At 66.5% G+C, this 115,343-nt stretch carries 66 protein-coding genes and 1 pseudogene (2 of these 67 cut by a window edge); 26 read left to right on the forward strand and 41 right to left on the reverse strand.

From position 1 onward, the window contains the following. From AB0B25_RS06990 to AB0B25_RS07010, 5 genes are all read left to right on the forward strand, one after another. On the forward strand, positions 1–976 hold the 3' portion of the coding sequence (locus AB0B25_RS06990; RefSeq protein WP_357175905.1) for a hypothetical protein. 125 nt of this gene lie to the left of the window's left edge; only the last 976 of its 1,101 coding nucleotides appear in the window; its start codon lies off the left edge, out of view; its stop codon occupies positions 974–976. After that, entirely contained in the window at positions 973–2,202 is a 1,230-nt protein-coding gene (locus AB0B25_RS06995) for a hypothetical protein (protein WP_357175908.1), read from the forward strand. Before AB0B25_RS06990 ends, AB0B25_RS06995 begins: the two co-directional genes overlap by 4 nt. Before the next feature lie 106 nt (positions 2,203–2,308). Then, entirely contained in the window at positions 2,309–3,841 is a 1,533-nt protein-coding gene (locus AB0B25_RS07000; RefSeq protein WP_357175910.1) for a serine/threonine-protein kinase, read from the forward strand. A gap of 429 nt (positions 3,842–4,270) precedes the next feature. Then, positions 4,271–4,588 (forward strand): WXG100 family type VII secretion target, encoded by a 318-nt coding sequence (locus AB0B25_RS07005; protein WP_357073936.1) that lies wholly within the window; start codon positions 4,271–4,273, stop codon positions 4,586–4,588. 34 nt (positions 4,589–4,622) lie between these two features. Continuing rightward, the gene (locus tag AB0B25_RS07010; protein ID WP_357175912.1) at positions 4,623–4,925 is read left to right on the forward strand and encodes a WXG100 family type VII secretion target; all 303 of its coding nucleotides are present in this window, start codon (positions 4,623–4,625) and stop codon (positions 4,923–4,925) included. A gap of 114 nt (positions 4,926–5,039) precedes the next feature. On the opposite strand, the gene AB0B25_RS07015 is transcribed toward AB0B25_RS07010, so the two are convergent. Continuing rightward, positions 5,040–6,473: a type VII secretion-associated protein gene (locus tag AB0B25_RS07015; protein WP_357175915.1), complete on the reverse strand. Its 1,434-nt coding sequence runs from the start codon at positions 6,471–6,473 to the stop codon at positions 5,040–5,042. Beyond that, entirely contained in the window at positions 6,473–10,507 is a 4,035-nt protein-coding gene (eccCa, locus tag AB0B25_RS07020; RefSeq protein WP_357175918.1) for a type VII secretion protein EccCa, read from the reverse strand. The genes AB0B25_RS07015 and eccCa (AB0B25_RS07020) overlap by 1 nt, the downstream gene beginning before the upstream one ends. A gap of 60 nt (positions 10,508–10,567) precedes the next feature. Here eccCa (AB0B25_RS07020) and eccD (AB0B25_RS07025) point away from each other — a divergent pair, with 60 nt between their 5' ends. Further along, positions 10,568–12,145 (forward strand): type VII secretion integral membrane protein EccD, encoded by a 1,578-nt coding sequence (gene eccD, locus AB0B25_RS07025; protein WP_357175921.1) that lies wholly within the window; start codon positions 10,568–10,570, stop codon positions 12,143–12,145. Further along, a complete protein-coding gene (gene mycP, locus AB0B25_RS07030; protein ID WP_357175923.1) occupies positions 12,142–13,551 on the forward strand; it encodes a type VII secretion-associated serine protease mycosin in 1,410 nt (469 codons plus the stop codon). Before eccD (AB0B25_RS07025) ends, mycP (AB0B25_RS07030) begins: the two co-directional genes overlap by 4 nt. Before the next feature lie 133 nt (positions 13,552–13,684). On the opposite strand, the gene eccB (AB0B25_RS07035) is transcribed toward mycP (AB0B25_RS07030), so the two are convergent. Continuing rightward, positions 13,685–15,166 (reverse strand): type VII secretion protein EccB, encoded by a 1,482-nt coding sequence (gene eccB / locus AB0B25_RS07035; protein ID WP_357175926.1) that lies wholly within the window; start codon positions 15,164–15,166, stop codon positions 13,685–13,687. 112 nt (positions 15,167–15,278) lie between these two features. On the opposite strand from eccB (AB0B25_RS07035), the gene eccE (AB0B25_RS07040) reads away from it, so the two are divergent. Further along, the gene (eccE, locus tag AB0B25_RS07040; RefSeq protein ID WP_357175929.1) at positions 15,279–16,925 is read left to right on the forward strand and encodes a type VII secretion protein EccE; all 1,647 of its coding nucleotides are present in this window, start codon (positions 15,279–15,281) and stop codon (positions 16,923–16,925) included. A 7-nt stretch (positions 16,926–16,932) separates the two neighbouring features. Here the strand turns inward: eccE (AB0B25_RS07040) and AB0B25_RS07045 are convergent, their stop codons facing one another. Continuing rightward, entirely contained in the window at positions 16,933–17,493 is a 561-nt protein-coding gene (locus AB0B25_RS07045) for an NAD(P)H-dependent oxidoreductase (RefSeq protein ID WP_357175932.1), read from the reverse strand. A gap of 216 nt (positions 17,494–17,709) precedes the next feature. Between AB0B25_RS07045 and AB0B25_RS07050 the strand changes: the two genes are divergently transcribed. After that, a complete protein-coding gene (locus tag AB0B25_RS07050) occupies positions 17,710–18,474 on the forward strand; it encodes an SDR family NAD(P)-dependent oxidoreductase (protein WP_357175935.1) in 765 nt (254 codons plus the stop codon). A 90-nt stretch (positions 18,475–18,564) separates the two neighbouring features. Here the strand turns inward: AB0B25_RS07050 and AB0B25_RS07055 are convergent, their stop codons facing one another. Continuing rightward, positions 18,565–19,374 (reverse strand): S-methyl-5'-thioadenosine phosphorylase, encoded by an 810-nt coding sequence (locus AB0B25_RS07055; protein WP_357175938.1) that lies wholly within the window; start codon positions 19,372–19,374, stop codon positions 18,565–18,567. Between the two features lie 255 nt (positions 19,375–19,629). Between AB0B25_RS07055 and AB0B25_RS07060 the strand changes: the two genes are divergently transcribed. Then, positions 19,630–19,938, forward strand: a complete 309-nt coding sequence (locus AB0B25_RS07060) for a metal-sensitive transcriptional regulator (RefSeq protein ID WP_357073968.1) — start codon at positions 19,630–19,632, stop codon at positions 19,936–19,938. Between the two features lie 41 nt (positions 19,939–19,979). Here the strand turns inward: AB0B25_RS07060 and AB0B25_RS07065 are convergent, their stop codons facing one another. The 5 genes from AB0B25_RS07065 to AB0B25_RS07085 all read right to left on the reverse strand — a co-directional run bounded on the left by AB0B25_RS07065 (position 19,980) and on the right by AB0B25_RS07085 (position 25,487). After that, positions 19,980–20,915 (reverse strand): TAXI family TRAP transporter solute-binding subunit, encoded by a 936-nt coding sequence (locus AB0B25_RS07065; protein WP_357175941.1) that lies wholly within the window; start codon positions 20,913–20,915, stop codon positions 19,980–19,982. Beyond that, positions 20,912–22,330 (reverse strand): HAMP domain-containing sensor histidine kinase, encoded by a 1,419-nt coding sequence (locus tag AB0B25_RS07070; protein ID WP_357175944.1) that lies wholly within the window; start codon positions 22,328–22,330, stop codon positions 20,912–20,914. The genes AB0B25_RS07065 and AB0B25_RS07070 overlap by 4 nt, the downstream gene beginning before the upstream one ends. A gap of 34 nt (positions 22,331–22,364) precedes the next feature. After that, the gene (locus AB0B25_RS07075; protein ID WP_357175947.1) at positions 22,365–23,024 is read right to left on the reverse strand and encodes a response regulator transcription factor; all 660 of its coding nucleotides are present in this window, start codon (positions 23,022–23,024) and stop codon (positions 22,365–22,367) included. A gap of 46 nt (positions 23,025–23,070) precedes the next feature. Beyond that, positions 23,071–24,468, reverse strand: coding sequence for an MFS transporter (locus tag AB0B25_RS07080; protein WP_357175949.1), 1,398 nt, complete (start codon positions 24,466–24,468; stop codon positions 23,071–23,073). A gap of 185 nt (positions 24,469–24,653) precedes the next feature. After that, positions 24,654–25,487, reverse strand: coding sequence for an LLM class F420-dependent oxidoreductase (locus tag AB0B25_RS07085; RefSeq protein ID WP_357176033.1), 834 nt, complete (start codon positions 25,485–25,487; stop codon positions 24,654–24,656). A 229-nt stretch (positions 25,488–25,716) separates the two neighbouring features. On the opposite strand from AB0B25_RS07085, the gene AB0B25_RS07090 reads away from it, so the two are divergent. Next, on the forward strand, positions 25,717–26,157 hold the full coding sequence (locus AB0B25_RS07090; protein WP_357175952.1) for an Hsp20/alpha crystallin family protein: 441 nt from the start codon (positions 25,717–25,719) through the stop codon (positions 26,155–26,157). Positions 26,158–26,259: 102 nt separating this feature from the next. On the opposite strand, the gene truA is transcribed toward AB0B25_RS07090, so the two are convergent. From truA to infA, 8 genes are all read right to left on the reverse strand, one after another. Beyond that, positions 26,260–27,114, reverse strand: a complete 855-nt coding sequence (truA, locus tag AB0B25_RS07095; RefSeq protein ID WP_357176034.1) for a tRNA pseudouridine(38-40) synthase TruA — start codon at positions 27,112–27,114, stop codon at positions 26,260–26,262. 134 nt (positions 27,115–27,248) lie between these two features. Next, positions 27,249–27,770, reverse strand: a complete 522-nt coding sequence (rplQ, locus tag AB0B25_RS07100) for a 50S ribosomal protein L17 (RefSeq protein WP_357175955.1) — start codon at positions 27,768–27,770, stop codon at positions 27,249–27,251. Between the two features lie 122 nt (positions 27,771–27,892). Further along, entirely contained in the window at positions 27,893–28,951 is a 1,059-nt protein-coding gene (locus AB0B25_RS07105) for a DNA-directed RNA polymerase subunit alpha (protein WP_357073987.1), read from the reverse strand. Between the two features lie 165 nt (positions 28,952–29,116). Then, the gene (rpsD, locus tag AB0B25_RS07110; RefSeq protein ID WP_357175958.1) at positions 29,117–29,722 is read right to left on the reverse strand and encodes a 30S ribosomal protein S4; all 606 of its coding nucleotides are present in this window, start codon (positions 29,720–29,722) and stop codon (positions 29,117–29,119) included. A 20-nt stretch (positions 29,723–29,742) separates the two neighbouring features. Continuing rightward, positions 29,743–30,156, reverse strand: a complete 414-nt coding sequence (rpsK, locus tag AB0B25_RS07115; protein WP_014981768.1) for a 30S ribosomal protein S11 — start codon at positions 30,154–30,156, stop codon at positions 29,743–29,745. A 9-nt stretch (positions 30,157–30,165) separates the two neighbouring features. Next, positions 30,166–30,537, reverse strand: a complete 372-nt coding sequence (gene rpsM / locus AB0B25_RS07120) for a 30S ribosomal protein S13 (RefSeq protein ID WP_357073993.1) — start codon at positions 30,535–30,537, stop codon at positions 30,166–30,168. Between the two features lie 247 nt (positions 30,538–30,784). After that, on the reverse strand, positions 30,785–30,898 hold the full coding sequence (gene rpmJ / locus AB0B25_RS07125) for a 50S ribosomal protein L36 (RefSeq protein ID WP_011207363.1): 114 nt from the start codon (positions 30,896–30,898) through the stop codon (positions 30,785–30,787). Positions 30,899–31,052: 154 nt separating this feature from the next. Then, positions 31,053–31,274 carry a translation initiation factor IF-1 gene (gene infA / locus AB0B25_RS07130; protein WP_003418601.1) on the reverse strand — a complete coding sequence of 74 codons (222 nt, stop codon included), beginning with the start codon at positions 31,272–31,274 and terminating at the stop codon, positions 31,053–31,055. Between the two features lie 301 nt (positions 31,275–31,575). Between infA and AB0B25_RS07135 the strand changes: the two genes are divergently transcribed. Further along, positions 31,576–34,245, forward strand: a complete 2,670-nt coding sequence (locus AB0B25_RS07135; RefSeq protein ID WP_357175962.1) for an AAA family ATPase — start codon at positions 31,576–31,578, stop codon at positions 34,243–34,245. Between the two features lie 118 nt (positions 34,246–34,363). Here AB0B25_RS07135 and AB0B25_RS07140 read toward each other — a convergent pair whose 3' ends face one another. Beyond that, positions 34,364–34,795, reverse strand: coding sequence for a DUF4254 domain-containing protein (locus AB0B25_RS07140; protein ID WP_357073996.1), 432 nt, complete (start codon positions 34,793–34,795; stop codon positions 34,364–34,366). A gap of 242 nt (positions 34,796–35,037) precedes the next feature. Between AB0B25_RS07140 and AB0B25_RS07145 the strand changes: the two genes are divergently transcribed. Beyond that, positions 35,038–35,847, forward strand: a complete 810-nt coding sequence (locus AB0B25_RS07145; RefSeq protein ID WP_357175965.1) for a GntR family transcriptional regulator — start codon at positions 35,038–35,040, stop codon at positions 35,845–35,847. A 32-nt stretch (positions 35,848–35,879) separates the two neighbouring features. Here AB0B25_RS07145 and AB0B25_RS07150 read toward each other — a convergent pair whose 3' ends face one another. Next, the gene (locus tag AB0B25_RS07150; RefSeq protein ID WP_357176036.1) at positions 35,880–36,131 is read right to left on the reverse strand and encodes a hypothetical protein; all 252 of its coding nucleotides are present in this window, start codon (positions 36,129–36,131) and stop codon (positions 35,880–35,882) included. On the opposite strand from AB0B25_RS07150, the pseudogene AB0B25_RS07155 reads away from it, so the two are divergent. After that, positions 36,036–36,233: pseudogene (locus AB0B25_RS07155) on the forward strand (GNAT family N-acetyltransferase); the annotation flags it as partial. The gene AB0B25_RS07150 and the pseudogene AB0B25_RS07155 sit on opposite strands and share 96 nt — an antisense overlap. Before the next feature lie 148 nt (positions 36,234–36,381). Here the strand turns inward: AB0B25_RS07155 and eccCa (AB0B25_RS07160) are convergent. From eccCa (AB0B25_RS07160) to eccD (AB0B25_RS07170), 3 genes are read right to left on the reverse strand one after another with little or no spacing between them, the layout of a single operon-like run. Then, entirely contained in the window at positions 36,382–40,458 is a 4,077-nt protein-coding gene (gene eccCa, locus AB0B25_RS07160; protein ID WP_357175967.1) for a type VII secretion protein EccCa, read from the reverse strand. A 3-nt stretch (positions 40,459–40,461) separates the two neighbouring features. Further along, a complete protein-coding gene (gene mycP, locus AB0B25_RS07165; protein WP_357175970.1) occupies positions 40,462–41,886 on the reverse strand; it encodes a type VII secretion-associated serine protease mycosin in 1,425 nt (474 codons plus the stop codon). 5 nt (positions 41,887–41,891) lie between these two features. Further along, a complete protein-coding gene (gene eccD, locus AB0B25_RS07170) occupies positions 41,892–43,364 on the reverse strand; it encodes a type VII secretion integral membrane protein EccD (RefSeq protein WP_357175972.1) in 1,473 nt (490 codons plus the stop codon). Between the two features lie 134 nt (positions 43,365–43,498). Between eccD (AB0B25_RS07170) and eccA the strand changes: the two genes are divergently transcribed. Next, positions 43,499–45,316: a type VII secretion AAA-ATPase EccA gene (gene eccA / locus AB0B25_RS07175; protein ID WP_357175974.1), complete on the forward strand. Its 1,818-nt coding sequence runs from the start codon at positions 43,499–43,501 to the stop codon at positions 45,314–45,316. A gap of 280 nt (positions 45,317–45,596) precedes the next feature. On the opposite strand, the gene eccB (AB0B25_RS07180) is transcribed toward eccA, so the two are convergent. Then, positions 45,597–47,054, reverse strand: a complete 1,458-nt coding sequence (gene eccB / locus AB0B25_RS07180) for a type VII secretion protein EccB (RefSeq protein ID WP_357175976.1) — start codon at positions 47,052–47,054, stop codon at positions 45,597–45,599. A 240-nt stretch (positions 47,055–47,294) separates the two neighbouring features. Between eccB (AB0B25_RS07180) and eccE (AB0B25_RS07185) the strand changes: the two genes are divergently transcribed. Further along, a complete protein-coding gene (gene eccE / locus AB0B25_RS07185; RefSeq protein ID WP_357175979.1) occupies positions 47,295–49,019 on the forward strand; it encodes a type VII secretion protein EccE in 1,725 nt (574 codons plus the stop codon). Positions 49,020–49,207: 188 nt separating this feature from the next. On the opposite strand, the gene AB0B25_RS07190 is transcribed toward eccE (AB0B25_RS07185), so the two are convergent. The 9 genes from AB0B25_RS07190 to AB0B25_RS07230 all read right to left on the reverse strand — a co-directional run bounded on the left by AB0B25_RS07190 (position 49,208) and on the right by AB0B25_RS07230 (position 54,623). Beyond that, positions 49,208–49,504: a type VII secretion protein EsxR gene (locus tag AB0B25_RS07190; RefSeq protein WP_357175981.1), complete on the reverse strand. Its 297-nt coding sequence runs from the start codon at positions 49,502–49,504 to the stop codon at positions 49,208–49,210. Between the two features lie 27 nt (positions 49,505–49,531). Further along, entirely contained in the window at positions 49,532–49,849 is a 318-nt protein-coding gene (locus AB0B25_RS07195) for a WXG100 family type VII secretion target (protein ID WP_357175983.1), read from the reverse strand. Between the two features lie 88 nt (positions 49,850–49,937). Further along, positions 49,938–50,729, reverse strand: a complete 792-nt coding sequence (locus AB0B25_RS07200; protein WP_357175985.1) for an ESX secretion-associated protein EspG — start codon at positions 50,727–50,729, stop codon at positions 49,938–49,940. Positions 50,730–50,754: 25 nt separating this feature from the next. Beyond that, on the reverse strand, positions 50,755–51,729 hold the full coding sequence (locus AB0B25_RS07205) for a PPE domain-containing protein (RefSeq protein WP_357175987.1): 975 nt from the start codon (positions 51,727–51,729) through the stop codon (positions 50,755–50,757). 15 nt (positions 51,730–51,744) lie between these two features. After that, positions 51,745–52,038, reverse strand: a complete 294-nt coding sequence (locus tag AB0B25_RS07210) for a PE domain-containing protein (protein ID WP_357175989.1) — start codon at positions 52,036–52,038, stop codon at positions 51,745–51,747. Positions 52,039–52,050: 12 nt separating this feature from the next. Next, the gene (locus tag AB0B25_RS07215) at positions 52,051–53,319 is read right to left on the reverse strand and encodes a hypothetical protein (RefSeq protein ID WP_357175991.1); all 1,269 of its coding nucleotides are present in this window, start codon (positions 53,317–53,319) and stop codon (positions 52,051–52,053) included. After that, complete coding sequence (locus tag AB0B25_RS07220; RefSeq protein WP_357175993.1) at positions 53,316–53,633, reverse strand: type VII secretion target; 318 nt, start codon at positions 53,631–53,633, stop codon at positions 53,316–53,318. The genes AB0B25_RS07215 and AB0B25_RS07220 overlap by 4 nt, the downstream gene beginning before the upstream one ends. 115 nt (positions 53,634–53,748) lie before the next feature. Further along, positions 53,749–54,057, reverse strand: coding sequence for a YbaB/EbfC family nucleoid-associated protein (locus AB0B25_RS07225; RefSeq protein WP_357175995.1), 309 nt, complete (start codon positions 54,055–54,057; stop codon positions 53,749–53,751). After that, the gene (locus tag AB0B25_RS07230) at positions 54,054–54,623 is read right to left on the reverse strand and encodes a hypothetical protein (protein ID WP_357175997.1); all 570 of its coding nucleotides are present in this window, start codon (positions 54,621–54,623) and stop codon (positions 54,054–54,056) included. Before AB0B25_RS07230 ends, AB0B25_RS07225 begins: the two co-directional genes overlap by 4 nt. A 135-nt stretch (positions 54,624–54,758) precedes the next feature. On the opposite strand from AB0B25_RS07230, the gene AB0B25_RS07235 reads away from it, so the two are divergent. The 6 genes from AB0B25_RS07235 to AB0B25_RS07260 all read left to right on the forward strand — a co-directional run bounded on the left by AB0B25_RS07235 (position 54,759) and on the right by AB0B25_RS07260 (position 62,010). Next, positions 54,759–56,786 carry a hypothetical protein gene (locus tag AB0B25_RS07235; protein WP_357175999.1) on the forward strand — a complete coding sequence of 676 codons (2,028 nt, stop codon included), beginning with the start codon at positions 54,759–54,761 and terminating at the stop codon, positions 56,784–56,786. After that, on the forward strand, positions 56,783–57,565 hold the full coding sequence (locus AB0B25_RS07240; RefSeq protein WP_357176001.1) for an ESX secretion-associated protein EspG: 783 nt from the start codon (positions 56,783–56,785) through the stop codon (positions 57,563–57,565). The genes AB0B25_RS07235 and AB0B25_RS07240 overlap by 4 nt, the downstream gene beginning before the upstream one ends. Positions 57,566–57,768: 203 nt before the next feature. After that, positions 57,769–58,461 (forward strand): DUF397 domain-containing protein, encoded by a 693-nt coding sequence (locus tag AB0B25_RS07245; protein WP_357176003.1) that lies wholly within the window; start codon positions 57,769–57,771, stop codon positions 58,459–58,461. 360 nt (positions 58,462–58,821) lie between these two features. After that, positions 58,822–59,370, forward strand: a complete 549-nt coding sequence (locus tag AB0B25_RS07250; RefSeq protein ID WP_357176005.1) for a hypothetical protein — start codon at positions 58,822–58,824, stop codon at positions 59,368–59,370. Between the two features lie 19 nt (positions 59,371–59,389). Beyond that, entirely contained in the window at positions 59,390–61,225 is a 1,836-nt protein-coding gene (locus AB0B25_RS07255) for a hypothetical protein (RefSeq protein WP_357176006.1), read from the forward strand. Continuing rightward, positions 61,222–62,010 (forward strand): ESX secretion-associated protein EspG, encoded by a 789-nt coding sequence (locus tag AB0B25_RS07260; protein ID WP_357176009.1) that lies wholly within the window; start codon positions 61,222–61,224, stop codon positions 62,008–62,010. The genes AB0B25_RS07255 and AB0B25_RS07260 overlap by 4 nt, the downstream gene beginning before the upstream one ends. A 39-nt stretch (positions 62,011–62,049) precedes the next feature. Here AB0B25_RS07260 and AB0B25_RS07265 read toward each other — a convergent pair whose 3' ends face one another. The 5 genes from AB0B25_RS07265 to AB0B25_RS07285 all read right to left on the reverse strand — a co-directional run bounded on the left by AB0B25_RS07265 (position 62,050) and on the right by AB0B25_RS07285 (position 77,989). After that, positions 62,050–72,153 carry an alpha/beta hydrolase gene (locus tag AB0B25_RS07265; RefSeq protein WP_357176010.1) on the reverse strand — a complete coding sequence of 3,368 codons (10,104 nt, stop codon included), beginning with the start codon at positions 72,151–72,153 and terminating at the stop codon, positions 62,050–62,052. Between the two features lie 18 nt (positions 72,154–72,171). Next, positions 72,172–72,693, reverse strand: coding sequence for a YbaB/EbfC family nucleoid-associated protein (locus tag AB0B25_RS07270; protein WP_357176012.1), 522 nt, complete (start codon positions 72,691–72,693; stop codon positions 72,172–72,174). Positions 72,694–72,734: 41 nt separating this feature from the next. Then, positions 72,735–73,061, reverse strand: a complete 327-nt coding sequence (locus AB0B25_RS07275; RefSeq protein WP_357176013.1) for a hypothetical protein — start codon at positions 73,059–73,061, stop codon at positions 72,735–72,737. Between the two features lie 140 nt (positions 73,062–73,201). Beyond that, positions 73,202–74,815 carry a hypothetical protein gene (locus tag AB0B25_RS07280; protein ID WP_357176014.1) on the reverse strand — a complete coding sequence of 538 codons (1,614 nt, stop codon included), beginning with the start codon at positions 74,813–74,815 and terminating at the stop codon, positions 73,202–73,204. A gap of 363 nt (positions 74,816–75,178) precedes the next feature. Next, positions 75,179–77,989, reverse strand: a complete 2,811-nt coding sequence (locus tag AB0B25_RS07285; protein ID WP_357176016.1) for an AAA family ATPase — start codon at positions 77,987–77,989, stop codon at positions 75,179–75,181. 314 nt (positions 77,990–78,303) lie between these two features. Between AB0B25_RS07285 and AB0B25_RS07290 the strand changes: the two genes are divergently transcribed. Next, positions 78,304–78,462 carry a hypothetical protein gene (locus AB0B25_RS07290; protein ID WP_357176018.1) on the forward strand — a complete coding sequence of 53 codons (159 nt, stop codon included), beginning with the start codon at positions 78,304–78,306 and terminating at the stop codon, positions 78,460–78,462. Positions 78,463–78,490: 28 nt separating this feature from the next. Here AB0B25_RS07290 and AB0B25_RS07295 read toward each other — a convergent pair whose 3' ends face one another. Beyond that, complete coding sequence (locus AB0B25_RS07295) at positions 78,491–78,709, reverse strand: hypothetical protein (protein ID WP_357176020.1); 219 nt, start codon at positions 78,707–78,709, stop codon at positions 78,491–78,493. A 280-nt stretch (positions 78,710–78,989) separates the two neighbouring features. Between AB0B25_RS07295 and AB0B25_RS07300 the strand changes: the two genes are divergently transcribed. From AB0B25_RS07300 to AB0B25_RS07310, 3 genes are all read left to right on the forward strand, one after another. Continuing rightward, positions 78,990–79,160: a hypothetical protein gene (locus AB0B25_RS07300; RefSeq protein WP_357176022.1), complete on the forward strand. Its 171-nt coding sequence runs from the start codon at positions 78,990–78,992 to the stop codon at positions 79,158–79,160. Positions 79,161–79,701: 541 nt separating this feature from the next. Then, positions 79,702–79,872 (forward strand): hypothetical protein, encoded by a 171-nt coding sequence (locus AB0B25_RS07305; RefSeq protein ID WP_357176024.1) that lies wholly within the window; start codon positions 79,702–79,704, stop codon positions 79,870–79,872. 2 nt (positions 79,873–79,874) lie between these two features. Next, the gene (locus AB0B25_RS07310; RefSeq protein WP_357176025.1) at positions 79,875–80,228 is read left to right on the forward strand and encodes a tail fiber domain-containing protein; all 354 of its coding nucleotides are present in this window, start codon (positions 79,875–79,877) and stop codon (positions 80,226–80,228) included. Between the two features lie 242 nt (positions 80,229–80,470). Here AB0B25_RS07310 and AB0B25_RS07315 read toward each other — a convergent pair whose 3' ends face one another. Both AB0B25_RS07315 and AB0B25_RS07320 read right to left on the reverse strand, forming a co-directional pair. After that, a complete protein-coding gene (locus AB0B25_RS07315; RefSeq protein WP_357176027.1) occupies positions 80,471–80,764 on the reverse strand; it encodes a hypothetical protein in 294 nt (97 codons plus the stop codon). A gap of 323 nt (positions 80,765–81,087) precedes the next feature. Continuing rightward, positions 81,088–115,343 carry the end of an alpha/beta fold hydrolase gene (locus AB0B25_RS07320; protein WP_357176029.1) on the reverse strand. 116,917 nt of this gene lie beyond the right edge of the window, so the window shows 34,256 of its 151,173 coding nt (coding positions 116,918–151,173); its start codon lies beyond the right edge, outside the window — the gene reads right to left on this strand; the stop codon is at positions 81,088–81,090.

The raw sequence follows: 115,343 nt of genomic DNA on the forward strand, positions 1-115,343 counted from the left end.
CGTCCCCACGGCATCGGATATCGATCCGGCGTTCGCGCACGGCGATCCCCGGACCTCGAAGGTCTTCATCGACACGCGGGCCGCACTCGGGCGGTTCACGGATGATTCCCGCTTCGCCGAGGCCGCACCGGATTTCGTCGCGGGATTCCTCAGCAGCGGCAGCACGGAGCCGAACAACCGTGGCAAGGACCTGGTCAACGCGGTCCTGATCTTCCCGGACGAGCAGAAAGCGGCTGCCGCCGCAGCCGCCCTGGAACACGTCGACTTCGAGGCCAACCCGCGCAACGTCTCGGTTGGGATCCCGAACTACCCTGCGGCGCACGCACATTGGCAGCCACACGAGCAGTCGATCGGATCTTGGTTCGCCACCGGGAAATTCGTCGTCTTCACCTGGATCTACGACTACCTGAAAGTCTTCCTGCAGCAGGTGGACCTTTCCGAGCTCCTCGCTCTGGTAACCAAGAGCCTCGACACCGTCGTTGGCTCCATCGACGGGTTCAGCCCGACACCGGCGGACCAACTGATGACGTTGCCGATCGATATGGACGGCATGCTCGACCGCACCCTTCCCCGACCACGCGAGGACTCCTGGATCGATCCGCCCGGCGCCTACACCGGTCACACCGCTGTGCATTTCGCGTCGGATCCGGTCGCTGACCAGCGGGCGCTCGAGGAAGCGGGTGTCGACCGGTACGCGACCGACGGCACCACTCTGTATCGCGCACGCGATCGGGCCGCGGCCAGGAAACTGCGTGAGGAGCGCGGCGGCCTGAGCAAGAAATTCCGGAGCGCCGAATCGCCGAAAGGCCTGCCCACGGCCAAATGCAAGGAATATATCGGTACTCAGTCGATCGTCATCCGCTTCTACTGCTCGGTATCCTACGATCGCTATGCGGCATTCTCCTGGTCACATCAACTGCTCGACGCCCAGCAACGAATCTCCGCGCAGTACGCCGTGCTGGTGAATGCCGGATGAAAACATTCCGCACTGCCGCGACCGCACTGGCATGCGTGCTGTCGACCGTACTTCTCGCCGCGTGCGGCTCCACGAAGTCCGGGACCGCGCAGCCCGGTGAGATCGACATCAGAAATCTCGATACCGGCAATTACCCCACCGAGCCGCCCGATGCGCACGACGACGACTATCAGCCGCTCTTCATCGACATGCCCAAGGTTGCCGCAATGCGGTTGGCCGATTATGTTGCCGCCGCCTACGACATCGATCCGGCAATGAAATACGGCCGGTCGTCATCCACTATTACGACCGGAATTCTGCCCGAACAACTCGGACGTATCCCGGATATGAAGCCGATCGCCGAACGCAACCGGATGATGTACGGTTTCGAGTCCAACGGCTCCGATCAGAACATCCTCGTGGCCGACTCGGACTGGCCGACCAAACAGCAATCCAACTCGACCACGGTGAGCACGCTCATCATGCAATTCCCGGATGCGAACCGCGCACGGCAGGCCGCGACCGAGTTCCACGACACCGACTTCGGGGCATACCGGGACCGGAACGAGCCCGTCACACTGCCGAAATACCCGGACGCACGTGCGCATTGGCGCCCCGGATCCCCATTTCTGCGAGTTGTCCTCCCGCACGGCTCCTACGTGGCCGCCTTTCTCGTCTCTACTGTCGGTCCCGATCGCGACGGACTGGTCGCGTTGGCGGAGAAGGCCTATGACACCCAACTTCCGCTCCTCGATCAGCTGGCGCCGCTGTCCGAGGAAGAGATGCTGCGACTGCCGTGGGACCCCGACCACCTACTCAGCCGAGCCCTGAATCCGAATAAGACCAAAACCCCGAGCTACGACAACCGGCACGCGATATTCAGTCTTCGCGGAATTCTGCAATACGCGCCGGACCGCGAGTACGCGAAGAAGCGTTTCACCGCCATGAGCGCCGAAAAATTCGCGGTCTCCGACGGCACGCTGGTGATCCGCACGCCAGGTCCGGACACAGCACGATCGGTCGCCGAGCAGCGCATTACCCCGACCCCCGCGTCCGGCGCCGCCGACCCACCGCCCGGGCTGCCCGATGCGACCTGCGTGGAGAATAAAGCCAGATATTTCGATTCCAAACGATTCACCTGCATCGTGCCCTATCAACAATATGTCGGGTTCGTCTCCGGAGATCAGTTGCTCGACGCACAGCAGCGAGCGGCCGCACAGTATTCCATTTTCGCGAACAGCCGGTAATGCCACCCTTCCGCCGCCGCTCGAACAGTCCAGTATGCTGCTGCGTGAAGAATGCCGCCGCGGGCCGAAAGCGGCGTCGGGCGTCGAGTCAGGAGATCGTGGAAATATGGCGATGAGCCCGGGGACCATCGTCGGCGGATACCGCGTCGTGCGGGTGCTCGGCGCGGGCGGCATGGGCACGGTGTATCTGGCCGAGCATCCCAGCCTGCCCCGGACGGACGCGCTCAAGGTGCTCGGCGGCGAACTGAGCCACGACCACGAGTTCCGGACCCGTTTCGAGCGCGAAGCCAATCTCGCTGCCGGCCTGGACCATCCGAACCTCGTGTCGGTGTACAACCGTGGCGAGGAGCAGGGCCGACTGTGGATCGCCATGCAGTACGTCGACGGCACCGACGCCGCCGCCGAACTGGCCCGTGACCCCCAGGCGATGAATCCGGCTCGCGCACTGCGGATCACGTCCGAGGTCGGCAAGGGCCTCGATTACGCGCATCGCAAGGGACTGCTGCACCGGGATGTCAAACCGGCCAACTTTTTACTCTCCTCCTCCGCCGCCGACGACGACGAAGAACGCGTCCTGCTCACCGATTTCGGCGTGGCCAAATCCACCGACGACACTACTGAACTCACCCAGACCGGTAGCTTTGTCGCCACCATCGCCTACGCCCCACCCGAGCAGCTCACCGGCAGCCCGCTGGACCACCGCGCCGACATCTACAGCCTGGCGTGCTCGTTCTTCAAACTTCTCACCGGCCGAAACCCGTACCCCGGCACGCAACCCGCCCTGGTGATGATGGGGCATCTGCACGAGCCGCCGCCCATGGCGACGGAGGTCGATCCCGGCCTACCCCGCGCTATCGATCACGTCTTCGCGCGCGCCATGGCGAAGAATCCCGCCGAACGCTTCGGCACCTGCCGCGAATTCACCGACGCGGCGGCGAACGCCCTCACCGCCGGGGACAACCCGGCCCGCACCTATGCCTCGTCGACCGCACCGATCCACGTCATCGATCCACGACTTACCACCAAACCTCAGGTCGCCCACTCGGGGTCGCTCGCACGAGTCGACCGCAAGCGCGGTGTCCTCGCGGCAGGCGTCGGCATCCTGGTTGTCGCCCTCGCCGCCGGCATCGGCATCTGGGCGCTGAACCGCGACGAGTCGCCGGCTACCGCCGTCACGACGAGCAGTGCCACCGCACCGAATTCCTTACCGCCGCTGGAACAGGCACGCGCGAACAACCCGGTGTTCCGCGGCAAGACCATCACGATGGTGGATGTTCCGCGCGGCAGACGCGTTTCGATCTTCCTCGGCGGGACCACACAAACCACGTTCCTGGAAGACCTCGGCTTCGTCTACAACTTCACCTACGCCCGGCAGGGGGACCAGGCATCCCCTCGGGAAATGGCGGGCACCGACTCGCTGCAGGTAACGCCGGACAGCTATGTGCTCGCCGTCCGCAGTGACGAAAACGCCGGCGGCGGTGGTCTGCTCGGTCTGCCGTATCAGGTCGCGGGCACCCGCGCCACGGTGATTCCCCTGGACGATCCCGCCGCGGTCGCCGCGATCCGGAATTGGAACCAGTACTCCGAACAGACGCTGCTCGACCGACTGGTGCCCGTGCTGCGCAACCGAGTGAAGTAACCGGCCGCGCCCCGGTGACACCGGGCGCCTCCGACGAGCGCTCGATGGGCTCTCGGCCCATCGCACAACGGTTTTCGGTGTCTCAGCGTGGCAATCTGCTGGTAGCGGCGGACATAGCGGTTCGGTAAGGTGTACCGCAGCCAGCCCACTCGCCGATCATTACACCAGCGAGCAGGGGGAAGGAGGGGAACCGAGCGCTGGCATTGCTAGTCATGCAGACCCGACCGCACCGTGATATTCCGTGCAGGCCCCGGGTTGGCCGCCGAAGCCATGGACAAGCCGGGCGAGGACGCGGGGGTCTGATCCGTGGGGAGATGCCGACCTTCTCGAATCGGATGGAACCGATCAGACCCGCACCGCGTCCAACCAGATGTACAGGCCAACTGAGACTTCTGCCGTTGGCCGAGACGGGAACCGAAAGGAGCCGAAATGGCAGGACAGCTCGAGGCGAGCGACGAGGCCATCACGAAGTTTGTGAACAACTGCAGACAGCGTCATCAGGACCTGCAGGCTGCGATCACCACGCTGAACAGCAAGTCGGATCAGACCACCGCGACGTGGAGCGGTGCGGCGCGTCAGGCGTTCGACACGTTCATGGACAACTACTTCGCCCAGGCGCGAAAGTTGAACGACCAGCTGGATCAGACCTCGGACAAGCTCGCCCACGCTGGACGGAAGTTCTCGGATCAGGACCAGCAGTTTGCCCAGCAGGTCGCCGCGCAGGCCTCCAGCCTGGACCTGCCCTGATCTCAGCCGCACCACCGACAACAAGGAGCTCCCCATGGTAGCGAACGATCCAGGCCGGATTGCCTCGAACTTCGGCGAAGTCGACGCGGGCGCCCAGGCCATCGTGGCCGAGGCACGCAGCGTCATGGCCATGCTCGAAGACTTCCACAAGCAGGTCACCGACTTCGTGACGAACTACTGGAAGGGCGATGCGAACGATGCGTTCGCCTCGCTGCAGTCACAGTGGAACACCCAGGTCACGCAGTTGAACACCACGCTCGAAAGCGCCGGCAAGCTGGTCAGCACCGGCAACTCCGACCTGCAGGGCACCGACACCGCCTTGGCGGGCCTCTTCTGAGATCCCGTCTCGGCCGATTCGAGCCCCCGGCACGCCGTTGCGTCGGGGGCTCGAACTGTGTCATGGGCTGACGCCGCGAGCCGGTCCTCGGCACCGGCGCCGCCGTACGACAATTCACGCAACTACGCGTACCGAATCGCCGAATCTCTCACATACCGTCTCGAGGTGGCTCCAGCTCTCACCAACGGACTGACAACCGATACTCACCTGAATGCCATGCTCCAGCACAACATGCCAGCGAACGGTCGACCCATCGCCGGGTCGTTCCGAATACGCGAGACCGGAGCGTCCACCGAACACGACGTCGCGTCGCAGGTCGGTCAGCACGCCCGGCGGCCGTTGCGCGATCTGTAGCTCGAGCTGCGCGGCGACCTGTACGTTGCCCGCATCCGCCGCGATCGGGGTCTGCATCACGGTGATGCGCTGCCGCGTCCCATCTCCCGGAACCAGGTCGACACGGCCGCCTGGATTCTCGGGCACCGTGCCAAGACGCCAGCCGGGCGGAACGGCAAAACGAATGCGGCCGACCGTCTCCGAGCCCGGGGCCTTCTCCGGCGGGAGGTCGCGCCCCGTCGAGTCCATGGTGGTGGGTGGAGCGGCGGACGCGGTGTCGTCCCCGCGGTTCAGCATCGCTGTGGCGCCAACGACCACGAGAGCGACCACGACCACGGCGGCCACCATCACCAGCACGGGAACGCTAATGCGGTGCCCCTCCCGCTGTGCCGCCGCACGGTCGCGCCATCGCTGCATCCATTCGGTGTTCGGCAAGGTGGACGACGCCTCGCGCTGGCGACGCGCCTCGGCGGGATGACCGCGGAGGAGATCGGGACCGGCGACGGAACGCATTTCGACGGCGTCGCCGCAGGTCTGTTCGAGGGCCGCGCGCAGCAGATCGAGTTTCGCCGGATCGGACGTACCGGTCACCTGGGCGAGACCGACCGGCTCACCATCGAGCAGTCGATCGAGCAGCGCACACAACTGCGCCATCGCGCGGGACTCCGGCGTGATCTCGGCAAGCGCCAGAGCCGGCTCGTGCTCGCAGGATTCGACGTGCACACCGCGGTGGCTTCGCACCACCGTGGCAGCAGTGGTACTCAGCGAGTTGCACTCCACTACCAGGGTGCGGGGACTGTGGTCGGCTCCGCCGTCCGCGGTAACCGCACGCACCGCGATGTCCTCGTACCCGACATCCGACGCGAAGCGCCGCGCTGCCTGATCGAGCACCGTCCGGCGGGTGGAGCCCCATTCCGTCGGACAGATCAGGGTGATTCGCCCGCACGGCGCTGCAACACCGAGATTTTCCAGCACGTTCGCGAAGACGGCGCCCATCGCGTCCACCACCGACGGGGTGCGGGGCGGCAGCGCGATGGCATCGGCCGGAATGAACTGGACCGCCGAGCCGACCTGGGTCGGCGGCGTCAGCGACGGACCGACGACCAGGTCGAATCCATTGCTTCCCAGCATGATCGACGGCGGCACATCCCAGTGGGTGGTCGCGCCACGCGCCCAGATCCGCGTCTCGGTGATGACCAGCTCGATCTCGGACATCAGGACAACGGCATCCACGCCGTCTGGATCAGCCCCTCCGTATTGCGTGTGACGAAGGTGCCGCGGCCCGCGGGCATCGGACTCGGGCGCCTGGTGCCCATCAGCACACCTTCGTCTTTGCTGCAGCTCAAGGTCAGACCGGCGGAACCGAGATCCCGCATCCTGGCCAGTGTGGCCTCGAACATCGCCCTGCTCGCACCGCCGGAGCGCCGGGCGATGATCACATGGAAGCCGAGGTCGCGGGCATGCGGCAGGTCTTCCAGCAGCGCCTGCACCGGATTTCCCGAGGAGGTCGCGACCAGGTCGTAGTCGTCGATGATGACGTACAGCTCCGGACCGCTCCACCAGGACCGATCGCGCAGCTGCTGCGGCGTGACGTCCGGCCCCGGAGTGCGCTTGCTGACGTAGGCGGACAGATCGCTCATGTTCTGGGTGAACTGCGGCGCCGTCGAGCCGTAACCCGCGAGGTAACCCTCGGGGACCAAGCCGAGCAGGCTGCGCCGGTAGTCACCGACGATGAACCGGGCCTGATCCGGCGTATTCGCGGCCGCGATGCCCTCGATCAGTGAGCGCAACAGCGTCGTCTTCCCCGATTTGGTGTCGCCGATAATGATGAAGTGCGGGCTGTCGGCGAAATCGATGTAGACCGGCGCCAGTTCGGACTCGGTGATACCGAACGGGATGCGCAGGCATTTGGTGGTCGGGTCGAGCTGCGACGGCCATTCCCCCGCCAGGTTCAGCAGCTGGTCGCGAGGGAGCTGCTCGGGCAGCATGCGGACCTGGGGCGCCGGACGGCCCGGCGTCAGCCTGGCGATGGTCGCGACCGCGTCGCCCACCGCCTGGCCCAGGTTGTCCGGGTTCGCGCTACCGTCGATGCGCGGCAGACCGGTCAGCATGTGCAGGCACTCCGGCGTCATACCGCGGCCGGGTCGACCCTGCGGGACCAACGAGGCGAACTTGCGGCCGAGGTCGGAATCCATCGGATCACCCAGGCGCAGTTCGATTCTGGTGCCGATCTGATCCTTGAGCGCCGGGCGGGCCTCGGCCCACCGGGCCAGCGTGATGACCACGTGCACACCGTAGGACAGCCCCTGCACCGCGAGGTTCATGATGACCTGCTCGAGCATCTCGAAGTCCTGGCGGATCGAGCCGAAGCCGTCGATCACCAGGAACACATCGCCGAACGCATCCTCGTGCGCGCCGGCCGCCGCCGGGTTGCTGGCCGGATCCATCCCGCGCAGCCTGCGGAATTCCGCCATCGACTCGATGCCGAGTTGCCGGAAGCGCGCCTCGCGCTGCCGGACGATGGTGGTCATCTCGGCAATGGTGCGCCGGACCTGGTCCTCGTCCAACCGGCTCGCGACCGATCCGACGTGCGGCAGCCCCAACAGGCTCGCCAGCGTGCCACCACCGAAATCGAGACAATAGAACTGCACCTGTTCGGCGGTGTGCGTCAACGACATCGCCATGATCAGGGTGCGCAGCGCGGTCGACTTGCCGGACTGCGGACCGCCGACGACGGCGACGTTGCCGTGGGAACCGGACAGATCGATGACCATCGGGTCACGACGCTGGTCGAAGGGACGGTCCACGATGCCGATCGGGGCGCGCAGGGTAGCCGCTGAGGAGTGGTCACCGGTGAGGACCGACCGCGGGACGAGTTGATCGAGCGTGGGAGCCTCATCCAGCGGTGGCAGCCAGATCTCGTGCGCCGGACGCCCATGACCACGGATCCGGGAGACCAACATTGCCACGTTGGACAGTTGCTCGCCGTCCGCGTCCTGCGGTGCGAGGTCTGTGCTCGGCTCCGGCGGCAGGGAAACACGGTCCGTCGGACGGTAGTCGATGTGCGTCGCGGTGAACGGCCGCGCCTTGATATCGATCTCACCCGCCTGGGTGGCGACGGTGATGTCGCGCTGCGAGCCGCCGCCGACGTACGGGCCGGACACGTAAGACGCCTGGAAACGCTGGATCTCACCCGAGTTCGTCTTGAGATAGCCGCCGCCGGGACTGCTCGGGAGGTTGTAAGCGTCGGGAACGCCGAGCACCTGACGAGATTCGTTGGCGGAGAACGTCTTCAGACCGATTCGGTAGGAAAGATGGGTCTCCAGGCCCTTGAGCTTGCCCTCCTCCAGCCGCTGCGAGGCGAGCAACAGATGCACATGCAGCGAGCGGCCGAGGCGACCGATCATGACGAACAGATCCGCGAAATGCGGGTGCTGGGTCAGCAGTTCGGAGAACTCGTCGAGCACGACGAACAGAGCCGGCAACGGATCGAGGTCGGCGCCCGCGGCACGGGCCTTCTCGTAGTCGGACACGTTGGCGAAGTTGCCCGCCGCCCGCAGCACGCCCTGGCGGCGGTTCATCTCACCTTCCAGCGCGTCCTTCATACGGTCGACGAGGTCGGCTTCTTCCTCCAGGTTGGTGATGACGGCGGCGACGTGCGGCACGCTGTCGAGGCCGAGGAATGTCGCGCCACCCTTGAAGTCGACGAGCACCAGGTTCAGCTGTTCCGGCGAGTGGGTGGCGAGCAGACTGAGCACGAGGGTGCGCAGGAACTCCGACTTACCGGAACCGGTGGCGCCGATGCACAATCCGTGCGGGCCCGTGCCGTTCTCGGCGGCCTCCTTGATGTCCAATTCGACCGGAAGGCCGTCGGCGCCGACACCGAACGGGACGCGCAACCGCTCCCGATCGTAGCGCGGGCGCCACGCGTGCTCCGGGTTGAACGCGCCGATATCGCCGAGGCCCATCAGCTGGCTCCAGGTCGAGATCGCCTCGGATTCCTCGATGTGCACGTCGCTGCTGCGCTGGGTGGCCGCGCGGTACGGCGCGAGCCGGCGTGCCACCTGCTGAGCCTGCTGTGGACTGATCCGGTCGATGAGCGCGAAACGTTCCTGGTTGCCGGTCGCGCCGCGTCCGAGGCACTCGCCGTTCTCCACGATCATCTTGATTCCGCGGGAAACCGCCAGGCGCGGCGCGTAGCCGCAGAGATCGATGACCGTGACGCCCTCGTACCCCGATTCGCGCAGCTGGTCGTCTTCGGCCTCGAGCAGGCCGCCGTCGACCACGATGACGACGTGCACCATGTTCGCGTTGGCGGGCTGATTTCGCGAGTATCGAACCCGGTTGCCGAGCAATGGCTGCAGGCCCGTCATGGCTTCCCGGATGGAACCATAGACCATGCGCTCGGTGCCGATACCGTCCTGCGCGTCGGGATGCTGAGTGTGCGGAAGCCATTTGGTCCAGTCCCACTCCGGCGCGGTGTCCGGTCCGCAGACGACGGCGACGAGAACCTGGTCCGGACCCTGGAACATGCACAGCTGCAGCAACATCGCACGCGTCATGTCGCGTGCCTCTTCCCGGTTACCATCCAGCGCGATGGTGGCGAAGCCCTTGACCGCGATCGCGGTCGGCAGATCGGGCACGGTCGAGTGGGCACGCACGAAACGGCGCAGCGAGACCGCGGCGATCGGTTCGAGTTCCTCGACCGGACCGGTCTCCGGCGCGACCAATCTGGTCGCCAGCCGCTGTCCGCCGATACCGATGCGGGCGTGGCAGAAATCCTTATCGCCCGCGCGCCGCTCCCACATCCGGCTGGTGCCCGCGAGCATCCAGATCAAGGTCGGCTCGGGATGGCTCCAACCGACCGAGGCGCGCTGCTGACGCGCGGTCTCGTCGACGTCCTTACGGACCTGGTCCAGATAGCGCAGATAGTCTTTGCGATCCTCGTTGGCCTCCGCGGCCTTCTGCCCTTTGCCCCCGCCCTGGCCGGCGAACATGCCGACCATGGAGAACAACATCATGATCGGGAACATCATGCTCATCGGGTTCGACGCGATGCCGCCGCCCTGCGTGAACAGCAGCGCCATCATGCCGACCATGCCGATCACCATCACGACCGGCATCAGTTTGAGCAGCAGATTTCCCGGTGTCACCCGGGGGATTTCGGGTGGCGGTTGCAGCGTGACCTCGCCGCCGGGCGACCTGGGCATCTCGCGGCGCGCACGGCGCTGAAAGCGAACAGTGCTCATCGACGAGATCCCCCTTTTGGCAAGCCGTGATTCGGCCTCAGTGTAGAGGCGTTCACCGACATGTCGTACAGTTCGACCAGCATTCTGCTGTCCGAACCGTGGGTGCGCAACCTCCTCCCTCGGCCGGTGGGCTCGCGGAATAACGAGGTAGAAGACCGAGTTGGGGGAATCTTGACGCACGCGCGCCTTGACCACATCGACGATGAATCCTCGCGCGGCATCGTCCGTGCACCCGATCTGGCCCGGGTGACGATTCTGGCCAAACACACCCAGGTCGACATGGCGATCCCGGTCGATGTGCCGGTCGCGCTGGTGATTCCGAGCGTCGTCGATATGGTCGCCCAGCACAGTCGGACGAACGACTTCGACAACGACGGCGAGCGCTTCGAGCCCGCCGAATGGGTGCTCGCTCGTATCGGCCATCCCCCATTCTCCAACTCACTGAGTCTGGGCGAGCACGGCGTTCGCGACGGCGAGTTGTTGATGTTGGAGAGCGCGTCGCACACGGCGCCGACGCCACTGTTCGACGACATCATGTACAACGTCGCGATCGCCGACATCAACCACTACCGCAGCTGGACACCGAAGGTCGCGCGGATCACCGGCTCGGTGCTCGCGGCGGTCACCATGATCGTCGGCTGTCTCGGCCTGCTGCTGTCACCCGAGTCGCTACCGATCGGGGTGGGCGGCTCGATAGCGCTCGCGGTCGCGATCCTTCTCGTGGCCGCCGCGATGGTGCTGAGCAGAATGTACGACGACTCCGACACCGCATTGGTGCTCGGCGGCTGCGCGCTGCCCGCCGCATTCAGCGCGGGCATGCTCTACGTACCCGATCATTACGGCTGGGCGCACGTTCTGCTCGGGTCGGTACTGGCGGGCGCGACCGCGGTCCTGGCGTGGCGTGTCACCGGTGTCGGCCTCGCGCTCTTCATCGGCGCGACCGCACTCGCGACCTATGTGGTCCCCGCAGCTCTGATCGGTCTACTCACCGACCAGCCGGAGCGGGCGATCGGCGCGGGCGCCGCGGCACTCGGACTCGGCGGCCTCTCGCTGGCGCCGCGAGTCGCCATGCTGCTCGCGAAACTGCCGCTGCCACCGGTTCCTTCGCCCGGCACGCCGATCGACCCGACCGAGGACGACCCGGACGACCACCGCGCGCTGCCGACCATGGATGTGCTGCGGATGAAGTCCGAGCGCGCCCGCAAGTACCTGGCCGGTCTGGTCGCCGCGACGACGCTGGTCACCGCGATCGGCGCACTGTCGGCCACCGACCCGACCGCCGACGGCCCGTATTGGCCGGGCGTAGCGCTCGCCTCGGTCTGCGCGGTGGTGCTGATGTTCCGCAGCCGCACCTACGCGGGCGCGGAACAGGCCGTGGTGCTCATCGCGGGCGGCTCGGCGATCGCGCTGATCATGTTGGTGGGGGTCGGCTTCGTGCTGGCGCAACCGCTCACCGTGTTCGGCGCGGCGATGGTCGCCGTGGTCGCGGCGCTGATCCTCGGCATCATCGTCCCGAACCAGTCGGCCACCCCGCCGATGCGTCGCGGCATCGAACTGCTCGAGTACGGGTTCGTCGCCGCCGTACTGCCACTGGCATTCTGGGTCGCCGACCTCTACGCGCTCGTCCGCGGGCTGTGAACCGGACCCTGCGCACCGGCGCGGCCGCGGCGGTGCTGTCGCTGAGCATGTCCTTCGGGATGGGGGCGAGCCAGAGCATCGCGAATGCCGATCGGCCGCCGCCGGTCGACCCGGCGAATCTGCCGGCGGGTGATCCGGCTCGGCCGCTCGACAAGACCGAGCACCCGGCCAACTCGCCCTGCTACCAAACCCAGTCCGGCGGAGACGGTCCCGCCGAACCCGCTCCGCAGCGAGCACTCGACCTACGCCGTGCCTGGGATTTCTCTCGCGGGGAAGGCCAGCTCGTTGCGGTCATCGACACGGGCGTCGTCCGTCATCCACGCCTGCCCGATCTGGAAGCGGGCGGTGACTTCGTGGCGGAAGGCGGCGACGGTGTCAGCGAGGACTGCGATGCGCACGGCACGCTCGTCGCAGGCATCATCGCCGCGAAAGAGGTAGCGGGGCAGGGGTTTCACGGTGTCGCGCCGGAGGCGCGGATCCTGTCTATTCGCCAGACCAGCGCGTTGTACGAGGTCCCTGGCCGACAGGACAAGAGGGCGGAGGACCCACCGAGAGGGTACGGCAGAGTCGAGGCGCTCGCCTCCGCGATCCGGCGGGCCGCCGACCGAGGCGCTTCGGTCATCAACATCTCCTTGGTCTCGTGTGTACCCGCGGCCCAGAACATGAACGACGGCATGGTCGGCGCCGCAGTGCGTTACGCCACCCTGGAGAAAGATGTCGTCGTAGTGGCCGCGGCGGGAAACACCAATGACAACTGCAAGCCGAGCAACCCGGGTATCGACCCGCTGAAACCTATGAGCGACCCGTGGAACAACCTGACCACCAACGTCACGCCCGCTCGTTTCGACGATTACGTCCTCAGCGTCGGGTCGATCGACCAGAACGGGGCACCGTCGACATTCACCGTTCCAGGGCCGTGGGTCGGCGTGGCCGCACCCGGCGAGGACGTCGTCTCGCTCGATCCGCGCGGAACCGGCACCATCATCGGCAAAAACGACAGCCAGCAGCCACCGTCGCTCAAGGGAACGAGCTTCGCGGCACCTTATGTATCGGGTGTGGCCGCCCTGGTCCGCGCTCGATTCCCCGAACTCAGCGCCCTCGAGGTCATCCAGCGAATTCAAGCCACCGCGCACTCCCCAGCCGAAGGCTGGAACCCCTATGTCGGCTACGGCGCTATCGATCCGATCGCCGCCTTGACCGCCGAAATACCGAAAGAACTGCCGCCGAAGCGACCCGGCTCAGCCAAGAGTGTCGCACTGCCCATCCCGCAGCCAGCGCCGGCGCCGGACCATCGCGCCCGCAATGTGGCGTTGATCGGGAGCGGTTGCGTCGCAGCGCTACTCGTCCTGGGTATGCTCGCTTCCTTCCCGATCCGCCGCCGATTCGGTGTCCACGACGACGAGTGAGAATCCCGAGCCACACGATTTCGATCGTATGCAACTGCTTCGCTGTGTCGCCCGATCGTTAGCGGGTACAAGACCGGCCCTCGTGATCATGCCGTGCCGCCTGGGGACTCTTCGATCAAGATGGCTCGCCCGTTCAATTATGGTCATCCACAAGAGTTTTAGCGGGGTGCGCATCCGGCGCAACGCCGTCGTGGGCGACCATCGCGTCCTGGCGGCTGAGACGCGGGCCGGCAGCGAGCAGGCCGACGATGGGCCACGGAGCCGCTTCCGGCTGCTTCACTCCCGAATCCGAACTCATGCCAAGCGCTTCGACTGCCTCGGCATCCTTGATGCCATACCGGACGCCGGTGTCGGCGACATAGAACAGGCTGTCCTTGCGCTGGCTGTCCGGCTCGACGCCGGTGCCCTGAACGAATGCGCCGGAACCTGGCTTGAAGTACACCGAATCCACGTTCGGGCCGTCACCATCGGCCTGAGCCAGCGACACCAGGCGAGCGTCGTCAGGCATCGGCAGTCCCACGCCGGTGATCACGGAAAGCTCGGCACGATTGCCACCACTGCCCGCCGCCGCCGCGATCGGCTTCCACGACAGACAGCTGGCGGGCCGGTCCTTAATCTGTACCAGCGACGGCGCGGTGGCCGGATAATCCTGCACCGCCATGGTCGTCGATGGCTGCGCATTGCTCTTCTCGTACTGGTTGATCGTGGGATTACGACCCGCGTCCGGGTCGGAGTTGAGGATGATGTTCGCGGTCAGCTGAGAGATCTCCTGCCGGCCGTCGTGCAGCACCACGTAGTACTGCTTGGTCCCGGCCTCTTGCACCACTTCGCCGATCCTGTGGTCACCTATCTGGTAGCTGGGACGCCCGCCGCGATCATCGATCTGCGGCACCTCGATCCGGTGCACTTCGGGAATCGCGTTGAGCAGACCTTCGCTGATCGGCCGCGGTGTCACATTGCGGACGCCCAACGCCTCGGTCACGGCGTTGCTGTTCATATCGATCCGAGCGCGCTTGTTGTCGTAAATGAGGTAGTTGGCGTCCTTGCCCTTCACGAACAGGGCATTGCCCGAGCCCATCGTCGACGCCTTGGCTCCGAGTTCTACGCCGCCGATCAGTACCGAGGTGGTGATCTTCTCGGTGCCGTCGAGCTGTATGGTGTCGCACACCGTCCAAGTTCGCCCCTTTCCTTCCTTGTCGAAGTGCAGCGAGCCGGGAGCGCCCGGAATGCCGATCAATTGACCGCGCGGCTTCGTCCCCAGTTCCGATTCCTTCACGATCGCGGGCTCGGCCGCCTCCCCCACGGCGAGGCGAGCCGAGGCGAGGTTGAGCGCCGGGTGCACCACGTCGTCGAGCACCGCGTAGACCGCCCCGGAATCCTTCCCGATCAGGATCTTCTTGTCATCGATCTTGTCCTGCGGGCGCAGCAGCGCGAGCACGCCGCAGCCGGCGAGGGCGACGCAAGCCAGGACGAGTCCCGCGGCATACGCGCGGGACTGGGAACGCATGGGGTCGTGCAGCATTCGCACGTCCCGGCGCACCAAGGCGTGCTCCATCCGCCGGACCAGAAAGCGGTAGCCGCTCACCTGCCAGCGTGTAGTGGGCTTTGAAGGCATTATTCCCTCCCCCGAACCGTGCTCACGTTCGCCGAACACAGTACAGTTCCCGTGGACTCTTGTTCACTCGGCCACTGCGCACCGGCCGACACCGGGTACTTGGGGGACGACGATGGCGGAATCGGCCGGAGCGGGGCCAAGTCCGCTCCTCGGACGGATCTCGATGCGAAATCTGGTGACGGCACAGACTATTGGGCTGATCGCCGGGTTGATCGCATTGTTCGTCGGTGTCCCGGCGGCGCCCGCGCTCGGCACAGCGGTGGTCATGACGCTGATTCCGCTCGTACCCGTCGCCAAACGCACACCGCTGGACTGGATCACGACCTGGTGGCGCTATGTCACTCGGCAGCAGTACAAGATCGGCGGCACCGCCAACTTCCGCGGCCCGGACGGGCGGTCGCTCGGCCTGTTCCGGGACGGCAGCCGAGTGGTGACGGTGGTCGAGGTGCTCCCGCCGCCCGGCGGACTGACCAGGATCGCGCGCGGCACGGTGCACGCCTCACATCTGCTTCCGCTGCCGGAACTGGCGAATTGTCTGAACCAGCACGACATCCTGCTCAGCGGCATCGACATCATCAGCCACGGGCATCGCAGTCGCTCCGGCACGCCCGCGGGCCAGATCTACGAATCCCTGCTCGGTCCGCTGCCCGCCACCGCGCACCGCACGGTGTGGCTCGCGATCGGTTTCGACGCGGTGGCCTGTCCGGAAGCCGCGGCGCGCCGCGGCGGCGGGGCCGAAGGCGCCGAGCGGGCGGTCACCATCGCGACCCAGCGCATTATGCGAACGCTCGAGGACGCCGACTGCAATGCCCGCATTCTGACCGAACCCGAGATCGAAAAGGCCGTTCTGCAGATCACCGAGGGCATCAGTGTCCGCACGCTCGAACATCGCTGGCGCTACGCCGAAATCGGCAATAGCGTGAATATCGGTAGTGCCGTGGACCCGAAACTGCTGCACTCCGACCTCCTCGCGCAACTGTGGGTGGCCCCGTCCCGCGGCACCACGGTGGCGGTGCGGTTGCGCCCGGGCAGTTCCGCCGAGTCGGTGCGCATCGGCGCCGCATGGCGACTCACCGCGCGTGAGCTCCCGGAGCGCAACGAGTTCGCGGCGGGCATGGTCTCGATGAACGGCCGCCACCGCGACGGCTTGCTCGCCCATCTGCCGATCTCCGTGCCCGGTCTGGACGACATCATCCCGCTGGACGAGCGTCCGATCGACGTGATCGACGACATACACCTGCCCTCCTCCGGGTGCGGCCAGCTGATCGGCTCGGACGCCGAGGGGAACGGTGTCGCCGTGCGCATCGTCGGTGCGGGCATTTCGACGGTGTACGTCGCGGGCGAGTTGTATTTGGCGCAGCAGCTGGTGTTCCGTGCGCTCGCGGTCGGCGAGCGAATCCTGATCCGCACCGATCGGGCGGAGGCATGGGAGAACCTGGTCACCACGATCGGCAACCCGGAGCGGCTGACCATCGCGGTCGAAACCTATCAGTCCGACGCCGAGTTCACCGCGACGATGGTCGACGGGGTGCTCGCGCCCGCACCGCACGCGGGCGTGACCACCATCTACGTGACGGGCGACCCGATGGGCTGGCCCGCGACCCGCCCCGACCTGGCTATCCTGCAGCCCGGTGCGATCGGCAACCACGTCGTCCTGCGCACCGGAACCACCCAGGTCGACCTGACGCTGGTGTCCATCCCACGCGAGGCCACCTACATCGGGCAGCCGCGCGGCCAGCGCGCCATGGCGAGCCAGTAGCGCGGCGCTAGCCCGGGTACGGGTCGGCGGCGCGAGCGGCCCGCATCGCGCGCGCCCACCAGGCCAACTGCCGGATCAGGCGGGCGGCGGCGTCGATCGCCGCGCCATCGCTGGTCTCCCCCGCAGCGTCGAACCGCTTCTTGGCCTGGTGGAAACTGACCGTTTCGCGGACCGAGACCATATGGATCTCGGCGACGACCTGACGCAGTTGCTCCACCGCCCGCAACCCCCCGGAGAGGCCGCCGTAGGACACGAAGCCGATCGGCTTGGCCCGCCATTCGTGTTTCGCGGTATCGAACGCGGTCTTCAGCGACGCCGGATAACCGTGGTTGTACTCGGACGTGACGGCGACGAAGGCATCGGCGGCGGCCAGCCGCGCACGGTAGCCCGCGGTCTCGTCGGTCTCGGTGAGATCGACCGGCAGTGTGATGTGGGCGAGATCGATAACGCCCGTATCGAATTCAGAACTCGCACGCACGGTCCGCAGAAACCAGTCCGCGACCACCGGCGCGAACCGGTCCGGACGCACGCTGGCCACGATGACCTCTAGCCGCAACGGGGTGTCCACCGCGGAAGCCTAACCCCGGGCGGATCGCCTGCGGCGTACCCCGGCTATGGGACGACGCCGCCCCGCCATGGGCATCGCTTTTGGCCGGGCGGGGTGAAATGCCTCACCCCGCCTGGCCGTTTGTTATCGGAATAAAAGAAAAAGCCACTTGATTGATATGTCAAATACCCGAGGAGGTGGAGCGGGCTCTGCCACAGAAGGACAAGGAGAACTGCCATGGGAATGCTGGACGACAAGGTCGTACTGATCACGGGAAGTGGAAGCGGTCTCGGCCGCGCGGCGGCGCTGGTCTTCGCGCGGGAAGGCGCACGGATCGTCGGCATCGACATCAGGCCCGAGACCAACGACGAGACGGTGGCGCTCGTCCGCGGGGCCGGCGGCGATATGGTGAGCCTCGCGCCGGTCGACCTCACCGACCCCGATCAGGTCCAGCAGGCCGTCGACGAGGCGGCGGGCGCGTACGGCGGGCTCGACGTCATCCACAACAACGCCGCCGTCATCCGGTTCGGCCCGATACCCGACTACTCGGTCGACGACTGGCGGGTGACCGTGACCGGCGAACTCGGCATCCCCTTCTTCGTGTCGAAGTCGGCGTGGCCGCACCTGGTCCGGCGCGGCGGCGGCGTCATCATCAACGTCGCGTCCGTCGCGGGCATGATCGGCGGCAGCGTTCCGCCGATGGTCGGACACAGCGCGGCGAACGCCGGCATCATCGGCATGACGCGACAGTTCGCCCTCGAAGGAGCACCGCACGGGATTCGGGCGGTGGCGATCAGCCCGGGACCCACGCTCACACCGCTCAGCGACCGCGACCTGGGTGACGATCAGGCGGCCCGCGACGCGATCACCGCCAAGACGCTGCTCAAGCGCTTCGCTCGACCCGAGGAGATCGTCGAACTCGCCGCCTTCCTCGCCTCTGACCGGGCGTCGTACATCACCGGCACCAACTACCCCGTGGACGGAGGCGCGACGGCCTGGTGAGGCCGTGCGCGAGTCCGCCGACACCTGGGCGCGGAAAGCGGTGAGCGACCCGTTCACCGCTCCCGCGACAACCGGCGTCCGCCTCAGGGGTCAGGGCAACTCGAACGGCAGCGACACTTCCGCGTGGACGCGGCACCGGTCACAGGCTTCCGCGCCGTCGACCGCGCCCACCGCACCGCGGATGAGTTCCTTGAACGGCGCGAGATTGCGCTTGAACTCGGCGAAGACGTCGACCGCGTGCACACCCGCACCGTCCTCCAGGCCCGCATCCAGATCCGTCACCAAAGCTACTGCGGCATAGCACATTTCGAGTTCGCGAGCGAGCACAGCCTCGGGATGTCCGGTCATGTTCACCAGGTCCCAACCCTGCGCGGCGAACCAACGGCTCTCGGCGCGCGTGGAGAAGCGCGGTCCCTCGACGACCACCATGGTGCCCGCGGACATCATCGGCAGCGCGTCGGACTCGGCCTTCACGACGGCAGCGCGCAACTCGTCGCAGTACGGGTCGGCGAACGAGACGTGGATGCCGCCGCCGTCGAAATAGGTCTGCGGACGCCCTGATGTCCGGTCGACCAACTGGTCCGGCACGACGACGGTGCCGGGGCCCCAGTCCGCGCGCAGGCTGCCGACCGCGCACGGCGCGAAGATCCGCCGTACGCCGAGCGAGCGCAACGCCCACAGGTTGGCCCGGTACGGCAGGGTGTGCGGCGCGTATTCGTGGTTCTTGCCGTGTCTGGGCAGGAAGGCCACCGGCCTACCCGCCACCTCCCCGATCGCGATGGGCGCGCTCGGCGTTCCGTAGGGAGTCTCGACCTCGACAGTCGTCGCCTCGTTGTCGAAGAAGTCGTAGAAGCCGCTGCCACCGATGACGGCCAGCGCTGGGCGAGTGTGCGAACTCATGCGGCAATTGTCGCGCCCCGCGGCCTCCGCCGCATCGCGGGGACCGCCATGACGCTCGGAGGCGGCATGGACCATGATGACCGGATGCCGGCGTTCTACCCGGCGGAGCGTGTCGCCTATCCGCATCGGGCCGATGGTCGATGGCCGCACCGTTGATCAGGGGTGTCCTGACCTGACATTTCTTCCCGGTAGATGTACCCTAGGGGGGTATTAATCCGGTCCGCCCGCAGACCGGCAGGCAGCGAGGAGACACCGGTGACCGCCACCCCCCACGACCATGCGGCGCACGGCTACATCACCGCCAAGGACGACTACCTCAAACGACTACGCCGCATCGAGGGGCAGGCACGCGGCCTGCAGCGGATGGTGGAGGAAGAGAAGTACTGCATCGACATCCTCACCCAGGTGTCCGCGATGACCAAGGCATTGCAGGCGGTCGCGATGGGGCTGCTCGAGGACCACATCAGCCACTGTGTGGTGGACGCGGCGGTCGCGGGCGGCCCCGGGGCCGATGCGAAGATCAAGGAAGCCACCGAAGCGATCGCCCGCCTGGTCCGTTCCTGACCGACCGGCGCGCTGAGGCCGCGAATGGCGCGCGTCACCGGTCAACCGTGCCATCGGCGATAGACCTCGGCCGCGCCGGGATGCAGCGGGATCGACCCGGTGCTGATCAAGGAGCGACCGTCGAGGAACTGGGTGCCCGCGGCCTCGGCGGGAACCAGCGAATCCGCCTGCCACACCAGAAGTTCCACGATCGACGCGGCCACCTCCGCGGGCATGGTCGTAGCGGCCAGTAGCAGATTCGCGACACCGATGGTGTGGACCGCGACGCCACCGGGATAGGCATCGGCGGGGATCGTGACGCGGTCGTACACCGGCCCGAACCGCTCCCGCATCGGCACGGTCAGGTCGCCCATGTCCACCAACCGCATCCGGCTCGGCACCTCCAGCAGCGCCGTCGGCACACCGCCCGCCCACAGCAACGCGTCCGCCTCGCCGTTCGCCAATGCGGCCACCGCCCCGCGCAACGGCCGATGCGAGATCGCCACATCGCCCGCGGGATCGAGCCCCGCGACACGCAGGATCCGTTCGCCGGTCAACGCCGCCCCCGACCCTTCCGCCCCCAGACTCACCCGTGCCCCGCGCAGGTCCGCGACCGCACCGATCGGACTCTCGGAGCGCACGACCAACTGCAGGTAGTTCTCATACACACGCCCCAGCGCCGACACCCGATCGGTGCTGTCGAGCACCGAATCCGAAAGCGCGAGTGCGGCATCCACCTCACCGTGGGCCAACAGCGTCAGGTTGGCCTGAGAACCCGCGGTGGTGACTCGTTCGATCCGGACGTCGCCGTCGTCGGCCGCGGCGAGGCCGAGCAACCCCGCGAATGCGTGATAGAAACCGCCGACCTCGCCGGAGGCCAGTCGCACCGTGCTCGCGGCGCCGCGCGGACCACATCCCGCGATCCCCGCGGCGGCGGCGAGCGCGAGGAATCCGCGCCGACCGAGACCGCGACGCCCGGGCAGTTCGCGGCGCGTCATCCGGCCACCGCCGCGGGTAGTCGGACCAGAACCGCGAGTCCGTGTGGACGCTCCGCGTGGACCGTGAGAGTGCCGCCGCGCGCCTGCGCGAGCGCCGCGGCGATCGGCAGTCCGAGCCCGGAGCCCCCTGCGCGCGCCGCCGAACCGCGAAAGAAACGGGTGGTGAGCTTATCGATCTCGTCGGAGCGCACACCCGCGCCGTCGTCATGAACGCTCAGCACAACCCAGCCGGGTTCGGTCACGACGGCCAGTTCGGTGCGCGCGCGAGGACCCGCGTAGCGCGTCGCGTTGCTGAGCGGGACATCGAGAATCTGCGCGAGCACCTCGGCCGAGACCGCGACTTCGGCGCGCGCGGGCGACGGCGACGCGACGCGCAATTCCTGGTCGGCCGCCACGAAGGCCGAACACCAGGCGTCGAACCGGTCCGCGACCACTTGCACGGCGTCGCAGTGCGCGTCGGCGATTCGGGTGCGGTCGAACGCGGCGGGCGTCTCGGCAACCGCGAGACTGAGCAGCCCGTCGAGCAGCGCGGTCAAGCGGTCGACCTCGGCCCCCGCACCGCGGAACGTGCTCGCGGCGCTCCGCGGGATCGAGGGTTCCAACGAGTCCAGGCGAATCGTCAAGGCAGCCAGCGGATTGCGCATCGCGTGCGCGGTGTCGGCGACGAGCTGACGTTGCGCGTCCGCCGAATCCGCGACGGCGAGAGCCATGGCGTCGAAAGACTCGGCGAGGGCCCGCATCTCCGGCGGTCCGCCGTGCCTACCCGCGAGGGATACCGGCGCGACAGTGTCCGCGCGCGGCTTCGGCAGCGTCGCGGTCAACTGCGCGACGGCGTGCGAGAGCGCCGCGAGCGGCCGCAGTACCCAACGGCTGAGCGTCACCGCCAGCACCATGAACAGCGTCATCGCGACCATCCCGCCGACCGCGATGATCGCCCAGTCCCGCGTGATGTCGCCGCGAGCTCGGGCCGTCGACGCCTCGATCACCACGGCGCCGTTGACCTGCACTCCGGTGCCGACCGGCCGGGCGACGAGCATGGTCCGCGCACCCCATGGCGTCAGCTTGGCTACCGCGTGCGGACGCTGGTTGCGGCGCGCGGCCGCCACCGCCGCGACGATATCCGGATCGGTTCCGTCAGCCCCCGCGTTCACCGCCGTGGCTCCCCTGGCATCGACCACGAGCACGTTCTCGCCATACAGCTCGTGATACCGGTTCACCTCGTCGGCCAGCGCCCGACTGTCCCCTCCGCTGACGGCGGCGTCGGCGAGATTGGCGAACCGGTCGGCATCGCCGGAGCGGGCCAGTACCAACTGCTGGGTGCGGCTGGTCGCGATGGTCAGCGACAGCGGAACCGCGAACGCCAACACAGCGATCGCCGCGAAAACCGTCAGCGCTACCAGCAGGCGGCGGCGCATCGCGCACCTCCGGGCCGCCCGACGCCCACCACGCTCACTGCCCCCACCGATATCCGTAGCCGCGGATGGTGGTGATCAGCCCCGGCCGATTCAGCTTGGCCCGCAAACCGGTCATGTGCACGTCCAGTGAGCGCGAGACCGCGACGAAGGCGTCACCCCAGATCCGGTCCATCAGTTGCTGGCGGCTCACCGCGGCGCCCGGCCGTTCCACCAGCGCCTCGACCAGCTCGAATTCCTTCTGCGTCAGCGTCACCGGCGCGCCGGCCACCTCGACCACCCGGGCGCCCAGGTCTACCCGCACGTCACCGGTGACCACCACCGACCGCACCGCGTGCGCCGCGGCGGCCACGCGCCGGGTCACCGTCTCGAGCCGCGCCACCAACTCCGCGATCCGCGGCGGCTTCACCAGGTAGTCGTCGGCGCCACCGCGGAGGCCGCGCACGATCGAGCGTTCGTCGCTGCGCGCGGTCAGGATCAGCACCGGCACCGCGCTCACTTCACGCAGCCTGCGCAACACCTGCAAACCGTCACCGTCGGGCAGTCCGAGGTCGAGGATCACCGCGTCGTAGTCGCGATGGGCGATCAGCAGATCCGCACCGCGACGCTTGCGTTCGGCGCGGTAACCACGGGCGATGAGCGCCTCGACCAGCGCGTCGCCCACGCCGTCGTCGTCCTCGACCACCGCAAGCCGCACGCGCCGATCCTCCCACAGCGGGCGGATCGGCCCGTGTGCCGGTCGATCAGTCACGCACGGTGGCCAGCGGCTGCCCCGGCCCGGCCGCCGCGACGCCGGAGCCGGATTCCTCGTCGATCGTCGACGCCGTCGAGGTCTCCCGCATGAAGTAGTAGGTGACCAGCGAGACCGCGATGCATCCCGCGACATACCAGAAATACAGCGACTCGTGGCCGCCCTTCTTCAGCGCCAGCGCGATCGTCTCCGCTGTCCCCCCGAAGAGGGCAACGGTCAGGGCATAGGGCAGACCGACCCCGAGCGCGCGAATCTTGGTCGGGAACAACTCGGCCTTCACGATCGCGTTGATCGAGGTGTACCCGGTGATAATCACCAGCGCCACCATCATCAGGCCCCACGCGGCCACCGGATTGGTGGTGTCCGCGAGCACGGTCATGATCGGCACGGTCAACAGGGTGCCCGCCACGCCGAAGAAGATCAGCAGCTTACGCCGGCCGACCCGATCCGAGAGTGCGCCTGCCACCGGTTGCAGCACCACGAAGACCAGTAGCGCGATGAAGTTGATCCACGCGACGGTCGACTTGGAGATACCCGAAGTGTTGATCATGAACTTCTGCATATACGTCGTGTACGTGTAGAAGGCGACGGTTCCGCCCAGCGTCAGCCCGATCACCAGCAGACATTCACGGGGGTACTGCAACAGGATCCGCAGCGAACCACGCGAGGCCGGTGTGACGGCGGTCGCCGCGTCGGCGGTGCTCTCGGTCGAGGACCGCTTCGATTCGGCCCGGAACTGCTCGGACTCGTCCATGCCACGCCGCAGCCACATCACGACCAGCGCACCGGCCGCGCCGATCACGAACGGAATCCGCCAACCCCAGTTGTTCATCTGGGCCGAGTCGAGGAACTGTTGCAGCACGATCTGCACACCGAGCGCGACAAGCTGGCCCGCGACCAAAGTCACGTACTGGAAGCTGGAGTAGAACCCGCGCCGACCCGCCGAGGCCACCTCGGACAGATACGTCGCGCTGGTGGCGTACTCCCCGCCGACCGAAAGACCCTGCAGCAACCGGGCGATCAGCAGCAGGGCGGGCGCGGCCAAGCCGATGGTCTGATATCCGGGCGTCACCGCGATCAGCAACGAACCCGCCGCCATCACGGTCACCGACAAGGTCAGCGCCGAGCGGCGACCGAACCGGTCCGCGTACCTACCCAGCGCCCAGCCGCCGATCGGGCGCATCAGGAAGCCGACCGCGAATACCGCGGCGGTGGACAGCAATTGCGCCGTCGGATCGTCCTTGGGGAAAAATGTCTTCGCGAAATACACGCTGAACGCGGCGTAGACATACCAGTCGTACCACTCGACCAGGTTGCCGATGGATCCACGCAAAACATTCGCGACCACTCGGCGCTCGCCGGCAGGCTGTGTCGTAGTCGTCGTAGTCACAAGATCTCCTTCTTCGACGCCTCATCGCGTCGTCGCAGATCAGTGTGTCGGCAGTCACAGGCCCCGCGGAATGGTTCGGCTCGCTTCCTAACAGTCCCTTAGGACGATTGTGGACAACGCTCCGGCGTGCGGAAACGGGTCCGGCCCCCGGCTGACGCCGAGGGCCGGACTACTCATGACGATGATCAGGAACGCGCGGCGAGCAACGGCGCGAGGGTGCGCAGCGCCGCGAGGTAGTCGTCGCCGAGAACCTGCAGTCCGACATGGTCGGCACCGGCGTCCAGATGCTCGGTCAGCCGGGCGACCACCTGCTCCGGCGTGCCGTGCGCGACGACGGCGTCGAACAGTCGGTCGCTGGGCGGCATGCTGAGGTCGGCGTCGGTGAAGCCGAACCGGCGCAGGTTCGACACGTAGTTCGTCAGACCGAGGTAGAAGCCGACGGTGCCGTCGGCGATGCTGTGCGCCTCGCTCGTGTCGTCGGTCAGTACGACTTTGTTCTCCGTAGCCAGCAAGGCGTTCGGGCCGATCGTCGCGCGAGCCTGCGCCGTGTGCGCCGACGGCACGTAATAGGGCAACGCTCCCGCGGACCGCTCGGCGGCCAACTTCAGCACACGCGGGCCGAGCGCGGCCACCGCACGACGCTGCGTGGGGACGCCCGCGGCGTCGAGTTCGTCGAGATACTCGACCAGCGCGTCGTAGGGTTTGCGGTACTCGCCGGTATGTTCGGGATGCCCGGCGCCGACGCCGAGGAGGAACCGGCCGGGGAAGCCTGCCTCGATGCGATGGAACGACTCGGCGACCTCCTTCGCGGGCGCGGCCCAGATGTTCACGATGCTGGTCGCTACGGTGATCGTCTCGGTCGCCGCCAGCAGCGATTCGACCACCGGCAGATCCGCCGGTGGAGAGCCACCCAGCCACAGCGTGCCGTAGCCCAGCTGCTCGTACTCCCGCGCCTCCTCCGGGGTGAACCCGGTGTAGGACCGCCACACTCCGAACCGTCCAAGACTGTCGAATGCCATGTTCGGTCGCAACGCGGGCACGCGTGCGGCTATTCCGTGCCCGCGTGCGTCGCGGCGCTGGCCTCGGAGGTTTCGAGATTTTCTGGGATTTTCTGGGATTTTCGGGGATTTTCCGACATTTTCGGAGGGTGTCGGCGCTTTCGGCCCGAGAGTAACGTGACCTCTGCACAGCTATCGGCGCCCGCCGCCGTGGCAGGGCGTCACCACTAGCTCAATGGAGGTGATTGTTGTGCTGAGGTTCGATCCGTTCCATGACATCGATACCGTCGCCCGCCAGCTCCTCGGCGAAGCCACCGGATCCGCTCGTGCACCACGCTTCATGCCGATGGATTTGTTCAAAACCGGAGATCATTACGTCCTCAACGCCGACCTACCCGGTGTCGATCCGCACTCGGTCGAGGTCAGCGTGGACAACGGCACGCTCACCCTGCGCGCGCAGCGCACGGCCCCCAGCGAGGAGGGTGTCCAGTGGATCGCCTCGGAACGCTTCGCCGGCACCTACATGCGCCAGTTGTCCCTCGGTGAGAACGCCGACGTCGACAAGATCAGCGCGACTTACAACAACGGCGTGCTGTCGGTGACGATCCCCATCGCGGCCCGCGCCAAGCCGCGCCGCATCGAAATCTCCGGGGAATCCCAACCGAAGAAGATCAAGGCGCAGTCGAGCTGAACCGCCGCGCTCCACGCACCTGTGCACACATCACACGCCGCTCGCACAGGTCGGACAACCGAATAGGGCTGCTACGTCTCGGCATCGGACGGCATCGGCTGATCAGTCACCACAGCAACGACCGTCCGACACCGGGATCGATCGCATTTCGCGCGTCTGCGCATTGCGGGCGGCGAGTTCGTCATCGGCGGGGTAGTCCACGCCGATCAGACTGAGGCCGTAGGCAGGGGCGACGGACACCGCACTGGACCGCTCGGTCTCGTGCAACAGGTCGCCCACCCACTCCGGGGTCCGGCGGCCCTCTCCCACCGCCAGCACCGCGCCGACCAGGCTGCGGACCATCGACCAGCAGAACGCGTCAGCGCTGACGTAGGCGGTCAGCAGGTCACCATCGCGCGCCCAGTCGAAGCGCTGGAGTTCGCGGACCGTGGTCGCGCCCTCCCTTCTTCGGCAGAACGCGGCGAAATTATGCAGCCCCAACAGCTTTCGCGACGCCGCACGCATCGCGTCCACGTCGACATCGGATCGGCAGGCGACCACGCTGCCCGCCTGCAACGGCTCGGCGCCGTAGCGGGCGGTGGTCAACCGATAGGCATAGTGGCGTCGGATGGCGGAGAACCTGGCGTCGAACTCGGGCGGCGCGAGGCGTGCGTGCTTGATCCGCACATCCTTCGGCAGGAACCGCGCCATCCGCCGGATCAGCTGGTCGGCGTCCAGTTCGGCGGTCGTGTCGAAATGCGCGACCTGTCCCTCGGCGTGCACGCCCGCGTCGGTGCGCCCCGCGACAGTCAACTGGATCGGCTCGCGGAACACCTTGCTCAGCGACTCCTCCAACACCCCCTGCACCGTCCGCAGCTCGGGCTGACGCGCCCACCCGAGAAAATCGGTGCCGTCGTAGCCGATATCGAGCCGGACGCGCACCGATGTCGCCGGCGCGCCGGCCGCGAAAGCCTCCATCGTCACAGAGCGCGGCTCGGTCGACGTCGACCCCGACGAATCCCGCACGGTCACACTGGTCTCCTAGTGAAACGAACAAGCCCGCCGACCCAGTGCGGGGCGGCGGGCTCGTTCGAGAACTACGACGCGAGGCGTCAGGCGTCCTTCTTGTACTCGGCGGCCCCGTCGGCATCCGGAGTCTCGGTGGTCTCGGCGACGGCCTCGTCGGCCTGCTCCTCGACTACCTCGGCGGCCGGAGCCTGCTCGACCTTCTTCGACGCGGCGACACGACGAGCGCGATCGGCCTCGTTGGTCACGGTCTTCTCCCGGACCAGTTCGATGATCGCCATCGGCGCGTTGTCACCCTTGCGGGGCAGCGTCTTGGTGATGCGGGTGTAGCCACCCTCGCGTCCCTCGAACGACGGGCCGATCTCCGCGAAGAGTTCATGCACGACGTCCTTGTTGCGGATCACTTTGAGCACCTCGCGACGGTCGGCCAGCGTGCCGCCCTTCGCCTTGGTGATCAGCTTCTCCGCGTAAGGACGCACGGCCTTGGCCTTGGCCTCGGTGGTGGTGATCCGGCCGTGCTCGAAGAGCGCCGTGGCCAGATTGGCGTAGATCGCCTTCTGGTGCGACGCCGACCCGCCGAAGCGGGCACCCTTCTTGGGCTTGGGCATTGTTGGTTCTCCTTGTATTCGGGCCGCTCCCGGGCCCTGGCGTGGTCACGCTCCGCTACCGCCTGCGGGCTCGGCGCGCACGCCGCGGTGTGCGGCCGGTCCGGGGCGCCTACCCCGACGGCCTAGAGCTGTTCGGTTTCGGCGTAGTCCTGCTCGCCGCCATCGGTGTCACTGAACGTGCCGTTGTCACTCCACGTCCCGGTGCTCGCGTCATAACCCACCACACTGGACGGGTCGAACGACGCCGGGCTGTCCTTGAGCGAGAGGCCGAGCGCGTGCAGCTTGACCTTGACCTCGTCGATGGACTTCTGGCCGAAGTTACGGATGTCCAGCAGGTCCGACTCGGTGCGGGCGACCAGCTCGCCCACCGTGTGCACACCCTCGCGCTTGAGGCAGTTGTAGGACCGGACGGTGAGGTCCAGGTCCTCGATCGGCAGACCGAACGAGGCGATGTGGTCCGCCTCGGCCGGCGAGGGGCCGATCTCGATGCCTTCGGCTTCGACGTTCAGCTCGCGGGCCAGGCCGAAGAGCTCGACCAGGGTCTTGCCCGCCGAGGCGAGCGCGTCCCGCGCGCTGATGGAGTTCTTGGTCTCCACGTCCAGGATGAGCCGGTCGAAGTCGGTGCGCTGCTCGACACGGGTGGCCTCGACCTTGTAGGTCACCTTCAGCACCGGCGAGTAGATCGAATCCACCGGGATCCGGCCGATTTCCGCGCCGGAGGCCTTGTTCTGCACGGCGGGGACATAACCGCGACCGCGCTCGACGACGAGCTCGATCTCCAACTTGCCCTTGTCGTTCAGGGTCGCGATGTGCATGTCCGGGTTGTGCACGACAACGCCGGTCGGCGGGACGATGTCACCGGCGGTGACGGTGCCCGGCCCCTGCTTGCGCACGTACATCGTGACCGGCTCGTCCTCCTCCGAGGACACGACCAGACCCTTGAGGTTCAGGATGATGTCGGTGACATCCTCCTTCACACCGGGCACGGTGGTGAACTCGTGCAGCACGCCGTCGATACGAATGCTCGTCACCGCGGCCCCCGGAATCGAGGACAGCAGGGTACGCCGCAGCGAGTTGCCGAGCGTGTAACCGAAACCCGGCTCGAGCGGTTCGATGGTGAACTTCGAGCGGTTCTCCGCGACGACCTCTTCGGTCAGCGTCGGACGCTGTGAAATCAGCATTAGGATCATCCTCCTTTTTGGGCGCCCGCTATTTGACGCCTCGTCTCAGGGGTTGTGCGTGACCGCCCGAGCGACCGACGAGCAGCCGTCGGCGCTGGACGATCACGCACCAGCAGTCCATTATGTGCGCCGCCCTCGGTATCCCGCGGGCCGGCACACACGCACTTACTTCGAGTAGTACTCGACGATCAGCTGTTCCTGCAGCGGCACATCGATCTGGGCGCGCTCGGGCACCTGGTGCACCAGGATCCGCAGCCGGCCCGGGATCACCTGCAGCCAGCCGGGAACCGGACGGTCACCGACGGTCTCCCGGGCCACCTGGAACGGCAGGGTGCCCAGCGACTTCTCCTTGACATCGATGATGTCGTACTGGGTGACCTGGTAGCTGGGAACGTCGACCTTCTTGTTGTTCACCAGGAAGTGGCCGTGGCTGACCAGCTGACGGGCCTGCCTGCGGGTACGGGCCAGACCAGCGCGGTACACCACGTTGTCCAGGCGGGTCTCCAGCAGACGCAGCAGGTTGTCACCGGTCTTGCCCTTGAGGCGGTTGGCCTCTTCGTAGTACCGGCGGAACTGCTTCTCCATCACGCCGTAGGAGAAGCGAGCCTTCTGCTTCTCCTGCAGCTGCAGCAGGTACTCGCTCTCCTTGATCCGCGCGCGGCCGTGCTGGCCGGGCGGGTAGGGACGGCGCTCGAACGCCTGGTCGCCTCCGACGAGGTCGACACGCAGACGACGCGACTTGCGGGTGATAGGGCCTGTATAACGAGCCATTTTTCGCTATTCCTTTCCCGCTAGACGCGACGCCGCTTGGGCGGACGGCAGCCGTTGTGCGGCTGCGGGGTGACATCGGAGATCGTGCCCACCTCGAGGCCGGCGGCCTGCAGCGAGCGGATCGCCGTCTCGCGGCCCGAACCCGGGCCCTTGACGAACACATCCACCTTCTTGACGCCGTTCTCCTGCGCCTTGCGGGCAGCGTTCTCGGCGGCGAGCTGCGCGGCGAACGGGGTCGACTTGCGCGACCCCTTGAAGCCGACGTGGCCCGACGACGCCCACGAGATGACGTTGCCGTTGGGGTCGGTGATCGACACGATCGTGTTGTTGAACGTGCTCTTGATGTGCGCGTGGCCGTGCGGAACGTTCTTCTTTTCCCGGCGACGCGACTTCTGGGTCTTCTTGGGGCCGGAGGCCCGTGACTTCGGAGGCATCGGTTATCCCTACTTCTTCTTGCCGGCGACGGTGCGCTTCGGGCCCTTGCGGGTGCGCGCGTTGGTCTTGGTGCGCTGGCCACGCACGGGCAGTCCACGACGGTGGCGCAGCCCCTGGTAGCAGCCGATCTCGATCTTGCGACGGATGTCGGCCTGCACCTCGCGGCGCAGGTCACCCTCGACCTTGAGGGACGAACCCTCGATGTAGTCACGCAGCTGCGTGACCTGCTCGTCGCTGAGGTCCTTCGAGCGCAGGTCCGGGCTGACGCCGGTCGCCGCGAGGATCTCCTTGGAGCGGGTACGGCCGATGCCGAAAATGTAGGTCAGCGCGATCTCCATGCGCTTTTCGCGCGGGAGGTCAACGCCCATGAGACGTGCCATGTGGCAGTTTCCTTACTGTTGCGGAGGTCTGCTCCCAGTCCGTCCCCTCGTCTTATGGGGCACCGGCCTCCGAACCGGTGGTAGGCGCGCACGCCAGGGGCGAACCCTGTTTTCGGCAGCGTGCGGCTGGTGCTGGGAGTTCTTCTGTGCCAATCCGAACTGCGGTTCGGTGCTTGGCTGGTGGTGCGTCGAGCGACGCCTTCGGCAAGCCTCCGGCGCTGTGCAGCGAGGTTTCCCCCGCTTCCGCTCAGCCCTGGCGCTGCTTGTGGCGCAGGTTGTCGCAGATCACCATGACCCGGCCGTGACGGCGGATCACCTTGCACTTCTCGCAGATCTTCTTGACGCTCGGCTGAACCTTCACGTCCGTCCAATCTGTTGTGGTTCACACAGGTGTGAACACAGGTTTTCCCCAGTCGGCGACTGGGGAAGTCTCTGTGGTGAGTCTTTCGACTCGGTCCCGGCGAATGCCGGGACTACGGCCGAAACGCACCGAACGGACCGCGCCGAGCGCGCGATCACTTGTATCGGTAAACGATCCGGCCACGCGACAGGTCGTAGGGCGAGAGCTCGACGACCACACGGTCCTCGGGGAGGATACGAATGTAGTGCTGCCGCATCTTCCCGCTGATGTGCGCGAGAACTTTGTGCCCGTTCTCGAGCTCGATCCGGAACATCGCATTGGGCAGCGGCTCGACAACTCGACCCTCGACCTCGATGGCCCCGTCCTTCTTCGCCATGTCCTCCGCGATCCCGGTTACGCTCAACCTGGTTTGTTTGTCGTGTTTCTGCTTGGATGAATCGATCGCTGGCAGCAACCGATCGCACGCAAACAGTCGGCGCGTAGGTGCACCGCCGACCCAGCTTACCGACCCGCCTCGGATCGGGCAAAAACGCCTCCCTATATACCCGCGCCGACAGGCGTTTCGCGGCAGCCTTCCCACATCTGGCGGGGGTCCGATCCTCCGCCACGGACGGCTCCCGTTGTCGCGTAAACTGACCGCTGTCCAGGTAATGGGTCGAGCAGATCAAGGGGGATGCGTGAGCCGCGATAACGACGGCCTCCCCATGCTGCCACCGTGGCTATCGGAGAGCGAAGTCACACAGGTCGGCTACGAAGCCCCGGTACAGAACCTTCCGCATGACGAGCTCATCGAGGAGATATCCCCGCGCAAACGCGGACGGTTCAGGGGCCGGGCACCGGAAGCCGGCCGGACCGAAGCCCCGCGCCCGGAGAAGCGCCGCAAAGGCTGGCGCCGGGACAAGCAAGACGAGCAGTCCGAACAGCAGCGTCCGAACGAGCGTGGCCGGGCCCGCCTGCCCGGGCCGGAAGCACTGCGGTGGGACCAACGACCGCACGACGCGTGGCCGCCACCGGCTCCCGAGCAGGCGCCGCCGCGTCCGGACAATTCCTGGCAGGACGCACCCCCGCGCACCGACGTCCCGCAGCCCGGCCTGCCGACCCGAAACCCCGCGCAGCCTTCCCGTGGGTTCCAACCGCTGGGCAGCAAGCCCGCCGAGCAGCCGACGTCGAACGATCAGGCGACGCCACACCAGGCCCGCAGGCCGGATCTGCCGCCGTCACCCCTCGTCGACTCGCCAGCACAGGTGAGCGGTGAGCGACCTGGCCAGGCGCCGAGCGATACGGGGACCGGACCGTCGATACCGCAGGGTTTCGCCGAACCGGCGGAGGCGGTGGGTGCGCGTCCCCCGATCGACGGGCGCACCGGGCAGACTCCTGTGGAGCGGTCCGCGCCGTCGACGGCGGAAATCCTCGCCGCGCCGGGGAACGAACCGAGTCGATCCCCCGCACCGACGGGGCTTGCTGCCACATCCACGAGCGGTCCCGCCGTAGCGGATCCCCACAGTCCGCCGCCGTGGCTCGCCGCGCCGAGCCCTGGCCCCGCAGCGCCAGTGGCGACAACGGACACGCCGCGCCGCCTCCCGCCACTGCCCGACCCGCCCGCGCCAGACGAGCGCAGGCACAACGGTGCGCCGTCGCTCGACGAACGACAGGTTCCGCCACCCGACGCCGACGGTCCGACCCGCCGGATCGTTCGCACCGACTCGGGGCCGATCCGGCCCGTCCCCGAGCAGGCCGCCGACCAGCCCGGTAGGCCAGGTTCCGACCTTGCCCCCGCCTCGGATGACCGCACGACATCGGTAGAGCGGCCATGGCCCCCCGGCGCGGCGCCGAACTCCGGCTCGGCACGGCCTGTCGCCGGCGGACGACACCGGCAGCCCGCCGAGCCCGGCGAGCGGTCAGGTTCCCAGGCGGCAGGCGGTCAGACGCCGAACTTCGACCAGCAGCAGGCCGATCCAGCTCGACCGCATCCGGGCCACCCACAGCCCGGGCCGCACGTTCCGGGCCACCCCGTCCGCGAACACACCGGGCACCTACCGCATTTCGCGGGCGGCCAGGCGCCGGGCGGCGAACCTGCTCCCCCGCGCGGCCGCCCCGATCCGTCCCGGATCGGCGCCGATCATCCGATCGCGGGGCCGACCGAATCCAGCGGCCGCCCTGCCCAATTCATCGACGAGGCCCCGGTCGGCGAGGCTGCCGGTCAATCGCGAAACGCCGCCGAGCAGGGCGCTCCCCGCGGGTGGGAGAACTCCGGCCAGGCGACGGCGCACACCCGAGCACCCGGCGAGCAACCTCGACCGCAGCCGCAGAACTATCCGCCACCCACTCCGGCGGCGAACAGCACGCCGTGGGGCAATCGGCCGGGATTCGCACCACCGCCCGCACAGCAGCCGGACAACCCACCGGGCGCGCCATACCAGCAGCCTTCGCTGGACAACGTCCCGATGCGGCGGGTCAAGCGGGCGCCGGGTAGCGGGTGGCGCAAGGCGGTGCACCACGTCTCCGGCGGCGCGATCAACCCCGGCATGTCCGCTGAGGAACTCAGGCTGCAGGAGTTGGTCGCACGGATCCGGCAGCCGGTCCGGGGTGACTATCGGATCGCGGTGCTCTCGCTCAAGGGTGGCGTCGGAAAGACCACCACGACCATGGGTATCGGCTCCACCTTCGCGTCCATCCGGGGTGACCGGGTTATCGCGGTGGACGCCAACCCGGACTTCGGCACGCTGTCGCAGCGGGTATCGCTGCAAACCAGATCCACCGTGCGCGACTTGCTACTCGACCCGTCCATCCAGCGATATTCGGATGTGCGCAGGCACACCTCGCAGTCCACCACCCGACTGGAAGTGCTTGCCAGCGAACGCGATCCGGCCGCCTCGGAGGCGTTCAGCGAGGAGGAGTACCGCGCGGTGGCCCGCATCCTGCAGCGGTTCTACAACATCATCCTGACCGACTGCGGCACCGGATTGATGCACTCGGCGATGTCGGGCGTCCTCGACCTGGCCCACTCGCTGGTGCTGATCTCCTCGCCCGCGATCGACGGGGCACGCAGTGCCGCGGCGACTTTGGACTGGCTGTCGCTGCACGGACACGATCACCTGGTGCGCAATGCGGTGGTGGTGATCAACTCGCCGCAGGCCGGGTCGCCGAACGTCGGCATCCAGCAGCTGCGGGAGTACTTCCTGACCCGCTGCCGGGCCGTGCACATCATCCCGTTCGACGCGCATATGTCCGAGGGCGCCGAGATCGACCTGCACCGGCTGCACAAGCAGACCAAACGGGCGTACGTCGAGCTGGCCGCGACCGTCGCAGACGATTTCGCCACGGACCACCGCCGCTATCGCCCGTAACACGCTACGTACCGCGACCCGTAGCCCGTCCGACGACCTGTGCTGTCAGAAGGATTCGATCGAGTATCGTCCGACGACTCGGCGTCTCGCACCGCGGCGCTGACGCCGAGTCACCGGTTCACCACTCCGGAAGTCGTCTTCGACCCGCCATGACATCGCGCACCAGATCGTCGTAGGCGTCCGCGAGTTCGGCAAGACGATGCCAGGCACTGTGCAGCAACTCGTCGTGCGCATCCAGGGTCATCAACGCGTGATGCGCGCGCACCGACGACTCCGCCAGGCGGTCGATCACCGCACCCACCGTCTCGGTGTGCAGAGTCGCGCCCAGCCGATGCTGCGGCACGCCGCGCACCACCCAGTCGTCGATCGCCATGACCAATTCGGCCCTGCGGCGTTCGATTTCGCGAACTACCGACAGCGCGGTGTCCACCGACCCGCCGCGGCCGACCAGCCGACGTTCATGCAATACGGCCAGGTCCCGGGCAAACCACAACAGCGGACCGCCGACGACACGATGCCCACGACACGCCCGAACGAGTAAGTCGGACATGGGAACTAGTCCGGGTGCCGAAGACTGTACAAAAGAACCGACACACCTCGGTGTGCCGGGGGGAGCCATTACAACTGTTGTATCCGAACCTGCCACGTTGCCTCGCCGTTCATCGCCGCACAACACCGGATCAGGACGTTCATTACAATAAACCTCTGAAGGCACCTGTCAAGCGTTACCCGGCCGTAGGGAGTCACGAAGAGAACACTCTTCGTTACCTGCCCGACCTACCGAGGAGCACGATGCCGGACGGTCCGATGTATCACCGGATCGCAGACCTCCTCCGCGAGGAGATCCGCGCAGCCAGATGGAAGCCCGGCGACCGACTGCCGAGTCATGCCGAACTAGCCGATCAGATGCAGGTCTCGATTACCACCGCCCGCAACGCGATCCACGTCTTGGTGACCGAGAATCTGGTCTACACAGCTACTTCCCGCGGGACGATCGTTCGAAACCAAGAAGTGCTGGAATCGGTGGTCACCGATCCTCTTCGGCCCGACCGACCGAGGTCCGCGCACGACATCTTCGAAGAGATAGCCAAGGCGGCGGGACGCGAACCGACCAAGGAGTTCAGCGCGAAGATGGAGCCGGCCGGCCCGGAGGTGGCGCTGTGGCTCGGCCTCCCGCTGCACTCCTGGGTGCTGGCGCGCACCGTCGTCCAATACCTGGACAACGAGCCGTGGTCGTGGGAAGTCAGCTTCTACCCGCGGGACCTGGCCGAGGCCACCGGAATCGATTCCCCGCACGACATCCCCGAGGGGACGACGCGCCGCCTGGCCGACCGCGGTCACGCGGAGACCGCATACCGCGACACGCTGGCGGCGCATCCGGCCAGCGCGGAAGAAGCCGTCGTCCTCGATGTCGCCACCGGCACCATCCTGCTGGACCACCTCCGGATCGGCGCCAACCACGAACGGGTCACCCGAGCCACCCGGCACCGGTCGATCGCCACCGGCAACCGGCTCGCCTACGAACTCGGCGACGACGAGGGCACCACCCTTATCCGGAACACGCTCGACTCGTCATCCGCACCGGGTGTCTCGCTGCCATGACCACCCTACTGCGCCAGGCGACTTCGGGCGATCTAGGGATGATCTGCCGGTTGCGCATCCAACGGACGGCCTGGCTCACCGCACAGGGCTCCGATCAATGGACGGTGGCCGGTCGCGGCCGTCCCATCGAGATCTTCGCCCGAGCCGTCGGCGACGCGCTCGACGCGGGCGAAACCTGGATCGCGGAGGTGGCGGGCGAACCCGCCGGAACGATCACCGTCAACGAGCGCGCCGACCCCGGACTGTGGTCCCCGCAGGAAATCGACAGCGCACTGATCGTCCATTTCATGATCGTCGACCTACGCTTCGCCGGTCGGCACATCGGCCACCGATTGCTCGCCCACGCGGGAAGGCTGGCGTGGCAACAACAACGCAAGTGGATCCGACTCAACGCCTGGACCACCAACACCGACTTGCACGACTACTACCGTAGAGCCGGTTTCCACCTCACTCGCATCGCAGGTCCGGTGACGGCCGGACCCTCCCAGGCGCTGTTCGAACGTCGCAGCGACAGCTGGGATTTCGACCGGCTCGCTACAGCTGCGGCAGGTGGGACACCTGGATCATCTCCGGCTCACCGCTGCGGGAAACCAGGATGCCCCGGCCCGGCGGAAGCTTCGACGAGCGGATGTCACCCAGCAGTTTTCCTTCGTCCTTTGGCGCACTCATCAGCAACGCGTCAACCGAAAGCTCCTTGAGCCTGCCGAGCACCCGGTCGTACAACGCTCGCGACGCACCGCCCGAGCGGCGCGTCACGATCAAGTGCAGGCCGATGTCGCGAGCCTGCGGGAGAAACTCGAGCAGCGGCTCCAGCGGATTCACCCCGGTCGCGACCATGTCGTAGTCGTCGACGACGACATAGATCTCCGGTCCGGTCCACCAACTGCGCTCCCGCAGCTGTTTCGGAGTGATGTCCGATCCAGGGATGCGCCTGCCGAGGTACGCGGCGACCTCTTTGATCATTCCGATCGAGGTCTGCGATGAGGTCGAGTATCCGGCCAGCTGGTCGCCCTCGATGAGGCCGAGCATGGTGCGCCGGTAGTCGATGAGGATGACCCGTGCCTGCTCGGCATTCGAGTTCTCCACCACGCCCAGGACGATATTGCGCAGCAAGGTGGTCTTGCCGCATTCCACATCCGCGAATGCCATGAGATGCGGCTGGGTACCGAAATCCAGGACCACCGGCGCGAGTTCGGCTTCCCCCAGCCCGACGACGACCCGCGTCGGGCCGAGTTCGATACCGCGCTCACGCGCGGCCGCGAGCACATCCTCGCGCGATATCTCCAGGGGCAGCATGCGCACCTCGGGGGCGCGACGACCGCCGAAGAGCTCGTTCATCTGTTGCTTCGCGGCGCCGACGCCCTCGGCCAGTGTCTGCGGGTCGGAGTTCGAGTCCAACCGCGGCAACGCGATGAGCATATGCAGTTTCTCCGGAGTCAGGCCACGCCCCGGACGGCCGACCGGGATGAGTACGGCGGTGCGCCGGTCCATCTCGGAGTCGGACGGGTCGCCGAGCCGAAGTTCCAGCCTGGTCCCGATGAGATCCTTGACGGCAGGTCGGATCTCGGCCCAGCGCGACGCCCCGACCATGAGATGGATGCCATAGGACAAGCCCTGCGCCGCGATGGCGTTCAGAGCCGGCTCGAGCATCTCGAATTCGGCGCGGATTGTCGGCCATCCGTCGATCACCAGGAACACGTCGCCGTGCAGGTCCTCCGACAGCGGGTGGGCCGCGCGCTCCGCGGCGGGCATCTGGCTCAACTGCGCCTTGCGCTTGCGGAACTCGTGGATCGACTCGATGCCCAGCTCACGGAAACGTTCCTCGCGCTGGTGCAGCAGTGTGGTCATCTCCGCGACGGTCCGGCGGACCCGGTCGACTTCCAGTCTGCCCGCTACCGATCCGACGTGCGGCAGATCCGCCAAGCCGGCGAGGGTACCGCCACCGAAGTCCAGACAATAGAACTGCACTTGCTCGGGGGTGTGTGTGGCAGCGGCCGCCATGATGACAGTGCGCAGGGTGGTCGACTTACCCGCCTGCGGGCCGCCGACCACGGCGAGATTGCCCTGTCCTCCGGACAGGTCGATGACCAGCACGTCACGGCGCTGCTCGTAGGGCTTGTCGATCACGCCGATCGGCAGCCACAGCTGACCGTGCCGGTTCGCCGGCGACCGCCAATCCGGATCGGGCAGCAGCATGTCGACCGAGGGCGACTCGTCCAATGGCGGCAACCACACCTCGTGCGCTGGCCGTCCGTGCCCGGTCAGGCGCTGGACGACGACTTGCAGCAGGGTGGCGGGCACCGCTTCGGCGGGCCGGGTGGCCTCACTCGGCGGGGGTGGTAGCTCGAGCTCACCTGGCGGCGGCGGTAGCTCCGGAAGGCCACGGGCCACAGCACTGTCGAGGAAGGCCGACTCCTGTTCGGGCGCCTCGACCTCGCTGGCGGTGAACACCACCGCCGACTGGCCGCCCACCGGACGCCCGTCGACCTGTTGCGTGCCGCGCGGCGAAACATACGGCCCGGACACGTAGCTGGCATTGAACCGCAGCGGATCGGCCGCGTCGCTCTTGAGGTAGGCGGATCCCGGCACGCTGGGCAGGTGGTAGGCGTCGGTGATACCGAGTACCGCACGCGATTCGTTCGCCGAGAAGGTACGCAGCCCGATCCGGTAGGACAGATGACTGTCCAAACCGCGCAGCTTGTTCTCTTCCAGTCGCTGCGAGGCCAGCAACAGATGCACCCGCAGCGAGCGCCCCAGCCGACCGATCATCACGAACAGATCGGCGAAATCCGGTTTCTGCGACAGGAGCTCGGAGAACTCGTCGACGACGATGAACAGCGCGGGCAGCGGGTCGATCTGGGCGCCCGCGGCGCGGGCCTGCTCGTACTCGGTGACGTTCGCGAAGTTGCCCGCTGAGCGCAGCAGTTCCTGCCGGCGGTTCATCTCGCCGGCAAGGGCGTCCTTCATACGGTCGACCATCGAGAGTTCTTCCTCGAGGTTGGTGATGACCGCGGCCACGTGCGGCAGCGAGTCGAGACCGAGGAAGGTCGCACCACCCTTGAAGTCGACCAGCACCAGGTTCAACAGATCCGGTGAATGCGAGGTCACCATCGACAACACCAGGGTGCGCAGAAACTCCGACTTACCCGAACCCGTTGCGCCGATGCACAACCCGTGTGGTCCCATACCGTTCTCGGCGGACTCCTTGATGTCGATCTCCACCGGGGTACCGTCCGGAGTGACACCGATCGGCACCCGCAGCCGCTCCCGGAGACTGCGTGGACGCCACACCAGAGCCGGATCGATCTGCGCGGCGTCCGGAATCTTCAGTAGCGACATCAGGCCCGGATCGGCGCGTGTTTCGTCGCCGAGGCTGACGATCTGCGCGGCCGTCGCGACGCGGAAGCGGGCCAGGTCCCGGGCGAGCGATTCCGCCTCCGCAACCGTCACCGCGTCTGCGGTCGCGAACTTCTCGATGCCCGCGGCCGATTTCGCCGCGACCATGCCGTCGCCGATGACGAGCTGTAGCCCGCGGCGCACGGCCAGCCCGTTCTGGGGGGCGGTGAGGTCGAGGACCGTGACGGAATCCAGGCCCGCGTCGCTGACGATCCGGTCGGTGCTGCTCACGTAGCCGTCATCGATGATGACGAGCAGGTGGACCCGCCCCGCGGTCGGTTGCGCGTTGCGCATGAAACGGCCGCGTTCGAGCAGCTCGGCCGCCATGGCGGTCTCCAGCTCGGCCAGCGAGCGGTACATCATCCTGGCCGAGCCCATCCCATCCCGTTCGACCGGATGTTGCAGGTGCGGCAGCCATTTGGCGAACGACCACGCCTCGCCGTCCGGGTCGGCGCAGATGATGGCGACGGCGGTGTGGTCCGGACCGTGGAACGCCACGAACTCCATGAGCATCGCCCGCACCAGGGTGCGGGCCTCGGCGGGATCACCTTCGATATTGATGGCCGGAAACGCGCGCAGCGAGATGGCGGTCGGCAGGCCGTGCACCACCGAGTGGGTCCGGACGAATCGGCGCAGCGCCACGGTCGACACCGGCTCCAAGTCCTCCAGCGGACCGGTCTCCGGCCGCGCCAGTTTGGTAGCGAGGCGATGGCTGCCGACGCCGACGCGCACATGCCCGAAATCCGGGTCGTTCGGTCGCCGCTCCCACATCCGCCGAGTGCCGACGATCGATTGCAGATCGGCCGGGTCGGGGTGGCTCCAGGTCAGGGCATCGAGCTGGGAATGGCCGGTCTTGCGCACATCCTTGCGCACCTGATCCAAGTAGCGGAAGTAGTCCTTGCGCTCCTCGTTGAGCTCGGCGGCCTTCTTCGGACCGCCGCCCCCGCGCATTCCCGCCATCATGCCGACCATCGACATCAGCATCATCATCGGGAACATCATCATGAAAGGGTTGGCCAAGAGATTGCGCCCCATCATGGCCATCATCGCGATCATCCCGACCACGGCCACCACCATGACAAGTGGCATCAGCTTCGTCAGCAATCCGGCCGGCACCGCCCGCGGGATCTCCGGCGGCGCCGTCAGCGCCACTTCACCGCCGGGTGGCCGCGGCGGCGCGATCCGCGGTCTGCGCACAAAACCTTCGGTTGCCATGTCCTACTGTCCTTCTTCCGTAGGTTCCGCGGTGTCGATCGCATCGACACGGGTCCGGCGGAACGGAATCGACAATGCGTATCCGATGCCGAGCAGCGCGAGCAAGACGATCGTGCCGATGGTGGCCACTCGCCGGGGCATGGGATCGACGTAGGGCGGCGGCGGCGGCCCGGCGATGGGGCGCGCCGTGTCTGTTCCCGCGCTCACCGGTTGTGCGGGCAGTTGCGCCGTCAAGGCCGCCAACGGGTCGATGAGCCCGTGCCCGAGCTGATCGTCGCGTCCGGCGCCGGGCGACTGTGCGGTGCGGGTGATCCGATCGATCACCTGCCCCGCCGACAGCTCCGGGAACCGCGCGCGCACCAGCGCCGCGAGCCCGGAGACATATGCGCTGGCGAAGCTGGTCCCGTCGATGGATCCGGCGCCTTCGTCGGTCTGCACGGCGTTGACCAACCCCACCCCGCCGGGTTTGCTGTCGAGCGAGACGATGTCGCGCCCCGGCGCCGCGACGCCCACCCAGGGACCGAATATCGAGAACGGCGACGGCTTGCCGTCGGCTTCCACCGAGGCCACCGACAGCACGTAGGGGGAAAACCAGGCCGGACTCACCGCGGTGTTGACCGCCCCCCAGCCCGAACCGTCATTCTGAGCGCCGCAAGCACCGCTTTGCTGGATATTTCCGGCGGCGGCGACCACAACGACGTTGCGTTCGTAGGCGTATTTCACCGCGGCGCCCAGCGCCCCGTCGACGGGAGCGACTCCGGCGGGCGTGCAGGCCACTTCGGAGATGTTGATCACCGTGGCCCCCCGATCGACCGCGCGCACGACAGCGGCGGCCAGCGTCAGCACGGTTCCGTACCCGGTGCTCGAGATCGCGCCCGGCACCTCGCGGCGGTTGCGGTCCTTCGGCTCGTAGGCCAGGCTCAACTGCCGAATCGCGAGGATCTGCGCGTCCGGTGCGACGCCGACGAACGCGTCATCCGGACTCGGCCGTGCCGCGATGATGCCGGCCACGAGAGTGCCGTGGCCGTCACAGTCGACCGTTCCGTTCGAGTCGGAGACGAAGTCGCCGCCGGGCTCCAGGGCTGGTAGGCGCGGATGCGGGTTCACGCCGGTGTCGACAACCGCGACTTTCTGGCCGCCGCCGCGGCTGAACTGCCATGCGGCGGGGAGGTCCAGAATCCGCTGCGCCAACGGCGCATCCCGCGGCGGGGCGCCTGTGAGCAGCGGTTCGGCGCACACAGATCGCTGCTCGGTAGCGTCGGGCGGTCCGTTGACGGCCAGCGCCGCGCCCAGCGCACCGTCATCGATGGCCGGCGGCGCGATCGCATGCGCCGGCGCGGGCAGTCCGACGAAGCTCAGACCGAGAACCGCCGCGACACCGGCCAGCCGCAACGGTATTCGTGACTTGTGCTGCCTCGCGATAGCCATCGATGTCACAGGTTTCTAGCGGCGGCGTACACGTCCATGATCCAGAGCACCAGCGGAATAATGCTGACGATCAGCAGGTATTCGAAGATCTCGCCCATCCGGCGGGTCACCGGCGACATCTCGGTATTCGGCCCGATGACACCGAACACCACCGCGATCGCCGCGACCGCGAGCAGCATCCCGGCGATCGGCACCAGCCACGAGGGATGGCCGAGGGCCAGACCGACCATGGTCGCGATCAAGGTGGCGACGCCGCCCACGATCAGCGTGCTCGCCTGAGTCAGGTCGGCGAATGAACGTCCCCGTAGACACAGGATGAGCGCGATGACCACGGCCAGCGCGATACCTTGCCACCGCGCCGCGCCGAACGGGTCCGCGCCGATCACCGCACCCGCCACGGCCGCCACCGTGGACCCGATGAGTACGCCGGACTGGTACTGGTTGGCGGCGCTGGCCCGCAGTTCCAGTCCCACCGCCGAGGGAAGAGCGGTGGCGCCGATGGCGCCGATGTCCTCGATAGTGGGCCGCGGTTCGTGGTCGGCCGGGTCGATCGCCGCGCCCGCGGTCGGCACCGGCGGCACCGGCAGCCGCGCCGCCGCGACCGCGAGCCGCGGAGCCATGGTGACCACGATGAGGGCGGCAACCATCGCGCCGGCGGCGATCTTCGGCGGATCCGTCTCCCAGACCATGTGCACGAACGCGGCGACACCGCCGAACAACGCCATGGTGATGGCCGCGGCGAACATCGTCGCGCCGACGCCGGTGATGCTGTAGCCGACCGCCGCGGCGACCAGGGCCGCAACGCAGGCCAGCAGCAGGTGCGGACTGCCGATATCGCCCGGCACGAACAATGCCGCGCTGGCGAAGAACAAGAGCACCGCGGACAACGACAACATCACGGCAACCAACCGCGCCTGATACATCCGTATCGCGATCACGGCCGCGGCCATCGCGGCCGCGCCGGCGCCGACCGTCAGGAAGCCGGTCGCGATACCCGCGCCGTGACTTCTGGCTGCGAGCAGCAGCGCGATCGCCGCGAGCGCCGCGACGAGGCTCGCGATCAGGCCCACCCACCGGGCCGATGCCGGCGACCAACTTCGGAACATCTCCGTGGTCAGCTTCGACACCGCGTCGATCACATCGTCGAACAGCGCAGGCGACTCCTTGGCCGTCACCGACCGTAGGACCAGCAGCTCGCCGTCGAACACCTCTGCCTCGGTGAGCGTCTGATTGGGCGGGATCGGGTCACGGCCGACCCGGGCCAACGTCCAATGCTGCGTCCGCAGCGGAGCGCCCTCCTCGGGATCGGTGAAGTCCGGGGTGCGGGATTCGATCAATTCGACGACATCGCCGATGAAGGCGGCGATCGGAATTACTGCGGGCAAACCTAGGTCGATCTGGGTGTTTCCGCCGATAACCGACACACGGCACAGTTCCGGGTCAACGGCACCCAAGCCGCTGGTCGACGACTCGGTCACGGGTTGGATGACTCCCTACACTCAACGCTGTCCCTAGATGGCAACAAACACAATCTATCGAACAAACCGTCATATGGCAGCCGGTATGCTGAGCGAAGAATCGCTCACACCGTAGGCTTTGGGGGCTTACCCGCATGACTGGCAATCGCCAAGCACAACGCGCCTTCGATGCTGGCGTCTTGTCACTAGGCCTGGTTATCGACGGCCAGGAATCCGCCCGCGACCTCGACTACGCCAAACTGGCCTTCCAACGGGCGACCGAATGGGATCCCGGTATGTGCGATGCATGGCTCGGCCGTGCCGCCGCTGGTGAAGTCACCCGCGAGGTGCTGTTCAACATCTACAAGTCCAGCGCGGCAACGCTTTTCCGGGAACAGCGCCGGTTGGGGCTGCGGCCGCGCGAGCTCGCCGGACGCTTCGTCGTCGGCCAGTTCATCGACTATCCGCTGGCCAGCTACACCGAAATCTGGCTGGCGCAGGCTTCGCAATTGATCGCCGAGGGAGACTACGACGAGGCCGAAAAGGTCCTCGACGAATTGGCCGTGCACCGGAAGTCCCAACTGTCGCAGCCCGATCGCGAGACCGACGACCGCATCTGCGCGTACGTGCGCGGGGTCCTGCACTATCAGACCCAGCGTTGGCCCGATGTCATGACGGTGCTCGCGGGCTCCGCCGAGTGGGACGACCCCTACCTGGCCGCTGGCGCACACGTGATGGTCGGCACGGCCTGCGCGCAATTGGGGCTGTTCGGTGAGGCGATCCGGCGGATGGAAAGGGCCGAAGAAGGCCCCATCCCCGCGGCCGCGACCACCGCCCGGTTCTGCCGCGGCCTGTGTCTGCGTGAGACCGGACATGAGGACGAGGCCCAGGCATTGTTCGAGAAGGTGTTCTCCGAGGCGCCGGATTTCGCCGCGAACACCGCAGCGATGCGAGACCGCAAGTATCGCCTCACGGTGTCCACCAAGGAACAGATCGAGGCGCGCACCAACCGCTGGGATCCCGCGTCCGCTCCGTCGACCGAGCAGATGGGCCGCGAGGAGCGCGACGACAAAGCCAAGGTGATCCTCGCGGCCGCGCGCGCGGAGTTGGATGCGCAGATCGGCCTCGCGGCGGTCAAGACGCAGGTCGCCAAGTTGCAGGCGACCGCGCAGCTGGCCAAGATCCGCGCCGAGAAGGGTATGGCCAGCGTGCCGCGCGGACAGCACCTGGCGTTCACCGGCCCTCCTGGCACCGGTAAGACCACCGTCGCCCGGGTGGTCGCCAAGATCTACTGTGGGCTGGGTCTTTTGAAGACCGACAATCTGGTCGAGGCCAAGCGCGCGGATTTCGTCGGCCAGCACTTGGGCAGCACCGCGATCAAGACCTCCAAGTTGATCGACAGCGCGATGGACGGCGTGCTGTTCATCGACGAGGCCTACACCTTGATCCAGACCGGCCTGTCCGGCGGCGACGCGTTCGGCCGCGAGGCCGTGGACACCCTACTCGCACGCATGGAGAACGACCGAGACCGCCTGGTCGTGATTATCGCGGGATACGACGGCGAGATCGACCGGCTGCTCGCGGCCAACGACGGCCTCGCTTCCCGCTTCGCCAAACGGGTCAAGTTCGATTCCTACACCCCGGAGGAGTTGGGCCAGATCGGGCAGTTCATCGCCCACAAAAGAGATTCCACGATCTCCGACGAAGGCCAAGCGTTGCTCGTGCAGGCTTGCGCGGATCTGTACGGCAAAACGAGCACCGACCAGACCGGTCAGCCGCGCCGCGGGATCGACCTCGCCGGCAACGGCCGCTTCATCCGCAACGTCATCGAAGCGGCCGAGGAGGAACGAGAGTTCCGGCTGGCCAACGACGAAAATCTGGACCTGACCACTGTGAACGAGAGCGTTCTGATGCGCATCGAAGCCGACGACATGCGCAACGCCCTCGACGGCGTCCTCTCCACGTTGCGCTAGTTCTGTTCCGCCTCTCCGCGTTTTTCGGCCGGACCGAGTGCCGCGGAAGTGACGTCGGCGGCTGACGGTCAGGGAGCTGGTCGGGTCGGCCGGTGCCCGGGGAGTTACCCATGTGCTCACGAAATCTATTGTGGCGGTTGGGAATACGCAATAAGAGATCTCGTGAGCACATGGGTAACCCCCCGGGCGCGAGCTCACCGAGCCAGCGCTCGTCAGGAAGCCGCCGACGCCACTGTTGTGCCATGCGAGTCCGGCCACAACCCCGGAGAGTCGGAACAGTTCAGTTCGTTGTCGTGCCGGTCGGCAAGGTGTCGTGGCTGACGAGGGCGTTCTTGGCCGACAGGGTCGGGCCGGGGACCATCTGGCCGATGATCGGCCACGGGGCCAGACGTGGTTTCGGCGTCAGACCGAGCACGGCCGCGGTCTCGGCGTCGGGCACCCCGTAGCGGATTCCATTGTCGGCCACATAGAACAGGGTGCCTCGACGGGCGCTTTCCGGGTCCATGCCGGTTGCCTGGACGTACTCGCCCGAGTTCGGCGGCAGGTACGCGGCGTCTACCCGATCGCCGGTGCCGTCCGAGGTCGTCAGGGCGACCGGGGTCGCCGAGTCCGCCAGCGGGAGTTTTCGGCCGGCCAGGATCGTCACTGTCGCGGCCGGATCGTCAGCGCCTCTGGACCAGGACGTGCACCCGATCTGATAGCCCTCGGCGGGCAGGATCTTCGGCGTTTCCTGCGGGAAGTGATCGACCGGGAGAGTGGTCAACACCGGCACCCCGACCAGCCGGTCCGGCGGGACGGTGGTGATGTCGCTCATGCCTTGCGAATTCGCGTTGCGAATCACCTGGGCGGCGAAAGGCGTCACCCGTTGCACCCCGTTGGGCAACACGACGTACAGTTCCTCGGCACCGACACCGCGCGCTCTGATCACGCCACCGACGGGTATGTCCGACAGCCGGCCAGGGCCGGGTTGGCCCAGCCGATCGATCTGCGGCGGCTTCAACGCCGGTACCTGGGTGGTCGAGTTCAACAGCCCGGCGCTGACCGGTCTCGGCTGCTGGTTGCGCAACGTCAGCGAGCGGTCCAACACCGAGTCCGCCGGGTCGACCTCCGCGCGCTTGCCGTCGAACATCAGATAGACCTTGTTCTCACGCGTCACCAGCAACGCCTCATCCGATCGCAGTGGCCGGGCCGCGCTCTCGGATTCCGGCTCGACCGCCCCGGCGATCACCGTCGTGTTCACGCCTGGCGAGCGGGCCGCGCTGCCCGCGGCGGACAGCACCACCGAGTCGCACAGCGTCCAGATCGAGCGGTCACCCGTTCCACCGGGCAGGGCAGCGGGAGCGCCGGGAATTCCCAGCAGCGGGCCACGCGGCAGCGAGGTCAGTTTGGATGCTTTCACCGAGGTCGGCGACTCGTTGCTACCCGTAATGAGCCGCGCCGAGGCCAGGTTCAACACCGGATGCAAGGTGTCGTCGACCACCGCGTACAGCGCGCCGCTCTCCTGGGCCATCACGATCTTCGCGTCGTCGACCGATCCCGCCGGCTTCAGAAAGGACAGGATCGCGGCGCCCGCGACCACCAGGATGCCCAAGACGGCGCCGATGGCCAGCGACCGTATCTGCGACCGCATCGGGTCGTGCAACATTCGCACATCACGGCGGATCAGCGCATGCTCGTACCGGCGCAGCAAGAACCGGTATCCGTTGACTTGCGCACGCGTGGTCAACTGTGCTGGCACGACGCCTCCGAACTGACGCGGGTTGGAGCAGGTCGGATCCTATCCTGCCCAGCTCTTTACTTCCCAACACAAGAATTGATTTCGTACCGACACGGGTGACTCGTCGGGTACCAGCCGACCCGGCCACCAACTCACCACCAGCCGCCCAGCACCTGAGTCCGGCCAGAAGACGCGGAGCGGCGGGACAGACAGCGGCGGGACAGGTAGCGAAGGTGGGGAACTTCGGTCCATTATGAGTCCATGGCGTCAACAACGGCCGACCCAGCCGTAGCGGTTCCGGCACCACCGCTGCACTCACCGCAGAACTGGTTGTTCCGAATGCTACCGCTGCGCTTGGTGATTCCGGTCGTGCTCGTCGCGATCGCCATCGCCCTCGCCGCCGTGTCGTTCGACGCACCCACACCCTATGCCGTGGCCGGCGGCGCTCTCGTCGCCGTGATCGGTCTCACCAGACTGCGCGGCAGCTCGCTCGCCGGATTCCTGGACGAGGCCATCACGTTCCGGTGGCACGCCTTCCGCAGCCGTTCCACCGTCGTCAACCACGCGCCGTTCGACGTTCCACTGCCGGAGGGCGGCACGTACGGGATGCGGTGGGATGGCGCGCACCTGATCACCATGCTGCGCATCGACGCACCGCCGCGCTTCGTGACGCTGCTCAGCCCCAGTGGCCTGAGCACGGGAGACAAAGTTCCGCTCCCCGAGCTCGCGCGCTGCCTGAGCCAGTTCGACATCGGTCTCGCGTCCATCGATGTGATCAGCACCGGGGCGCGCACCTCGGACGCCGGTCCGGTCGCGCGGCTCTATGACCAAATCCTCGGTCCGCTGCCCGCGGTCGCGCAGCGAACAGTCTGGATTGTGCTGCGGTTGAACCCACTCGCCAACGTCGGCGCGGTGGACCGCCGCGGCGGGGGCTCCACCGGCGCGCTGCGATCCGGGATAGTCGCGACCCGGCGCGTGGCGAATCGACTGGCCGCCCGCGGGCTCACCGCGTCGGTGTTGTCCGCGGGGGAGATCACCGCGGCGATCCACCAGCTCACCCGCGGCGCCTCGCTCGATCAGCTCAGGGAGACCTCCCAGTGCCTCGAGCACGACGGAATCTATTCCACGTCCTACCAGATGACGCTCGATGCGCTCGGCCCGCGCGGGTTCGCCGATATCTGGGCGACCCAGAGCCTGGCGACAACGATGACCGTGCGGCTCCGGCGCGCGACACGCGACGGCGCACCAGCCCAGAGTGCGGAATCGGCGCCGATCGCGGTGACCGCGACGGTCCGGTTCGACACTCGCCACGAGCCTGCCCAGGTGAGTGCCCCCGGTCTCATACCGATGCCAGGCAAACAGTATCGGGCGCTGCTGCACAGCCTTCCGATCAGCGCCCAGGGACCGGAGCTGCCGATCGACAGCGCTCTCGGCACGCCGGATTCACTGGTCGGCCTGTCCATGCCCATCGCCGGCTGTGGACAACTGATCGGGGCGGACTCCTCCGGGCAGGGTGTGGCGCTGCCGTTGGTCGGTCAGCATGTGCGCCGGATCGAGATCATCGGCGCGCTGCTCATCGCCAAGCAGGTCATCCTGCGCGCCATCGCGTTGGGCGCCACCGTCGTGGTGCACACCAACCGCCATGAGGCCTGGCGGGAGATGGTGGCCTATGTCGATTCGGCGCAGTTGCTGTCGCTGGCCGCCTGGTCGGCCGGTTCCCAGCAGGCGAACTCGCACCGGGCCGCATCCGTCATCGTCTACGACGGAATAGCGCCGTCGACGCACCACTCCGACGCTACGGTCATACTCCTGCGGTCACGTGCGGTCGGTGGCGACTATTTCAACCCCGACATCACCCTGATCGAAGACCCGCAAACCGCGAACCGGGTCACCGTGCGAACTGCCGCGGGAACGACAACCGTAGACATGGTTGCGACGCCTTTCGAGATGACTTACCTCGGCTTGCCGCGGCCGATTCCGGTGTGACGCGACCGGGTCGCGGTATGCACGGATGCCGGGTTCACTGCCGTTCGCGCATACACCATTCCGAACAGATTTCCATGTGGCGGTTCGGCTGCCGGCGGGTAGGACCAATCGGGGTGGACAACGAATTGCCCGCGTACTCCACGTAGAGGAGCACACGGGCAATTCTTCGTCGGCAATGCGACACTGAGTCAGAGGATACTGGCGAAACCGTCGCCGATTTTGCCGTCGGCTCCGACGATGCGGTGGAACGCCTCCTCGACTTTTACCGCCAGAGCATCGAGCTTCTGCAGGGTGTCGGAGAGTTCGCCGGTCAACTTCGCGTGCGTCGTGTCGAAGTTCGCGATGGCTTCATCACCCTTCAGATTCGCACGGAACGCCGTGGCAGCGCCTTCGAGTTCGTCGATCTGCCGCTTCATGGTGGTGCCGTACCGGTCCAGGTCGCTGACCATCTCAGTGATCTTGTTTTTGCTGTACAGGATCGCCATTGTCTTGTCTCCTTCGAATCGAGTTGCCTACGCCAAACCGGCCTGGTCGGTGGTCACGATGGTCTTCTTGCCCTCTTCCACCGCAGTGGAGAAGGCGTCGAGCTTCAGGTTCAGATTTGCCACTTCTTCGTGCCATTCAGCGGCTTTGGTCACGAACTCGCTGTGGGCATCTCCCTGCCAGCCGGCCGCCACCGCTTGGACGGAGTCGTCGATCTGGTTGATAGAGGTCTTGAGGGTCGAGATCGCATCCGTCATACGGTTTTTGACGCCGTCGATACCGGTCGCCTCGACACCGTATTCGCCGCTGCCCGCGCCGCCGTCGCCACCCAGATTTGTCAATGCCATTGCTTTGACCTTTCGAAATCGTTTGTATTCACTGTGAATGCACCGTCGCCACGGCACAGTTGATCGCTCGTCCTATCTGATGCGTCGACTAGGGCATCCACCTTCCTCCGGGCAGGGATTCGATCAGGGCGGAAATCGCCTGCGCGATCCGATGGTCGGAGCCCGGGGTGAAGGTGGACCAGACCCGGAGGTCGGCAGCGGCGCCGGGGCTCGCCACAATACGACCCCGTGCGGTGTCGTACACGGCTACCGCCCCGGACGATCGGGAACTCGCGCCGTCCTCGTGGACATAGGCGACGATTTCGGCATGTGCGTGGCAGCTCGACATCGCCAGACCGAATTCGATCGCGTCCCGCTCGTCGACTACGCCGAGCGCGTACAGCGCCTGGGTGAAATCAGTCGACGACGTTGCCTTGTCGAGACGTTCACGCAGGTCGCCAGCGGGAGCGCTGAAGCTGGCGATCTCGGCGGGCCGGCACGCGCCGAGCGCGCCGAGCACCGGGCGCGCGAGCGCGGCGCCATCGTCGTCGGCCCAGGTGGTGCGGATATCGAAGACGTCGCCGGTCCGGACGACGACCGCGTGCTCGCTGCCCCGGCGCGCCAAACAGACACGCACCGGACCGTTTTCGGTGTAGACGCGGGCCACGAGCTCGCGATCGGGCTGGGAAAGGGTCGACAAGGCGGCGGCGAGTTCGGGGGCGAGTTCGTCGTAACGGTTGACGAGACCGGACGCGCGCAAGCCGCTGAGGGCCTGCCGCTGCGCGTCCTGCCATGCCTCGGCCGAATCCTGCTGGGGGCCGACTCCGAGTACCAGCGGCAGCGTCTGCACACCGAGCAGACCGGACGCGACGAGCAGGCTGTCATTGGTCATCGTCGGCATGGCGGTCTCCTGCCACGCGGGGCGGTCATGACGCTGCCTCGGTCGGCGCCGGTTCCGGCCGTGCCTGCTCGGGCGCGGCGCCGAGCACCGGCGGCGCCGCGTCCAAGCCCGCTTCGATCTGCAGCCCCTCACCCGGCCGGGTGGCGGCCACCGCGGCGCGCACGACGCGTTCGGTTTCGCCCGCGGCCGTGCCGGGATTCATCGCGCCTGGCACCATTCGGCTCGCCGCGTTGTCGGTGACGACCGGAGTCGACTCCACCGGAACGACTTCCGGCGCGGCGACCGATTGCGACACCGTCTGCGTCCGGTAGGCAGTTTTCGCCCGCGGCATCGATAGCCCGGCCAGATTCGGCATACCACCGATGCGGGGTACCCCGCGAGCGCCCGCGGCCGCCGGCGTGGTCTCGGCTGCCCCGGCCTCGGCCTCCAGCGCGGCAGCCGGCGCGATGACCGGCGGATGCTGCTGTTGCCAGGGCATGGCCAGTGGGGTGGCGGCCGCCTCGTAACTCTGCATGACGCGAGCGGCGTTGGCCTTGGCCATATCCTGCTCGGAATCGACCTGGGCGGCGGCAGCGACCAGCGGTGCGCCGAGCGCGGCGCCGGCCTGCTCGATTCCGCGCTTCGTCGCTTCCAGTGCCGCGATCTCGGCGACATGCGGCATCGCCAGGCGCGCCACCTCGTGGGCGACGGCCTGCGCGCCCGCCTTGGCGGCGTTCTGGCTCGCCGCCGCAGCGGCGTCGATCAGCCACTCACGCAGTGTGGCGATGCGCTCGTGCACGGCTTCGCTCTCGCCGTTGCGCCACGATTCGCGGATATTCAGCAGGATCTGTTCGTAGTCCGCTACCGCCGCACCGAAACTCGCAGCCAGCTTCGCCCATGCCATGCTCGCGTCGGCCATCGGCGCGGCGCCGGGCCCTGTCGTCAGGTCCTGTGCCAACTTCTCGGTTGGTCTGGCCTGCCAGACCACACCGGTGAAACCGATTACCGGTGGTTCGACCATACGCGCCGCCCCGTGTCAGCTTCTTCCGAAGTCGGCGGCATTGTCGTCCTCCATCTGCACCAGCACATCGGTGTGGGAACGCAACGCGGCCGCCAGTTTTCGGATCTCCAGCACGCCTGCGGAGGCGGACTCGCCATAAGAGGACGCGACACCGCGCATCGTCTCCGCCGCACGGCCGGACACTTCGTCCAAGCCCGCCGATTCGACGGCGAGCGTTGGCAGGCTCCCGCGCAGGTCGGTGTCCAGACGCGCCGCGAGAGCGTCCAGGTCCGCGGCGGACTTGCGGGCCCGGATCGGATCGAATTCCATGACGTCCTCCTGTCAGAGGGTGAGCGACTTGTCCGGTGACTCGGAGTCCAGTGGTTCGGGTGCGCCGACCACCGGCACCGAGGCACCCTCGATACTGCCGACGACCTCATTGCCGTGCTGCGCGGTGACCAGCTCGCCGCGCAGACCGTCGACCGACTGCTCGCCGGCGCGGGCCATGCCCGCCGCTCCCGCGCCGCCTGCCATCGGCATCATGCTCGGTCCGGAGCTCACGCCACGCATCGCCGTAGTGGACGTGGTCGAAGTAGCTTCGGCCGCAGGCATACTCGCTCCCGCGACGCCCAGCGGTCCGGCCGCGCGCACACCCGACCACGAAGCCAGTTGGCGCGCGGGGGCTCCCGCCGCGCCGCCGCCACCTACACCGATCGGCCCGGCGCCGATGCCCGGCATACCGGCACCGTTCTCGCCGAGTTTCCACCGCTCCCGGTCCTTTTCGCCGTCCGAGATCGACTTCGGCACATTCAACGAAGTCTGCGCGGCCTGCAGTGCTTGTCCGCCCGTGGTCGCCAACTGGGTCAGCGGGCCCAGCAGCTGCATGACCTGCGAAACCGCCTGCATCGGGTCCACGTTCTTCGGCGCATTGGTGACCGGCACCTTCTGCCCGGTCTGCGTCATCGCCGCGCTGTGCACGGTGAGTTCGCCACGGGTCTTGGCGACCACCGCCGTTGCCTCGGCGAGTGTTTCGGTGGTCAGCGCGACCAGGAACAGCTGGCCGCCCGGCGTCCCGAGGAACGGCGCCGACGCGGCGAGCGAGGTCATGAACTTCGCGACGATCGCCGCCATCAAGGCCGCGCCCTGGAACACCGTTCCCGCGGCCGCCGTGACGCCCGCGGAGGTCGCCGTGCTCTGGCCGGCGACCGCCGTGCCGTCGGCCGCCACCTGCCCGGCCTTCTCCGCCGCCGCTGACGCGGCCATGCCTTGCCACAGTTGCATCACCATCTGCAGCGCGGAACTGCCGAGCACCACCGCGGTCTGCACAACGGAGGAAACCTGTGCCAACACCTGCGCTGGATCGAGTTGCGGCGCGGCGGGTAACTGTCCGCTGCCGAAACTGCTCGACAGATCGGTCAGCGGTTTGGCCAGCAAGGAGAGGTCGAGCACCGGAAGCGGCGGAAACTCGGGCAGCGGCGGCAGGCCCGAGATGTCCGGCAACGGCGGCAATCCCATGTCTTTCAGGACATCGTTGACCGGTCGGTCCAGCATGGGGCCCACCGCGCTCTGACGCAACAGGTCGAGAACCGCGGGGTCGAGCGGCGCGTTCATATCGACTTGCTGATCGTTCCGAGATCGCCGGCCGAAGTGTCATCGGTGAGGTCGTAGGTCGCGGCGCCCCCGTGCGAGGCCACCGCGGTCATGCCGTGCACATGCGCTACCTCGGCCACCGACATCATGTTGTTGGCCTGCGCAACCGCGAAGGCGGCGAGGAAATCCTGCCCGATCAGGCCGAACACCGGGATCACCGCGGCAATGGTGGCGGCCTGATTCGCCGCGCCCGCTGTGGCGACTTCGACGGCCGTGGCCGCCGCGGCATCTCCATACCCGCGGAGGGCGTCAGTAACTACAAGAACCTTGTCCATCAGGAACCTCCGCTGCCGGTAGACGATTGATCCGGTAGGCCCAATGTACTGGATCGCCCTTACGATCACTCAGTACTGGGAATAGCGCGGAAATCTCCATGACGTTACGGAAATCTCATTTACTGTCTTCGGCCGCTTCTTCGTTGAAGTCGGTCACCAGCGCGCCGCGCTCGGCGAATGCGCGGCGGGCCGCCGAAGCCGTTGTGCTCACCAAGGTCTGTTCGAACTCCGCGGGCGACAGTTCGGCGATTCTGCCGGACAATTCGAGATCCACCAGCGCGCCGTTACCGTCGACCACGGCCGTGACCGCACCGTCGGTCGAGGTCTCGCGTACCCGGACCGCGGCCATCCGGTCGGCCAGGTCGCGCAATCGCTCGAGCTGGCGGTGCGCTCGCGCCTCGAGCGCGTCCATTGCCTCGTTCATACCGACCTCAGCCAGCTCTGCGGCTCGACCTCGTACTCGACCTCGTCCATCAGCTCTTTGCGCGCAACATCTTCCGGCTTGGGCAAACCGGTCAGGGCAAGGACATCGCTGGTCAGCCCGGCCTCCGCCAATTCGGCCCGGCGAGCCAGTCCGGCACGATTCGCCGATTGTTTGCACAGCCGGAGGATCTCGCGCGCCAACTCCCCTGGCTCGCGCCGCAACTCCGCACGCTCGATCGTGATACCGATCGGCAGTCCCTGTTCGGTGGTCTCAACCGAGATCGAGCCACTCCTGGACGCTGCTCTCCACATGGCATCCCTCATCCGCTCGTCGTATTCAGAAATTCTCCGGGCGCCGACCGCCGAGCGATCCGCGACGACGTCTGCTCCATACTCGTAATCCAGGTCATCGCTGTGGCGTTCGGTGGCCGGAACCACATCGAGAAGATGGCCGACGCCTATACGGGCAGCCGCGACTTTCGGCATCCGCATGATCTGCACGGGCCACCTCCTCTCTATAGAGGTGTACACCTCACGACATCTTCTCCTCCTGACGTCAACCACCACTGACGGGAAGGAATGAACCACGCGATGAGCACGTCCGTGTCACTATGGGTCAGATTGTCGGTGATAGTCAGGAGCGCGACGCATGGGTGACACCAAGGCCTTGCCACTGTCGGGGGCACGGACTCGGAGGCACGGATGACCTATCCCGGCCACCCGCCGAGCCCCAGCGTCGGCCCTGTCACGACGACCAAGGACAAGGACCCGTGGAAGGACATCGCGGCCTATACGAAAGCCCCCAAGGACCCTCTCAGATTCGAGTTCTGGGCCGCACAGAAGGCTGCCAACCAATGCTCCGAGGCGATCGGCGGAATCCTCCGCGTCCAGGAGAAGATCGCCGCCATGGTCCCCCTCCGCCAGCTGAGCCAGCTGGATTCCGGGGACCTGCTGGCGATCCAATGCAACGACACCCTCGGCGGGCTGTCCGAAGTGTTGCGCACCCACGAGGCGATGTTGACCGAAATGATGGACACGTTCATAGCCGCGGGCAAAAAATACATTCAGACCGACCTGGAGTCCGCAGGGGGCTACGACGAGAAAACTAGAAAATGGATGCTAGGGGATCTGGACCGAATCAGAGCGGAAGTGCCGAAAAAGGGAGGGAAATTCGTCACCAAGGCGCCGGAGCTGGGGAAAGATCCGAAAATTGTCAAAATAGATGACGAAGACAGAGTAGACCCGACCGGCAGAGACTTCACAGAAGTACCTAAGACCGACGGTATAGAAAACGTGTTCGGAGATGTCGAGCCTTCCGATGTGGTGAAACCGGCTGCGATCCCGGGCAAGGTCATGGACTACGCGGGCTCCACCCAGACACAGCGGGAGCCACTGCACCAAGATCGGCTGGAAACCGGCCCCAACCCCGAGAACCCGGCCAATCAGCAGTGGCGTGACCTCCACGACCTCGGCTTGTCTACCGGACTCGCAATCAAACCGGTGCGGGAGGCCACACGAGACTGGAAGTGGATGGCACTCGAACTGGACGACGCGGTCGGCGCCTTCGCCGAAAATATCGCGAACACGACCAAGGATGACTGGAGCGGTACCGGCGCCGACAAAGCAATAGGCGCGGTGAAGAAATATCATGCGAAAGCCGTCGACCTGACTTCGCGCATGAATGCTGTCAGTTCCCTTCTCGACTACACCGGGAAATGGCTGAAGAGCACCAAGGAAGGCATGCCCCCGGATCCGAAGCCGCCGCCGGCGAAGATGGTGACTACATTCGACGAGATGGGCGGCTCCTACTCCTACCTGGACCCCACTCAGGCTGACAAGAATCAACGAAACCTTGCGATATATCGACAGAACATGGAAAACAGCTATGTTCTGGGAGTCCAGACCTCTTCTTTGTTCATGCCGACATTGAACGAGTTGCCGACCAACCGCACGTCGATCCCAAAGGGCAAGGCGGCGAACCCCGCCGACAAAACGGGGGACCGCGGCCCGTACACCGGGGGCGGTCCCGGGGGCGGCCCCGGCTATGCCCCGACCGGCTACACCCCGACCGGCTACACCCCGACCAGAACGCCACAGAGCTTCGGCAACGACCTCGTCCCCTCGGCGGCCGGCGGCCCCGACACCTCGCCGACGGGGACAAAGGCGACCGACCGCACCATCACGACTACGACCACCGTGCCGGACAGCGCCAGCCAAGCGGCGAACGGTCTCAGCCAGGCGGCCGACATGGCGCAGCAAGGCGTGCAGCAGGGCATGAATGCCGCGGCGCAGGCAGCACAGGCGGCCCAGCAAGCGGCGGCGATGGGCTCCGGACTGGACAGCCTCAACAACGCAGCCAGGGCTGCCGGTCTCCCCGGCCTCGGCACACCGGGTGGAACGGGTGGGCTCAGCGCCGGAAAGGTCGGCGGCATAGGCGGCGCCGGTGCTGCTGCGGCCGCGCTGCAGAAGGAAGCCGAGGCGGCGCGGTTGTTCCCGCGCGCGAACCTCGCCGGGCCGGCGGGGTCCGCACTCGGACGTCTCGGAATCCCCGGATCCGGGATCGCCGCGGCCGGAGCGCCGGGATCACCCGGCCCAGCCGGAGCCGGAGCAGGCCAGGGGCAGGGTCAGGGCAAGGACCACAAGCGCGCCAACTACCTCGACTCGAAGACGCACCTGGAAGAGGCGTTGGGTGACGCGCCGACGGTGGTCAGGGCCGTCGTGGAGAAATGACCCGAACCTGGAATTTCACCGACCTCGAGTTCGTCGTCGCATGGGAGACCGCGCAAGCGGATATCTTGCCGGCCCCGTTCGTATTCACCAGTCGGACCAAGTATTACAACGACTATCAGCGTGAGAAGCGGGAAATAAGGGCGCAACTGCGCGGCAAGCTGAACGGTAGTTTCGATAGCGTGCTGGATGTGGTTGCGCAGCCGGACATCCGGGTCGTACTGCACGGCTGGGGCAGCGACGAGGAGGACGCCGCCAGTCAGATCCGACTGCTCGCGGTCCGCCGCGAGGGCTACGGGTACCTGCTGAAACAGCTTCCGGGCGAGACGGCGTGGCACAGCGGCGGCTACACGGTCACCGAGTGCGCGCCGTTGGCGCTCGCCGAGACCCTGACGGCGGAGTTGCCCGAGGTGGCCGCGGGCGAACTCGGTGACATCGTGCTCGCCAAGCAGACCAACAGCGCCGACCTGGACTTCTCCTACGGCCGGTCGTTCGTGCACGACTCCTTCGACGACACCGCCGAACAACAGGCCGACAAATTTTTGCGCGCCACGACCACCGGCCAAGGCATGATCGTAATCGCCCAGGGGATGTCCCGATTCGGCCCGCGCGGGATGACTCGGAAGCAGATGTTCTGGCGGGACCTGGACGGCGACGGGCGCTACGCGATCACCGCAGCAAACCCGCCGGTCGCGGTGGCGGCCGACGCCAAACGGCTCACCATGCTGGTGAACTCCGGCATCGCGGAAGTGGTCAAAGCCATCAAAGACGAGCGGCGATAGGCAGCTGCTCGGTACCTGGTGCGAACGTCAGGCCGCGCGTGGCGGCTCCGTTCGCGCGGGCCCGATACCGGTGTAACGAGTTGTGCCCGCTCGTACCCGACAGCTAGCGCCGTCGCCCTTTACGGACCTTTTGCGGTCACGACATACCTTGTGCCGCTGCATGATTCGATATTTCTCGGCGGGATTACTCCAAACCCCAGACTATGCTCGCGTTCTCGATCGGGCGTATTTCCCCAACGATCCGCCCGAGGAATCGACGTGCACAACTCCGCGCCAAGCGACAAGCTCGGACCAATCGTAAGACTCGTCCGGTTCAGGCAGAGTTCGTACTGAACGAAGCGACGTTGCGCTATGTCGTGGGTAGCCCCGCTGTCATGGCCGCTCAGTTTCAGCACCTGGCGAACACGCCGACGAACGTGAGCGTTCGGATTCAGCCGTTCTCCGCTGGCTTCCCGCTCGGGATCGCGCCCGGACCGTTCGTGATCCCGGACGTCGGAGTCGATGCCGAAGACCGCGAGGTAGCGCCCACCGTGGTCTACATCGAGTCGTATGCGGGCGACATGTACTTGGAGCGCACGAAGGACGTGGACAGGTATCGTCAGGCGGACAACGTCATCCAGCAAACCACGCTTGACGTTGCATCCAGCAAGAGTCTGCTAAGGCAAATTGGCAAGGGAGTATCAAGCGTGACTGTCGATCTGTCGGGAGCCAATTGGTTCAAGTCCAGTCGAAGCGGCGGCGGCAAGGAATGTGTGGAAGTCGCGTTCGTCGACGGCGGGATGATCGGAATGCGTGACAGCAAGAACCCGACCGGTCCGACGCTGGTGTTCACGCCGGGCGAATGGGATGCGTTCACCGCAGGTGTGCAGGCCGGGGAGTTCGAGCGCCCTGCCTGACGGGTACTCGCGCATATAGCGGTCTCGGGCGGCCCCGCTCCCCACGGCGCAGCCGGGGAGCGGGGGCGTTGCATGCGCTGGACAGCCGAATCCGCTTACCGCGCAACAGTCGAACCGCGTATACGTACGAGTGCGCCTGCTGACTCGAATGGCGGGACGTACCCGATGATGGCAGATGGTCGAGGCAGACCTTCCGTCGCTCGCCGAACCAGCGGGCGCCAAAACGCTTCACCACCACGATCAACGCAGAGATGGCCGCCGCGATCCACGTCATCCAGGACGAGCGAAGGTAGTCGTGAAACCCGGCGTTTCCTCGAGCCGAACGTGTCATGATGTGCTGAACCGGGTAGTCGGAGGGATATGCCGAGGATTCAGATGCTGTGCGCGCTGGCAACCGGCAGCGCGCTGGCAACCGGGTGCGAATCCGACGGCGGCGCAATAGCACTCGTGCCGAGTTCGCGCCGCGAGACACCGGCGGTCCGGACCCCCGAGAACGCCGACAGTCTTGCCGGATACCTGAACGAGAGCGGATTCAGTGCCGCGCGGGTACGGTGTGCGCCGGACAGCGAGAGTCCCCTCAACGCCGGCGGATGGCGTGCGTACGGCTGGGCGGCCGAGCACGACGAGCCGTTCGAGACGGCGGCGGTCTATGCCGCGACGGTGAAGCATCAGGAAATTCTGGCTGATCCACAGTCCGACCTTTGTATTCCGACTACTGGCGATCATCCGACATCGCGTTATCGGAAAGTTCGGGACAACAGAGACGAATGCGCCATCTCCTCGGGAGCGACGACCAGCCTGGTGACAGTGGATATTACGGCTCGCACGGCGGCGCGAACGTCCTGGTCGAATCCGTGCGAGCACGGACCAGGACGGGCGGACGAGATCTTCCCGGCGCTGCCGGGATAGCCAGTCAGGAGCACGACTTATGGGTGGGAAGAACAATTCATGGCAGGCCTTGGCCGAGCAAGCGGGCCACGGCCGGCTAAGGCTCGAACCCGGCACCGTCGAGCTGCTTGCGAAGCAGGTCGGTGACACCATAGCCCGAGTGCGTGCGGTCCGCGCGAAGATCAGCATGGTCGATTCGCTGGCACGCTTCTCCGGCGCCGACTCCGGTGAAGCTCTCGCGGCGAAGAATTCCGGCCGGGCCGCCGAACTGGGCACCATTCTGGATTTGAATCTCGAAATCCTGCACGACATGGCGGACGCGTTCTTCGCGGCAGGCAAGGCCTACGCCGATGCCGAAGACATCTCGGGGGAGAGCCTCCGCAAGATCCGCCCCTTCCCGATGCCCACGGCGCCGGGATCGTTTCACAACAACCCACCCGCGGCCGGTTCGAGTAGACCGCCCACCTACCCCGTGCCGACCGACGCCACCAAGATACAGACGTCCGGTCTGCCCAGAACGCATCTGCCGCCGGGGCTCGCCGCGCTCACCGGCAAGAACCGAGCGACGGTCCGGGCCGAGACGCCGGAGCACTACCCGTACAGCTGGTTCTACAACCTCGGCAAGGACATCAATCCGCAGTTGGTAGCCGACGCGGCCGCCATCTGGACTTGGATGAGCGGAGAGTTGAAGGACGAGTACGACAAGCTCGGAAACAATTTCGTCGCGGCGGAGGCGAAATGGGAGGGCGCCGGCAAGACCATGGCCATCACCGCCTCACGGGCCTACAGCACCGGAACCCTCAACCTGACCCGGGCGATGTCGTCGATCGGGGCAAACCTCTACTACACCTCGGGTTGGCTGGCGCAGACCAAGCCGCTGATGCCCACCAGCGCGCAACCCCCGCCGGCTCCCTATGCCGGGACGATGCTGGCCTCCCCCGCGGAGGATCCGCGGATCCCGCATATCACCGCGCTGCACGAGTGGTATGTCCCTGGTGTCAGCGACTCCGACTTGGCGGTACCGGCGCTGCCGATACCGGTTTCACCCATCAACACTGGGCCGCCAGGGCCGCCGGGACCGGGGTTCAGCACCGGCCCCGGGCCGGTAGCGCGACCGGCTTCCGCCACCGACGACGCGCAGCAGCAATGGAACGCTCGGCAAGAGGACTGGCAAGAACAACAGGCGCGACAAATCGCACAGCAACGAGCGCAGGACGCACAAGAACAGGCGCGACGAGCCGCACAGGAACGGACGCAGGCCGCACAGGAACAGGCGCGGCGAGCCGCACAGGAACGGGCGCGGGCCGCGCAGGAACGACAGCGGGCCGCACAGCAACGGGAGCAGGCCGCACAGCAACGGGAGCAGGCCGCACAGCAACAGGAGCAACAAGCCGCACAGCAACGGGCACAGGCCGCACAGCAGGCACAAGAAGCAGCACAGCAGGCGGGACAGCAAGCCGCCGGCGCCGCACAGCAAGCCGCCCAGCAAGCGGCGCAAGAGGCGGCTCAGCGCACGGCGCAACAGGCGGCTCAGCGCACGGCATCGTCGCTGGCCTCCGGTCTCGGCGCCGGTCCGGGAAAGGCTGCCGGGCCGGGCCCCGGGGCCAAGAGTCCGTCGGCGCTGAACCCGTTGGACAAGGCGTCCAAGCTTTTTCCGCGGGCGAGTGCCGCCGGCGCGACGGGCGCCATCGGCCGGGCCGGCGCGGCGCCGATGGCCGCCACGCCGGGCTCGCCCGGTGCGGCGGGCTCGGCGGGCCGCGGCGCCGGCCAGGAGGACAAGGATTACAAGAAGTCCGCGTTCCTCGAGTCGACCGACTATCTGGACGAAGCCATGGGTGGTCCCCAGCTGGTCGCGAAACCCGTTTTGGACCAATGAGTGGTTTCTGGCGGCTCACCGACATCGAGTTCGTGGTCCTCTGGGAGGAACTCAAAGAGGGCGGCATGCCGTCGCCCTTCGTGTTCACCGCCGCGACACCGTATTACGACGACTACCTCCGCGAGAAATACGAGGTGCGCGAGCGCCTGCGGACGACGCTGGCCGCGGAGATGGACGACGTGCTGCAGACGGTGGCACGCCCGGACATCCGGGTGCTGGCGCACGGCCGGGACGCCCGGGACCCGGACGATCCATCGGGAATCGTCCGGTTGCTCGGTGTTCGCCGTGGCGGTCAGGCCTACCTACTGACGCAACTGCCGGGCAAGACGGTCTGGCACAGCGGGGGATTCACGGTCGCCGAGTGCGATGTGTTGTCGTTGGCCGACACGCTGGTGGCCGCGCTGCCCGAAGTCGCGGCGGGACAGCTCGGCGAAGTCACCCTCGCGCCACCGGACGGGCAGCACCAGCAGATGGACTACTCCTTCCGGCGGTTGGTCGCGCACGAGTTGTCCGAGGATGCCGTCGAGTACCGCTCGGCGAAGTTCCTGCGGTCGACGCCGGCCCGCGCCGGAATGATCGAAATCTGCCAGGGCAGTTCGCGATTCGGTCCGCGCGGCATCGTGCGCCGCGGGTTCGGCTGGCGGGACCTGGTCGATGATGGTCGATACGCGATCACCGGCGATAACCCACCGGTCGCGAGAGCTGTCGACGCCAAGGGCTTGATCACCTTGATCAACGCCGAGATCGCCGAGGTGGTGCGGGCGATCAAAGACGAGCAGGTGTGAACGCGGCGGAAATGCCCGGTCCGGCGATGACCGGACGAGTCAGTCGTCGAAGCTCGATCGAGCCGCCCGTTGCGCGTCCATCGGCATGAGCACGCCCGCGCTGAGGTTCGAGCGGGTCATATCGAGCCATGCCGCGCCGGTGATCCTGCCCTCGACTCGGATTTCCTTCAATCGTGCCAGCGCACCGTCGATCGCCGGTCCCTCGAGCCCGAGCGCCGCCAGCATCGCCTCGAGCCTGGCCGGGTCCATCGCACGGATCTTGGCCAGGACCGAGCTTTCGAGCCCCTCGGTCATGGCATAGGCGACGAACCGGGAGGTGAACTGGTTGCGGATCTCGGGATCCGCAGGGGGCGAGGTCCGGTGCGGAGCGAATGATTCATGGTCGACGGGGAAGCTGAAACCGTTGTTGATCGGTACCAGACGACCACGGCCCGGTTCGGACTCGCGACTGAACCAACTCCGCTCGGACCGATCGTGCGATCCGGCGATGTAGTCCAAAGCCGCCAACATGCCGCGTTCCACTGGCGAATACTCCGCGACCGCCCGCGTCGGACCGCGAGCAACGAATTCCATCAATGAACCATTGCCGTCCGGACCGCCCCACAGCGTCGTCACCGGCACCGATCCGAACCCGAGCAGTGCGTCCAGACGCGAGAAAGCGACATCACGAACGGCAAGACCCGACGGCGGAACACTGATTTCCTCGGTCCACCGGCCGGTCTCGGGACGATAGACCCAAAGACTGTCGTCATCGGGGAACCTGACCCGGAACAGGCCATCGCGCTGATCCGAATCGCCGAGGCGACCTTCCATGACGGCGGATGCCCTGTCGTGGTCGTAGACCGCGCGTTCCCACGCGGTCATCGACTCGCCGGGGGCGATCGACTCCCCCACACCCACAACCCAATTCAGGCTCCCGAGACCGGGGAATGCCGCGCCGGTGATCTTGCCGTTGCGCTGGATCTCCTCCAGCCTGCGCACCGCGTCATCGATGGCCTCTGGTTCGACACCCAGCGTCTGCAGCAGGGTACGAAGCCGGCCGGACTCGAATGCCCGCACCCTCGCCAGCACAGTGGCATCGAGCCGTTCATCGAACGCATCCAGGACGAAGGGCGATCGGATACGCCCGACCAGGGCGCCGCGTTCGTCTTCGTCGGCGAACATGAAGGAGTTCGGGTCCTCGGGGAGAGTACTGGTGTTGTCGAACAGCAACACTCGCTGTGTGCCGGTTTCGCCGGCGGTCGGCAGCGTTCCCCAATTGCTCGGATTTCGATCGATATTTCCACCGATGTAATCGAGTACTGCGGCCCAATGTCGGTGAGCCTTCGAGTATCCCCGCACGGGTAGGCCCGGTTCATGCGGAACGAAGGTGGTCAACGTGCCCAGACCGTACGGGCCACGCCAGAACCTCGACTCCGGCACCAGACCGGCGCCGAAGACCTGGTCCAGCGCCGACATAGCAACCTCACGAACGAGCAATCCGGACCGCGGGACGCCGATGTCCTCCGCTTCTTCCGGATCCATTTCGGTCCGGTAGACCCACACACTTCCGTCGCCGAATTCGACGCGGAACACATCCCCCAAATCGTTGAGCGGCGCTACGTCGACAACCTCCTCCAAGGCCGCCAGTTCCGCCGCACCCAGCTCGTATCCGGCCGGCGGTCGGGCATCGGCTGGCGGTACGGCCATGCCGACCGCCGCCTGACCGACTTCGTGAATTTCGGCGCCCACCGATGCCGGCCCGCCTCGCGATAGTGGCGGACCGGCCGAGTCGTCGTCGCCGATGTCGACACCGTGCCGATCCGAATCCGCGGTCGGCTCATCGCCCTCCGGCACGGTCTCGCGGAATTCGAACCAGAAGGTCCTGCCCTCCGAGTGCGGGTCGACGCCCGACGCCGCGGCCAATCGCGCCAGCCACCGCAGGCTGAGTCGGGCTTCGACGTCAGCTACCCACCCGGCCCGCATATTGTCCTCGCGCACCGCGACACGAACTACTCGGTTACCGGGCTCACCCGACACCGTCGTCGTCACCGACCCGGTGGCTTCGGGGTGCACCAAAAGGTTTCCCGCCAGATCCGACACCAAGGAGACCGCCGATCCCACATCAGCGGGGTGCGGCCAGCCCGACATCACCCGGCGGATCAGCCAACGAGACTGTGCGACGTCTTGTCCCGTCCGAACGGGGAGCACCACATGCCGCGGCAGGCCGGATACGGGATCTGTCTCGAGCGCGGCGGGGCCGCTGTCCGTCGGCGCCCCGACCCGGTCGAGCCAGTGCTGGTCCAGTCCCCCGAGCACGGCCGCGGTGAACTCGTCGAGGGTCAACGTCCGGTCGTCGCTGCCGGCCAGGTCCAACCGGTGCAGTCCGAACTCGAACTCCTGCTTCGAGAACGCGTAGATGGTCAGTTCGGCCTCGGAGTCGTCCAGCCGGTACTCCCTGGGCTCGCCATCCACATTGGTTTGCGATTCGAGCAGCCGTGCTTTGTTGATGCGGGCGATCCGGCGCAGGCCCCCGCGGATGATGTCGCGGGCAGTTTTCTCCGGCGAACGGGGAACCAGCAAGGGAGCCAGCGCTGTTGCGAGTTCGGTGATGTGCCGGTCGGACACCGCGATGGCCAGTTCACCGTCGACATTCAAGCGCACATACGGCACCCGGGCGAGGGCGTCGGCGAGCCACCGCGGCAGCTCGCTGGCTTCACCGAACTCGAAACCCGAATCGCCGACTGTGACCCGCAGCAGGCGTTCGCCCGGCGTACCGGTCACCTCCAGCACGACACGGACTTCGCCGTCGACGACGCCGAGTTCATCCGCCACGAGTTCGGCCAGCTCGAGCCCGGCATCCTCGACCTTGTCGGCCGGCCAGCCGGGCAGATTCTCGCTCAGCCAATCCCAGGTACGAAGGCCGGCGCGCCGACGCGCACGCTCATCACCCGGATCCGGACCTTCCGCGCGAACCCCCAGCTCCGCCCGCAACGGTCCCGTGTTCTTCTCTGTGGCGTTCTTCTCCGTGGCGCCGATGCGAGAGCCTGGGTGAGCGACCGGGTCGTGGATGTGGATGGGCAGCTCCGGGATTCCGTCGGAGTCGATCACGATCCCGTAGGTGCGGCGCACATCCGGCGACTGTGTTCCGGACCGGTACGGCCTGATACCGCCGCGTGGGTCGTACACCATGATCGTGCTGCCGTTGTTGGTCATCACGTAGGCGTGTGCGCCGACGCCGTGCGCGTCGACCGGGCCGTGGAATTCGTCGACTACCAGAACCGTCGCGCCCTTGCCCATCAGGCGCAGTCGATCGGCGAGGTCGTCGTGGGATTCGAAGGACTGCAGGCGTCCGCCCGCGTGTCGCTCCAGCTCGTCCGCAGGCATGCCGGACAGACCGACATCGCCCGCGGGTACACCCACAACCAGGCGGCCGAACAACTGGTTTATCCGGTGCAATGCTTTCGGTGCGCAACGGTTGTCGTGCACGCCGGCGGCCCGGGTCCGAAGCACCGGGTCGGCGGGTGGCGGGCGGTGTGCCCGGACGCCGGTATCGGTGGTGGCCGGACGCCTCGCGGCCGGGTCATCGCCGGTCGCGCCGGGACGAGCGGGCAGACTGCGCAGGTCCAAGCCGGGGCGCGGCGGCTCGAACGGCACCTCCGCCCCGCGTCCGGCGCCGATCATGCCGAAGGTGTGCAACGACTCCGATCCGGGCCGATAGTAGTTCGTCCGGCGTCGCCGGGACGGTAGCAACGGACGCGGATGCTCGGCGCGTATCCGGTGCGCGCCGAACGGCGCCGTGGCGGGATCCACCCCGAGCCCCGCGCCGAACTCCCAGCTGATCCGGTGCTCGAAATCGCCGAAACCGGGACCGGTGATCTCCGGTGGGCGCTCGCCCAGCCAGCTGGTCTGGTCCCACGACGCGGCCGCGACGAACACATTGTCGGCGCCTACTCCGAAATCCGTGGCGCGCCGCACCGAGCCCATACCGAGTGAACCCGCCACGGTGATGGTGGCTACGTAACTCTTCAGCCGACTGCCGGCGCCCGCGTCCCCGACAATCTTCGCACCGTGCTCTGATCCGAAAAGGTGGTTGGCCGGGGCCGGAACGCCATCGGGCAGACCGGCGCCGAACTCCCGTGTCCCGGTGAAGGCCCCGATGTCCCTTGCCAACAACAGACCACTCAATTGTCCCCACACTGCTGAGATTCGGTCCCGGTGCGGATCGGCGTGCGGCATCACGTCCCCCAGCCAGGCGACGGCCGCGGCGGACACGTCCGGGTCGATGTGCACAGTCGCGGCGAGTTGATTGCGCGCGGCGGTCAGCAGACCGCCCAGCGACATCAGGTCGGTCTGTGCGCCGGGCAGGTGCCAGGACACCTCGGCCTCGATGTCGACATCGCCGATGGCCACCACTGCCGTTCCGTCGGAGGGCACGCTGAGCTGACCCGCCTGGTAGAAGAGCAGGTGCACCGGCGGGGCTGCCCGGCCGGGCCGGACGGACTCGGCCAACCGATCGGCCTTCCGGAGCGCCTTCCAGATCGCGACAAGGTTCTTCCGCTCATGTGTCTCGCTCCTGGCCGGGTTGTCACCGATCAGCTGGAGCCGCGCGAAGAAAAGCGAACGGCCGATGCCTAGTTCGGTGAGGCGCCTGCGAATCGCCAACCGATTGGCGCGATTACGCACCCTCGCCGGAATACCGTCCGACCGGCCGATCCGGGCCGGATCCACCCGGACCACGGACTCCTGCTGAGTCGAGCTGAGCGAATGCCACCAGCGGGCGGTTTCCCGGGCCTGCTCCCGCGCCTGCCGCACGACGTCGCCGTGCCGGTCCCAGCCCGGTCGCGGGCCGCCGGGGCTCGAAGTCTCCGCGTTCCACCCGTCATACGCCGTTCGGGCGGCCACCCGGTCGTCCGCTGTCGCCAGGAGTTCATCCGTGGGCAAGGCCGGGGTTCGCTTCCGACCCGGCACGTCGCTGCCGGTCTCGTCGCCGATGGTCCCCGGAGATTTCGGCGCACCGCCAGGGAGCGGTTCGACCACGCTGGTCAGCAAGTCGTAGATCACTGTCGCGGGCTCGCTCGCGTTCTCGCGATCGAGTACCACATCGCGAAAAGCCGCGGCCAACGCCTCGCGCGGTTCGAGTACGCCGTCCTCGTCGAAGCTGCCGTTACTCAGCCCGCCCAGCCAGTCCTGGTAGCCCTCGACCGTCGCGGGGTCGTGGGTCGACCAGTAGTGCTCGAGCAGCACGTCGTCGATCGCGTGCTGGGCGGACAGGCTGCCGGCATGGTCTACCGCATAGCCGAATTCGTGAACGAAAAGGCTGTAGATCGGCCGATCTAGAACGCTGGGAAGCGCCTCGCCCGTGTCGACCCGGCGCTGCAAGCGATGCTGGAAGGCACCAGGATCTGCCGGCAGCCGGTCGCTGATCACGATCCGGTCGGTATACAACCGCCCGTTGGTGGGATCGATGTGCGCATACGACCGACCGTCGACCGAGTCAGGCAGCGGACCGACACCGATACTGCGTACATAGACATCCGGGTAGGCGGTCCGCATGTCGATGACGGCTCTGGCATATTCCCGCACCGACTCGGGATCGAGCCCTGGCAGGTCGAAACCGAACACCGCCGAACCCGTTCGTTCCGCCAGCCGTGCGCCGACCTGCTCCGGGCGCAACAAAGTCCACTCGTCCTCGATCGGCGCGTCGTGCCGGTCAGGGTCGCCGGGCTCGTGCGGCGAGGCACCGATCGAACTGGCCGGTCGTGAACCATCGTCCGAATTCGCCGGTCCGGTCTCGCCCGCTGCGTCGAGAGGCGACGAGGCGGCCCGGACCCCCAGACGCACGTCCGGGCGGGTATGCGCATCCGGCGCGTACCCGTCGATCGGGCGCACGGAATTACCGTCCGCGGGCACTACGCTTCCGGAAGGATGCTGCGGAACGCCCGCGGCGTTGTAGTGGATTCCCCACGTCCCGACGACTCCAGCGGGAGGGGTCCAGTCCTGGCGACGGCGGACCTCGTTCGTCGCCGGGTCGCGCACCACGATGATGCCGTTGTGGTTCGTCATCACGTAGGCGTGTGCACCGACGCCGTTATTGCGCTCAGCGACACCGTGATACTCGTCGACCACCAGGGTGGTCGCACCATGGCCCATACGCCGCAACCGGTTCGCGATGGTCGCATGACTTTCCGCCTGCAGGCGCCCACCCGCGTGCGTTTCCAGATCCTGCCAGCGCATACCGCCCAGGCCGATCTCCTGGGCGGCGGCGACATCAATAGCCGTGCTGCCGGTCAACTGCTGGACCGATTCCATCGAGCGCACCGCACAATCGCGCGGACCGGTCTCCGGCACGTGTGCGACACGGCGCGGCGACACCGCGGCCCACTTCGGTCGTGCACCATCGTCCGCCCTGGTGTCGCTGCTGCCGTCGTCGTAACGGCCACGTTCGACGTCGATCGGCGCGGCGCCGACCCGTCGCCGCGCCCAGCCCGGGTCGGGGGCCGGGCGGCGGCGCTCAACCGGCGTAACGGTGTCGCCCCGACCCGCGGCGATCCGGGCGGCGTCGGCCAGCGACTCGGTGGGCCGCCGGGTGTGCGGATCGCTGTGCCGCAGATAGCCCTGGTGCACCTGTTCGACCTTGCCGAAGTTGTCCGACAGCGGGTACTCGGCGCGACTCCGCCTCGCCCCGAATGCCTCCGAGGCCGGATCCAGGCCGTGGCCGAGCCTGCCGCTGCCGTAGCGGCTCCACGCCCCCGGCTGGTCGGCGCCGAGCATGGTCACGCCGTCCCGCCAGGAGCTGACGACATGAACGTTGTCACCGATCCCGAACTCGGCGGCGCTGTCCGCCGGCGAACCCGGGGCGCCCGACATCCAGACCGAGGAGATCAGACCGGCCAGCCTGCCGCGTTTGCCGGCGTAGCTGACGGTGACGACAGCGTAACTGTGCGCGAAGATCCGGCTCTTCAGTCGATCCGGGCCAGCGGTTCCGGCACGCTCCCTGGTCGCGTGAAAGGCCGCGATCTCGTGTAGCAGGAGGTCGCCGCCTACCTTCGCACGACGGCGGAAGGCGGCCTTCAGGTAACCGGTGTTGACCGGCCCGGTCGGGGCGGCGTATCCGATCCAGATGACCGACGCCAGTTCCAGATTCGGGTCCACCCGCTTGGTCTCTTCGTACAGGTTGCGCAACGGGGTGAACTGGTACAGCAATGACCGCAGTGTTGTATTGGTGCCCGGTACATGCCAGTTCACCGTTTGAGCGGTGTCCACGTTGCCGAGCGCGACCATCACTTTGCCGGAACCGCCGAACGCCGCTGCGTCGTATGCCAATACGTGCACGGGCGGCTCGCCGGGCAGCGCAGCGGCCTGACGGTCCAACTGCACCAGATGGTTTCGGGTGACGACCAGGTTGCTGAAGTGCCGGCGTTCCGCCTCGCTGAGCACGTAGCGCCACCACCAGCGGCCACGCCCGCTGGGCCGTCGCGCGATGAAGTCCTCGATGTCGCGGGTGATCGCGAGGCGGTTCGCATCATTGCGGACCGGGGCGGGCAAGCCATCGGCGTTGCCGATCTGATGTGGGTAGACCCGAACCAGCGCCTGCTGGACCTGGCTCAGCTGGTCGGGGTGCGCCGGGTCGGCCAGGGCATGCCACCAGTCCGCGTTCACGGTTGCCCGCTTCCGCGCCGAGACGGCGAAGCCACGAATTATTCTGCGCTGCAGCCTATCCTCGGTAGCGAAACCACCGTCGCGCAGCGCCGCGTCGGCCAGCCGCTGTTGCTCTTCGGTGAACCCGGGATCCACCGGAAGGGCGGGGCCCAGGTGCGGTGGGTGGATGTCCGCGTCGGCGCTATCGCCCTCGCGGGATCCGGGCTCATCCGGATCGGCGGCCGCCGGTCGGTCGTCGCCCGGATCGTTCGGGCCATGACCACCCCCATCCCCCGCGTTCGATACGGTCGCGGGCTCGGCAGAGCTGCCATATTTCGAGTCTGTCTGCTGGACAACAGCTTTGGTGTCGGCATCGGTTGCATTCGGGTGCGGTCGTCCGTCGACGGCGGTGTCGGTTGCCGCGCGACTGTGCTCGACTTCCGGCGCCGTACCGGTATCGCCCGGTCGCCGGACACCAGGTCGCCCTCCGTCGTCCCTATCGGCGGCGTCTGTCCTGGCACGCGACGCTTCGGAATCGGCCGTCCCGGCCTGCACCGCGTCGGCTCGCACGGCCTTTGCTTGCGCGGCCTGTGCTTGCGCTGCCCCGGTCGGACTTGCACCGGCGGCCGATGGGCCTGTGAGACCTGAGCGTGGCCGCGGATCAGGTGTCGTGGTGCCGTCCTCGGGCGCCTCGACACCCGCTCGTCGCTCCGGCACAGCGGCAGCGGGTCGGTCCACGGCCGTCGGACCGACGTGAGATTCGCTCTGCGGCACCGACGTTCGGCCGGACGAAGTTGTTGCCGCGCCGGGTGCGCGCGCCGAACCCGGCGCCGAACCGGCCGAGGATGAACTCGGTGTGGCGCCGGGCGCGGTCGAGAACGAACTCGGCGCAGCCGACGGCGGTCCAGGATGCGGCGTTGCGACGACCCCCGACGTGTCCCCGGCACCCGGCACAGCTCCGGCACCCGCGGCCGCGTCGGATCCGGCCGAGGTACCCGCGGTTGTGCCCGAGACCGGGGCGATATCTGCCGAATCATGGTGCGCGGCACTCGGATGCGAGGGGGCCGGCAGCGTGGCCGCATTGATGGTCGACCCGCTCGTACCCGCATCGACTTTGCCCACATGCTGGCCGGTGCCCGCGCTCTGGATCGTGCCGGCTGCGGATTGCCGCGGAAAGGTAGCGGATCGATTGCCAGCATCAACATCGGAATCGGCGGGTGCGGGCTGCTCGGCAGCGGCTCCGACCGCGCTCTCGCCGCCGTGGATGCTGGTGGCAGTGGCATCCACGGCTTTGCCGTGCGAACCGGTCGACGGCTGCGCGACCACAGTTTTCGGGCTATCGACCCCACCCGACGCATTCCCCGCTGCGGCACCGGAAGTGCGCTGCCCGCCGGGCGCCCGCGCGCCGGTGTCGCTGCCGTTCGTGCCCGGGGTGCGCGTACCCGCGCCCCTGGTAGCGGAGCCATTTCCGCTCCCGGTTTTCGCCCCGGCGCCGTTTCCCGTTCCGACATCCTGGCGGCGGGACGGAGTCGTGCCGTCCAGCATCGTGCCGACGTCCGGGCTCAGCCCGGGTCCGTTGCCCATCGGGCCGCCGGAGTAATTCGACCCGCCCCGCCAGCCGTAGATCATGCTCGGCCCCACACCCGACAACGCGCCGCCCGTGAGCATGCGCGGATCGAATTCTCCCCCACCGCCTACCGCGTATGCCGCGATCGCACCCGCCGCACCCGCGCCGCCGCCCGTGAGCGCGCCCTTGGCTATGCCCGACCACTGGTCGTGGCCGCTCGGCAGCCGATCGACGAGGTTGTGGATACCGTGGCCCGCGGTGCCGCCGACGCCACCCGCGACGCCCGAGGAAAACGCGTTCTCGCCCAGCGCGGCCCAGTTGAGGCCCCCCTTCTGGTAGCCGGCCCGCAGTTGCAAGCCCTGAACCGCTCCCTCTTGCATCGAGCTTTCGATAACCTCGGTGATCCCCTCCTGGAAGAACTCGTACACGACCTTTTTGACGAAATACTGGCGCGCGTCCGACAGCGCTGTCCTTTGCAGAATCGCTTCGATCCTGCGCAGCAGGAAAGCGCCCAACCACTTGCACGTGAACTGCGTCGCGCCGATGGCGCCCGCCTGCGCAAAGGGCGCTCCGGGACCGAGGAATGCCGCATACGCCAACTCCGCCGCCAACCACGCCAACGAGAAGATGGCGTTCAGCTTGGTCGCCCGCATCTCCCCAGCGGAGTCGATGGCTCGCCGCCCGCCCTCGTCGTAATATTCGGCCAGTTCATCGATGAGTTTCAGTTGCTCTTTGAGCGACTTCTCCATCTCGTCGCGGCCGCTACCGGCCGGATACGCGAGCAGCGTGGAGCCGATCGCGCTCTCCACCGAAGTCCGGACCCGTGTGCGCAGCTGCGTGGCATGTCGCTGCAGATCCTCCCCGCCGGCTCGCTGCTCGTCCTCGTCACCATCCGGCCACTCCGAACCCGCCACCCACCCCAGCCACTCCAGCCAGGGCGGAATCATTATCGACATAGCGGGGCAATCCTTCTGCTACCAGGTGAAATCGGTGGCTCGATGGGACTGCGTCTCCTGCCTGTGATGGTCGTAGGCCTCGACATCGGTGAATTGCGCGGCAGCTTCGTCGGAGGTCTGCGCGGACTCGGGCGATGTCGGCGGCGCCAGCGGCACCGGTGGTTCGATCGGAATTTCACCGGCGAAGTCGGGCATCCCGTCGACCAGTTCGGAAAGCTTCGGCAGCCGTGCGCGCCGATCGGTGATGGGCGCGGCGAGTTCCTCGTTTTTTCGGGCTACGACGGCCGCGGCATCCTGCGCGACCTTGGTCACCGTACTGGCGAGCTGCTCGATGCTCAAATACTTGATGTTCGGGTGGAACTTGGTCTTGATGACGACACCGTTGGCGTTCACGGTCACCGTCACCGTCTTGTCGCGCGACGTCGCCGTCCCGGTGAGTTTCGTGCGCTTGCGCTGAGCCTCGGCGATGGTGCGCATCTGCTCCTGAAATGCCTCCAGGATCGAGGCCATGTCACCCTCGTCAGGTCGTGCGTTGCTCATGCCGGCCCTTTTCGCGGATCAGGTGAGACGATTTCGGTGGATCAGGTGCGGCGGTCGAAACTTTCGGCCGCGGCCTGTTCGGCGTCGTGCATCCCGTCAGCGGCTCGGTATTGCCCCCGTGACATTCGGCGGAAGGATGTCGCTATGTTCCGCGTGCCGTCGTTGATACTGGCCATCGCGTTGTCGAAACCTTCGCTGCCATCGCGGAACTTGCTGCCGTACTTATCCGCCCCCGCGGCGATGCTTGCTTGCGTCGCAGCGCGTTCCGCGCCGGTCACGATGCCGAGCAGGTCGATATCCGCCTGGGCAGTGTCCGAGCCCGCGATCCGGAGCTTCTCCGTGTATGCCTCGATGTCGTCTGCTGCCATGGTGTTGTCCTTCGCCGACTGCATTCCACCTGCCTCAGATCATCGCAGAACATCCACCGCGCAGGCTACGAATACCGCGCGAACAGGGATCATTCGCTGCTTGCGCCGGCCTGTCGGCTCGATGGTCTCGCCATGCGACGTCAGGTCCGCACCGAGCCGTGCCGCTGCTGGAATCGCTGTTCGAACTCGGCGACGGACACCGCCGGCGCCACCGACGACGAGGACTGTTCCAGCACACCGTCGTCGGCGATGTAAAAGATGGCGCGGCCGATCGAGATCTCGCCGGGACGGGTCGGCACGAAGACCATCCAGCCCACGGTGATGCGGTCCGCCCGCAGCTCCTCCAGTGGATACCCGGCGGTGTCCATGCCCTGGTCCAGAATGTACTGGCGCACCAGGGAAATCGCCGCCTCTTCCGGCATCGGCTCGGGCAGCGTCGCGGCTACTCCGGCCATGATCAGCTGGTAGAAGGCGCTGTCGACGTCGAAGGTCTCGTCGTCGCCGAACACATCCGCCAGGATGTCGCGCGTGACGACGCCGCGTTCGGCGGCCGAGACCAAAGCGGCCGCCGCCTGACGCTGACGGTCGGTCGGCTGCTCGGCCACCAGTGCCGAGACCACCTGCACCACCGTATCGGTGGTCCAGATGCCGGGCACCGCGTCGCTGAGTTGATCCGCCGTCGACGACTCACCGCGGTACCAGTTGCCGCCTTCCCACCAGTAGCAGAACGACAACAGGCCGTTGGCGGCACGCGGATTCAACACCGGATTGGCCACCCACTCCGGTGCGCCCGCGTACAGCATGGGCATCGGCTCGCCGCCGTTGTACGTAGCGTCCAACTCCGGCGCGTCCCACACCCCGCCCGACAACACGCCCCGCCCACCTGGAAGGGCATACATTGTCGAACCGCTGCGCTCGACGCCCTCGAACAAGCCGAGCGCGGGCAGGATTCGCGGACCCCACTGCGATCCGACCGCTACGAACGCCGCGGCCAGCACCGCCCACCGCGACCACATCACCGGGAACACGGGAAAGTCCCCCTCGGACAGGACTCCGCGCACGCCGGCCCCGCGATCGGCCCGCGCCTGGGCCACGGCCGCCCGCGCCGGGCGCGACTGCCTGCCGTCGTGACCGACATAAGCCGCCAGCCACACCGGAAGAGAATCCCGGGGATATACCTCGAGATCCGCTCGATAGACCTCCGGTGGGAACAGTTGATCGTCCGGGAACGGCTCGTCGCCGTAGTCGTAGTCGACCTCGATCTCCCCGGCATTGCTCAGGGTCAGCACAAACCGCCACCAGGGGCCGGCACTGAGCTGCGCCGACAGCTGCCGCTGCTGGCGAACCAGCTCGAGGACCCCGACGGTCGGCTGGATCCGCACCGAACGCCCCTGGTCGTCGTAGAAGAAGACCTGCGCTACCTCGGCGACCGTCGTCAGCACGAACACCGCGTTCAGCCGCGCCCAGCCCTGCGGACCCGATGCCGCTAGTTCGCGGGCGATCTGGTGGCTGAGTTCCTTGGCCCGCTCGGTGATTTCAGCGACCCGCTCGGTGATATCAGGCCGGCCGGCGTCCTGGACAAGAGTGAATTCGATGTCCGGGTCGACATTGTGCTCTTGGAAGCTCGCCATGAACTCCCGCATGAAGGCCTCGTCGGCGTCTCGACCGTGCACGGTCGGTTCCGCTGGATCGAGGCCCGACCCCGCCGCGCTGCCGGCCCCGCGGTCGTCGGCGTCGTCGTCTGGTCTGGTCACCTCGGCGCAATCTCCTCAGTCATCCGCACGGACGCCCGCGCACGCGGGAGGCGGTGCGCCAGTGGGCCCGATGTGTCACTGCCCCCATCCTGGCACAGCGCCGCCGACGACCGCCGAGTTTCGCGGCCGTCCGGGATGTCGTTGCGGCGGAGTTGCTCTCACCGTCGACGCTCGACACAGCGCGGGCAGCCCCCGTCCCTCCGACAGGAATCGCGCCGCACCGGGTTGACATGAACATGTGTTCTCGTCGGGGGACGCCCGCGATCCCCGCCTGTCACCGCGGTAGGAGCGGGTCGGCGGTCCCGGTGCGATTCCGAGCGTCCCGAACAGGCCCGCGGTCTCGCCACCGGGTAATACACGCGATCACCGGCTCTGTGGCATGGCCGCGGCGATCTCGCGCCGCCAGTGCAGGTCGAGTTTCGCCAAGATATTCGACACATGCGACTGAATCGTGCGGCGCGACAGAAACATCTGCGCCGCGATATCGGAATTGGACGAACCTTTGGTCACCAGCGTGGCGATCTTTCGCTCGGTATCGGTCAGCGCTGCCCAACCGGATTTGGGGCGGTTGCGCCGACCGCGGACACCCAGCCGGATGCCATAGGGCCGCACCCGGGCGATCGCGCGGGCGGTGTCCCACGATGCGCCCAGCCGGCTGTAGAGCATCATCGCGGTGGCCAACCCACGACGGGCGTCGGCCTCTCGCCCGGCCGCGGCGAGCAGCATGGCGGCGTTCTCGTATGCCTGCGCTTCGTAGAGCGGACGCCCGAACTGCCGGAATGCGGCGGCGGCGGCGTACAAGAGAACATCGGGATCGTGATCGGCCAGACCCCGACACAGCAGTGCCGTTGCATTCCTGGCGGCGGTCGGCTGGCGCGCCAGCAGCTCGTCCGCGCCGACGACCACCAGCCGAGCCGCCTGCGCGTCCCCGACGTCCGCGGCCAGTCGAGCGATGTCCGGAAAGATGTAGTGCAGCGTCGCCGCGGCCAAACCGCCGGCCAGTCGCTGATAGGTGTCGACGAGCAGCGCCAACGCGCGGTCCGGGTGGCCGCGGGCCTCCTCTGTCAACGCCGTGACCCAGTGGTGGAAATGCGCGTACCCGGTACTGCCCACGCTGTCGTCCGGTGCGGGAATGCGGTCCGAGTCCGGCACGAAGGTACCGCGGTGCACGCCGATGAGCGCCGCCAGGAGCTGTCCGACCTGTGCGTATCCGAAGGGATCGGGTGTATCCAGAAGCGCCGTGCATTCGGCGACCGCGTCATCCCAGCGACCGCTCAACAGGTACAGCCGCGCCTTGCAGGCCAGATTCGACGACAGGTAAGCGCCGTGCACCCGGCGATCGCGTCCGATCGCCTTGGCGAGCACTTCTTCGGCGTCGGCCAAGCGGTCGAGTTCGATCAGACAGTGCGCGGACAACGCGTACGGATCGAATTGCTCGGGCCCCGCCCCATCCGCCAAGAGAACCGGGATCCGAGCGCTCAACTCCAGCGCCTCGTCGAGATGGCCCCGGGTGTAGCGCACCGCACCGATGGCGGTCAGGCCGTAGCTGGTGGTGAGCGGATTCCCACTGCTGGCGCCCAACGCCATCGCCTGCTTTCCGGCCCGTTCCGCCGCCTCGAACCGCCCGAGAAAGAAATTGTCGACCGCGCACATTCCCTGGAATCGGCCCGCCTCGTCGACACCGAGATCCATGGTGGCCAGCGCTGTTTCGGCGACCTCGACCGCGTCGGCCATCCGGGCCTGGGCTTGGCACGCCTGGGCCAGCAGCCACCGCAGTTCGACCTTGTCGCGGTGCTCCGGTCGCGTCGACAGCGCCGCGCGCACCACGGCCTCGGCCTCGGCCGCGCATCCGGTCCAGAGCAGCGCCTGTGTCTGCACGCGGATCAGCGTCGAACGCGACCCGCTGTGCAGGCCGGGGACTCTCGTCGCGCGGCTCAACAGCCGCACCGCCAGCTCGGGCGCGCGAACGACCAACTCGTCGGCTACCGTCAGCAACCAGTCCAGGCTGGCCTGGTCCAGGTCGTTGTCGCCGGCGGCCAGGTAGTACGCGACCCGTTCTATCGGCGCGTCGGTCGCCTGCAGGACCTGTCCCGCTCGTCGCAGCAGCCCGGAACGCAGCGAGGCGGGTAACTGCTCGGCCAGCGCGTCGCGGATCACATCGTGACGAAACACCAGTTCGGAGTGCACCACGGTGAGCAGTCCACCGACCATCGCCTCGGTAACGGCGTTCCAGATCTCCAGGATCGGGGCGTCCAGCACCACCGCCAATTCCGCGACGTCGACGGTAGGTCCCAGCGCGGCAGCCATCGGCAGCACATCGCGCGTTCGGCGGGACAGGAAATTCAGACGCCGCGAAATCGTGTCCGCGACCGAAGCGGACGCGCGCTCCCCCGCGGTGGTCGCGGTGGCGAGAGCGGAGTCCGCGACCACCATGATCGCCTTCTCCCGCAATAAGGCGGCCACCAATTCGGTGAGGTAAAGCGGATTACCGCCGGCACCGGCCACCTCGCGCAACAAGTCCGGCCCTGGAGCGGCGCCGACCATATGCCGCACCAATTCCGCCGCCGCCTCGGAGAGCGCGCCGAGCCGGATCATCGGAGCGCGACGATCGACCAGTTCGGCCGACAGCGCCGCGACGGCCCGGGTGCGCGGCAGCGGGCGCGCCGCGAGTACAACGAGCAACGGCAGGCCATCGACGAACTCGCAGAGCCGACGCAGGACCGCCAGGCTCGATGCGTCCGCCCAGTGCACGTCGTCCATGATCAGCACGACCGGGCCGGCCGAACACCAGGCGTCGATGCGATCCAGAATCGCCTCGGCGATCGCGATTTCGTGGGTCGCCGCGGCGTCGCCCGCCCGATTTCCGCTGTGCAGCAGCGCGCGGATCGGATCCGATGTCGGCTCGGATCCGGCGCGCTCCCCGGCGAACCAGGAGCGCACCGCGGAGAATGGCATGTCCCGCTGCAGTTCCCTGGCGGTTCCGCGGCGAAGATGCAGCTCAGCTGCCGAATACCGGAGACACGCCGCGTCGAGCAGCGCTGTCTTGCCGATGCCGGGTTCGCCCTCGACGAGAGCCATGGAGCCCTTGCCCGCGGCGTCCCCGGGCGCGAGTGCCGCCAGGTTCTCGATCTCGGCCTCACGACCGAGAAAGACCGTCGCGAAGGAATCCTGCATGTCAGTGAGCTTAAGCATCTCGGGCGCGAGTGGCAGATCGGAGCCGGACGGATATTTACCCACGATTCGGCAGATGTTTTCCGCGCACGCACCTGTCACCACGTTTCTGGCAGCCTGATGCCGCGAACGTCGGGCGTACACGGCGAAGTGGCCGTCGCTCGGCAACACCGGACGGTCCCGGATTGCTCATGTCCGATCGGAGGCAGCGAATTTCCGATCCGACGCGCGAGACGAGCGCGGACATGAGAAATTACTCGAAGGGAGAGAAGGATCCACGGTCGACGGCCCGGATTCTCGGTCGAAAGGATATGACAATGAAGAAGATCAGCGCGATGACGATGATGGCGCGGATCGCGATCATCGCGGCCACCAGCACCGGGCTCGCCACGGTAGCGGCGGGTGTCGCCAGCGCCAGCCTCGCCAGCGACAAGACGATCAAGCGCGATATCGCAGCCGTGGTGTGGGACCGCTGAGCGTATTCGGTCCACGTCGGGGCCGGCGTCATCGCGCGTCGGCCCCGCAGATCCCGTCCAGCCCTGTTGATTCGGCGTGACGTGAGTAAGTCGCAATCGCCGTTGCCCGCACCAACGCGGCCACCAACTCGGTGCGGCAGATCGGACTGCCGCCGACGCCTTCCACCTCGCGCAACAAGTCGGGGCTGGCCATAGGCCGCCCCGATTCCGCTGCCGCCGCACCGTGGAGCGCGCCGAGCCGGATCATCAGGCGCGACGTTCGGTGAATGCTGCCGACAATTCACGGTGAGAGCGCACGCGGACACATTCGGTGGCGGAGGTGGACGCCTACTTTGCCGCATACTTGCGGCGGTCTCCCGTTCCGACTTGTGCGGGCCGCTCCGTGGGTCATCCCCAATGCCTCTCGCGACCGGGCGCAGTGAATTGCCGCGCCGACTCGCGAGATGAGCCCACCCATGCGAAATTATCAATGGGGGCAGGTGGATTCGCGCCCGACGGCCCGGGTCCTCGGTCGAAAGGATATGGCAATGAAGAAGATCAGCGCGATGACGACGAGCATGGCGACGATGGCGCGGATCGCGATCATCGCTGCCACCAGCACCGGCCTCGCCACGGCAGCAGCGGGTGTCGCCAGCGCCGTTGTCGAGAGCGATCGTGCGATCAAGCGCGATATCGCAGCGGTGGTGTGGGACCGCTGAGTTTTTCGGTCCACGTTGGGGCCCGCGTCAGAGGACGTCGGCCCCAGCCCGGTGGATTCGGCGGGACGTGAGTGGGTCGTAATCGCCTCCACGCGCACCAACGCGGCCACCAATTCGGGGAGGTAGAGCGGATTGCCGTCGGCACCAGCCACCTCGCGGCAAGTCGAGGCCCGGCACGGGGTCGGCTATTTAGCCGCACCGACTCCGCTGTCGCAGTGTCGGGAGCGCGCTGATCGGATCGTCGGGGCCCGACGTTCGGCCGACAATTTCCGGTGAGAACGCACGTGGACATCCGCGGCCAGGAAAGTGAACATCGGCTTCCTGGGCACTCGCGGTGATTCTCGCAGCGATGTCGCCCAGCCGGACTCGACAGCTATGCGGCCGCTCCGGGGCGGGTTACCGATCCGCGACGGTTCTCGTCCGACCGGACGCGGCGAATTACTGCTCCGACTCGCAGGATGAGCGCAGGCGTGAGAAATTGTTGAGGGGGAAAATGGATTCGCTGCCGACGGCGCGGGTCCTCTGTCGGAAGGACATGACAATGAAGAAGATCAGCGCGATGACGACGAGCATGGCGACGATGGCACGAATCGCGATCATCGCTGCTACCAGCACCGGGCTCGCCACGGTAGCGGCGGGTGTCGCCAGCGCCACTCTGGACAGCGACAAGACGATCAAGCGCGATATCGCAGCCGTGGTGTGGGACCGCTGAGCGTGTTCGGTCTACGTTGGGGCCGGCGTCAGCGCACGTCGGCCCCGCAGATCCCGTCCAGCCCCCTGGACTCGACGGGGCGCGAATGGGTGCTGAATGGACACGACATTCTCGGCAAAGTCCTGAAATTGCCGATCAGCACATGGCGGTACGAGTGGGAACCGCCCGAGGTACGTCATCTCGGTCCGATGGCACAGGATTGGCGCGCCAGTTTCGGTCTCGGCGACACCGACAAGAAGATTTACATGGTCGACGCCAGTGGTGTCGCCTTGGTCTGTATCCAAGCGCTGCACCGAGAGATCGCCGAACTGCGCGCCGAAATCGACCAACTCCGCGGTACCGCGGACAAGGAATAGGCGCACGACAGTCGATGACGCGCCGGAATTCTGATCGGCGATGGTGATCGCCGACAGCAGGGCAGCCGTGACCTCGGTGGGTCCGATTGTGATCGCCGCCTCGTGACCAGATGAGCGGTCTTACGGGAAACAGCAAGGGGGCTCCTTGCCGGTTCGACCTCCCGCTCGGGATACACGCACGCAGCGGGCGGGATCAGTCCCGCTCCCCACGCACCGGGAACGGGACAGTGCGCCAGAGGAGTTCAATCGCTCGGTTTCTGTCGCTTCCCTTGATCGCGCTGTTCGGCCTGCTGCAGATCAGCGTTGCGCGCTGCCGCATTGGACCCGCCGAGCTGGCCCGTGAAGGCGGCACGCGCCGCCGCCACCAGCTCTTCGCCGACCTCCGGGTAGGCGCCGGCGATAGCGATCAGGGCGGTCTCGGTTTCGATGTCCAGCCCGGTCTCCGAATGCAGGCCGCCGCCGGTGGTCACCGACCCGAGTTCCCGCTCGAAGTTGCGCCGCAGTTCTTCGTCGGTGGGGTATCGGCCTCGTACCATCAGTTCTCCCGTGTGTAGGTCCTGCCCGCGCTGCGGCACCCGAGATCGGCGGTGGCAGCTCGAAGGTCTCGCCGCGGCGGGTCGGAAAGCCGCCCCGGGGTCGCTGCGAACACGGCCGTTTCCACCGCCCACCGTCCGCGGCCGGAGGAACTCAGAGTAGGCCAACTCCAGGACTGATCAGCACAACGAGATGATTCCGCTCCGACCGTGTCGAAAGGGGCTGTCGACCACGCGTCACAGCCGAACTCGGCCGGGCGGTCTTCTCGCGTCGCCGATGCGTCGGTGGAGGCGTGCGACTCGGCCCGACACCGCGCCTCAGCCGCTCACGGGGCGGTGCGGCCGTACCAGTGGAAGCCTTCGAAGAAGTCGGCCAGGTTCAACTCCGGCGGCAGGTGGCGGGCTATGTCGGCCAGGGACGGGTAGCGTCCGTCCGCTGGGTGCTCGAGCTCGCCGAGTAGCTGGTGCAGCCCGGTCGCGACGTCCGGGACCGCGGTCACCGCAAGGTCGGCCTTGATCCGCAGGCTCAACGCCCGCATGCATTCGGCGAGGCGGTGCGAATCGACCGAGTCGTCCCAGTCGAGCCCGTGGTGGATCGCGGCCGCGGCCCCGCGTCGGCCGCGTACCATCACGCCGAGTTGCTCCACCCCGGATCTGCGCAAGTAATCCCGCAGTGCCGGAACAACATCACGGCCGCATCCGGTGTGGTCGTGCCACGGCTCGATCCAGAGATTGTCGAAACGGGCGATGAGTCGATCGTTCTCATCCCACTCGACGCTCAGGTCCAGGTCGCCCACCTCGGTCGGATTCTCGCCCAGGGTGACGAACACGCCGCGGATCCGCACTCCGGTGGCGAACTGTCCGACGCCGCTACGCACGAATTCGACGCGGTTGAGCACGAACTCGAGTCGGGAGCCGAACTGCTGCTGCAGACCGGACAATCTCGGCAGAAGTTCGTCCTCGTCGAGGTGTTCGGCGAGCAGATCCGGTATCGCCGGAACCGCGGACAGGTCCGGACCCCGCGTCGCACTCCGGCGGACCGGCGACGAAACCCCACTCGCGTCGAGGTCGGTATCGAGCAGCGCGGGCCGAGGCAGGCTCGGATTGGCGGCATGCAGCATGAGGCCGCGGACCTGTTCGTAGGACAGCGGGGCCGCACCGCGCGCCGGCCAGCGCCCGGTCATGTCGGCGTAGTTCCACAGCGTGCGGTAGTCGGAATAGAAGCGGCCGACCAGCATTTCGACTTGGCGCGGGTCAATGCTGATGCGGATCTTCTGCACGAAGTTGTTGGAGTCGCCGTAGAGCGAGTCGAGGCAGGCGATCGCGCGTAGCCGGCGGAACTCCGCCACACCGGGCTCGCCGTATATGTCACGGATTTCGTCCTCGACTATGACCGTCACCTGGTCGAGATCCGACAGCTCCCATGAACTCCAGAAAATAGTCACGTAGTCCCACAGCTTGTGCCGGACGCCGGTGAGGTTCCAGTTGTCCAGTGCCACTTCGCCGTCGGGCCGCACCCACGAGTTGCGGAAGGTCACGTTGCCGTGGCTCAGACCGACCTCCCAGTCGGTCTCGCCCGGCACGGAGATCTCGTGCGGCATCGGTATCCCCATCGCGTCCAGGAACTGGTTGCGCTGTTCGTATTTGATCCGCTGCATGCTCCGGTAGAGCTGCTCGTGTTCGGGCAAGGTCCGTACCGCGAGGTCGTCTGGAAGCTCGATCGCCTGCAACCGCCGCAGCTGCCGCAACTGGCCGCGCAGGATGTCGAACCGGTCCGCCGCATCGATTGCGGGAATGCGGCCCGACCCCATGCGACGGATCGAATTCGCGCCACGACCTCCCGAACGAGCGCCCCAGCGGGCCGCCGTCTCCGGCACGTCCACACCGACCTGGCGGGCCAGCTCCTCCGCCCGTTCCTCGGTCAAGTCGATGCGATGGAAAGCCCGGTCGCCGGCGACCAGTTTCGGATGTGTGGGGTTGGCGGCCAGCTCCTTCTCACCGGGCTCGGCCACGATGAGCCGCACCTTCCACACATTGCCGTCGTTGTCTGTGACACACCAGGCATGCGTGTGGTCGCCCCTGGTGTGTGGGGGATCCATCGCGATCGTCACCGCGACCTGAGCCACCTGCTCGGCCGCCAGGCTGCCGTCCCGGACCGCCTCGGTGACGTCGGGACGGAATTCCTTCCCGATCGGCCGGCGGGTGGCCGTGCGGTTTTCGATCGGCGTCGGTGCTGCCGCGGGATCAGCGAAGTCTTTGCGCGCCCACCACCGGGCCCGGTGCAGAACACCTGGTCCGGTCTGCCGGCGTACCTCCTGCGGAGTTGCCGGGAGCGGCGATTCCTCGGTCGATGACGTCTCGGCGAGTGCCGACGAAAGCATGACCGACCGCAGGGAAGCGGTGGATTCGGCCAACCTGCCCGGCTCGGTATCCCAACCGAATCCGTACTGCACCGCCTGCACACTCGCCTTGCCGGAGACCTCGATGACGAGCGCGTCGGCGCCCATCCGGCGGGCCAGGTCCTCGGCCGGTCCGAGCAGGTAAGGGCCGCCGTATTCGCTGGCGAGGTGGTCGATGTCGGCGGCGGGCGCTGGCCGGGCGGTGATCCGGCCGGCGCGGTCGAGTTCGAAGACAACCGGCACGTCACCGTATTCGCGGGGACCGTCCATCAGCACCGTGCGCAGCCGAATGCGGCTGACGATGTCCCGTCCGGTCGGGCCGGGCGGCTCGTACCGCGCTGACACAGGTTCCAGCCGGGCGGGTCCGTCACCGCACCGCATGACGGTCAGCAACCCCGCACCGACGCTCGCTCCGGCGCGTCCGATGCCGGCGTGCAGCAGTTCATGTATCGACACCGACGGCAGTCCGGGTGCTGACGGTTCGGCCGCCGTGCCGGCAACCGGTTGCTCCTGATCGCCCAGCCGCACCAGTTGACGCGCCCACCGCGCAAGATGATCGCGCACCTGCGCCCGCGACGGTGCCGCTCGTCCCGCCACCTCGAATACGCGAGTCAGATTGCGGTGCAGCGCGTCTGTCGCCTTGTCGAGGAATGCCGGATCGCGAGCAACCATCAGCGGTAGCCGGAAACTGTCGCCCGCGGCGGATTTCCACGCCTCCAGCACCAGATACCGGTTGAAATCCGCGGCGGCTCGTTCGCCGTAGTACCTCCGCAGCCGCTGTCTGCACCAGTTCTCCACGTCGCCGCGGATGGTGGAGGTGGGCCACGGGTTGCGGGCGGCGAACGCTACGTAATCCCACACCGGCGAACCCGGCTGGGACAATTCCAGATCGAGTAGCGCGATCTGCCCCTCCTCATGGATCAGCCGCAGCACATTGTCGAAGGTCGGGTCCCCGTGCAGGGCACCGAGGCGCACATCGTCGGGGGACTCGGGCCGGACCGCGAAGACCTCGCGCAGGCCGGGCAGGCCCAGTTCGCCGTGCAGCCGGTCGGTCCAGTCGTCGGAGTCGTCGGGGTGTTTCGTGTCGTACTCGAGACGGATCCGCATCACCTCGCGTACGAGCCGCTGCTCCCAGTCGAAACGGGTGGTGGGCAGCGTGTTCGTCTGTTCGGTGGCGTCCCACTCGTCCGCGTGCAGTGCGTGGACCCGATCCAATTCGGTGAACAACTCCTCGGCCATGGGCTGCCACGGTTCGTTCGGGGTGAGATGGCTACCGTCCAGATGTTCGTGGATCAGGAAATTCTCCGGGTAGGCGCTGCGCGCACCGATGTGGTGCAGTGTCGGTACCCGGATACCGGCCCGACGGAACAGCTCTACGGCCAACGGTTCCCCGAACACCAGACCGATGCGGGGATCGATGTCTGGGTTCGGCGTATCGGTTGGTACCCGGATGACGATCTTGCGGCCGTTCGGCAGCGTGACGACCCACACGCCGTGATGGTTTCCGACGAACCAGGCACGGTTGCGGACCAGGGTGGCGAACAGCTCGATCTGCGGTTCGGTCAGTGCGGGATCGTCGGTATCGGCATCTTGCCGCGCGACTCGGGGCCGGTGCAGGGAAGTCGGCGGCGTGTGCGAACCCGGCGTGTCCGGCGTCGTCTCATCGGCCTCCTCAGACACACCGTCCAGCACACCCCACCACCGGTTCTCAACCACCCACTGATCCCGCGACTGCGCGAGATACTCCGCCATCTCGGCAAACGTGGGCCGTGCCTCGACCGGACGGTCGAACCTGTCGAGCATCGGGTCGGCGACCACCCGCAGATCGCGCACGCGCAGCAGTTCCGCAGTACTTTCCCGCGATTCGGCCAGATGGCCTGGGTCCGGGTCCAGCCGGAAACCGAGCAGCGCCGCGACTCGGAAGCCGGACCGGCCATGAATGGGCATGATGATCCGCCCGTCCGAGCCGATGCGGCCGCGTAGTCGCGCGATGAAGTGCTGGGCAAAACGGCTGCCCTTGAAGTTCTCGTGCACGGAGAGATGGTCGAACGTGACGGTGCGGCGCCCATTCTCGTCGCGCTGGACGTGGAACCGCATGTCGCCCGGTTCGTCGACATCGCGCGAGGTGCCGTCGACGATGGTGGCCGAGACGGTCAGGCGCCGGTTGCCGTTGTGGTCGGTGTACCGCACGCTGGTCGGTACCGGGACATAGCGGCGCGGACCGTACTCCTGATGCAGCAAACCAGCCACCACGGCGAGCAGTTCGTCATCGCCGGATTGCTCGGCAGCGGGCAGCTCGGCGGTCGGCAGCACCGACTCCGCGGTTGCCGGGCCTGCGGACGCTGGTTCCGCTCGAGGCTCCTCCGGCAGCAGCTCGGCGCCCCATCTCCGGCGCAGATCGTTCGCCGCATTCCGCAAGTGACCACGAACCACCGCCGGCGACTGCGGTTCCCAGCCGCGCAGGCGGCACAACCGTTGGTAGTCGGAGTAGAAGCGGCCGACCAAGGTGTCGGTCTTGTCGGCATCCTTCGCGATCTGCTCGGCGAAGTTCGTGGAGTCGGCATAAAGCGAGTCGAGGCATGCCATGGTGAACAGCCGGTTCAACTCCACCTCACCACGGTCGCCGAAGAGGTCGAGAACCTCCCGCCTGATCTTGTTCTCGACGGCCTCGGCCTGATCCGGCGACCAGGACGTCCAGAGCATGGTCACGTAATCCCAGAGCGGATGGGTGATCGCGGCATTGTCCCAGTCGATCAAAGTGATCGAGTCGTCGTCGACGCGGACATTGTCGAAGGTCATGTCGTTGTGGTTGAGGCTGGGTGGCCAGGCCTCGTCGTCGGTGTCCGGCGACCAGGCCTCGTGCGGTGCGAGCAGGAAGAGCTCGTCCAGCCAGGGCGCGCGGGCGCGGTAATTGCGCCGCTGGAAGTCCAGGTACAGGTGAAAATGTTCGGTGACCGTCCGCGTTCGCAGGTGCACGGGCAGCTCCACCTCCAACAGCCGGCGCTTCAGCGCGAGCATCGCGTCCAGCACGGCCTCCCAATTCCCATCGGTCGGCGCCGGAGTGCGCCCGTCGATATACCGTGCCACCTGGTAGGGGCCCCACTCGTACAACTCCGTCGGGACATTGATCACCGCCGCGGCAAGACGCTCGGCATCGGCCGCGTCGAACCAGAGCCGAGGGAACCAGCGGTCGACCCCGTCGACCCGACGGGGATTGCGCGTCAGATCCTTCGCCACGGCGGTCGATGACCGCCACCGAGATACGACCACTCGATTACCACGGTCGTCCCGGTCATACCACACCTTTTTGCTGTTTCCCTCTCGGTCGGAGTGCCGGAGCACGGCGCGCAATACCAGCCGGGCGACGGTCTTCGGATCCAGGATGCCGCTGCCCTCGCTCTCGATGTCGACCGGCAGCGACGGCGGTGCGGGTGGTTGTTCGGCCGACGGTTCGACCTGCGGCAATCCGGGAATGCTCCATGCGGCGCCCCCCAGGTCTACGGCGGTGGCCAATTCGAGTCTTCCCCACCACGAATCAGGATGGGTGGGGAGCACGGCGGCAATCTCATCGAGATCTACGCCGCCGTCGAGTAACTCCCGGGGTGACGGAACATCACCCGTGCGCAGCCGCCGCCACCATTCTTTGATGATCGTGGGCACCGACGAACCACGACGTTCGAGCCTGTTCAGCACGGTGCCGACGGCCACCCGGATTTCCTCGAGATAGTTTTCGTCCCAGCCGAATCCGACTCGTGCAGCTCCAGGCCCGTCGGTGACCTGCAGCAGGAGCCGGTCGGCACCCGCGTCGCGAACGAAGTCGAGTGCGAGGCGATCGATCGGTGTATATGCGTCGGCGACATAGCAGATAGCGGTGATCCGGCTGGAGTCGTGTAGCTCGAAGATAATCTCCGCATCGTCGTACTCGCGTGTGCCGGCCATCGCGATGGCGCGAACGTTCATCCGGGCGATGACATCGGAGCCCGGCTCGCTCGTAGCCTCCAGCCCCACCTCAACCGGTTCCAACCGCGGTGGCCCGTCCCAGCGCTGTCTGATCTCCAACATGGCCTGCACCTTCTCAGGTCCCAGCGGCGTCCCGGAACGTCGGAAGTACGTGAACAGTCGCTTGACCCACTGGGACTGGCGTGTCTCTGCGGCGGGGCCGCGAACCTCGACGGCGGGGGTCGCGGCGGCGGATACGCCCGGCATGTACGACTCCAGCTCGCGGTTCGACCAATCGAGCAGGAGTTGCCTGACCTCGTCCAGCGACAGGGGTGGTTCCCGGTCCGGGTCGGCGGCCTTGCACACGCGAACGACATGGCGGTAGAAGTCCGGCAGGACATCGTCGACGGACACGATGCCCGCGGCGATCTTCCTCGGCAGTCGATAAGCGTCGCCGCCGATCGACTTCCGCGCCTCCAGCAGCACGTATCGGTCGAAGTCGGCGACCGCGCCGGGCCAATGCACCGCCAACATGTTCTTGATCCACGCTTCGGCCGCATCCCGCTCGGCATCGTCGAGCCAGTCGTTCCCGAGGTAGTACCGGGCCCAATCCCAAGCGATCGGGGCGAATTGAGCCGACTTCGTGTCGGTGAATCCGATGCGACCTTCTGCGTCCCGCCGCATCTTGCGACGGATGGGGTTTCCGTGGGTGAAGCCCATCCGACTCCCCGCCTCCCTGTAACGCAGCGGCCGCCACGTAGCGAACAGCGGTACCCCTCCGGTCAACGTGTCCAGTCGGTGGTCGACGTCGTTGTGCTCGACTTCGCGGATTCGGAACTGTTGTGTTGCGTCCCAGTGGCTCTGCGACAGCGCCAGGTTGGACGAAATGCTGTGCAGCCGATACAACTCGGGAAAGACATCTTCTGTCGTGCGCTCCCACCCTTCCTCTGGAAGGACGGCGCTTCCCGGGACGAATTGGTGAATCGTCACTCGCGTCGGAAATTCGATCACCGACGAATCCGAGTCGAACAGCAGCCGCGGGCCATGCACCCCGGCCAGGTGGAATGTCTGCGAGGTCGTCGCCGCGGACGTCGCCGACCGGTCCAGGTCGAAGTTCAGCCACTCCGCGTCGTCGAGATACGCCCGGACCGTCACTATCGGACCGCCAGCCGCACCCGCGCCCGCGGAGAGCGGGAGATGCCAGACGCCGCACTGGTTTTCGTACTCGTTCGGTTGGGTGACGCGCACGCGATCCATCACCCGATGCACCTGGTCCGGGGTGAGATCCTGATCGAGCTGCGATGGCGCCGGCGGCGCCGCGGCCGGCACAGCCCGGCATTGTTCGCCCAGCCACTGCGAGGAGTCCGCGCTAGGTGTGAGTCCCGCGCGCAGCCACTGGTCACGATTGTGCAGAACGTCGGGCCTACCGTCGGCAAGTCTCATTCGCAGCACATCCGCGCCCGCCACGCGCACGAAATGGCGGACCAGGTCGAGGAACGAGCCCCGTTGCGTTCCGCCACGATAGTGCAGGTATTGCGGCACGAACCTCGCAGCCGGACCGGGATCGACGTAGGCGGTGACGATCCCGGCGGTGTCGAGGTCGAAACGCACGTCCACATCGCCGAACTCGACCCGGTCGATCATCACGACGGCATGCGCACGCAGACGCGCCACCACTGGACCGTCCGGGTCGACGGATTCGTAGCCGGCCTCGATCACTTCCAGCCGGTGCGGCCAAGGGTGCAACGGCTGGGACCTGTTCAATCCGGTCAACCGCTGCCCACCGACACCGGGAGTTTCGAGCAAATCACGAACCGAAGCCGTGAGACTCGACGCGCGCGGTTCATCAATCCGAGGCGCGAGCTCGAGACGGTCCGGTTCCAGCGGCCACCCGTGCTCGCCGAGACTCGACAGCTTGTCGAGCAGGTCCTGAAATACCGAATCACTCATTCGATCGAAAAGAGCGGTGCTGCGGACTATCTCGAGATTCTCCCGGAATGCCGACACCGGATCGGCGGACCGGACTGTGCTGTAGGCGCCGGTACGGGGATCGCGGAAAGCCTGCTCGATGGTCGCGATGCGCGCCTCGAGCGCGAGGTAGCGATCGAAGTCCCGCAGCGCGGCATTGCCGTGTACTCGCCGAATCCTATCGACGCACCAATCCCGCACCTGCTGGCGCACTTCGGGCGGCCAGGGATTGCGGGTGATGAAGGTCGCGTAGACCCACTCCACGGGCCCGGATTCGGCGAATTCCCAGCCGGAGAGTGCCAGCGCACCCTCTGATGTACGCACCAGATTGCCGAGGGTCGCCGCCCCGTGCAGGGGTGTGGCCCGATCGTCATCGGCGGCCGGGGACCTCGGCGGGAACACGATCGACAGCCGCGGCAGTTCGAGCAACCCGAATCCCGCTCCGAGACCGGCGATGTGCGCCTCCGCGACGCGCACCGCATGGCGAACTCGGCTCTCCCACTCGGCACGTGTTGTCGCCGACGATGGTGGCGGCGGCGCATCAGCCGGGACCAGCCAGTCGAACAACTCGTCGGCGGCGGCGGCGAGCAACGACATGTCCGTGCCGATATAGTCGGCCACCGTGACAGGCGGTTCCGTGATGTATTCCTGAATACGAATCCCGGTGTCGGCGTAGAGTATTCGCGGCATGCGGGCATCGTTCTGTCCGATTCCGCTCGACAGCAGCAGGGCACGATCGTGGATCGCGCCGTCGGGGCCCACCCCCGGGACGACCTTCAGTGCGGCGCTGACGATATCGGGTGTGTCGGCGCCGACACCTAGAACTCGCCGAACGAGTACCTTTGCGCCGGACTGTCCGGGACGCGGATCCGGCAGCAGCCAGAGCCCATCACGGCCGTCTTTGTAATCCGGCTCTCGGGATCGGACCTGCGTGCGCACATCAGCGACCTGTTCGTGGGTGATCGGCGGTGCGGAGCGCCCGGCTGCCTGCTCGGTGCTCGGCGCGTCCGGGGTGGCAGCAGTCGTCGGATCGACCGCCGGATCCGATCGGTCCGGCGATTCGGCATCGCGAGAACCGCTGCCGAGTGGCCCCACCGCGTCGCCAGGCCCGTCGCTGTGGGCGGTCACCAGTCCCAGGTCGAACCGGTTATACGGTTTGGTGATGGTCCTATCCAACGGATCGACAGTCGGCAGGTCCAGGTTGGGACCGAACTGGACGAAGGGCATGCCATCCCTAGGACCGGCCGAGGCCGGACCCCGCGCTGGAGCGCCGCCGGCGGAATGACCGGTACTCGTGGTGAACGCAACCACTCCTGGAGTCCGCCCACTGGGAATCGGCGCGATCGTGGAATCCATCAAACCGCGCGCCTCCCCCTCACTGATACCCGCTGCCGCAGCGGTCTCGGCGAGACTCGGAGGCATAGAACCCTTTGCCGGGCGGGCCGGTCTCTGCACCCGGCCGGAAGCAGGCTCCGCAGCGGTCGACGAGCCCATTTCGGGATCAGGGGCGGCGACCGTCTGTCCGGGTGTAAGCGCTTCGTCGAGTTCCGCAATGCGCAGGAAACGCGGGGCCGAAGCCTCACTCCTCTTCAGACCCTCCAGTCCGGCCGGCAGTTGCTCCTCGGCTTCCGCCGGCAGATGGTGTGGTCCGGTATCCGGTTGCGGCACGGTGACCGAGGTGAGGATGACCCCGTCGCGGACAAGGAACCGGCCGTGGAGTTCGGACAGCGGCGGGCCGCCGTCCACCGTGCTGCCGTCCTCGACCAGCAATCGGGCGGTGAAGGTGCCGTCCTCCGGGTTCACGACGATCGACGCGTCCGCGAAGTCCAGCCAGCGATGCGTCAATGGGTACCACGCCGCCCTGCAGACGGTTAGCTTGGCGGAGAGCAACACCCGACTCCAGTAGACGCCGTCCCGGTCGCCGAACTCGGTGAGCCAGGCATGTTCTTCGGGACGCGCGACGAGGTCGCACAGCATGCTGGGCAGCGGCACGTGGTTCTGGGCGTCAAGGCCGATCGACCGGAAATCCTGGACGAATCCCACCGCAGCGACAGTGAAGCCGCTATTCGGGTCGGTCGGATCGACGGTGTGCGAGATGCTGCCGACGACACCACTCGGCCAACTCGGTACCCAATGGACCAGCTCTTCGACGCCGAGCGACAGCGATAGCGCGTCAGGAATCCCCAACCGGGCCAGCGCGCGCCGCGCGCAGGTACGGCTATGCACGATCGTTTGAACCTGCACCCACCCCAGGCCGTTTTGCAATTCTTCGACCAGTACCTGTTCCTCAGGCACCAACGCCGCGGTCGGATCGACACCGATGATCTCCACCGCCGCGACGCCCGTAGGCAGCCCGAGCCCGCCGACGACGAAATCGTCGGTGGCCCCCGACCTCTCGTTCGTGGCGGTCGAGGACTCGCCGTCAACGCCATCGGGTCGCGCCGCCTCGGATGATTCGGGATCGGGGCTCGGCATGTCGCCCAGTTCTGCACCGGACTCGTCGAAAGCCTCGATCGAGGACGGAACCGCACGCCCCGCTTCCGGCCGAGGCGCGCTCTGCTCGGGCGAAGGCGGCGGAGTCGCGGTGGCGGGTGTGGCCGCCTGCGACGCGATTGTCGAAGCTTCGGCAGGACGCTCTGCAGTCGGTTGCCGCTGGTTGGACTCGGTCGACACGTGCTCCGCGACGGGTGATCCGCCCGGGCCGGTCTCCCGCCGCATCCTGGCGTTGTGCCGCAGCATCAAGTCGATGATCCGACGGTATTCCGAATCCCCCAGCGGGCGGAGACCCAGGCTTTCGCGGAAAGAGGCCAGGCTGTGCCGATAGCCATCGATGATGGCGTTCCTCTGGTCCTGACTCACGTCGTGCAGACACAACTTGATGGCATCGTACAAAACCCGCTGAGCGTGGAGGTATTGGTTGTAGACGTGTCCGTTCCAGCCCCCGAGGCCGGGCCTGACATAGCCCATTTCGCGATGGTTCGCGACCGCGAAGTCGTAGGCAGGATCTCCCAGGAATGCTATCCCGTAGTCGATGACGGTCACACGACCTTGCTCGTCGATGATCGCGTTCCCTGCGGTGATATCGGCCTGCACCAGCTCCAATCGCCTCGGCGCCAAGCTTGCCGCGGCCGCACGCACCGCCGCCATCGGCCCACCTGGGGGCATGCCCAAGGCCTCGAATATCTCGGCCAATTCGTCCTTGTGCCTATCGAAATTCCGCTCATCGGCCTCGATCAGACGGAGGAGGACACCCCGCGTATCGTCGCCGGTGGGCCACGGCAGGGCGGGCGCGGGCAATTCCGACAGCGGTATCTCACTCAGCTGGTTGCGGATGACCTGCACCTCAGGTATTACCAGATATCGGAACTCACTTTCCGTCGGCCTACGGCCTTCGATGAACCGCTGAATGGAAAACTTCACCGGCCGACCATCGGGCAGCGTCCCGTCGAACTCGCCCAGCACCCGAGGAATCCGATCGACATACCGACCCGCGACTGCCAGCACCTCGTTCTCATGTTTGTACAACTGTAAATTCGGACTATCCGCGGCGCCCGGCGTCAGATACCGCACCACGAGATCGTCGACACGCTTGCTTATGTTAGGGAAACCCGACATATTCTTGACACCCGGAAGTTGAGATCTCCGGAATACCTCGAGTCCCTCATCGAGGGTCATCACCACACCGGATTCGCCGCCGAGATACTGGTACTGCGTACCCGGACGGATATCGCCGGGCACAGACCCGGTCACGGCCCGGCGCGAGCGAGGCCGTGACTGGCGGGCGCTCGACTGCTCCGCGGAAGCCTCCACATCCGCTCCCGCGAGGAATCCGGCCAACCGGCGCAGAGCATCGCGCTGCAGCGCCCGGACCGCACCATTGTCACCGAGATCCGTCCATTTCGCGATATCGGCGGTCGACCGTCCGTCCCGGAATCGCAGCATCAACACCCGCCGCTGGTTGCGGGACAGTTGTCCGAGGCCACCCTCCAGCGCCGATTCGTCGGCTTCGGCCAACGCCCGACCCCACTGATCGGACATCGGGAAACCCAAATCGACGCGATAAGCGGCGTACAGCCGACTGCGGAATTCGATGAACTCTTCGTGCTCCCGCGCAATGCCTTTGGCGATAGCGACGAACCATTTCTTGATACTCACTCGCCCGACCTGTAGCGTCGCGATGTCACGGGCGGCCCGCCGGAACGTCTCCGCCATGACGTCCTCCGCTTGGAGGGCCCCGACCCTGGCCCACCTGGGATCCGACAAGACGGCCTGATACACCGCTTCCCGATAACGCGCGTGCAGCCATCCGAACGCCTCATCGTCGCCGCCTTGGGCGGCCCGCACCAACGCCCATCCCGGCGAGCGCGGTGACAGCCCCGCATCGTCGATTGCCGAGACGCCCGCGGTGATCCGATGCAGGTCGGTGACGACGGCATCGCCGCCCGCCCGAGCGAGCGCCACGGCTTTGCCCGGCTCGGCGGCGTACCCGATAAACGGCAGGCCGTGGCTGTTCGCGACGGTGATCGCATCGCCGATCACCGTGCACTGCCTTTCCGGGGCCGCAGCGTTCAGGCGGAGGAAAGCGAGGGCCGCCTCCAACGGCAAGGAGTTCGGCTCGTAAAACTCTGGATCGTTGCCACCAAGGTGTCGACCGATCACTGTGGTGATCAGATTATCCAGGCCGTGGCCGCGCAGATACTCTCGCATCGCCTCCTCCGAGACGCGAGCGACCGCCACCAGCGGACGCCCACTGCGCTCCAGCGCCTCGAGACACGCTCGCGCGCCTGGCGTCGGCACGGCGGAACGTGCGGCTTCCACCTCGAGTTCGGTGAGCACATCTGCGATCCGAAACCGCAACGCGTGATTGAAATTGTGCTGCTCAAAATCCAACACCGCCATGGGATCCCGCGCCTCGACGACCGCTCGCGGGAGGTGAAAACCCTCCTCCGTCAGGCGCTCGCAGAGCCGGTCGGCAATCTCTGCCCGCGAAAGGTGCGCGTAGAAGTCACAGATCGGGCCATCGAACTGCACCAGTACATGCTCCGTGGATTCCAGAACAGCACACAGACTTTCGGGGTCGTCCACCTCGACGACTTCGTCTCTCGGCATGGCGGCGTCGACCACCGTTGCGACCCGCGTCCCATCTGGGACAGCGGCAACCGCCAGGGGCACCGCATCGCGGTCAGGCTCTGCTGTGGTTTCGAGACCCACTGCTGTGGTATCGAGATCCAGCGACGGATCATCACTCTGGTTGCCCGGCAGGTCGGCTTCGGCTGCTGTCGCGGTCGACTCCGCCGATGGTTCCGGGAGCGGGTCTTGCGGCTGCGGGGCGTTCGTTTGCTGATCCTGGTCAAACGTGCTCTGTTCTTCCCACACGGACGACTCTTCGACCAACGATCGATCCGTCGCCGAGTTCGATTCCGCGCGGTCCGCGGACGCGGCATCCGAGCGCGTAGTCGACGCTGCGTGCCGCGGACCCATCGGATCCGGAAAATCCGCGGTGTTCGCACCGAAGACGTCGTCGAGCAGTTGCGTGCACCCCGACAGCGGCAGACCCCAAAGGTTACGGGCAGCAATGAAACTGTCCGCATAGCTGTCCCGCTGATGCTGATCCAACGGCAGAACCGTCGCGCGCAAAACCCACTGGATATGCAGGAAATCCTTATAGAGAGACCAGTTCGGGCCACCGAGATCCGTTGCGGCGTAACCACCGATGCTCCGATCCAAAGTCGCCCAATCGAAGCGCGGATCCCCCAACATCGCCCGCCCCCAACCGGTGACAAACGTCCCACCACGACGATCGATCACCAACTTGCTCAGCACGAGATTCCCGTGCAACAACTCGAACGGCACCTCCCGGACCGAATCGAGCCGACCCTGCAACACAGCAAACGGATAGTCAGGAATCTCCAACGCCGCGAACTTCTCCGCCCAACCCCCCCGCTTATTCGCATCGAGGACGAGCATCTCCTCCTCGATCAGATTACGCAGGACCTGGGCCATATCCCCGTCTTCCGGAGAACCGGGCAAATAATCCCGCAACGGCTCCAACGGAACCTTGCGCAACCGATACCGCAAAAGACGAAGACGGTGCAGGATCTGCTTCTGCCTCTGGACCAGGCCGGTGCGGGTCACCATGTCACCGGGCTCCAGCTGTTTGATCAGCGCCGGCCTCGACGCACCCAACACCCGGCCATCCGGCAACTGCAAACCCGACACCACCTGCAACAATCTCGGAACGCCTTGAACTCTGTTGTGGGCCAACCACTCCAATGTCACATGCTCCGGAATACGCTTACCCTCATCGACCAGGCCCAGATCCTCCTTCGGCACGCTCACCACAAGACCATCGAACGCAAAATTACGGCTACCCTCACCACCCAACGGCCTACCGAGACGAATCGCGCGCTCCGCCACCACACGGGCTATATCGTCGGGCATCAACGGCCCACGCCTGCTACCCAAAAATTCGTAATTCGCCGCCGGACGCGACAATTCCTTCCGAGCCGCGCCACCCACACCACCAGAATCCGGCGACGCCACCTGTTCGGACTGCCCAGCATCTCCGCGCGCCCCACCACCACCGGTAGACTTGAGAACCCCGAACCGCCGCACCCGCGCACGCACCGACTCCCGCTTCACCTCACCCAAATGGTCACCCATGCCCACGATCCCGGACGGAAGACCGCGCCCTGACGGTTTATCCGCCGCCGTTGCAGGCGGCAATGAGACAGCGGGTTCGGACGCTGCGCTCCCGGCCGGTGCACCAGGCCCGGGCGTGGCAATCGACGCCTCGCGACCGACCGGCACCCCGACCCCGGTATCGCCGCCGCCCACCCACACGCCCAACCCTGGCCCGGGATCGAAGGCGGGCACTGTCGCCGAATCCGCCGGTCCGGACCGGGAGGGTGGTTCGTTGTTCGACGTGTTCGCTGACGGTTCGTCGTCGGGAGTGAGGATTTTGACGAACTCGTCCCAGGTCAGCGAGCCGTTCACCTGCCAAAGCCGATCACGACAGACCTCGAGGCTGTCCCACAGGCCGATCAGGATGGCGCTGCGCTGATCCGGGGTCAGGTCGTGGGTGAGCAGTTTGATCACGTCGTGCACGACCCGTTGGATATGCCCGAAGTCCAGGAACTTGTAGAAGTTCGGCGTATAGGCGCCTGGTATCAGCAACTTTCCGCTACGGAGATAGGCGATCGCGTCGTCTTGCGACCGCCGACCCCACCTGGCCAGCTCCCAGTCGACGAGCCCGGCCACCCGGTCCTGATGGACATGCTCATTGTCCAGGTTGCGGTCGCCGTGAATCACTTGGCCGCGTTCCGGCTCGAAGGAATTCGGGTCGATCGGCGCGAACGGCAGCTCCGGCACGCCCAACGCGGCGAATTTCTCCCGCAGCCCGGGATGCTGTCGCAGGTGCTTTCGCAGCACCCACATCTCGAACATGTTGTCATATTCGACCTGTTCGGCGACGTCGTCGTTCATCGGCGGCAGCGGCAGTTCCGGCGCCATCCGCTGCGGCCGGGGCAACGCCGTCCGAGGCACCTTGGCCAGCTGATTTTGTAGCCGTGTCGCCGTATCCTGGAGGATCTTCCACAGCCCTTGCGCCTCCAGTTTCGACGGCGGATGACCGTTGACGTAGCGGAAGATCTGTTTCTTACCCTCGGGGGTCTGGATTTCGGCCAACAGCCTCGGCGCGAGTTCCACCTTGTGCGCTACCAGGGCCGCGAGTACCCGAGACTCGTGTTCCGGCGCCCAAAACCGGAAATCCACGTCGCCGGGCGCGACGGGTTTCGCCTCGCGCACCCAGAAGCTGTCGACGACGTCGGCGCCCGTGTTGTGCATTCCCGCGAGACGTTTCGGAGCGCGCTTGGCAATGTCGGTCAGCAACTTGGCGTCTCGCGTCGACATATCGACGCCGGTGTTCTTGTCCTCACCCTTCGCACGGTAGGCGCGGGAACTCAGGAAATGCCCGAGGTCGGTCTCCCATGGCTCGGAATAGAACTCGGTCATCGCCGCGGAGTTCCGCAACACGAGCGTGAATCCGTACTCGCGGGTCACTCCGTTGCGGTTGGGTTCCGCCTCGGTGACTTCCGTCGGCCCCACAATTCCGGCAAGGTCGGACAACAAATTTGGATGCGGTTCGACGGTTCCGTCGCCTCCGATCCAGATCCGCATGACCCGGTCCATCCACGGACCGCGAGTCTCCTGCACTCGCCACCACACCGGCCCGTTTGTCTCGCGTAGCACGTGCGACAACAACCCCTTGGTCGCCTGGCCGGCTTGTTCAGCCTGTTCCAGGGGCCAGTCGTGCATTCGCTGCACCATTCTGCGGCGGGCCAACTCAACTCGCAGCATCGTCTGCGCCGGGTCGAGTGATCGCCCGTTTTCTCGCAATATATTTTTGTCCGCGATCGGCGGTAGGGGCAACGCGACCGACGAAGCACCGGTCGTGGCCGCAGTACTCTCGAAAACCTCACGCACTCGACGCATCGAACCTCGGGCGGACTGACCCCACAAGTCCAGCGCAGCGGCATAGTCGGTCAGATAGCGGGAGTCGTGCGCGACGCCGCCGCCACCAGCCCTGGCGTGTTCGGCAGTGCGGTCCAATACGTTGCTGATCGACACGAATTTGCGCCATATGTCTACATTGTGGGTGGGAAAGGGGAGAGCAAGGTCGAATCGCGGAAGACTGGCCGTATCCAGAGCCGGATCGCCCAGCTCGGCGGAATGCCAATTTCCCACCACCATATCGTCAGAACTGGACGATTCAGCGAAGACACTGTGTAGGAGTTGTCCGTGAACAATGGACACCTCATCATCTATCATTTCATTCGCAGCAGCGATCACCGGCTCGAACGGATTGCACGGAATCGCCAAATCACCGGCGAGAGCGCGGAACTCCGCACGCCATTCTTCGTATTTCTGTAGCCTTTCTGACACCTTGTCACCCAGGTATTCCATTTTGCTGCGAGCGACTGGCTCACCCGGGACCAACAGTGTGCGAGTGGGAACCTGCGACAATATGGGTCGGAAGATACCGAGCACGTTGACCAGCAAGGTGTCGTTCTGACGGAACCTCGCTGGAGACACTCGCGGTCCCGCCGGAAGACGCGTAATCATGACCTCGACCACGCGTCCGTCGGGTGTCCGAACCCCACTCCGGGTTCGGATCACTCTCTGCAGGAACGGAACACCGTGTTCCAGCATGAGCCGCTGCAGCTCCGCCTGCGGCAGCGTCGCCTCGCGGGTCGGTACCTCGACCACGAAATCACCGACGATATAACGATCTACGCCGATGCCCTGCTCCCGACGTCCGAACAGGAACGCCGTCTCGATCAACGCATCGGCCGCATAGGTGCTCATCGATTTCAGACGGTCGCTGCCTCCCCACACCGCGTATTGCTTCGACGGCGACACGATTACCTGGCTTTGGCCGCTCGTGCGAGCATCGACAGTGCCCGGCATGGACAGTTGTGCGCGTAATAAACCGATCACCTGCGGCGTCAACCGAATTTCTAACCGGTGGGCGGTCGGCAGGTGAATATCCATCGCGGCCGCGGTCTGCTCCAGAGTGCGCCCTTCGAAGAAGCGAAGTTCAGCGAATTCACGGTCCGTCGAACGCCGCAACCGCGCGAGGCAGTGCTGCCGTACTTCGGCGGTGGTGCGCGGGCTGTTCACCAGAGCTGACATTCGGACGTCCAGGGGCCGGTCGTCGCCGTGCAGCTGGAAGTCCAGCCACTGCCATGCTCCGTTCACCAGCCCGCCGACGTCCGCGATATCGGGCAGGGCGGCAGGAAGCGCAGCCAGCGCTACCCCCCGCAGATACCGCGCCTCGGCGACGCGACGCATGTCCGGGGGAAGCAACGCCATCGCGCGGTGCACCGCGTCCGGGTCGTCGTGCACACCGTCGAGGACCGACCACTCGTGGTCCATCGCATCGGCCGGGACCACGACCGGCGCGGTCGAATCGGGTGGCGCCCCGGTGCCGCGCTCGAACTCCGTATTCTCGTCTTCGCCGTTGCGGCCCGAACCGGAGTCGGGCGTGGGCATATCGGTCGCGGCCGACTCACCGCGGCCCGCGGCCGGACCGTCGGGGAAAGCGTGCGTGACCCGACGTTCACCGTCGGAAACGAGCCGCACGTCGAAGACCTCATCGTTCCCGATATCCACCGTGCACAGGGTGAATTCCCATGACCATTCGGCCCACCCTTCGTCCCGATCGTCCAGCGCCGATGCGCTCACCGAGACGAACGATTCCTGCACCGGCTTCGGCAGCCTGTCCGAGGTGAACGGCGCCGACCCGGTGTAGAGCAATCGGACCTGCACAGACCGTCGCCCACGCGGATGCCAAACGTTCTCGACGAGCAGCTCCACCCGACCGTCTTCGGCGACCCGCAACGCATGTCGCACCGCACGACCCAGTGCGATCTGCGCAGCATGGCAGTGCTTAGCCTGTGCGGGCGACCACTCCGCCAAGAAGTGCCCCAGGAAACTGCCCGCCTCGCGCGCTGCGGCGGCCGCGCGGCCGCCGTCGAGCACCTCCCCCTCCGCCCGGACCACATGCCGGTGCCGACTCGACCGACCACCCGTGATCGGCGGCACCGCCCGGGCGGCCGCACTGTCCGCCACGGCCGCGAAAACTGCCGCACCATCCTCGGCGGGCAACCCCCACACGCGCCGTGCATCCTCGAACCGTGCCAGGTAACCCTGGTCCGGGTCGGGGCCTAGGTTGTCGACCGCCCGTTCGACGGCGACCCACACGGCGATCAGGTCCCGCCAGATAGCCATATTCGGGCCGTCGGATATACCAGGGACGGAAAGTGGTTGTTCGCAGTGTGATTCGAGGGCGGCCAGGTCGAACCCGCTCGGTCCCAGCCGAAGCGAATCCAATCCGGTGACGTCGACCAGGTTGCCATCAGCGTCGACCCACAGGTCCTGCGGTCTCAGTTCGGCTTGCAGCAGGCGTAGCTGTTCCTCTACGACGTCCGCTTCGCTGATCTCGTCGTAGGGCCGGTCCGCCGGCACCCCCAACCCGTCGAAGACTTCCGCCAAACCGGCCTCCCGCAAGTCCCGGAAAGAATGACCTCGGGAACTCGTTTCGCTCCGCAAAAAGCTTTCGACCTGATCCGGTCGTTCCTGTTCGGCGTAGTACAGGGCCGAGTCGGAGCGCCGAGCACGCAGCCAGTCCATCAAGTCATCCCGCGGTATCCGCTCCATCTGCCGCCACTGCTCCTGCAACGACGCCACGATGCGGTCCCCGTGCCGGGCGAGATCCTCCCGGGTAGCGGGGCGAGCGTCACGTTCATTACGCATCAACAGAATGCGAGTCGATTCGTCCGCCACGATCCCGCCCCGCAACCGAACCCCGCCCGACCACCCGTCGTGCTCCGTGACCTCTCCGCCCCGTCCACGGCCCGCCATGGCCTGGCCACCCAGCACATACAACACCGGAGACAGCCAGCCGACGCCGTGCCGGGCCAGGAACGCCGCCGCATCGTCGTGTCGAACATCTCGCAGGTGCGACGTGGGCGGAGCCTCGACCAACACTCGGTAGCCGCCGTAGGTGTAATAGACACCGTCGTGGTGCACCGACTTTTCGCCCAGACGGAGCACTTCCTCGGTGATCCACACGGCGTCGTCCACGGTCATGTCCCGACCGGCCCCTTCGGGCATGCCCACTGGGCGGAACTCATCCCCTGGCGGAAGTGCCGGTCGAGCTTCGGCCGAGACATCCCCCACTTCCTCGACCACGCTCGACAATCCAGGCGACACTGCCTGCGCAGTGCCAGACGCGACGTCCGCTGCTTCCTCGGCCACCTCGGCCACCTCGGAGGGGAGCTCCGGTTCCGCCCCCGTCGCGACGCCCGCCAATCGTTCGGCGGCAAACCACACAGCGAGGAATTGCATGTAGATCTCGGCGTTGCCGTCCAGATACTGCTGGGGCACCAAACCCGGGTGCTTGGTGGCCAACCAGGCCCACAACCAAGACTTATCGACCACACCCAGAGCACCGGTAACCCCCGAAACCTGATCATCGGCGAACAAGATATTCGTGCCATCGAACGCGATCGGCGCCAACTGCAACGGCCTGTCATCCAACTCATCGATACGAAGTTCCACGTGCCGCAACGCCTCTACCACGTCGACCGACCGCAACCCCTGCACCGCCACCCGATACGGTTCGAACGCCTCCCGAGCACGCCCGAGCATCAGCCGCAAGAAATCACGAGCAGTACGCGGAACACCAGAAACCACATCGCCCAACGCATCCCACGGCACTCGCGCCAACCGCCGCAACAGCAACTCACCGGTGTACCGAATCTCGTCGGCCATGGCCGACAAGGCATCGCCCTCCCGCGCGGCACCTGGCAACTTTCGGCTGACCAGCACCAAATTCGTCGCCCAGTCGCCCACCATCACTTCCGAACCCGGAAAGGCATGCAGGACCTGCGGCAACAACTCACGCATAGCCGGGGCGACCGCAATCGCCAGTCGATGCTCCCGGCCCGCGAACTGCCGCAGTCCTAGCGGATCGGCGCCGAACACGCTGTCGCGGTGAATATCCCAGCCGACCCAGACGTCATCGACGCCAGCACCCGCCCAATGCGCTCCCTCGACTACGTTCGCCCCCGGACCAGCGGCCATCCGCAGCGCATCCAGCGCGACCAGCGCGGACATCCTCGGACGATCGTCCCCCGCGGGGGCACCCATATGCCGATACCGCACCGCGGGCTCGCGCACCGTCCGATAGAAGATCGAGTCAGCCGGTCCCGCAGGCGTCTCGACGGCACTGATAGCACCCGGTGGATTCCGCACCCGCCCACCGTGCGGATCGTGATCCTGCTCGTAAAGCTCGGCCTGCTCGGAGATGCGTTGACGCAGGCGCTGATACAAAGAGTTCTCACCGTCGGTGAGGTCCAGCGGAGCATTCCAGTGGGGAACGAACCCGCGGACCTCGCCAATGGTGAAAGAATCCTCGATCGCAGCCTCCACGTCGAAAACTCCATCGCGAAAGCAGTAATCGGAGAACTGAGTACGCAACCAAGCATCGAAAGTCATCTCCGCGGGTACGTCGGAGGCGGCGAAAGTCTTTCTGAGTCCATCGACTTCCGGTCCTTGGAGCGGAAGCATCGCATGCAGCCACTGGCCGATCACGTGCAACAGAACCACCGGTATCGGGCGATCCCGCACCCCCTGACGCCACCCGGACCGGACGTCATCGCTCACCCTGTGATACAGATGGTCAAAAGAACCGACCCACAGTAGGTTCAACACAATTTCGCCAGAGTCCGGGACGCTGCTCGCGATCTCCTCGCCGTGGAGCGAATCCTCAGTGTATTCAGCCAGCACCAAAAACCGAGTCGCGACATCGCCACCTCGGGGTGCTCCGACCACCAGACGCGGCACCCCTCGCTCGGGATCCTTGGCCATCATCGCCAACACCGGGTATCTCCAGAACAGGATCTCGAAGGTCGCAACGCACTCTTGCACGACCTCAACCGGGACCGCCCGGTTGTCGAGCCCGAAAGTCCGCACACCCAGCGTGGTCAGCTGTCGCACGAGCAGAGCTTTGGCCTTCTGCTCCGCACCCGACGCTGATTTGTGAAGGGTCAACATATAGGTGACCCGAGCATCGGCATGCTCCGCCGCGGCAGCGGTCCGCCGCAGCAGAGCATGCAGCGCAACCGGACCCTGCCCAGCCGCGGCGCCGAGACGTTCCACCGCGGCGAACGAGTGGATCAACAGAGCACGCTTGTCGCGCACACCGGCACCCAGGCCCGACAGCTCACCGAATTGCGTTCCCAACCAGGCATCGAACGATGTCGAACGGTCGCCGGTTTGGAACAGTTCATTCAAGGTCAACAGCACCGAATCGACAGCCCGCTCGTCGGCCACCAACGTCAACGCCTCGGCAACCGCCCTGTCGACTATTCCACGCACCGGGTCCTCGGCCTGACCATGCACCGGGCGCGATCCCATCAGCTGCGCCCAGTTACGCGCCAACAATTCGGGATCTTCGAGATACAAAGTGTTGAACGTAATCGACCGGGCGAAGGACCAAGGCTCCGCCAGCCCATGCTCCCGAACCTCCACACCCTTCTCGACACGCCAGAACACATCCGGCTCCATCGGTACGAAGTCCACAACACGGACATCGAACCCGACCTGGTCGACCAGAGCACGCACCAGACGACGCGCGATATCCAACTTCATATCCTCGTCGAGGCCCTTGGTTTTGAAGCCTTTGCCGACACGAATGCCGTGTCTAAGCAACCGAACATCGGCAGCCTCGCCCGAGTCGCGGATCACTAGCGGTACTCGTTTGAGACCTTTCCAGCCCAGCTGGCCGAGCTCCTTGATCTGGCCCTCCAGCCGACGAGCCGCCTTGTAATCGCCAGCGGACTGCAAACGGACTCGCCGGCTCGACAGGGTTATTTGGGCCCGCCCTATCCGTTCCCCGGGTGGGTCCGACAGCTGCACCGGGCCGAGATCGAACTCGCCGAAGTTGGTGCGAGGGCGCTTGACCGGCGCGGCGTAATCGTGAGTGCCCGCCGGGTCGCCCGCAAGCATGCGGTCGCCGGGTTCGCCGTCGACCGACGACCGACCCGCCGGCGGGTCCGATTCCGGTCGGTCCGCGGACGCGGCATCGCCGGAACCGCCATTGCCCGGTAGCGGCACCGCGTCCGCGCCGTCGCCGCTGTGCGCGGTCACCTGTCCCGGATCGTATGGGCCGGAGTGGTTCTCGATCGTGTGGTTCGTCCGCTCGACATGGGCCAGATCCAGCCCGAGAGGGGAGAACTTCGCGAGCTTACGATCCGTCGGCCTGGTCGAGGCCGGGCCCATCGCGGTGTAGCCGATCACTCCCGGATTCTGTTCACCGAGGATCGGCGCGATCGACGCATCCGCGGCGTCATCCGGACGTGATTCAACGTCCTCCGACGTGGGTAGTACCTCAGCCCCACCCGCTGGACCGCCCGTAGGCGCCGGTCCAGGATCCAGCGGTAGCGCGGAGCCGTCGTCGCCTTCGTCCTCGTCGGGCCGCTCCGTCTCGGCGGCCGATTCGGCCAGTCGCGCTTGATACGCCATGTCCGCGTATCGCACCACCAGGTCGTGCAAGAACCGCTCACCAGCGGACGCCGCCGACTCGTCATGCGCCACCACACAGAACGCCCCGAACACGGCCGCGCGATAATCGAAGGTGCCGTCGTCCCTGCGTGCATAACTGCCGAACTCATCCCACAGCGCGGCCTCGAACGCATTGGCATTCCAATCCCGACCCGCGTTGAACCGCTCGACCAACTTCCCCTGGGCGTACTGGACCGCCCGTTTGTCACCCGCTTTGATCATCGCGTCCGCGAACTGGCGGACCGCCAGACCGCGCCCAGGCTGGTCGACAGGACCCACCGCTCGCCTGGCCGCCACCAGGGCCGCCCAGTCGGCTACCAACTTCCCACGGTCGGTCGCCCACTCCGCACCCAACACGAACGCCTGCGTGTACGGCTTACCCGCCACGACACCCTGTTTCGCAAAGGCGATCTGCTTACTACTCCACACCACACCGACTCGCGCTTCCGCGACAACGATCTGCGGATACTTGGGCGCGTTCGTATAGATCGCGAACGCCCACTCCCGCGCCGTCTCGAGGTCGAACCCCTCGATATCGAACCCGGCCGGAGCGACCCCGACGGTATTGCGCAGCACCTCGCCGACCTCAACCGCGTTCGCGCAGTTGACGAACGGGTTCGCTACCGCCGACGTAGTTTCGAGGTGGTTGTGGATGACGTTTTCGTACGTTGCGTCGAGTACCTGCCTGATGTTCGGATTCGCGGGGTCGAGGACGCGGCCGACGGCGAGGAACGTTCGGTCGGTGATGTCGCGCGCCAGCCGCTGTTGATGTATGGCGTCGAGTGCGAGAGCACCGTGTTCGATTCGACTTTCGATATCGGATAGTGCGCGAGCGAACACCTCGGGCTCGAGGAACTCGCGCAGCAGCAGTTCCATGAATTCGGTGGTGACCGAATCCACTTCGGTGAAGTACTCCGCTTCCGACATGGTGTCCGCGCGAAGGAACAGTATCCGGATCATGGGATATCGGATGCCGTCCGGCAAGTTCAAGACGTCACCGCGACGCAGTTCGATCTGTATTCGGTCTGTCGACGCGCTCAGCGCTGCGGGCAGGATCTTGTCGACGACCTCTGCCGCGGTCGCTTCATCGGGCAGCAAATAGCGCACCAAACGCTGTTTCCAGGCCGATTCCCGATGTTCGGGGTGACCCGCACACGCGCTGATCGTCGGTCCTACCTCGTTGCACAGCACGACGAGACCACGGACTTGCCAGTCGATCCCGTCGGTCCACGGTCCCGGCGGACCGCCATTCATGCTGACCAGGTCGCCGGGCACGATATCGGGTGATATTCCGCTGTCGGCTCCGGTGATGTTGGCCGCGCCGGTGTCGACATCGGACCGGACCTGGTGCACGACCGGCTCGGGATTCCCCGCGTAGCAGCGATCGAGGAAATCCCGCGCATTCGTCATCCAGTGGCTCGCCGAGGGGTAAGGCGGCAACCGACGCCAACTGTTGTCGTGGGACAGCCCGATCGGACCAGGATTCCTCGATTGCTGTTCGAGGTGTTCGGATGGCTGGCCGGAATCGTCCGACAGATCTTGCCGGCCGAACGTACGCAACACTCCGCGGGCCTCCACGGCCAGTCGTTCGACGTCTTCTGGCGCGAGCCCCAACAGCCCGCTCCAGTCCGTGCCCATCGCTCGGTTGTGCAGATCCACCAGAGCCCCCAGTACCATGAAGGCGAACCCGCTGTCGCCGGGGATATCGGCGAATCCGATCTCGTCAATTCCCTTCTGCTGCTGAGCATCCGATGACAGCGTGCTTCTGGCGATGACCTGTAGTGCGGTCGAGACTTCGGCCGATGTCAGGCCGAGTGCCCGGGCGATTTCCGCCCCGTCGGGTTTGACCTTGTTTTCGTCGATGCTGCGGTTGAAGTAGGTGTAGACCCGGACCACTCGGGCTCGGGTCCGACTGTCCAGGCCCGGGAATTTCGATTCGATGTGCGACCGCAGCCGCACAGTCCGACACGCGTCCCAGGCGCGGATGTCGAACGTGTCGCCCGGGACATGGACCTTGATCGCAGTCCGAATCGCTTCGCGGAAGCGTTCGATGCGCAGTTCTTCGGGTTCGGGCAGTTCACGCCAGCGGTCTGCGGCGTCGCGCGCTATGTGCTCGTATCGCGCAAGGATCCGGTCCAGGATCGCCGAGTCTTGCGGTGCGTCGAGGAGCTGCCAGAAATCCTCGTCCTCGGGTCGGTCGCTGCGCGAGTATTCGGATACCAGAAAATGCTGCACCGCCGAACGCAACGTGTCACCAGGGACACCGAGGGCCGCACACCACCTCCGGACGAAGTCGAGGCTGACGACGCCACCGTTCTCGACTTTCTCGATCGTGCCGAGGTCGTGGCCGATGTGATCGGCGAGTTGCTGCCGGCGCATTTCATGGTGCACGAGGATCGCGGTGAGCCAGGCGCCTATCGACTCATGTTCCGGGTCGGTCGGGTCGGGAACCGGCCCGCGTCTGCCCAGCTCGCCCGACCCGTCGGTAGGCCGCCCATCGACCGATCCCGGCGCGAGGGCGCCTGTTTCGCCGTCTACCGCCGAACCGTCCGGCGGCTCGAACTCGACCGATCCGTCGCTGGTCGGGGTTTCCTCCCCGGTGTTGCCGGCGCCGGCCGGAGATTCGGGTGTCGAGTCCTGGGCGTTGCGGGAAGAGCCGCTTGGCAGATTCCAGAACACACTATCGCCATCATTGGCATCGTTGTGGTGGAAGGCCAGGGAGTAGTCGGTCAGAAGCGGTTGCTTCTTCTTGCCGGCGAGGCGGTAGGCGTTGGGGGCGAAGAAATCGAATCCGATGTGGCGGAACGCGTTGGTACCAGCGGGTGGTCCGCCGGCATCGGTCGAATTCGGGGAGGGGCGTGCGGTTCCATCGGAGGGGCCGGTGTCAGACCCGCTCTCGGCGAGCGGGCTGTCCAACGAGCCATGCGGCATCCGCTCGCGGCGGGGATTCGACAGATCATGGGAACGCTCTGTCAAGGGCTTCCTCGGCACGGGCGTCGCGTCGCCCTCTTCCTTGACGAAGAATCCGGCCCATACCTCTAGGGGATGGGCGGTCGCCCGCATGAGTCCGGAGTAGCGCCATTCTTTCGACTCGAACGGCCCGTGCAACGCCGAATCCCACACCACCATGAGGCCGTCGCCGACCACCCCGATTGCGCTCTCGGACCGACCTTGCCCGACCTTGCCGCCGCGGTCACCACCGCCGTCCATCGACATCACCACGACCAGGCGATACCGGCGATCCCAGCGATCCCACACCACGGCCACTGCGGTGTCTGCATCTCCCCGCCGCACTGCCGTCAGCACGCTCTTCAACGACGCCACGGACTCCAATTCCGTCCCGGCGATGAGTTCCAGGCGCTCCCAGTCCTCCCATATCCGGCCCGGTTCGATCGGAGCCGGAACGTCGTGCACGGGGACACCCGTCTCCTGCAAAGCCTGCGCAGTCCGCCGCAGCGCATCGTCCTCATAGCGCAGCGAACCGGGATGTGTGTCCCTAGCTGCGACACGCAGCACCTCCAGCAGCTCCGATCCGGCGTGCGGTACCGGATAGTCCTCACGCATCGCCGCGATAAGTGACTCCTCCCCCCACAACAACGGCGTCCCGAGCGCCAAGATCGCCGCCGTGAATTCGGATTCCGGTGCGGTCATCTGTCGCCCCAACAGATCGAGCAGCAACCGAAACTTGCGCAGCTGATCGTGATGCATCTGCGCGGCCAGCGCGCGCAGCACGGTGGCGGTCCTGGGTTTGACACCGTCTGGAACAGTGACCACCGGGACCGACTCGGCGAAACAGACCTCTGCCAGCTCTGCTTGGATAGCTAGCTCGTGGAGTCCGAATCGTACAGCCAGGCTGTCGAGCAACACCGGCCGTGCACGGTCGCGCAGCTCCGGATCGGCTGCTGTCGCCGCCTCCACCAACACCGGAGCGATCTTCCGCATCACGGAGTCTTGCAGAGATTGAAATTCCAAGGACGACAACGCGTGTAATGCCGTTGGCCGTCCCATGACGTCCATGGCCTCGCGGTCGGACAGACCCGCGATCCGCAACCGCAGGTAATCCGCCTCGTCCGGCTGGAGACGCTGGTACTCCGGCTCGCGACGCAACAAGACGGATCGCAGCGCGGAGACCACCACGGCCGGCGGACCGTCCGCCACGCTCGTCGACTCGGAGAACCAGGCAGGCAACCACTCTGCCGGGACCGACACGGTCGCAGGCTCGCCCCGCACCACCTTCTCACCGGGGCCGAGCAGGTAGATCTCGGCCAACCGCAGCAGCTCCGGTTTCCCATCCAGGCGTTCCCGCACCCCGGCCAAGGCGACTTCCAGCACAGCGAGGTCGGACTCGGGGATCGTCTCACCATTGCGGAAACGCAGTAGCACCTGGGTCTCTCGGAATTTCTCAGCGTCCGTGCGGTCCGCGTCGGCGACCGGCGCAACCGATACCGAACGCCCAGGGTCCGCGGCCCGACGAGGGTTCGGTGGCGCCAATACGTTGGCTATGGCTTGCATATGCACGATGACGACATCAGCTCCCGCGTCAGCCAACTTTTCCCGTTTGGGTAGCTTGTTCGCATAGCCGATGCTGCGGGCCTTGGCGGCAATGGCGCCGAGGATATCTGTGCCAGCCGTGTCCCCGATCAGAACGCAATCTTCGGGTGCTACGTTCAGAATTCTGGCTGCCGTAGTTACCGGGCTTCTGTGTGGCTTCATATAGTGCGGTACCGGGTGGCGCCCGACGACTATGTCCACACATTCGTCCAGCGTGCGGAGCTTGCTCAGCTTGCCCGATTCGTCCAGCTCGTGGAGCCTGAGGTACTCCCACACGGCCTCCGCGCAGTTGTTGGAGACAATAGCGACCTTCCCCCTGGCGGCGGCTGCCCGGAGCGCGGCGACTGCACCTGGAGTCGGAGGGCCGGCCCTTCGAGCAGCTTCGATTTCCTTCTGCTTGAGTTCTTCCTCTACCAGGCGCCCGAGCCAGCGACTGTGCTCGTGGACGATCTGGAGCACCTTCATCGGATCGCTGACGTTTTTCACTTTTTCGAAAAGTTTGATGTCATGCGGTTTGACGAGGTTCGCCAATTCTTTGGCGATTTTCCAGGCGGGATAGCCGCTGAAGAGATCCACGATGGGGCCGTCGAAGTCGAACAGGATGGCCTTGGACTGCTCGAGCAATCCCCGCAGAATTTGCATCCGCTCGTGAAACCGGCCGAACAATCTCGCCATATCCTCATGTGGCGAACCGACGACCAAGCTCGACTCGGGTTCGGAATGCGTGGGTGCCGACACACGCTGTCGGTCGGCCGGATCCGAAGAACTCTCGGTGCTCGCGCCATCGCCACCGAAGACATCGACGAGCAGTTGAGTCGACCCCGACAGCGGCAAGCCCCAAAGGCGACGGGCAGCAATAAAACTGACCTCATAAGTCTGCAGCTGACGCTGATCCAACGGCATCACCGTAGCGCGCAGAGCCGTCTTGATATGCAAGAAATCCTGGTAGAACCGGAAGTTCGGGCCACCGAGATGCGTCGGCACGAAACCACCGACGCTCAGATCCAGAGTCGCCCAATCAAGACCTGGATCACCCAGCATCGCCTGCCCCCACCCCGTGACGGCGGTGAGCGCGCTGCGGTCGAATACCAACTTGTCCAGCGTGAAACCCCCGTGCAGCAACTCGGACGGCACGTCACGAAGCGAATCGAGCCATTCCAGCAGCACCGCGTACGGTTCGTCAGGAATCTGCAACGCCTCGAACTTCTCAGCCCAGCCCACCTGTTTATTCGCGTCGAAGTCCCGCATCTCATCTACGATGAGGCTGCGCATGACCTCAGCCATATCTCCGTTCTTCAGGTTGTCGGGCAGATACTCCCGCAGCGGCTCCACCGACACATTCCGCACCTCATCCCGGAAAGCAGCGACTTCCCAAAGAATCCGATCCTGCATCTGAACCTGATCAGTACCCGTCGGAGTACGGCCAGCTGCCAACTGTTCGACCAGCACCGGCATCGACGGACCGAGTACCCTCCCATCCGGCAACTCGAAACCCTTGACCACCTGCAATAATTTCGGACCACGACGCACACCGTTACGAGCCAAGAACTCCAACAGCACATGCTTCGGAATATGTCTATGCTTATCGACGAGACCGATCCACTCATTCGGCACACTCGCGACAATGCCTTTGTATTCGAAATTACGGCTACCGCGGCCACCCAACGGCCTCCCGTGCCGAATCGCCTGCTCCGCCAATTCACGCGCCAATTCATCAGGCATCAACGGCCCCGGCCCGCCGAGATGTCCGTAACCCGCCGCCGCACTCGACCGCCGAGCACGCGCACGCACCGACTTCCGCTTCACCGCACCCGGCTGATCACCCACAGACAGAGCCTCGTGCGGCAGGCCGCCGGCCCCGGGCGCGTCAGCAGCCTGCCCGAGGACCGCGGAGTGGTCTGGGGCGTCGGTGTCGACGCTGCTGTGCCCGTCTGTCACCGCCTCGTAGGAATCGTCGTGCGGTGTGTCCGACACGGTGTGCTGGTCCGGCGACTGCGCCGCACCCGCGGGGCCGCTGTGCGGCGGGGGCCCGGAGTCCGGAGTCGGCGCGGAACCGCCGTCATCGTCACCACCATCGTCGCGTTCGTCGTCATCATCGGCGCGTTCCGGTCGAGTACCGGACCGACCGATCGGACCGTCCGCCAGATGGTCGGTGCTCACCAGCTCCACCACGTCCCCATCCCAACGGTCGCGGGGCTGGTAGAACCAGTTCGGCAGCGACAGCGGCAGCGAGTTGACGGTCTGGATCTGCCGAATCCTTTCGTCGTCGCCGACCCGACGCCAGTACGCATCCCGCTCCGCCGCGAACTGATGAACGATGACCGGCAACGAATACATGCCCATGAAGTGGGAAACGCCCGGATAGAGCTTCAGCGTTGCCGTGGGAATCAACGCCGCGTTCATTCGGCTCTGCTCGACCGGCACGAACCGGTCGTCATCACCGGTAACCACAACGACAGGGACTTTGTAATCGGCGAACCTGATACCCCAATCTTTGGACACCTGGACGGAATCGTCCCCCCATGCCTCCGGATTATTACGCAAACCGCGCTCATAGCCGCGGGTCAGCAGCTTCCAGTGCGCGCCCGCCCACCATTCATCCATCGGCGTGAAATCATCTTCGATGTACCGAAGCATCGAGGCGCCGTCTTGTGCGACATTGGCGGCCATCCCGTTCATCTTCGCCGCCAGTTCGGCCATGTCCTCCGTGCTGAAGACACTATTGTTGAATCCTCCGACGTCGCGGAGCCACTCTCCTCGGTCAACCCACTCGACTTGATCGACGACCCTCGGTGCACCGCCCACGAGCGAGACGATCCGGTCGACATGCTCAGGGTCCAACGCCCCGACCGCGATAGACGCCGGACCACCACCGGAACGACCGACTACCGAGTAATGCTCGAGAGCGAACAAATCCGTCGCGATGAAGATGATGTCGCGGGCACAATCGCGAACGGTCCGGTTCTCTTTCCGATCCGAAGCACCGTAACCGGGCCGCTCCACCAGAATCAGAGCAAATCCCCGCTCCGCCAACACTGTCATATCCGGCAACGGACCATCCACGCCCAGCGGCGAACCAGGAGACATGAAGATCGGATAACCAAGCGGATCGCCCCCCAGACGGAAATGAACCACTCGACCATCGGGCATTCGCGCACCGAACAAGGTCGAAATCTCACCGAGATCAGCCGTTTCCTCCGGCTCCGACACCTCCCAGACCTGCTCGTCATCGAGCAACGCCAACGCGGCCCGATGACCCTGTAGACGCCCCACCGCACGCCGCCGCAGCAACGCATCATCTTCTTGCCGAACCCGATCCGAGCCTGTCGACTCCGCCGACGCATCCTCGATCACCACGCGATCGCCGGGCTCGGCCGCCGGTTGTGTGGCCGGCGCGTGGGCGTCGGATTCCGCATCGGCCATGGGTACTTGGTCGTTCCACCGCAGGACCGTCACGAGAGCCTCGAGCTCGTCCGCTTCGCGGGTATCGCCGCCGAGTTCGCGCAGAGTCGCTACTTCAAGTCTGGCCGCGCTCAACAGCTCCCGAGCACGATCATCCGCTGCGAACGTCGAATCGAAGCGGTACCCGCAATAGGCGAGCACAGCGATGTTGACTCGGTTCACCGCCCGCGCATATTCCAGCAGACCGCCCGCGCGTGGCGCGGTCGGCGCGTCAGCGATCGCTGATTCCGCCTTTCGCAGGCCCTGTATACGGTCCTGAATCCAACGGCGATTGAAGTTGGCCGTGTCATCTTCGATGCCGACGTACTTGTGCGTGAAAACCTTTCCGCCGTGTAGCCAAAGACGCAGCCCTCTCGCCGCAAACCTGGTTTCTCTCAGCAGCTCGAGTCCGGCCTCGTCGTCCGCGGACATCGGGCTCGGCGCACTCGGCGCGGATTGCGCCTGCTCCGCGGCATCCCCATCCCGCACTGCATCTACCCCACCTGTGGCTGTGGGCACATTCGGTACCGGTGCGGCAGTGTTACCGAACTCCGACCCGCTGTCGCCGGACATCCCAGCTGTCGGCTGCGCGTACTCGCCCAGACCATCAGCAGCGGATCGACCGCCGGCGGAGGTCGGCCGCCCGATCCTGCCCAGCAGGTCGAAGACCGAGCGGCGCTTTCCTCCGGAACCTGGGTACACGCGGTCTGCCACATTATCTGCCGCACCCCGTATCAACCGGCCCAGCCAACCGCCGGGACCGCCGAAGACAGATCGGGAGGTATCCCGCACCTTCGACCCGATTTCCCCGGGAAGAAGGAGGTTGGCGAGGCCCGCGATGGCGTCCCCCATACCCAACAGCAGATTCGGGGACTCCCGAATAACGGTGCTGAGCAGATACTTGTCGACGACGTCCATCAGGTATTCCTCGGCGGCACGGCTGCCGATCATCGACCAGATGGCAGCACTGAGATACCGTGCCCGCAGATATTCGGGTCCTTGAGCTTCGAGCCCTCGGCAGCCCGGGAAATGCACTGCCGACCAGAGGTCGTTCTTGCAGTGTTCGACCCAGAACGCGTACTCCTCGTCAGTGAGCACCTCGCGCATCTTGGCGTAGTCGTCGAACAGCAGCGGCCGGCCCGAGAAGTACTCCATCTTGCCGAACAGAATCGACAGCAATTGCGGCAGCTCGTCGGACGATGTGTCCCGCATGAATCCGGTCAACTTGCTGATCCGCTTTTTGAGGTCCCGGGTACTGGGGCGCTGCGGCTCGTCGATCGGCAACGTCCGGAACTTCCAGACGGTGACAGTCCGACCGTCACGCGTAATCTTCCGCTGTTTGATGAACAGCGTCTCCAAGCTGACTTTGCCACCTTGCGCCAACTGATCAATCGACAAACCAGCCGTGATCATCAGGGCCATCGCCGAATAAACGGGGGCGCGTTTGAGGATCCGGCCCACCTCGAGCAGATCTTTGTCCGTCAACTCCACCGTGCGCAGCTTCTCGGTATTTCCCGAGAACAACGCGTCGAACCACTCCCCACGATTACTGACCCAGTCCGCGCCGAACGGCTCGCCCGCCTTGGGCCGCCGCGGTATATCCCGCATGTACCGGTACGCAACAGGATCGAGTGCGATCAACTCCTTGATAAGGGCATCCGCTCGAGCCCAATACGCATCCCCACCCACCGCATTATCACGCGAGTCCGAAGACTTGGGATGGTTGGACGCCACGTCCCGCACGGGCGACGGTTCCGAAGCTGGCTTACCGTCATCGGACGCACTCTCTTGCGCATTCGGTCGCTTGCTTTCCGGGGCGCCGCCCAGTTCGCATCCACCGCCAGTGATATCGACCTGCGCGATCCTTTCCACCCAGCGCTGCCCCCGCGCCCGCCGCGGACCACGATCCCAAGGATCACGGTCACGGCCATCGAAAGGATCATCCGCGTCATGAACCATCGTCCCGGTCCACGACTGCGCGACGCTTCGGGACGCGGAATGATCCGGCGGCGTCCATGTCGACGTGCCGTTCGATGTTTCGAGCTGCCCGCCGGGTGCGGACGGCGCCACCGCGGATTCCCCGGGTTTCTCATCCGACACCATTCCCCTGGCGGTGGCGGGCAACTCGTCCGCACCGGAGCCGTCCTCGGGTTCCGGCGACGGCAGGCTCGGTCCGCTGTCACGGGGATCGGTCGGAGCCGGGTCGGGTCCCGCTCCGTCCGGGTGAGGGATGTCGTCGTCCGGCTCGCCCAGCGCGAGGTAGCCGAAGATCTGTCGGTGGCCCTGGTCGGAGAAGGCGCGCAGCGCGGTGAAAGTGCCGTCGTGGACGACCATCAACTCCGGTTGCCCGGTGATCTTTTCCACCCACAGCACCGCGGTTCCCGCGGGGACGAGGACATACCAGATTTCGCTGTCGCGCCATCGATTCGACGGTGCTGGACCGACCTCGCCGACGAAGCAGGACGGCAGGGGCAACTCCGTACCGGGAAGCGTTTCCGAGGCACGGTCACCGAGCACGGCGGACGGCCGCGGCACCATGACGACCGTGTCGTGAGTCAAGCGCAATACCCGCGCCGCGGCGGCGATCTGCCGCATGTGGTCGCATTCTTCGGCTGGTCGACCGTCCGGGTCGCGCAGGAAAGCTTCGAACGCGGCGTTCGCGTCGATGATGTCGCCGTCGTCTCCGTACGCCCACCGCACCGCTCGCACAGCCGGCTGCGGCAGTCCCTCGGCGAAGAGGTCCCAGCGGTCGCGGAAGAACTCGATCGCGTCGGCATTGCTCCGGAACGCGATCGTGCCGCCGGACAGTTCCGCTCGCGCCAGTTCGTGTCGCGCCGGAACCGGCAACGCGGCGAACTCGTCCAGCGGCAACGGCTGTCCGTGTGCCTGGATGTCCAGGCGCTGCGCTTGCTCGTCGTAGTGCCGGAAAAGCTCATCTTCTGCGACCAGGACGTGATAACCCAGCAGGATCTCGGCCGGTTCGATCCAGGCGTCCGGCGCCGTCCCGGCGTAGGCTTCCTCGACCAGTTCGGCCACTCGCTCCCGATCCGACAGTTCGGCCGGGTCGGCGATCCCGATCAGACGCGCCAACTCCGTTTGCGCGTCGTCGCGCTTGCGCCGGAACCGTGTGCGCTGCCGCGGGTCGGCTTCCACCG

The organism is Nocardia sp. NPDC049190 (assembly GCF_040648115.1).
GTDB lineage: Bacteria > Actinomycetota > Actinomycetes > Mycobacteriales > Mycobacteriaceae > Nocardia.

Excerpts from the sequence above, each read along its gene's own strand:
- AB0B25_RS07285 (WP_357176016.1), bottom strand. The coding sequence starts at position 77,989 with ATGCAGGATTCCTTCGCGACGGTCTTTCTCGGTCGTGAGGCCGAGATC.
- rplQ (WP_357175955.1), bottom strand. The coding sequence starts at position 27,770 with ATGCCCAAGCCCAAGAAGGGTGCCCGCTTCGGCGGGTCGGCGTCGCAC.
- infA (WP_003418601.1), bottom strand. The coding sequence starts at position 31,274 with ATGGCGAAGAAGGACGGGGCCATCGAGGTCGAGGGTCGAGTTGTCGAG.
- truA (WP_357176034.1), bottom strand. The coding sequence starts at position 27,114 with ATGGAGGCTTTCGCGGCCGGCGCGCCGGCGACATCGGTGCGCGTCCGG.
- AB0B25_RS07270 (WP_357176012.1), bottom strand. The coding sequence starts at position 72,693 with ATGAGCAACGCACGACCTGACGAGGGTGACATGGCCTCGATCCTGGAG.
- AB0B25_RS07260 (WP_357176009.1), top strand. The coding sequence starts at position 61,222 with ATGAGTGGTTTCTGGCGGCTCACCGACATCGAGTTCGTGGTCCTCTGG.
- AB0B25_RS07210 (WP_357175989.1), bottom strand. The coding sequence starts at position 52,038 with ATGGAATTCGATCCGATCCGGGCCCGCAAGTCCGCCGCGGACCTGGAC.
- AB0B25_RS07005 (WP_357073936.1), top strand. The coding sequence starts at position 4,271 with ATGGCAGGACAGCTCGAGGCGAGCGACGAGGCCATCACGAAGTTTGTG.
- eccCa (WP_357175967.1), bottom strand. The coding sequence starts at position 40,458 with ATGGCAACCGAAGGTTTTGTGCGCAGACCGCGGATCGCGCCGCCGCGG.
- AB0B25_RS07105 (WP_357073987.1), bottom strand. The coding sequence starts at position 28,951 with ATGCTGATTTCACAGCGTCCGACGCTGACCGAAGAGGTCGTCGCGGAG.
- eccB (WP_357175926.1), bottom strand. The coding sequence starts at position 15,166 with ATGCCTTCAAAGCCCACTACACGCTGGCAGGTGAGCGGCTACCGCTTT.
- AB0B25_RS07215 (WP_357175991.1), bottom strand. The coding sequence starts at position 53,319 with ATGAACGCGCCGCTCGACCCCGCGGTTCTCGACCTGTTGCGTCAGAGC.
- AB0B25_RS07015 (WP_357175915.1), bottom strand. The coding sequence starts at position 6,473 with ATGTCCGAGATCGAGCTGGTCATCACCGAGACGCGGATCTGGGCGCGT.
- rpsM (WP_357073993.1), bottom strand. The coding sequence starts at position 30,537 with ATGGCACGTCTCATGGGCGTTGACCTCCCGCGCGAAAAGCGCATGGAG.
- AB0B25_RS07315 (WP_357176027.1), bottom strand. The coding sequence starts at position 80,764 with ATGGTACGAGGCCGATACCCCACCGACGAAGAACTGCGGCGCAACTTC.
- rpsK (WP_014981768.1), bottom strand. The coding sequence starts at position 30,156 with ATGCCTCCGAAGTCACGGGCCTCCGGCCCCAAGAAGACCCAGAAGTCG.
- AB0B25_RS07255 (WP_357176006.1), top strand. The coding sequence starts at position 59,390 with ATGGGTGGGAAGAACAATTCATGGCAGGCCTTGGCCGAGCAAGCGGGC.
- eccE (WP_357175929.1), top strand. The coding sequence starts at position 15,279 with ATGGCGGAATCGGCCGGAGCGGGGCCAAGTCCGCTCCTCGGACGGATC.
- AB0B25_RS07240 (WP_357176001.1), top strand. The coding sequence starts at position 56,783 with ATGACCCGAACCTGGAATTTCACCGACCTCGAGTTCGTCGTCGCATGG.
- AB0B25_RS07275 (WP_357176013.1), bottom strand. The coding sequence starts at position 73,061 with ATGGCAGCAGACGACATCGAGGCATACACGGAGAAGCTCCGGATCGCG.
- AB0B25_RS07250 (WP_357176005.1), top strand. The coding sequence starts at position 58,822 with ATGCCGAGGATTCAGATGCTGTGCGCGCTGGCAACCGGCAGCGCGCTG.
- mycP (WP_357175970.1), bottom strand. The coding sequence starts at position 41,886 with ATGGCTATCGCGAGGCAGCACAAGTCACGAATACCGTTGCGGCTGGCC.
- AB0B25_RS07065 (WP_357175941.1), bottom strand. The coding sequence starts at position 20,915 with ATGACGCGCCGCGAACTGCCCGGGCGTCGCGGTCTCGGTCGGCGCGGA.
- eccCa (WP_357175918.1), bottom strand. The coding sequence starts at position 10,507 with ATGAGCACTGTTCGCTTTCAGCGCCGTGCGCGCCGCGAGATGCCCAGG.
- eccA (WP_357175974.1), top strand. The coding sequence starts at position 43,499 with ATGACTGGCAATCGCCAAGCACAACGCGCCTTCGATGCTGGCGTCTTG.
- AB0B25_RS07000 (WP_357175910.1), top strand. The coding sequence starts at position 2,309 with ATGGCGATGAGCCCGGGGACCATCGTCGGCGGATACCGCGTCGTGCGG.
- AB0B25_RS07235 (WP_357175999.1), top strand. The coding sequence starts at position 54,759 with ATGACCTATCCCGGCCACCCGCCGAGCCCCAGCGTCGGCCCTGTCACG.
- AB0B25_RS07265 (WP_357176010.1), bottom strand. The coding sequence starts at position 72,153 with ATGTCGATAATGATTCCGCCCTGGCTGGAGTGGCTGGGGTGGGTGGCG.
- AB0B25_RS07010 (WP_357175912.1), top strand. The coding sequence starts at position 4,623 with ATGGTAGCGAACGATCCAGGCCGGATTGCCTCGAACTTCGGCGAAGTC.
- AB0B25_RS07190 (WP_357175981.1), bottom strand. The coding sequence starts at position 49,504 with ATGGCGATCCTGTACAGCAAAAACAAGATCACTGAGATGGTCAGCGAC.
- rpsD (WP_357175958.1), bottom strand. The coding sequence starts at position 29,722 with ATGGCTCGTTATACAGGCCCTATCACCCGCAAGTCGCGTCGTCTGCGT.
- AB0B25_RS07145 (WP_357175965.1), top strand. The coding sequence starts at position 35,038 with ATGCCGGACGGTCCGATGTATCACCGGATCGCAGACCTCCTCCGCGAG.
- AB0B25_RS07300 (WP_357176022.1), top strand. The coding sequence starts at position 78,990 with ATGAAGAAGATCAGCGCGATGACGACGAGCATGGCGACGATGGCGCGG.
- AB0B25_RS07050 (WP_357175935.1), top strand. The coding sequence starts at position 17,710 with ATGGGAATGCTGGACGACAAGGTCGTACTGATCACGGGAAGTGGAAGC.
- AB0B25_RS07205 (WP_357175987.1), bottom strand. The coding sequence starts at position 51,729 with ATGGTCGAACCACCGGTAATCGGTTTCACCGGTGTGGTCTGGCAGGCC.
- eccD (WP_357175921.1), top strand. The coding sequence starts at position 10,568 with ATGTCGTACAGTTCGACCAGCATTCTGCTGTCCGAACCGTGGGTGCGC.
- AB0B25_RS07220 (WP_357175993.1), bottom strand. The coding sequence starts at position 53,633 with ATGGACAAGGTTCTTGTAGTTACTGACGCCCTCCGCGGGTATGGAGAT.
- AB0B25_RS07200 (WP_357175985.1), bottom strand. The coding sequence starts at position 50,729 with ATGCCGACGATGACCAATGACAGCCTGCTCGTCGCGTCCGGTCTGCTC.
- AB0B25_RS07225 (WP_357175995.1), bottom strand. The coding sequence starts at position 54,057 with ATGAACGAGGCAATGGACGCGCTCGAGGCGCGAGCGCACCGCCAGCTC.
- AB0B25_RS07295 (WP_357176020.1), bottom strand. The coding sequence starts at position 78,709 with ATGATCCGGCTCGGCGCGCTCCACGGTGCGGCGGCAGCGGAATCGGGG.
- AB0B25_RS07195 (WP_357175983.1), bottom strand. The coding sequence starts at position 49,849 with ATGGCATTGACAAATCTGGGTGGCGACGGCGGCGCGGGCAGCGGCGAA.
- eccE (WP_357175979.1), top strand. The coding sequence starts at position 47,295 with ATGGCGTCAACAACGGCCGACCCAGCCGTAGCGGTTCCGGCACCACCG.
- AB0B25_RS07305 (WP_357176024.1), top strand. The coding sequence starts at position 79,702 with ATGAAGAAGATCAGCGCGATGACGACGAGCATGGCGACGATGGCACGA.
- AB0B25_RS07085 (WP_357176033.1), bottom strand. The coding sequence starts at position 25,487 with ATGGCATTCGACAGTCTTGGACGGTTCGGAGTGTGGCGGTCCTACACC.
- AB0B25_RS07245 (WP_357176003.1), top strand. The coding sequence starts at position 57,769 with ATGCTCGCGTTCTCGATCGGGCGTATTTCCCCAACGATCCGCCCGAGG.
- AB0B25_RS07290 (WP_357176018.1), top strand. The coding sequence starts at position 78,304 with ATGAAGAAGATCAGCGCGATGACGATGATGGCGCGGATCGCGATCATC.
- AB0B25_RS07055 (WP_357175938.1), bottom strand. The coding sequence starts at position 19,374 with ATGAGTTCGCACACTCGCCCAGCGCTGGCCGTCATCGGTGGCAGCGGC.
- AB0B25_RS07140 (WP_357073996.1), bottom strand. The coding sequence starts at position 34,795 with ATGTCCGACTTACTCGTTCGGGCGTGTCGTGGGCATCGTGTCGTCGGC.
- AB0B25_RS07070 (WP_357175944.1), bottom strand. The coding sequence starts at position 22,330 with ATGCGCCGCCGCCTGCTGGTAGCGCTGACGGTTTTCGCGGCGATCGCT.
- AB0B25_RS06995 (WP_357175908.1), top strand. The coding sequence starts at position 973 with ATGAAAACATTCCGCACTGCCGCGACCGCACTGGCATGCGTGCTGTCG.
- AB0B25_RS07150 (WP_357176036.1), bottom strand. The coding sequence starts at position 36,131 with ATGGACGATCAGTGCGCTGTCGATTTCCTGCGGGGACCACAGTCCGGG.